General features: G+C 72.8%; 103 protein-coding genes and 4 pseudogenes (2 of these 107 running past the window's edge). 55 read left to right on the top strand and 52 right to left on the bottom strand.

What is annotated here, in order from left to right; translation table 11 throughout:
* Together OG715_RS02085 and OG715_RS02080 are read right to left on the bottom strand one after the other, a co-directional pair.
* Positions 1-289, bottom strand: the 5' end (the start) of a protein-coding gene (locus tag OG715_RS02085; protein WP_327063762.1) for a hypothetical protein. 932 nt of this gene lie to the left of the window's left edge; only the first 289 of its 1221 coding nucleotides appear in the window; its start codon is at positions 287-289; its stop codon lies off the left edge, out of view.
* A 157-nt stretch (positions 290-446) separates the two neighbouring features.
* Positions 447-944 (bottom strand): ArsI/CadI family heavy metal resistance metalloenzyme, encoded by a 498-nt coding sequence (locus OG715_RS02080; protein ID WP_327063761.1) that lies wholly within the window; start codon positions 942-944, stop codon positions 447-449.
* Positions 945-1034: 90 nt separating this feature from the next.
* Here OG715_RS02080 and OG715_RS02075 point away from each other — a divergent pair, with 90 nt between their 5' ends.
* The 5 genes from OG715_RS02075 to OG715_RS02055 all read left to right on the top strand — a co-directional run bounded on the left by OG715_RS02075 (position 1035) and on the right by OG715_RS02055 (position 5427).
* Complete coding sequence (locus OG715_RS02075; RefSeq protein WP_327063760.1) at positions 1035-1406, top strand: ArsR/SmtB family transcription factor; 372 nt, start codon at positions 1035-1037, stop codon at positions 1404-1406.
* Positions 1403-2149 carry an aquaporin gene (locus OG715_RS02070; protein ID WP_327063759.1) on the top strand — a complete coding sequence of 249 codons (747 nt, stop codon included), beginning with the start codon at positions 1403-1405 and terminating at the stop codon, positions 2147-2149. The genes OG715_RS02075 and OG715_RS02070 overlap by 4 nt, the downstream gene beginning before the upstream one ends.
* 41 nt (positions 2150-2190) lie before the next feature.
* Positions 2191-2628 carry an arsenate reductase ArsC gene (locus tag OG715_RS02065; protein WP_327063758.1) on the top strand — a complete coding sequence of 146 codons (438 nt, stop codon included), beginning with the start codon at positions 2191-2193 and terminating at the stop codon, positions 2626-2628.
* A 750-nt stretch (positions 2629-3378) separates the two neighbouring features.
* Positions 3379-4974: an AMP-binding protein gene (locus tag OG715_RS02060; RefSeq protein ID WP_327063757.1), complete on the top strand. Its 1596-nt coding sequence runs from the start codon at positions 3379-3381 to the stop codon at positions 4972-4974.
* Between the two features lie 93 nt (positions 4975-5067).
* Positions 5068-5427, top strand: coding sequence for a hypothetical protein (locus OG715_RS02055; protein WP_327063756.1), 360 nt, complete (start codon positions 5068-5070; stop codon positions 5425-5427).
* 13 nt (positions 5428-5440) lie between these two features.
* Here the strand turns inward: OG715_RS02055 and OG715_RS02050 are convergent, their stop codons facing one another.
* The 3 genes and pseudogenes from OG715_RS02050 to tnpA (OG715_RS02040) form a co-directional block, all read right to left on the bottom strand.
* A complete protein-coding gene (locus OG715_RS02050) occupies positions 5441-5605 on the bottom strand; it encodes a hypothetical protein (protein ID WP_327064245.1) in 165 nt (54 codons plus the stop codon).
* A 91-nt stretch (positions 5606-5696) separates the two neighbouring features.
* Positions 5697-6128, bottom strand: a pseudogene (locus tag OG715_RS02045) (amino acid decarboxylase); the annotation flags it as partial.
* Positions 6025-6453 (bottom strand): IS200/IS605 family transposase, encoded by a 429-nt coding sequence (gene tnpA, locus OG715_RS02040; protein WP_327063755.1) that lies wholly within the window; start codon positions 6451-6453, stop codon positions 6025-6027. The pseudogene OG715_RS02045 and the gene tnpA (OG715_RS02040), both read right to left, overlap by 104 nt.
* A gap of 50 nt (positions 6454-6503) precedes the next feature.
* On the opposite strand from tnpA (OG715_RS02040), the pseudogene OG715_RS02035 reads away from it, so the two are divergent.
* The 5 genes and pseudogenes from OG715_RS02035 (at position 6504) to OG715_RS02015 (ending at position 12926) form a co-directional block, all read left to right on the top strand.
* A pseudogene (locus OG715_RS02035) lies at positions 6504-7701 on the top strand (RNA-guided endonuclease InsQ/TnpB family protein).
* A gap of 629 nt (positions 7702-8330) precedes the next feature.
* Entirely contained in the window at positions 8331-9581 is a 1251-nt protein-coding gene (ltrA, locus tag OG715_RS02030) for a group II intron reverse transcriptase/maturase (protein ID WP_327063754.1), read from the top strand.
* 97 nt (positions 9582-9678) lie between these two features.
* Entirely contained in the window at positions 9679-10527 is an 849-nt protein-coding gene (locus tag OG715_RS02025; RefSeq protein ID WP_407661082.1) for a LysR family transcriptional regulator, read from the top strand.
* A gap of 137 nt (positions 10528-10664) precedes the next feature.
* Entirely contained in the window at positions 10665-11489 is an 825-nt protein-coding gene (locus tag OG715_RS02020; protein WP_327063752.1) for an arginase family protein, read from the top strand.
* 285 nt (positions 11490-11774) lie between these two features.
* Positions 11775-12926: a DNA gyrase subunit B gene (locus tag OG715_RS02015; RefSeq protein WP_327063751.1), complete on the top strand. Its 1152-nt coding sequence runs from the start codon at positions 11775-11777 to the stop codon at positions 12924-12926.
* A 178-nt stretch (positions 12927-13104) separates the two neighbouring features.
* Here the strand turns inward: OG715_RS02015 and OG715_RS02010 are convergent, their stop codons facing one another.
* Positions 13105-13497 carry a hypothetical protein gene (locus OG715_RS02010; RefSeq protein WP_327063750.1) on the bottom strand — a complete coding sequence of 131 codons (393 nt, stop codon included), beginning with the start codon at positions 13495-13497 and terminating at the stop codon, positions 13105-13107.
* A 217-nt stretch (positions 13498-13714) separates the two neighbouring features.
* On the opposite strand from OG715_RS02010, the gene OG715_RS02005 reads away from it, so the two are divergent.
* Positions 13715-14776, top strand: a complete 1062-nt coding sequence (locus OG715_RS02005; protein WP_327063749.1) for a barstar family protein — start codon at positions 13715-13717, stop codon at positions 14774-14776.
* 189 nt (positions 14777-14965) lie between these two features.
* Here the strand turns inward: OG715_RS02005 and OG715_RS02000 are convergent, their stop codons facing one another.
* On the bottom strand, positions 14966-16360 hold the full coding sequence (locus OG715_RS02000; RefSeq protein WP_327063748.1) for an alpha/beta fold hydrolase: 1395 nt from the start codon (positions 16358-16360) through the stop codon (positions 14966-14968).
* Between the two features lie 346 nt (positions 16361-16706).
* On the opposite strand from OG715_RS02000, the gene OG715_RS01995 reads away from it, so the two are divergent.
* A complete protein-coding gene (locus OG715_RS01995) occupies positions 16707-17435 on the top strand; it encodes a hypothetical protein (protein WP_327063747.1) in 729 nt (242 codons plus the stop codon).
* 33 nt (positions 17436-17468) lie between these two features.
* On the opposite strand, the gene OG715_RS01990 is transcribed toward OG715_RS01995, so the two are convergent.
* The 3 genes from OG715_RS01990 to OG715_RS01980 all read right to left on the bottom strand — a co-directional run bounded on the left by OG715_RS01990 (position 17469) and on the right by OG715_RS01980 (position 19957).
* Positions 17469-17903 carry a YdeI/OmpD-associated family protein gene (locus tag OG715_RS01990; protein WP_327063746.1) on the bottom strand — a complete coding sequence of 145 codons (435 nt, stop codon included), beginning with the start codon at positions 17901-17903 and terminating at the stop codon, positions 17469-17471.
* Between the two features lie 126 nt (positions 17904-18029).
* Positions 18030-18908 (bottom strand): DUF4344 domain-containing metallopeptidase, encoded by an 879-nt coding sequence (locus OG715_RS01985; RefSeq protein WP_327063745.1) that lies wholly within the window; start codon positions 18906-18908, stop codon positions 18030-18032.
* Between the two features lie 149 nt (positions 18909-19057).
* Positions 19058-19957, bottom strand: coding sequence for a helix-turn-helix domain-containing protein (locus OG715_RS01980; protein WP_327063744.1), 900 nt, complete (start codon positions 19955-19957; stop codon positions 19058-19060).
* Between the two features lie 113 nt (positions 19958-20070).
* Here OG715_RS01980 and OG715_RS01975 point away from each other — a divergent pair, with 113 nt between their 5' ends.
* The 4 genes from OG715_RS01975 to OG715_RS01960 all read left to right on the top strand — a co-directional run bounded on the left by OG715_RS01975 (position 20071) and on the right by OG715_RS01960 (position 22796).
* Entirely contained in the window at positions 20071-20346 is a 276-nt protein-coding gene (locus OG715_RS01975; RefSeq protein WP_327063743.1) for an Atu4866 domain-containing protein, read from the top strand.
* 70 nt (positions 20347-20416) lie between these two features.
* The gene (locus tag OG715_RS01970) at positions 20417-21889 is read left to right on the top strand and encodes an amidohydrolase family protein (protein ID WP_327063742.1); all 1473 of its coding nucleotides are present in this window, start codon (positions 20417-20419) and stop codon (positions 21887-21889) included.
* A gap of 192 nt (positions 21890-22081) precedes the next feature.
* Positions 22082-22453 carry a low affinity iron permease family protein gene (locus OG715_RS01965; RefSeq protein WP_327063741.1) on the top strand — a complete coding sequence of 124 codons (372 nt, stop codon included), beginning with the start codon at positions 22082-22084 and terminating at the stop codon, positions 22451-22453.
* Positions 22454-22457: 4 nt separating this feature from the next.
* Positions 22458-22796 carry an ASCH domain-containing protein gene (locus tag OG715_RS01960; RefSeq protein ID WP_327063740.1) on the top strand — a complete coding sequence of 113 codons (339 nt, stop codon included), beginning with the start codon at positions 22458-22460 and terminating at the stop codon, positions 22794-22796.
* A 371-nt stretch (positions 22797-23167) separates the two neighbouring features.
* On the opposite strand, the gene OG715_RS01955 is transcribed toward OG715_RS01960, so the two are convergent.
* The 3 genes from OG715_RS01955 to OG715_RS01945 all read right to left on the bottom strand — a co-directional run bounded on the left by OG715_RS01955 (position 23168) and on the right by OG715_RS01945 (position 25461).
* On the bottom strand, positions 23168-24277 hold the full coding sequence (locus OG715_RS01955) for an SDR family oxidoreductase (protein ID WP_327063739.1): 1110 nt from the start codon (positions 24275-24277) through the stop codon (positions 23168-23170).
* 177 nt (positions 24278-24454) lie between these two features.
* On the bottom strand, positions 24455-24850 hold the full coding sequence (locus OG715_RS01950; RefSeq protein ID WP_327063738.1) for an SsgA family sporulation/cell division regulator: 396 nt from the start codon (positions 24848-24850) through the stop codon (positions 24455-24457).
* 131 nt (positions 24851-24981) lie between these two features.
* Entirely contained in the window at positions 24982-25461 is a 480-nt protein-coding gene (locus OG715_RS01945) for an ATP-binding protein (protein ID WP_327063737.1), read from the bottom strand.
* A 151-nt stretch (positions 25462-25612) separates the two neighbouring features.
* Between OG715_RS01945 and OG715_RS01940 the strand changes: the two genes are divergently transcribed.
* Positions 25613-26830, top strand: coding sequence for an RNA-guided endonuclease InsQ/TnpB family protein (locus OG715_RS01940; RefSeq protein WP_407660936.1), 1218 nt, complete (start codon positions 25613-25615; stop codon positions 26828-26830).
* 177 nt (positions 26831-27007) lie between these two features.
* On the opposite strand, the gene OG715_RS01935 is transcribed toward OG715_RS01940, so the two are convergent.
* The 3 genes from OG715_RS01935 to OG715_RS01925 all read right to left on the bottom strand — a co-directional run bounded on the left by OG715_RS01935 (position 27008) and on the right by OG715_RS01925 (position 34346).
* Positions 27008-27403, bottom strand: coding sequence for an STAS domain-containing protein (locus tag OG715_RS01935; protein ID WP_327063735.1), 396 nt, complete (start codon positions 27401-27403; stop codon positions 27008-27010).
* Between the two features lie 149 nt (positions 27404-27552).
* Complete coding sequence (locus OG715_RS01930; protein ID WP_327063734.1) at positions 27553-30048, bottom strand: SpoIIE family protein phosphatase; 2496 nt, start codon at positions 30046-30048, stop codon at positions 27553-27555.
* Between the two features lie 29 nt (positions 30049-30077).
* Positions 30078-34346, bottom strand: a complete 4269-nt coding sequence (locus OG715_RS01925; protein ID WP_327063733.1) for a HAMP domain-containing protein — start codon at positions 34344-34346, stop codon at positions 30078-30080.
* 531 nt (positions 34347-34877) lie between these two features.
* Here OG715_RS01925 and OG715_RS01920 point away from each other — a divergent pair.
* Positions 34878-35048, top strand: a complete 171-nt coding sequence (locus OG715_RS01920) for a hydrophobic protein (RefSeq protein WP_266309025.1) — start codon at positions 34878-34880, stop codon at positions 35046-35048.
* Positions 35049-35168: 120 nt separating this feature from the next.
* On the opposite strand, the gene OG715_RS01915 is transcribed toward OG715_RS01920, so the two are convergent.
* Positions 35169-35528: a helix-turn-helix transcriptional regulator gene (locus OG715_RS01915; RefSeq protein WP_327063732.1), complete on the bottom strand. Its 360-nt coding sequence runs from the start codon at positions 35526-35528 to the stop codon at positions 35169-35171.
* A 200-nt stretch (positions 35529-35728) separates the two neighbouring features.
* Between OG715_RS01915 and OG715_RS01910 the strand changes: the two genes are divergently transcribed.
* The 4 genes from OG715_RS01910 to OG715_RS01900 all read left to right on the top strand — a co-directional run bounded on the left by OG715_RS01910 (position 35729) and on the right by OG715_RS01900 (position 37648).
* A complete protein-coding gene (locus tag OG715_RS01910) occupies positions 35729-36034 on the top strand; it encodes a hypothetical protein (protein ID WP_327063731.1) in 306 nt (101 codons plus the stop codon).
* 10 nt (positions 36035-36044) lie between these two features.
* Positions 36045-36401, top strand: a complete 357-nt coding sequence (locus tag OG715_RS01905) for an STAS domain-containing protein (protein ID WP_327063730.1) — start codon at positions 36045-36047, stop codon at positions 36399-36401.
* A gap of 97 nt (positions 36402-36498) precedes the next feature.
* Positions 36499-36747, top strand: a complete 249-nt coding sequence (locus OG715_RS42340; RefSeq protein WP_407660935.1) for an HAD hydrolase-like protein — start codon at positions 36499-36501, stop codon at positions 36745-36747.
* Entirely contained in the window at positions 36731-37648 is a 918-nt protein-coding gene (locus OG715_RS01900) for a phosphotransferase family protein (RefSeq protein WP_327063729.1), read from the top strand. The genes OG715_RS42340 and OG715_RS01900 overlap by 17 nt, the downstream gene beginning before the upstream one ends.
* Positions 37649-37706: 58 nt before the next feature.
* Here OG715_RS01900 and OG715_RS01895 read toward each other — a convergent pair whose 3' ends face one another.
* Entirely contained in the window at positions 37707-38930 is a 1224-nt protein-coding gene (locus OG715_RS01895; RefSeq protein WP_327063728.1) for an MFS transporter, read from the bottom strand.
* Positions 38931-39251: 321 nt separating this feature from the next.
* Here OG715_RS01895 and OG715_RS01890 point away from each other — a divergent pair, with 321 nt between their 5' ends.
* Positions 39252-40538, top strand: coding sequence for a phytase (locus tag OG715_RS01890; RefSeq protein ID WP_327063727.1), 1287 nt, complete (start codon positions 39252-39254; stop codon positions 40536-40538).
* Between the two features lie 196 nt (positions 40539-40734).
* On the opposite strand, the gene OG715_RS01885 is transcribed toward OG715_RS01890, so the two are convergent.
* From OG715_RS01885 to OG715_RS01875, 3 genes are all read right to left on the bottom strand, one after another.
* A complete protein-coding gene (locus OG715_RS01885) occupies positions 40735-41157 on the bottom strand; it encodes a DUF4240 domain-containing protein (RefSeq protein ID WP_327063726.1) in 423 nt (140 codons plus the stop codon).
* A 134-nt stretch (positions 41158-41291) separates the two neighbouring features.
* Positions 41292-42251: a UDP-glucose 4-epimerase GalE gene (gene galE, locus OG715_RS01880; protein ID WP_327063725.1), complete on the bottom strand. Its 960-nt coding sequence runs from the start codon at positions 42249-42251 to the stop codon at positions 41292-41294.
* Between the two features lie 288 nt (positions 42252-42539).
* Entirely contained in the window at positions 42540-43583 is a 1044-nt protein-coding gene (locus OG715_RS01875) for a zinc-binding alcohol dehydrogenase family protein (RefSeq protein ID WP_327063724.1), read from the bottom strand.
* A gap of 179 nt (positions 43584-43762) precedes the next feature.
* Here OG715_RS01875 and OG715_RS01870 point away from each other — a divergent pair, with 179 nt between their 5' ends.
* Positions 43763-44149: a winged helix-turn-helix transcriptional regulator gene (locus tag OG715_RS01870; RefSeq protein WP_327063723.1), complete on the top strand. Its 387-nt coding sequence runs from the start codon at positions 43763-43765 to the stop codon at positions 44147-44149.
* 688 nt (positions 44150-44837) lie between these two features.
* Here the strand turns inward: OG715_RS01870 and OG715_RS01865 are convergent.
* Entirely contained in the window at positions 44838-45389 is a 552-nt protein-coding gene (locus OG715_RS01865) for an NUDIX domain-containing protein (protein WP_327063722.1), read from the bottom strand.
* 393 nt (positions 45390-45782) lie between these two features.
* On the opposite strand from OG715_RS01865, the gene OG715_RS01860 reads away from it, so the two are divergent.
* A complete protein-coding gene (locus tag OG715_RS01860; RefSeq protein ID WP_327063721.1) occupies positions 45783-46166 on the top strand; it encodes a contact-dependent growth inhibition system immunity protein in 384 nt (127 codons plus the stop codon).
* A 56-nt stretch (positions 46167-46222) separates the two neighbouring features.
* Here the strand turns inward: OG715_RS01860 and OG715_RS01855 are convergent, their stop codons facing one another.
* From OG715_RS01855 to OG715_RS01845, 3 genes are all read right to left on the bottom strand, one after another.
* Complete coding sequence (locus OG715_RS01855) at positions 46223-46675, bottom strand: hypothetical protein (protein ID WP_327063720.1); 453 nt, start codon at positions 46673-46675, stop codon at positions 46223-46225.
* A 100-nt stretch (positions 46676-46775) separates the two neighbouring features.
* On the bottom strand, positions 46776-48095 hold the full coding sequence (locus OG715_RS01850; RefSeq protein ID WP_327063719.1) for a tetratricopeptide repeat protein: 1320 nt from the start codon (positions 48093-48095) through the stop codon (positions 46776-46778).
* A gap of 91 nt (positions 48096-48186) precedes the next feature.
* Complete coding sequence (locus tag OG715_RS01845; RefSeq protein ID WP_327063718.1) at positions 48187-49635, bottom strand: DUF4331 domain-containing protein; 1449 nt, start codon at positions 49633-49635, stop codon at positions 48187-48189.
* A 535-nt stretch (positions 49636-50170) separates the two neighbouring features.
* Here OG715_RS01845 and OG715_RS01840 point away from each other — a divergent pair.
* From OG715_RS01840 to OG715_RS01820, 5 genes are all read left to right on the top strand, one after another.
* Entirely contained in the window at positions 50171-51844 is a 1674-nt protein-coding gene (locus OG715_RS01840) for a nickel/cobalt transporter (RefSeq protein WP_327063717.1), read from the top strand.
* Positions 51845-51873: 29 nt separating this feature from the next.
* Complete coding sequence (locus OG715_RS01835) at positions 51874-52206, top strand: hypothetical protein (protein ID WP_327063716.1); 333 nt, start codon at positions 51874-51876, stop codon at positions 52204-52206.
* 179 nt (positions 52207-52385) lie between these two features.
* A complete protein-coding gene (locus OG715_RS01830) occupies positions 52386-53396 on the top strand; it encodes a hypothetical protein (protein ID WP_327063715.1) in 1011 nt (336 codons plus the stop codon).
* Positions 53397-53592: 196 nt separating this feature from the next.
* A complete protein-coding gene (locus OG715_RS01825) occupies positions 53593-54474 on the top strand; it encodes a LysR family transcriptional regulator (RefSeq protein ID WP_327063714.1) in 882 nt (293 codons plus the stop codon).
* Positions 54475-54773: 299 nt separating this feature from the next.
* A complete protein-coding gene (locus OG715_RS01820) occupies positions 54774-55643 on the top strand; it encodes a haloalkane dehalogenase (RefSeq protein ID WP_327063713.1) in 870 nt (289 codons plus the stop codon).
* Positions 55644-55704: 61 nt separating this feature from the next.
* Here OG715_RS01820 and OG715_RS01815 read toward each other — a convergent pair whose 3' ends face one another.
* Together OG715_RS01815 and OG715_RS01810 are read right to left on the bottom strand one after the other, a co-directional pair.
* Positions 55705-57195, bottom strand: a complete 1491-nt coding sequence (locus OG715_RS01815) for a DPP IV N-terminal domain-containing protein (RefSeq protein ID WP_327063712.1) — start codon at positions 57193-57195, stop codon at positions 55705-55707.
* A gap of 47 nt (positions 57196-57242) precedes the next feature.
* On the bottom strand, positions 57243-57908 hold the full coding sequence (locus OG715_RS01810; protein ID WP_327063711.1) for a DUF4097 family beta strand repeat-containing protein: 666 nt from the start codon (positions 57906-57908) through the stop codon (positions 57243-57245).
* A 222-nt stretch (positions 57909-58130) separates the two neighbouring features.
* Between OG715_RS01810 and OG715_RS01805 the strand changes: the two genes are divergently transcribed.
* Complete coding sequence (locus OG715_RS01805; RefSeq protein ID WP_327063710.1) at positions 58131-58862, top strand: helix-turn-helix domain-containing protein; 732 nt, start codon at positions 58131-58133, stop codon at positions 58860-58862.
* Between the two features lie 18 nt (positions 58863-58880).
* On the opposite strand, the gene OG715_RS01800 is transcribed toward OG715_RS01805, so the two are convergent.
* On the bottom strand, positions 58881-59294 hold the full coding sequence (locus tag OG715_RS01800; protein WP_327063709.1) for a VOC family protein: 414 nt from the start codon (positions 59292-59294) through the stop codon (positions 58881-58883).
* A gap of 253 nt (positions 59295-59547) precedes the next feature.
* Between OG715_RS01800 and OG715_RS01795 the strand changes: the two are divergent.
* The 3 genes and pseudogenes from OG715_RS01795 to OG715_RS01785 form a co-directional block, all read left to right on the top strand.
* Positions 59548-59718 (top strand): annotated as a pseudogene (locus tag OG715_RS01795) (NUDIX domain-containing protein); the annotation flags it as partial.
* Positions 59719-59806: 88 nt separating this feature from the next.
* Positions 59807-60607, top strand: a complete 801-nt coding sequence (locus OG715_RS01790) for a response regulator (RefSeq protein WP_327063708.1) — start codon at positions 59807-59809, stop codon at positions 60605-60607.
* A gap of 231 nt (positions 60608-60838) precedes the next feature.
* Positions 60839-63214: a non-ribosomal peptide synthetase gene (locus OG715_RS01785; RefSeq protein WP_327063707.1), complete on the top strand. Its 2376-nt coding sequence runs from the start codon at positions 60839-60841 to the stop codon at positions 63212-63214.
* A 166-nt stretch (positions 63215-63380) separates the two neighbouring features.
* On the opposite strand, the gene OG715_RS01780 is transcribed toward OG715_RS01785, so the two are convergent.
* Positions 63381-66419: an AfsR/SARP family transcriptional regulator gene (locus OG715_RS01780; protein ID WP_327063706.1), complete on the bottom strand. Its 3039-nt coding sequence runs from the start codon at positions 66417-66419 to the stop codon at positions 63381-63383.
* 327 nt (positions 66420-66746) lie between these two features.
* Here OG715_RS01780 and OG715_RS01775 point away from each other — a divergent pair, with 327 nt between their 5' ends.
* The 9 genes from OG715_RS01775 to OG715_RS01735 all read left to right on the top strand — a co-directional run bounded on the left by OG715_RS01775 (position 66747) and on the right by OG715_RS01735 (position 82638).
* Positions 66747-67529, top strand: a complete 783-nt coding sequence (locus tag OG715_RS01775; protein WP_327063705.1) for an aminoglycoside phosphotransferase family protein — start codon at positions 66747-66749, stop codon at positions 67527-67529.
* 1 nt (position 67530) lies between these two features.
* The gene (locus OG715_RS01770; protein WP_327063704.1) at positions 67531-68802 is read left to right on the top strand and encodes an MFS transporter; all 1272 of its coding nucleotides are present in this window, start codon (positions 67531-67533) and stop codon (positions 68800-68802) included.
* Positions 68799-72089, top strand: a complete 3291-nt coding sequence (locus OG715_RS01765; RefSeq protein WP_327063703.1) for a non-ribosomal peptide synthetase — start codon at positions 68799-68801, stop codon at positions 72087-72089. Before OG715_RS01770 ends, OG715_RS01765 begins: the two co-directional genes overlap by 4 nt.
* Entirely contained in the window at positions 72082-74424 is a 2343-nt protein-coding gene (locus OG715_RS01760; protein ID WP_327063702.1) for a type I polyketide synthase, read from the top strand. The genes OG715_RS01765 and OG715_RS01760 overlap by 8 nt, the downstream gene beginning before the upstream one ends.
* The gene (locus OG715_RS01755; RefSeq protein WP_327063701.1) at positions 74424-74723 is read left to right on the top strand and encodes a phosphopantetheine-binding protein; all 300 of its coding nucleotides are present in this window, start codon (positions 74424-74426) and stop codon (positions 74721-74723) included. The genes OG715_RS01760 and OG715_RS01755 overlap by 1 nt, the downstream gene beginning before the upstream one ends.
* Positions 74720-78256, top strand: a complete 3537-nt coding sequence (locus OG715_RS01750) for an amino acid adenylation domain-containing protein (RefSeq protein ID WP_327063700.1) — start codon at positions 74720-74722, stop codon at positions 78254-78256. Before OG715_RS01755 ends, OG715_RS01750 begins: the two co-directional genes overlap by 4 nt.
* Before the next feature lie 21 nt (positions 78257-78277).
* Positions 78278-81205 carry a type I polyketide synthase gene (locus OG715_RS01745; RefSeq protein ID WP_327063699.1) on the top strand — a complete coding sequence of 976 codons (2928 nt, stop codon included), beginning with the start codon at positions 78278-78280 and terminating at the stop codon, positions 81203-81205.
* Positions 81206-81310: 105 nt separating this feature from the next.
* On the top strand, positions 81311-81688 hold the full coding sequence (locus OG715_RS01740; protein ID WP_327063698.1) for a PadR family transcriptional regulator: 378 nt from the start codon (positions 81311-81313) through the stop codon (positions 81686-81688).
* A complete protein-coding gene (locus tag OG715_RS01735; RefSeq protein ID WP_327063697.1) occupies positions 81685-82638 on the top strand; it encodes a hypothetical protein in 954 nt (317 codons plus the stop codon). Before OG715_RS01740 ends, OG715_RS01735 begins: the two co-directional genes overlap by 4 nt.
* An 86-nt stretch (positions 82639-82724) precedes the next feature.
* Here OG715_RS01735 and OG715_RS01730 read toward each other — a convergent pair whose 3' ends face one another.
* Together OG715_RS01730 and OG715_RS01725 are read right to left on the bottom strand one after the other, a co-directional pair.
* Positions 82725-83237, bottom strand: coding sequence for an SDR family oxidoreductase (locus tag OG715_RS01730; protein WP_327063696.1), 513 nt, complete (start codon positions 83235-83237; stop codon positions 82725-82727).
* Between the two features lie 209 nt (positions 83238-83446).
* The gene (locus OG715_RS01725) at positions 83447-84646 is read right to left on the bottom strand and encodes an RNA-guided endonuclease InsQ/TnpB family protein (RefSeq protein ID WP_327064209.1); all 1200 of its coding nucleotides are present in this window, start codon (positions 84644-84646) and stop codon (positions 83447-83449) included.
* A 50-nt stretch (positions 84647-84696) separates the two neighbouring features.
* Here OG715_RS01725 and tnpA (OG715_RS01720) point away from each other — a divergent pair, with 50 nt between their 5' ends.
* Both tnpA (OG715_RS01720) and OG715_RS01715 read left to right on the top strand, forming a co-directional pair.
* Positions 84697-85125, top strand: coding sequence for an IS200/IS605 family transposase (gene tnpA, locus OG715_RS01720; protein WP_327063695.1), 429 nt, complete (start codon positions 84697-84699; stop codon positions 85123-85125).
* A gap of 278 nt (positions 85126-85403) precedes the next feature.
* The gene (locus OG715_RS01715) at positions 85404-86414 is read left to right on the top strand and encodes a phosphotransferase family protein (RefSeq protein WP_327063694.1); all 1011 of its coding nucleotides are present in this window, start codon (positions 85404-85406) and stop codon (positions 86412-86414) included.
* A 293-nt stretch (positions 86415-86707) separates the two neighbouring features.
* Here OG715_RS01715 and OG715_RS01710 read toward each other — a convergent pair whose 3' ends face one another.
* Entirely contained in the window at positions 86708-87574 is an 867-nt protein-coding gene (locus OG715_RS01710) for an alpha/beta hydrolase (protein ID WP_327063693.1), read from the bottom strand.
* 102 nt (positions 87575-87676) lie between these two features.
* On the opposite strand from OG715_RS01710, the gene OG715_RS01705 reads away from it, so the two are divergent.
* Positions 87677-88087, top strand: a complete 411-nt coding sequence (locus OG715_RS01705) for a winged helix-turn-helix transcriptional regulator (protein WP_327063692.1) — start codon at positions 87677-87679, stop codon at positions 88085-88087.
* A gap of 14 nt (positions 88088-88101) precedes the next feature.
* On the opposite strand, the gene OG715_RS01700 is transcribed toward OG715_RS01705, so the two are convergent.
* The gene (locus OG715_RS01700) at positions 88102-88692 is read right to left on the bottom strand and encodes a hypothetical protein (RefSeq protein WP_327063691.1); all 591 of its coding nucleotides are present in this window, start codon (positions 88690-88692) and stop codon (positions 88102-88104) included.
* 376 nt (positions 88693-89068) lie between these two features.
* Between OG715_RS01700 and OG715_RS01695 the strand changes: the two genes are divergently transcribed.
* A complete protein-coding gene (locus OG715_RS01695) occupies positions 89069-89203 on the top strand; it encodes a hypothetical protein (RefSeq protein WP_327063690.1) in 135 nt (44 codons plus the stop codon).
* A 78-nt stretch (positions 89204-89281) separates the two neighbouring features.
* Here the strand turns inward: OG715_RS01695 and OG715_RS01690 are convergent, their stop codons facing one another.
* Complete coding sequence (locus OG715_RS01690) at positions 89282-90202, bottom strand: hypothetical protein (RefSeq protein WP_327063689.1); 921 nt, start codon at positions 90200-90202, stop codon at positions 89282-89284.
* A 237-nt stretch (positions 90203-90439) separates the two neighbouring features.
* Between OG715_RS01690 and OG715_RS01685 the strand changes: the two genes are divergently transcribed.
* Entirely contained in the window at positions 90440-90817 is a 378-nt protein-coding gene (locus OG715_RS01685; protein ID WP_327063688.1) for a hypothetical protein, read from the top strand.
* A gap of 125 nt (positions 90818-90942) precedes the next feature.
* Here the strand turns inward: OG715_RS01685 and OG715_RS01680 are convergent, their stop codons facing one another.
* The 4 genes from OG715_RS01680 to OG715_RS01665 all read right to left on the bottom strand — a co-directional run bounded on the left by OG715_RS01680 (position 90943) and on the right by OG715_RS01665 (position 93626).
* Positions 90943-91119: a hypothetical protein gene (locus OG715_RS01680; RefSeq protein WP_327063687.1), complete on the bottom strand. Its 177-nt coding sequence runs from the start codon at positions 91117-91119 to the stop codon at positions 90943-90945.
* A gap of 106 nt (positions 91120-91225) precedes the next feature.
* A complete protein-coding gene (locus OG715_RS01675; protein WP_327063686.1) occupies positions 91226-91915 on the bottom strand; it encodes a hypothetical protein in 690 nt (229 codons plus the stop codon).
* A gap of 11 nt (positions 91916-91926) precedes the next feature.
* Complete coding sequence (locus OG715_RS01670; RefSeq protein ID WP_327063685.1) at positions 91927-93285, bottom strand: DUF4062 domain-containing protein; 1359 nt, start codon at positions 93283-93285, stop codon at positions 91927-91929.
* Complete coding sequence (locus OG715_RS01665; RefSeq protein ID WP_327063684.1) at positions 93285-93626, bottom strand: hypothetical protein; 342 nt, start codon at positions 93624-93626, stop codon at positions 93285-93287. Before OG715_RS01665 ends, OG715_RS01670 begins: the two co-directional genes overlap by 1 nt.
* A 332-nt stretch (positions 93627-93958) precedes the next feature.
* On the opposite strand from OG715_RS01665, the gene OG715_RS01660 reads away from it, so the two are divergent.
* From OG715_RS01660 to OG715_RS01650, 3 genes are all read left to right on the top strand, one after another.
* On the top strand, positions 93959-94345 hold the full coding sequence (locus tag OG715_RS01660) for a hypothetical protein (protein ID WP_327063683.1): 387 nt from the start codon (positions 93959-93961) through the stop codon (positions 94343-94345).
* Between the two features lie 109 nt (positions 94346-94454).
* The gene (locus tag OG715_RS01655; RefSeq protein ID WP_327063682.1) at positions 94455-94712 is read left to right on the top strand and encodes a hypothetical protein; all 258 of its coding nucleotides are present in this window, start codon (positions 94455-94457) and stop codon (positions 94710-94712) included.
* Between the two features lie 284 nt (positions 94713-94996).
* Positions 94997-95545, top strand: a complete 549-nt coding sequence (locus OG715_RS01650; RefSeq protein WP_327063681.1) for a hypothetical protein — start codon at positions 94997-94999, stop codon at positions 95543-95545.
* Between the two features lie 35 nt (positions 95546-95580).
* Here OG715_RS01650 and OG715_RS01645 read toward each other — a convergent pair whose 3' ends face one another.
* The 5 genes and pseudogenes from OG715_RS01645 to OG715_RS01625 form a co-directional block, all read right to left on the bottom strand.
* On the bottom strand, positions 95581-96615 hold the full coding sequence (locus tag OG715_RS01645) for a terpene synthase family protein (protein ID WP_327063680.1): 1035 nt from the start codon (positions 96613-96615) through the stop codon (positions 95581-95583).
* Between the two features lie 13 nt (positions 96616-96628).
* A complete protein-coding gene (locus OG715_RS01640; RefSeq protein WP_327063679.1) occupies positions 96629-98248 on the bottom strand; it encodes a hypothetical protein in 1620 nt (539 codons plus the stop codon).
* A 256-nt stretch (positions 98249-98504) separates the two neighbouring features.
* Positions 98505-98939, bottom strand: a pseudogene (locus tag OG715_RS01635) (cysteine hydrolase family protein); the annotation flags it as partial.
* Positions 98908-100026 carry an isocitrate/isopropylmalate family dehydrogenase gene (locus tag OG715_RS01630; protein WP_327063678.1) on the bottom strand — a complete coding sequence of 373 codons (1119 nt, stop codon included), beginning with the start codon at positions 100024-100026 and terminating at the stop codon, positions 98908-98910. The pseudogene OG715_RS01635 and the gene OG715_RS01630, both read right to left, overlap by 32 nt.
* A 65-nt stretch (positions 100027-100091) precedes the next feature.
* Positions 100092-100622: an EF-hand domain-containing protein gene (locus tag OG715_RS01625; RefSeq protein ID WP_327063677.1), complete on the bottom strand. Its 531-nt coding sequence runs from the start codon at positions 100620-100622 to the stop codon at positions 100092-100094.
* Between the two features lie 461 nt (positions 100623-101083).
* Between OG715_RS01625 and OG715_RS01620 the strand changes: the two genes are divergently transcribed.
* Together OG715_RS01620 and OG715_RS01615 are read left to right on the top strand one after the other, a co-directional pair.
* Positions 101084-102919: a glycoside hydrolase family 18 chitinase gene (locus tag OG715_RS01620; protein WP_327063676.1), complete on the top strand. Its 1836-nt coding sequence runs from the start codon at positions 101084-101086 to the stop codon at positions 102917-102919.
* A gap of 550 nt (positions 102920-103469) precedes the next feature.
* Entirely contained in the window at positions 103470-103796 is a 327-nt protein-coding gene (locus tag OG715_RS01615; RefSeq protein WP_327064208.1) for a beta/gamma crystallin domain-containing protein, read from the top strand.
* A gap of 149 nt (positions 103797-103945) precedes the next feature.
* On the opposite strand, the gene OG715_RS01610 is transcribed toward OG715_RS01615, so the two are convergent.
* Entirely contained in the window at positions 103946-104842 is an 897-nt protein-coding gene (locus OG715_RS01610; RefSeq protein WP_327063675.1) for an NADP-dependent oxidoreductase, read from the bottom strand.
* Positions 104843-104912: 70 nt separating this feature from the next.
* Between OG715_RS01610 and OG715_RS01605 the strand changes: the two genes are divergently transcribed.
* Entirely contained in the window at positions 104913-105557 is a 645-nt protein-coding gene (locus OG715_RS01605) for a TetR/AcrR family transcriptional regulator (protein WP_327063674.1), read from the top strand.
* Between the two features lie 66 nt (positions 105558-105623).
* Positions 105624-106166: an HAD domain-containing protein gene (locus OG715_RS01600; RefSeq protein WP_327063673.1), complete on the top strand. Its 543-nt coding sequence runs from the start codon at positions 105624-105626 to the stop codon at positions 106164-106166.
* Between the two features lie 55 nt (positions 106167-106221).
* Here OG715_RS01600 and OG715_RS01595 read toward each other — a convergent pair whose 3' ends face one another.
* The 8 genes from OG715_RS01595 to OG715_RS01560 form a co-directional block, all read right to left on the bottom strand.
* Positions 106222-106686: an SUKH-4 family immunity protein gene (locus tag OG715_RS01595; RefSeq protein ID WP_327064207.1), complete on the bottom strand. Its 465-nt coding sequence runs from the start codon at positions 106684-106686 to the stop codon at positions 106222-106224.
* Between the two features lie 56 nt (positions 106687-106742).
* Positions 106743-106964 carry a hypothetical protein gene (locus OG715_RS01590; RefSeq protein ID WP_327063672.1) on the bottom strand — a complete coding sequence of 74 codons (222 nt, stop codon included), beginning with the start codon at positions 106962-106964 and terminating at the stop codon, positions 106743-106745.
* 564 nt (positions 106965-107528) lie between these two features.
* Positions 107529-108740 carry a hypothetical protein gene (locus OG715_RS01585; RefSeq protein ID WP_327063671.1) on the bottom strand — a complete coding sequence of 404 codons (1212 nt, stop codon included), beginning with the start codon at positions 108738-108740 and terminating at the stop codon, positions 107529-107531.
* A gap of 273 nt (positions 108741-109013) precedes the next feature.
* A complete protein-coding gene (locus tag OG715_RS01580; protein ID WP_327063670.1) occupies positions 109014-110246 on the bottom strand; it encodes a polysaccharide lyase in 1233 nt (410 codons plus the stop codon).
* Between the two features lie 171 nt (positions 110247-110417).
* Positions 110418-111254 carry a class II fructose-bisphosphate aldolase gene (locus tag OG715_RS01575; RefSeq protein WP_327063669.1) on the bottom strand — a complete coding sequence of 279 codons (837 nt, stop codon included), beginning with the start codon at positions 111252-111254 and terminating at the stop codon, positions 110418-110420.
* A 103-nt stretch (positions 111255-111357) separates the two neighbouring features.
* Complete coding sequence (locus OG715_RS01570) at positions 111358-112308, bottom strand: SIS domain-containing protein (protein WP_327063668.1); 951 nt, start codon at positions 112306-112308, stop codon at positions 111358-111360.
* A gap of 161 nt (positions 112309-112469) precedes the next feature.
* Complete coding sequence (locus OG715_RS01565; protein WP_327063667.1) at positions 112470-113396, bottom strand: 1-phosphofructokinase family hexose kinase; 927 nt, start codon at positions 113394-113396, stop codon at positions 112470-112472.
* A protein-coding gene (locus OG715_RS01560) for an ROK family protein (RefSeq protein ID WP_327063666.1) crosses the window boundary here: on the bottom strand, positions 113393-113563 show its final stretch. Its footprint extends 849 nt past the window's final position; only the last 171 of its 1020 coding nucleotides appear in the window; the start codon falls outside the window, past its right edge; its stop codon occupies positions 113393-113395. The genes OG715_RS01565 and OG715_RS01560 overlap by 4 nt, the downstream gene beginning before the upstream one ends.

Below are 113563 nucleotides of genomic sequence, written 5' to 3'. Positions count from 1 at the left end.
GGGCGAAGAGGAAGTCGCTGAAGGTTCGGTACCCGTCCGGCGGGACCATCCGCCACACCACGTCCCCGGTCGGCAGCTCGCCGAGCTTCTCCCAGTCGGCGGCGGGGCGCACCAGGTCGCCGCGGGGGTCGGTGTCACGCGCTTCCAGGATCCAGCTGCCGGCTTCCTTGTTCAGGGCGCGCCAGCCTTCGCCGTTCGGTTCGTCGAGCCGCGGTCCGCCCTGCGGGATGCCGGTGAACCTGAGGGTGAGCGCCCCGAACCGGACCGGACGCGAGTAGACGGGATCCATGAGCCGTGCTCCCTGGTGTGGGGGATGGGTGTCGTGATCCTTCGTCGGTTCGCGCACAAACAAACAACTGTTGCGCCACTCGACGGAAGGACCGCGGCCACGAAGACCTCCCCCCGTCCCGTCGTCCTCCGCGCTGTGCGGGCGGCGTGGTGCCGGGTCAGCCGCCGCACGCGCAGGCGGCGTCGGCGGTCGCCTCGGCCCCGGCCCGGTCCGGGGAGGTGCCGGCGGTCTGCCGGTCCGAGGTGCAGCAGGTCGCGGGGGCGCCGGTGATGGCCTTGCCGAGAGCGTCGGCGTCGCCCTTGACCACATGGACCTCCCAGGGCTCCGAGCCGGGCCCGTGGACCCAGACCTTGTCCTGGAGGGCGTAGCAGCAGGAGGTATCGTTCTCCTCGAAGGTGGCCAGGCCGGCGTCCTTGAGCCGGGTGGCTGTGGCGCTCACCTCCTCGGTGCTCCCGACCTCGATGCCGAGGTGGTCCAGGCGGGTGTCCTCGCCGCCCGGGCCCTCGATCAGGACGAGCTTGAGCGGCGGGGTGGTGATGGCGAAGTTCGCGTAGCCGGGCCGCCGCTTGGCGGGCTCGGTGTCGAAGAGCCTGGAGTAGAAGGCGATCGAGCCTTCGAGGTCGGCGACGCGCAGGGCGAGCTGGATGCGGGGCACGGCGGTTCTCCCGGGATTCGAGGTGCTGTATCGACGGCTGTCGATACAGTCGACGTTGCCAGTTGCATAGATGACTGTCAACATAGACGCATGTCGAATCTGGAACTGCCGCTGCTCGGCCAGGACGACGCGGCCGCGTGCTGCTCGCCGCTGGTCCGCGAGCCCCTGGGCGAGGACGCCGCCGTCGACCTGGCGAAGATGTTCAAGGCCCTCTCGGACCCGGTGCGACTGCGGCTGCTCTCGCTGATCGCCTCGTACGAGGGCGGCGAGGCCTGCGTCTGCGACCTGACCGGCCCGTTCGACGTGTCCCAGCCGACGATCTCGCACCACCTCAAGGTGCTGCGCGAGGCGGGCCTGGTCGGCTCCGAGCGCCGGGGGACCTGGGTCTACTACTGGGTGCTGCCCGCCGCCCTGGCGCGGCTCTCCGCCCTGCTCCGGGCCCCCGCCGGGGAGCGCGGATGACCGGGGCACCGCCGCTGGCCCGCCGGGCGGCCGCCGAGTTCGTCGGGACGGGCGCGCTGGTGGCCGTCGTGGTCGGGTCCGGCATCCAGGCGGCCGGGCTGTCCCAGGACGTCGGCGTCCAGCTGCTGGCCAACTCGCTCGCGACGGTGTTCGGCCTCGGGGTGCTGATCCTGCTGCTCGGTCCGGTCTCCGGCGCGCACTTCAACCCGGTCGTCACCCTGGCGGCCTGGTGGACCTCCCGCCGCGGTGGGGAAGGGCCCGGGCCGCGCGAGCTCGCGGCCTACCTTCCGGCCCAGATCGCCGGCGCGATCGGCGGGGCGGTGCTCGCGGACACGATGTTCGGCGAGTCGCCGGTGGCCTGGTCGACGCACGACCGCTGGGCGCCGCACCTGTGGCTGGGCGAGGTCGTCGCGACCGCCGGCCTGGTCCTGCTGATCCTCGGCCTGGCCCGCGTCGGCCGCGCGCACCTCGCCCCGGTCGCGGTCGCCGCGTTCATCGGCGCCGCCTACTGGTTCACGTCCTCGACCAGCTTCGCCAACCCCGCGGTGACGGTCGGCCGTGCCTTCTCCGACACCTTCGCGGGCATCGCCCCTGCCTCGGTGCTGCCGTTCGTCGCCGCCCAGCTCGTCGGTCTGGCCGTCGGCCTCGCGCTGGTCGCGGTGCTGTTCGGCCTCCGGGATCCGGCCGCCGAGGACATCGTCGTCCCGCACGGTGACCGCCGGCCGGCCGCCGCCGGGCGCTGACACCCACCTTTCCCCGTCCCGAAGACCAAGGACCCTCCGCCGTGAGCACTCCCGCCGTTCCGTCCGTTCCGTCCGTTCCGTCGGTCCTGTTCGTCTGCGTGCACAACGCCGGCCGGTCCCAGATGGCCGCCGCCTTCCTCACCCGGCTCGGCGGCGACCGGGTCGAGGTCCGCTCGGCCGGCTCCGCCCCCGCCGAGGCCGTGAACCCGGCGGTGGTCGAGGCCCTGCGCGAGGTCGGGATCGACATCTCCGCCGAGATCCCGAAGGTCCTGACCACCGAGGCGGTCCGGTCCTCCGATGTGGTGATCACCATGGGCTGCGGCGACGCCTGCCCGTTCTTCCCCGGCAAGACCTATCTGGACTGGCAGCTCGACGACCCGGCCGGACATGGTGTCGACGCCGTGCGTCCGATCCGCGACCGGATCGAGCAGCTCGTCCGCGACCTGCTCGCCGACCTCGGCATCGGGGCCACCGCGTAGCCACCGCCTGGCCACCGCCGTCGTGTCGGACCGGTCCGGGTGACGGACATCCCGTCGGAGCCCGTGAACGCGTCGGCCGGCACCGCGGGCGCCGGCGCGACCGCGTCCTCCTCGAACGCCGCGGTGCCGCCGCCGACTGGCTCTTCGACCGCCCCTTCACCGGCCAGGACCCGGAGACCGTGGCCCGGAACATCCTGGAGAAGGCCCGGAAGGACGCCGCCAACGAATCGGGCTGAGCGCCGGGGCGGGGCGGGGCCGGTCTGCCGGTCCCGCCCCGCCCACCACTCATCGCACCCCGAACACCGAGGAACCCCGTGCCGCAGGAGCCCGAGCACTAGCCGGAAGCGCCCGTCGCCGTCCGGGGCGCGAAGCCGGTCAACGACCTGGAGACCTGCGTCAAGATCCTCAAAGCGGCCTACGTCTGCACCGTCGCACACGTCGAAGTCCCCGCCGGATCCGATCCGTCGCAGGCCGTGCCCCGCTGCGTCCAGGCGCTCATCGCCGGGTGCGAGGCCGGGTGAACCGGGGATGGTGCGCCCGGTCGGGCCGCACCGTCGCGCGCCGCGTCCGGTCCGGGACCGGGGCAGGCGCACGGCGGCTGCCGGAACTCGCTTCGCGGGGTTGACCCCGGACCGCCCTGGGCAGGGATGGCCGTGCACGGACCGGTCGTCGTCGGCGCCGGGTGCCGTGCGCCCGGCCGTGGGCGGGCGGGCGGCGGTCCGAGGCAGTCCGAGGCGAGAGGAACGTGCGGTGTCGGTGTCGGAGCAGGGCTTCCGGAACTACGTGGAGATCGTCCTCGACGGTCTGGCCGAGGGGCCGGACGAAGCGGTCCTGGTGAGCGGGGAACGCCGCCTCGGCGCAGAGGAGTTCCGTTCCCTGGTGTACCGGCTGGCGCGGGCCCTGCGCGAGCGCGGGGTGGGTCCGGGGCGCACCGTGACCCTGCTGTGCGGGAACCTGCCCGAGACGATCGCGGTGCGGTACGCCGTCAACCTGCTGGGCGCGCACTACAACCACCTGTACAACCGCCTCGGGGTGGACGTGCAGGCCGCGATGATGGCCGACGTCGACACCTTCGCCCTGGTCGTCGATCCGCAGTTGGCCGGGCGTGCCGCCGAGCTGATCCGGGCCGTGCCGCCGATCGAGCACGTCCTGCGGCTCGGCGGGGACGCGGAAACGGACGTCGACGCCGACGCGGATCCGGGGTCGGTCCCGGCTTCCGGCGAGGACCTGCTCGCGCTCGCCGCGAAGCAGTCCGGTGAGCCCCTGGCCAGCGCCGCGAGCCCGCAGGACCTCTGCTTCATCCGGCATTCGGGCGGCACCACCGGGCATCCCAAGGGTGTGCGCAGCACCTTCGGCCGGATGCAGGACGGCATCGACGGCATCCGCGAGCTGTTCAGCGGGACGGGCCGCCGGGACCTCGTCTGCACCCCGCTCTCGCACGCCGCCGGGTTCATCGCCGACAGCACCCTCTCCGCCGGCGGCACCGTGGTCCTGCACTACACGTTCGACCCGGCAGAGATCCTCGCCACGGTCGCCCGCGAGCGCATCACCAACACCATGCTGCTGCCGCCGCTGCTGTACCGGATCCTCGACCACCCGGACGCCGAGCACGCCGACCTCTCCAGCCTGCGCGGGATCACCTACGGCGGCACCCCCTCCTCCCCGACCCGGATCGCCGAGGCCGTGCGCCGCCTCGGCCCCGTCCTCCAGCAGGCGTACGGCCAGTTCGAGGCCGGTGCCGTCAGCTTCCTGACCGCCGCCGAGCACGATCCCGACCGCCTGGACATCCTGCGTACGTCGGGGCGGCCCGTCCCCGGGGTCGAGGTCGAGATCCGGGACGAGGCCGGCCGGGTGCTGCCGGTGGGCGAGGTGGGGGAGATCTGCGCCCGCTCCGGGCAGGTGATGGAGGGCTACTGGAAGAACCCGGAGCTGACCGCGCAGGTGCTGCGCGACGGTTGGGTGCTCACCGGTGACCTGGGGCGCCTGGACGAGCGGGGCTACCTGACGGTGGTCGACCGGATCAAGGACATGATCGTGGTGGTCGGCGGCCATGTGTACACCACCGAACTCGAGGACTTCCTCAACACCCACCCCGCGGTGCTCCAGAACGCCGTCTACGGCGTGAAGGGCGACGGCGGACACGAACGCGTCCACACCACGGTCGTCACCGCCGCGGGGACCACCGTCACCGCCGACGAGCTCCGGACCTGGGTCCGGGAAGGACGGGGCGAGATGTACGAACCCGACCACGTCCACTTCGCCGACGAGCTCCCCCTCACCGACGCCGGCAAGCCCGACAAGAAGCTCCTCCGCCTGCGCGCCTCGGCCTCCGGCGGCAGCTCCTGAGCGACCGTCACCCCGGCCCCTCGGTCACGGACGGACGTGCTTTCGACGCAGTACGGTGGGCCGGTGGACAATATGCCGATCCCGACGGCGGGTATGACGATCAGCCTCCGGACACGACAGGACGTGGTGGTCGTCGACCCGGAGCGCTTTGTCGCTGCGGCCCGCGCGGCATATCGCGAAGCCTTCCCCGAGATCACCGAGGAACGGGCGGCCGAGGACATCCGTGACGTCCACGAGGCCGCCTGGGCTCTGTTCGACCGCTTCGGCCGGCTCACGGCCGAAGCGCCGGCGCGCTCCGTGGTTCCCGGCCGGAGAGTCCTGGACCGCCCGGACGGACTCTCCCCCGCGGGCGAGCGGCAGCAGATCGTGCTGAACGATCCGCAACCGCTGCAGGACTACGGCTGCTTCATGCCGGAGGACTACGACCCGTTCGCCGTCCCGCCGGGGGCGTGAGGCCGCCGGCCGGTCAGCACCGCGCGGGGGTGACTGTGCGCAGGTACTTCACCTCGGGGTCGGAGGCTCCGCGGACGTGACCGCCGGGGGTACGGGCGGTGCTCTGCAGGAAGGAGACGAGTTCGGCGGTGATGACCTCGCCGGGAAGGACGTTGGGGATGCCGAGCGTGCGGTCCACGGCGGGCTGCACGAACGCGGCCCGCAGACCGGGACAGGACCAGTCCGTCGACCACGCTGGAGTGCACACTGCGCTGCACGACCAGGCACTCGCCCAGCGACCGCAGCGCCATCACGGCGATCCGGTTGCCCTGGGAGGCCCCGTTGGTCAGGAACCACGTGCGCCGCGCGCCCCACGCCTCGGCGGCGAGCCGCAGCGCCGTCGCACGCGGACTGTCCGGTCCCAGGTCGATGCCGTCGAGCAGCGGGGGGACGTCCAGGCGCAGCTGGGCCTCGCCGGTGAAGGCGGCCAGTTCGGCGAAGGCGTCCGGGTCCGCGGCGTGGCCGGGGACGTTCAGCCGCAGCCAGGGTTCCCGCGCGTGGGCGGTCAGCGCCTCGGCGTAGGGGGCGGCGGAGTTCGCTGCGGCTCCGGGGTGACGGTCAGATGGGCCGCTTCTGGCCTTCGATGTACTGGCGGACGATGCTGAGCGGTGCGCCGCCGCACGACCCGGCGAAGTAAGAGCGAGACCAGAAGACGGACCCAAGGCCGATGCGGTTGATGCGGCCGGCGTATTCGGCGCGCAGGTACCGGGAGCTGACGCCCTTGAGGGAGTTGATCAGCTTGGACAGGGCGATCTTCGGCGGGTAGTGCACCAGCAGGTGCACGTGGTCGCTTTCGCCGTTGAACTCGCGCAAGTCGGTCTCGAACTTGTCGCAGACCTCGCGCATGATCTCCTCGCACCTCTTGAGCATGGCGTCGTCGAAGACGCCCTTGCGGTACTTCGTGACGAACACCAAGTGCGCGTGCAAGTTGTAGGCGACGTGCCGTCCGGTGCGAACGTCGGGGTTTGGCTCCCAGCGTGGTGACATACTCCAAGCGTAGTACGATCTTTGAGCTGACCAGGAAGGGGGTGGGTCGGATGATCCGTGCGTACAAGTTCCTCATGCGGCCCACCGTGGGCCAGACGCAGGCGCTCGGCGAGATGCTGAGGGATCACTGCGCGCTGTACAACGGGGCACTCCAGGAGCGCCGGGACGCCTACCGGCACGTGTCGAAGACCAGCATCAAGTACGGCATGCAGTCGGCGCAGCCGAAGGAGATCCGGGCGTTCGACCCGGAGCGTCAGGGCCGCTGGTCGTTCAGCTCGCAGCAGGCGACGCTTCGCCGTCTGGACAAGGCGTTCGCGGCGTTCTTCCGCCGGGTCAAGTCCGGCGACACGCCCGGCTACCCGCGCTTCCGTGGAGTGAACTGGTTCGACACGGTGGACTTCCCCAAGGACGGGGACGGCTGCCGCTGGGACTCCACCCCGCACGACCCGACCACCCGCGTCCGGTTCCAGGGCGTCGGGCACGTCAAGGCCAACCAGCACCGGCCGGTGGTCGGCAAGGTCAAGACCGTCAGCGTCAAGCGCGAGGGCAAGCGCTGGTACGTCATCCTGACCGCCGAGCAGGCCGAGCCCGAGCCGCTGTCCCCGACGGGCAGCGTGGTCGGCATCGACATGGGCACAGCCCACTTCCTCGCCGACTCCAACGGCGAGTTCGTGCCCAACCCGCGTCACGGCAGGCAGGCTGCCGCGAAGCTGGAATCAGCTCAGCAGGCCCTCAGCAGGTTCCCCCGCGTGCGCCGCGACAAGCGCACCAAGAACCATCAGAAGGCCGTTGCACCGAAAGGTCCGCCGCCAGCGCCTCGACCACGCCCACAAGACCGCCCTTGACCTGGTCCGGGCGCACGACCTCATCGCGCACGAAGACCTCAAGATCCGCAACATGGTCAAGGCCCCCGCGCCGAAGTCCTACCCCGACCAGCCGGGCGTGTTCCTGCCCAACGGTGCGGCGGCCAAGGCCGGGCTCAACAAGTCGATCAACGATGCCGGTTGGGGGGTGTTCCTCACGATCCTCACCGGCAAGGCTGAAAGCGCCGGTCGGGAAGTGATCGCCGTGGACCCCCGCAACACCTCCCGCACCTGCCCGCTCTGCGGGAACGTTGCGGCGGAGAACCGGCCCTCTCAGGACATCTTCCACTGCGTCAGCTGCGGCCACCGTGCGCACGCGGACACGGTGGGAGCCATCAACGTTCTACGGGCCGGGCTGGTCCGTCGCGACGCCCGCCAGGGTTAGCGAGAAGCCCCCACGTCTACGTGGGGGAGGAGTCAGTACGCCCAGCATGGGCAGCAGCTAAAGGGTGAAAGTCCCGAAGAGGAGAGGTGAGACTAACTCGATAGCCAAAGGCAAGGGCGTCACCGCGAGGTGGGGTTCGGAGGAAGCCGGAGGCAAAACCGGGCACTGAGGAACACGAACCGTATAAGGCGGGGCGGACTGGGCAAGTCGGCTGACTACGACGAAGCCCGCTCTCACCAAGAAAGCCGCAACGTAGATACGGCAGGGGTCCGGGGAAAGTTGCTGTTCTTATCTGGGGAGGTCTGTCCGGGTGTCGCCTGTAACCGTGTGACGGCGGAGATCGCGACGGTCGAGGGGATGAATTCTCTCGGTTTGCCGGACAGAAGTCAGCAGAGGTCGTAGTACCGAGATGGGTAGGCAGTAGGCCGACAAGGGCTCGGGAAGGACCGAACGTTTAGTGGATTGGGGGGAAGATGTCTGCTCGACCGAAGCACGGTGACCGCTGGAAGCCTGCCTCGGCAGACCCGCAGGGACAGGCGCCGGTGCATACGGCCGCCTCCCCGGCGGGGCATAGTGACCTGGCGGCGCACCATCCGACCGACAATCACCGCGAGCCGGATCTCTGGGGCTTGATCTTCGCCAAAGAGAACCTGCTCGCGGCGCTCAGGCGCGTCGAGGGTAACCGGGGTGCCCCCGGGGCGGACGGGCTTACCACGGAGGAATTGAGGCCGTGGATCGCTCAGAACTGGCCCAGGGTCTCGGCCGCTCTCGATGCGGGGAATTACAGGCCCGCTCCCGCTCGTCGGGTGACCATCCCTAAGCCGAATGGCGGGGAGCGGATGCTTGGGATCCCCACGGTGCTGGATCGGCTGATCCAGCAGGCAATCGCGCAGATCCTCACCACCGTTTTCGACCCCCATTTCTCCGGGGCGTCTTTCGGGTTCCGCCCGGGGAGGTCGGCGCACCAGGCCGTCAGGGTTGGTCGCCGAGCCGTGCAGGACGGAAATCGCTGGGTGGTGGATCTGGACCTCGACAGGTTCTTCGACCGGGTGAACCACGATGCGCTTATGGCGCGGGTGGCCAGGAAGGTCAAAGACAGGAAGGTTCTGAAGCTGATTCGTCGGTACCTGGAAGCCGGGGTCATGGACGGCGGCGTCATGACGGTGACCGAGGAGGGGACGCCCCAGGGCTCCCCGCTGTCGCCGCTGTTGTCGAACATCATGCTGGACGACCTGGACCGCGAACTCTTCAAGCGCGGACACCGGTTCGTGCGGTACGCCGACGATGTGATGATCTTCGTCGGCTCCGAACGAGCGGCTATCCGACTGATGGCCTCGATCACGGCGTTCATCGAGAAGCGTCTGAAGTTGAAGGTCAACCGGGAGAAGACCAGGGTGTCGCCGGGGTTCAAGGCGACCCTGCTGGGGTTCGGCTACTACCTGTCCAAAGGGGAGGTGAAGATTCGGGTAAGCCGGAAGGCCGTGAAACGGTTGAAGGACACCGTCCGGAAGATCACCTCCCGGACGTGGGGCGTGGCGATGGACCACAGGATGGACAAGCTCAACCGGTTCTCGGTCGGGTGGGTGGCCTACTTCGCTCTCTCCGACTCCCCGAGGGTGTTCGGCGAGATCGACATGTGGGTCCGCCGCAGGTTGAGGCAGGCTCAGTGGCGGCAATGGAAGACCGCCTCCAACAGGGAGAGGAACCTCCGACGTGCCGGGACCGATGAGAAACTCATCCGGTCCCACGACCTCGGCGGGACCCGACACTGGAGGACTTCCAAGATCAAGGCTCTGGAAGTCGGCCTGAACAACACCTACTGGCAGTCCCAGGGCTACAAGTCCTTCAAGGATTCGTGGACCCGCCTCAGGACCGCCTGAGATCAGCTAGACGAACCGCCGGATGCGAGGCCCGCATGTCCGGTGGTGTGGGGGGAGGGCCGGGCGAACCGGCCCTCCTACCCGATCAGAAGGTATGGTGATCGGCTTGCTGGAGCTCCGCCAGTTCCAGGTCCTGCGGGCCGTCGCCCACGAGGGCTCCCTCGCGGGCACCGCCCGGTCGCTGCACCACAGCCAGCCGACCGTCGCGCACCACCTCGCCGCCGAAGCCGTACTCGGCCGGGTGGCCCTCGTCGAACAGGAGGTCCGCGCCCTGATCGAACAGGGCACCAAGGCACTCCGCGCCGCCACCTTCCCCACCGCTGGCGCGCTCCTGCTCCCGCAGGCCCTGCGGCAACTGGCCCGCGAGGGCGTCAAGGTCTCGCTCGTGGAGGGCGAACTCCCGACCGTGGTGGAGGCCCTGCGCACCGGCGGCGTGCAGATCGCCCTGGTCTATTCCCAGCCGGGAGAACCGCTCGACCTGGACGAGGACTTTGTCCTGCACCCCCTGCTCGACGATCCGCTGCTCCTCGCGCTCCCCGCCGACCACCCACTGGCGGTCCTGGACCGCGTCCCCCTGGCCCGGCTCCGCGACGCCGGCTGGATCATGGGCGCCAGCGACTGGGACCCCTGCGACCGCGTGCTCACCTGGGCCTGCGCACAGCAGGGATTCGAAGCCGTCCGGGTCATGCGCACCGACGACTACGGCATGCTCAAGGGCTTCGTGGCCGCCGGCATCGCGGTCGCCCTCATCCCGCGGCTCGCCCTCACCGGCCACGAGGCCGAACTCGGCATCGCCGTCCGCCCCGTCGACGGCCCGCCGCTCGCCCGGTGGATCAGCGCTGCCATGCTCCGCTCCACCGTCTCCGACTCCGCGCACACCCTGCGGGAGGCGCTCGCCGCGCAGGCGCGGAGGATCACCGAGGCGTGGGGCGGGAGCCCCTCCTGAAGGCTGCCCGGCTGCGGCGGGCCCGACGGCCCGCCTGATCGCCGTACCGGGCGTGTAGCAGGTGTCCATACCCGGTATGGACACCTGCAGAGGATTTCGGCATTCCTCTTCGTCGTCACCGCTGCCACCCTGAGGCCATGAACCCGCATCCCTCCTCCCTCGCCTCCTCCCTCACTGTCTACCGAGGCCCCGCCGGGGACCACAACGACCGCGCGATGAGCGCCGTCACCCTGCTCGGCGAGGCGTTCACCAGCAGGCTCGGTGTCTCCCCGGTCCTCGTCGGCACCCCGGAGCCGGCGCGGCCGACCGGCTGGGACCAGGAGCTGCGCCGTGCGCTGCCCACCCTGCGGCACATGGCCGAGCGCATCGACCAGGTCATGACCGCCGGGCAGGCGCCGATCAGCGTCATCACCCGGTGCGCCGTCGCCCTGGCCACCCAGCCGGTCGTGCTCCGCCACCGCCCCGACGCGGTCGTGGTCTGGTTCGACGCCCACGGGGACATCAACGTCCCCGCCGACACCACCACCGGCTACCTCGGCGGCCTGGCCCTCGCCGGTCCGCTGGGCTGGTGGGACTCCGGCCTCGGCGCCGGGCTCCCCGAGCGGCAGGCTGTCCTGGTCGGTGCCCGTGACCTCGACCCCGCCGAGATCGAGCACGTCACGGCGGGCCGCGTGGCCCTCGTGCCCCCGGGCCCGGCACTCGACGAGCGCCTCGCGGACGTCCTCCGGGGCCGCCCGGCCTACCTGCACATCGACTGCGACGTGATGGAGCCGGGGCTGTTCGCGACCGACTACAGCGTCCCGGCCGGCATCGGTCTTGAGGACCTCCACGCCTGCGCGAAGGTCCTCGCCGCGAGCGCGCCCGTCGGCGCCGAGATCGCCGAGTTCGAGGGCGACGGCTCCGCCACGGCCGACGACCTCGTCGCCGCCCTTGAGCCCCTCCTCGCCGAACTCCGCGGCTGAGCGCGGCGGGACGGACCCGGTAGGGCCGTCCTCGCGACCGCTCCCGGGGGCGGGTGCGGAAACTCCTTGAACTTGTGGCTTCGCGGCTGCCCGGAACAGTGTCTCCACGGGCTCCCAGGGGGTCGCGGCGGTCCCGCCGCGACCCCCTGGCCCCGTCCCGCCCGACCGCTCCCGACGGACCGCCAGAAGCCCGTTCACGGCCTCGCTGCACCGGCTCTGACCTGGTGTTTTCCTGGAAATCTCCTAAGCTGGGGGAGCTCTGTCAGAGACCTCGGAGGGGACATCATGAGCGAGGAATCGTATCCGTACGACGCCAGCAAGATCGTGGTTCTGGAGGGCCTGGAGGCCGTCCGGAAACGGCCCGGGATGTACATCGGATCGGTCGGCGAACGCGGGTTCCACCATCTGGTGTTCGAGGCCGCCGAGTCGGCACTGCACGAGATCCTCTACGGCAGCGCCGGCCGGGTCGGGATCACCCTCACCGTCGACGGCGGTGTCCGTGTCGCCGACGACGGCGGGGGTCGGCCCGTCGGGCACGCGGGCGACGAGGACGGGCCCACGCTGGAGGACTGCTTGACGGTGCTCTGGTGCGGAGCACCGCGCGCGGACCGACGCTCGCTGTCCGGCGGGTTCGCCGGCATCGGACTCGCCGTCGTCAACGCCCTGTCGAGCCGCCTGACGGCGGAGGTACGGCGCGACGGAGCCCGCTGGACGCTGGAGTACGAGCGGGGCGTGCGGGTCGCGGAGCCCACCCGCAGCGGCCTGGCCGAGGGCAGCGGGACTGTGATCACCTTCTGGCCCGATGCCGAGATCTTCGAGACGCTGATGTTCTCGTTCGACACACTGGCCGATCACTTCAGGGAACTGGCCTTTCTGAACCGTGACTTGGACATCACCCTGACCGACGACCGTGACCCCGGGACGCCCAGGGCCGACCGTTTCCGCTTCCCGGGCGGAGCCAGGGACTGGATCGCGCACCAGGGCACCCCGCGGGGCCCGGACGTGACCGGCTTCGAGCGCGAGTGCTCCGGAATGGACGGGACCGTGGAGGTGGCCCTCTGCTGGGGCGACTCCGACGACGAGCGGGTCACCGGCTACGCCAACAGCAGGCCCACCGCCGGCGGCGGCACCCACGAACTCGGCTTCCGCGACGGCCTGGCGGCCGCGCTCACCGCCTGCGCCCGGGAGCAGCGCGTACTCGCCCCCTCCGACCCCGACCTCGCCCCCACCCGGCTCGGCGTGGGTCTGACGGCCATCGTGTCGGTGAAGCTCGACCGGCCCGAGTTCGAGGGCTCCCTCCGCGACCGACTCGGCAACGGCCCCGTCCGCGCCTGCGTCGCCGAGGCCGTCCGGGAGCACCTGACCACCTGGCTCCGTGCGGACCCGGCACGGGCGTCGGCCGTCCTCGCCCGGATCCCGACGCTCACCCACGACTGACCGCCGTACGCCGCACCACCGCTGCCCGGGCCCGGAGTTGCTCCCGAGCCCGGGCCCGGGCTCCGGACGGCCGGAGCCGGTCGACGTAGCACGTTCCCGCCTCCCGGCCGGTCGACGGGGTGGCGTGCTGCACGCGCCCTCACCGGGTCGAGCCTCCGGTGACCGGACCACTGACGCGCTATGTCCTGGTGGCGTTCCGCCGCCACCAGGAGGAGTCCCGCTCAAGCTCTTCCAGGGTGTCGAGCCTCTGCCCGACGTGAGCGAGGAACTCTCCAGGAAGCCTCGCACTGTGGTCGAGGACGTAGTGGCTCAGCCCTTCCGGCCAGAGGTAGTAGCCGTCGGTGAGGTCACGGGAACCGTTCGGACACGAGCACAGCCTGCATCGCGACACCCCCATCCAGGAGCCGGCGACCTGCCCGTGGTCCAGGTAGTCCGCGACCCACTGCCGTTGCGACTCCGCCCATGCGGGATCGACAAGACCAGCGGGGTCCGGCAGCGACGGGTCTCCGGGTGTCACCCAGAAACCCAGCAGCCGGACGGTACGGTCGGCGGGTTCTCGCGGTTCAGGCACGGCCCGAGGTTTTCACGGCGGGGCCGTCGCACGACACCCGTCCCGGGCTTCGTCGCAACCGAGGTGATTCCCCGAGACCCGCACCAGGTCAAACCCGCGCGTGCGCTGACATCGCCCTGCAACGGGAGAACTGCTTCGCTGAGCGGGTCGGGGTCGGGGACGGGCCCGGGGTCGGGGCATGATTCACACCGTGTACAACGGGGAGGAGCAGCCAGGGATGGCGCGGTTCACGCTGGTCGAGAGTGGCGGCGGTGGTCGTCCCTGGGGCACCTGCGCCGAAGCGGACGGACTGTTCGGCGAGTCGCGGTACGGGACGTATGAGCTGTTCGGCTGGACTCCGGAGGCCAGCGGACCGCGTGGCTGGGTGGGCCGCAGCGTGTGGCTGGTGCCGGACGACGAGGCGCTCGACCCTTGGTTGCTGGAGGATGCCCGGACGGTCGAACACGACCTGGGCCCGGGCGGCCTGCTGCTCACGGGCCTGGACGAGCACGAGGGCCCGCCCGACGGCCACCGGGGCGGCGTCCGCCTCCACGACGGGCGCCGATGGCTCGGGGCCTGCCACGAATTCGCCCGGGTCCTGTCGGCCCTGCACGCGGCGGTCCCGCTCGTGCTCAGAGGGCTCGTACCGAGCGAGGGGCTCCGCGCGCGCCTGGCGCAAGGCACGCGATCCGCACGGGATCTGGACCACGCCGTCCTGGAGATCCGGGACGACCGGGGAGAGCTGCTCACCGATCTGTCGATGAGGGCCAGGATCGCTGCTTGGCACCCGTCCTCCCGCGGGGCGGGCCTGATCGACCTGGAACTCGACGGCGACCTCGGCACACCCGTCCCCGCCCACGCCCGGCCGGTCTGGGATCAGTGGCTCGCCGGGCCGCCGGACGCCCCCGGAGCATGGGCCCGCCTCGACACCCACCGTCGTGGTGTCTGGCTCGACCTCGCCCGTGACCGGGCCTGCCGACGCACCTACCGAGACCGTCCGGTTGATCACACCTACGAACTCGACGGCCGGGACATCACCGACAGGCCCGGCCTCTACCTGGCTCTCGGCGAGGCGGTGAACGGACCGGGCGGCTACTTCGGCGGGTGCCTGGACGCCCTCGTCGACTGCCTGCGCGGAAACTTCGGCTGTACCACCCCCGCGACCCTCCTCTGGGGCGACGCCGACATCGCCCGCACACACCTGTCCCACACTCTCGGACCGGGAGGACAGCCCCGCGACCTGTTCGGCGCCACTCTCGACATCCTCGACGAGGCAGGTATCCAGGTCACGCTCCTGTAGCGGCTGCCCACCCGCTACGAACCCGGACGCCGGCTCCGCAGTTCATGCGGCGCAGGTGGCGCCCGCGCGGTGTCGCGGGGGTCGGACGAGGGTGGCGGCGGCTGCGGCGATGTAGAGGATCTGGAGCAGGGTGCGCGGGCCGAGGGGGTCGCCCTGGGTGACGCGGCCGGGGTCTGCCGCCGGCGCCGGTTACCGCAGCAGGAAGTCGTGGACGGCCTGCCGACCGGCCGGGTTCTCGGCCCGGCTCTGCACCGAGTGCGCCGCGCCGGGGACGATCACGATCCGCGGGTGGTGCATCAACTCGGCCTGCTCGTAGAGAAGTTCGTACGGCGTGGAGATGTCCCGGTCGCCGCCGAGCAGCAGTACCGGGACATCCGGCAGCTTGCGACGGTGCGGCGTCGGCGGCACCTGCTCGCGCGGCCAGTGGAGACAGACCAGCATGCTGCCGAGCCCGGTCGCGGTCGCCGGGTCGTACGGCCAGGTCTGTTCGGCGGTGAGCCGCTCGCGGGTGCGTTCCAGCGCCGCCGGGCGGACGTCGACGGGGGTGTCGGTGGTGCCCCAGGGGAAGCGCGAGTCGGCGCACAGGGCGGCGGAGTGCAGCCCCTGGCTGAGCTCCTCGGCCGGGGCGGCGTCGACCTCCCGGTGGACGAACTCGAAGAAGTCCAGGAGCTTTTCGGGCCGCCCGGCGGCGGCCTCGTGCAGGATCTCCGGGACCCCGCCGTAGTTCGGGTCGACGAACTCGTACCCGGTGAGTGCGCTGAGGATCCGCGCCCCGTTGCCGTAGCGCCGGACGGTGGCGGCGAGGTCGGCGGCCGGGTCGGTGGTGCAGCCGGTGGCCCGGCAGGCGGCCCGCAGCACCCGCGCGGTCGCGGGCAGCGCGGCCAGGTCGAGGGGGTCGAAGCCCTGCTGCGGTACCACCGAGTCGAGCACCAGCTGTGCCACGCGCGTCGGGTGGGCGAGCGCGTACCGCTGGGCGACGAAGCTGCCGTACGACACCCCGTCCAGGGTGAGCTTCCGGGCGCCGAGGGCGCGGCGCAGCAGGTCGATGTCCGCGACGGTGTCCGCCGTGCTGTAGTGGCGGGCGTCCGGGCCGAGGGCGGCGGCGCAGTCGGCGATCGACTGCCTGCGCGGGACCGCGAGGTCGGAGGACCCCATGTCCTCCTGGAGGCCGGGGCACTGGAGCGCGCCCTGGCCGGTGCCGCGCTGGTCGAACATCACCAGGCGGTAGTCCTTGAGGACGGGTTCCAGTCTGCCCGCCATCCGCTCGATCGCCGGGGCGCCGGGCTGGCCGGGGCCCCCGGTGAGGAACAGCAGGTCGCCCCTGGGTGCCGCGCTGTTGCCGGTGAGGGCCACCCGGAGGCCGAGGGTGTCGGGGGTGGCGCCGCTGCGGTCGAACGGGACGGTGAGGGTCCCGCAGATGAACCCGGGAGCCTCGGGGCAGGGCGCCTGCCCGGTGATCCCGCCGCCGACGCCCTGCACACCGGCCACGACGGCGAACCCGGCCGGTGGAGCGGTCAGGGTGCTCCCGGCGACCACCGCCACGGCACCCAGCAGGGCGGCGACGCGCCCCCGCATGCTCGTCATGCTCGTCCTTCCGATCGTGCCGGGCCCGTGCCGGCGCGGCGACGGAAGCAGCCTGCCCCGAGAGCCGCGCCGCCGCCCCACGCCCGGCGCACGACGCGACCGGGAACCGACCACCAGAACCCGAACGGCCCCGGAACGTGGACACGACCGCTCCGCCAGTCGTTCCGACGGCGCGCGGTCGGCGTCGGGCGTCGGCCCGGCATTGGCATCGAGGCATCGTCGTCGGTCGGCCGTCGACCGGTCGTCGGCCGCCGGGAGGAGCTGGACGACGTCGACCCAAGGGGAGGAGCTGGTCTTCCGGAACGCGCGGACGGCGCTGTGTTACGTTCCGGGTCAGGGGGTCGACATGGACGGGATGTCGAGGGCGGCGCGCGAGGAACTGGACCGGCTGGGAAGGTCGTTGCGCGCGCAGATGGTCGTGCTGATCACCGATCTGACCGTTCGTGTCTACCTGCGCCGGCTGGACCTCGACGAGCCGAAGGTGGCCGACGCGAGGGATCCGTCGCGCTACCACTGTTCGGCGGTGTACCAGGGCGACCGGCCGGCGGGCGTCACCGCTGCCGGGACGGCCGACCGGGCGGGTTCCCTCCTCCGTGCGGCGGGTTGGGCGGTCGCGGTGTCGCAGGAGGACGACGACGGGATGCTGTGGACGGTGGTCCTCGCTCACCGGGACGGCAGCACCATCCGGGTCCTGGCGAGCGAGGACACGCGCGCCGTGGCGTTCCGGGGGCAGACACCGGCCCTGGTGCTGTGCCCGCCGCAACCGGCCGGGCAACTGGAGCCGGAGCCGGAGCCGGAGCCGGAGCCGGAGCGGGAACCGGGACCGGAGCGAAGGCCGGAGACCGTTACGCCCGGTTACGTCCTGTGTTACGAGTGCGACGGTGACGGTCGCTGCCCGGGGTGCGGCGGCCGAGGGTGGGTGCTGCGGACACCCGGCCGGTCCGAGGGCAGGCGCCGGTGCGGGGAGTGCGGCACGACGCGGGTCTGCCCCATCTGCCGGGGCGCGGGCCGGCTGGCGATCTCCCGCCTGTCGACCTATCAACGCGGCTACTACCCCGACCTGGAGCAGGACTGACCGCGCCGCACCGGACAGACCGGGGGAGCCGGATCAGCCGCGCAGGGCGGCTATGGCCTTCTCGATGCGTCGTTCGCGTGTCTCCGGCTTCTTCGCGCTCTCGACGGCGCGCACATGCTCGCGCTTCCGGTTGAACGAAAGGCGGTCGTACGCGGCCCGCGCGGCCGGGTCCTCGTCCAGGGCCCGGGCGAAGTCCTCGGGCTCGACCACGACGCGCGGCTCGGTGTCGAGCTCGACCTCGACCTCTACCTCCTCGCCGATCTCGACCTCGGCGGCCTGCCGGTTGGCGTTGCTGAGGCCGAGCAGGTGCCGGCCGCGCAGGATGGCGACCCGGCTCTGCCAGGAATGCCCGTTGACCGTGATCGTCACCGGCGGCCGGGCGCCGCCGCCGAGCGCCTCCACCACCTCGGGCGGGACCTCCAGCCCGCGCATGGGCTCGGGCGGTTCGACGACGGAGTGGAACTTCACGGGGCGCTCCTAGAGGATCGGGTGCGGCCGGTGTCGGCCACGGCCACAGCTTCTCGCACCCGCGACGGGGTCCACATCCGTGCTGACTACGGAGACCACTACGGAGACGACCGCAGAGCCGGCCTCTCAGGTCTTGAGGTAGGGCTTGAGGGCCGGGCTCCAGGACTTCTCCATCTGGAGGAACTCGCCCGGGCAGCGCGCCGCCCGCTCCGGCGGCAGGACGCCGTCGGGGTTCGTCTCGCTCTGGACGACCGGAACGTACTGGTCGGGGTCGGAACCGTAGAGCCAGCACACCCAGTTGTAGAACCGCTGGGCGTCCAGCGAGTGCTCGTCCGCATAGGCCTTCAGGGGCTGCTCGCCCCTCGCCGCCGCGTCCGCCAGCGCGGCGTAGGCCGTGATGGTGCTCAGCGCGTACCCGACGTGGCGCTCGTCGCCGGAGGCGAGCAGCAGGGCGGACAACTGGTCCGCCGCGTCCTCCTCCTTGCCGACGACCGGCAGGTCGTACAGGTTCACCAGCGCGTGGCCGAGCTCGTGGAGGACGGTGTCGTTGGTCTCCCCGATGAGGTCCTGGTCGAGCTGCGCCGAGCGTTCCTCGGCGGTTCCCTCGCTCTGCTGCGCGGCGAGCAGGGGTGCGAGCTCCTCGAGGTACTCGTAACAGAACGTGATGTCCTGGGCCCGCAGGTCCCAGAACGCGTTGGCCTCCCCGCAGCTGGCGGCGTGCAGCGGGATGTCCTGGGGCAGGACGATCCGCTCCGAGGCGTAGGCGGCGATGTCCTCCAGGACCGCGTTCTGCGTGAGGAAGGTCCTGACCTTCTGGTCCTCGGGCGTCAGGCCCGCCTCGTAGGAGGGAACGAGCACACCCTCCTCGGCGGGCTCCGCCGCCTGTTCGACCGGTGCGCGCGCCCCGGTCGCCGCACCGGCCCCGACGGGAGCCCCGAGCAGTCCCACCAAGGCGAACGGCACCACCGCCGCCCACCGTAACCGGCCCCCGCTCCTCCAGCTCACGACGACCACCTCGCCGGCTCGACCAACCGCTCCCTTCAGCATGCGCTCACCCCGGCGGCACCTGCATCCGCTGCGCCTGGGGTATGCCGGGGTGCGCCGATTGCGCGAGGCCCACGGGCGGGACCGTCCGCCGGGCCGTCGCCGCAGCGTCAGGGAGTCAGCGCGCGGAGCAGCAGCAGGCCCTCGGCGGACGGGCTGCCCGGGGCGGCCTGGTAGACCACGAGTTGCTGGCCCGGGGCGCTGTTGACCGTCAGGGTCTCGTAGTGCAGGTCGAGGTCGCCGACCTGCGGGTGGTGGAACAGCTTGCTGCCGCCGGTCTTGCCGTGCACCTCGTGGCGGGCCCACAGGCGGCCGAACTCGGGGCTCTTCAGGGAGAGTTCGCCGACGAGTTCGACGAGTCGGCGGTCCTCGCGGTCGCGGCCCGCGGCGGCGCGCAGGGCGGCGACGGCGTCGTGGGCGGCACGGCCCCAGTCACGGTGGAAGGTGCGGGCGGCCGGGTCGAGGAAGGTCGTCCGGACCAGGTTGTCCACCGGGGCGAAGGCTGCGTACAGGGTGGCCGCGAGCGGGTTGAGGGCGAGGACGTCGAGGGCGGTCCCGACGACGAGGGCGGGGGTGTCCAGACTGTCCAGGAGGAGTCGCAGCGCGGGCGACGGCCGCTCGGGGGCCCGGCGGGGCGGGCGGTGGGCGAGGCGCGGGGCGGCGAGCCGGAGCAGGTGCGCGGCGGCGTGCTCGTCGAGGCGGAGGGCGCGGGCCACCGCGTTCAACAGCTGGGGGGAGGGGCTTCGTTCACGGCCCTGTTCCAGCCGGGTGTAGTAGTCGGTGCTCACTCCGGCCAGCACGGCGACCTCCTCGCGGCGCAGCCCGGGGACGCGCCGGTGGCCGACGCGCGGGATGCCCACCCGGTCCGGGGTGAGGTGTTCCCGGCGGGCCCGCAGGTACTCGCCGAGCGGGTTGCCGGACCGCCCGGCCCGCGCCGCACCCTGCGGCGGGCCGTCGTCCCGCCGTCCGTCGGGGAGTTCGAGCGGGTGCGGGGGTTCGTCGGTGTGCATGCGGTCGAGGCTACGGGGCGGCCGGGGCCGTGCGAAGCCCTGAGCGGGGGTGGGCCGCACCCAGGAACAGTGCGGCCTGGAGGGGGCCGCGACCCGGTGCCAGCGTGGAGGCCATGAGCAACGACCTGCCCCATCCCTTCGTCGGCCTGTGGGTGACCGCCGACGGTTTCATCCGTCAGGAACTGCGCCCCGACGGCCGCTACGACGAGGCCCGCGGCAGCCGGCGGAGCGCGTACACCGGCCGTTACACCGTCACGGGCAGCCACATCGACTACCTGGACGACACCGGGTTCACCGCGACCGGCGACGTCCGTGACGGCGTGCTGTACCACGAGCACCTGGTGCTCCACCGCCACGGCGACGCGTCACCGAACGCCGCCCGTGGCTGAGGCCCGCCGAACGCCCGCCGCCCCTCCTCACGAACGGACCACCGTGCACCCCGTCCGCCCTGTCCGCCCCGTGCACCCCGTCCGCCCCGTCCACCGACCCACCGACACCGCCCGGCCCGCGCTGCTCGACCTGCTGCGCCGCACCGACGGCGACCCCGGGCGGCGCATCCTGTTCACCGGCGCCACCGTCGTCACCATGGACCCCGCCCTCGGCACCCTGGCCACCGGTGACCTGCTGGTGGCCGGCAGCACCGTCGCCGCCGTCGGCCCCGACCTGCGGGCCGGCGGAGAGGCGGCGGACGCGGTCGTCGTCGACGCCTCCGGCACGATCCTGGCCCCCGGCTTCGTCGACACCCACCGCCACGCCTGGCAGGGCCAGTTGCGCCGGATCATCCCCGATGTCGACGACCTGGCGGGCTACGTGGGCACCACGCTGGCCCGGTACGCGCCCGTGTACCGGCCCGAGGACATGTACGTGGGGACCAGGCTGGCCGCCCTCGGCGCCGTGGACGCGGGCATCACCACGATGCTCGACTTCTCGCACAACTCCCGGACGGCCGCCCACTCCGACGCGGCCGTGCAGGCGCTGCTGGACAGCGGGATCCGCGGGATCCACGCGGCGATGGGGCCGCACTTCGGCGACTGGGACCGGCAGTGGCCGGCCGACCTCGGCCGGCTGGTCGACCGGTACGGCGGCGGCACCGGGCTGGTCACGTTCCGCCTGGCTGCCCTCGCGACGGCGGAGATCGCCGGTCCCGCCCTGGCGTTCGGTCCCGGGCTGGCCCGCGTCGCGGCCGAACTGGGCGTCGGTGTCAGCGTGGACGCGGTGTTCGGCCGGTCCTCCTCCGCGGCGGTGCTCGACTGGGAGCGCGCGGGCCTGCTCGGCGACCGGCTGACCCTGATCCACGCCACCGGGCTGACCGCTGAGGCGTGGCGGGCCATCGGCGCGAGCGGTACCCGGGTGTCGCTCGCCCCGACCTCCGAGGCGCAGATCGGCCTGGAGGACGCCGTCCCGGCGGTGGACGACGCCCTGGCGGCGGGCGTCCGGCCCGGCCTGAGCATCGACGTCGAGGTGGCACTGGCAGGCGACATGTTCACCCAGATGCGGGCGCTGCACGCGATCCAGCGGATGCGCGCCGTCAACGCCGTCAACGCCGTACACGCGGCCCGTGACGTCGACGGCGCGGACGGGCCGCCGGACCGGATCACCACCGCCGACGTGCTGGACTTCGCCACCCGTCAGGGCGCCGCGACCGTCGGCCTCGGTGCGACGACCGGCACACTCACCCCGGGCAAGCAGGCCGACCTCCTGATGATCACCGCCGACGAGATCAACAACCTCCCCCTGAACGATCCCATCGGCACCGTCGTCCTCGGCGCGGACGCCCGCAACATCGACACCGTTCTGATCGCCGGCCGCGTCCGCAAGTGGGCCGGGCGCCTGCTGGACGTCGACCTCCCGGCCCTCCGCGCGGAGGCCGCGGCCTCCCGCGACCACGTCCACCGCGCGGCGGCAGCGGCGGACGCGACCGGCGGCCGGTAGCGGTGTCGGTCGTGCGACCACGGCCGGCGGTGCGGCCGGCGCCGGGGCGGCACGGATGCCTCCGGACCCGCCCCGGCCGAGGCCGACTGTCCGGGCGCGAACGGGGCACACGCTGCTGGGACGGGCCGGGCGCCGGCGCGACTCCGGGCGAATGCGTCCGGTGGGTGGGCACGGACGGAGAGGAGCGACGCCGTGACATTCCAGCACCCCGCGCGCAAGGGCACGGACGGGCAGCGCGGACGGTTCGAGCGCTTCGCGGAGCTGGCGTCGAACTTCACCAGTTCCCCGCTGTTCGCGGTGCTCTGCCTGGGCCTGGTACTGGCGTTCGTCGCGGCGCACGTGGCGGGGCTGTCGACCGAGTGGCAGATCCTGCTGGGCGACTCGATGGCAGCGGTGACCCTGTTGCTGCTGGCGATGCTGAAGAACGCCGAGCGGCGGGCGGAGCACGCCATTCAGCGCAAGCTGGACGCGATCGCTCGGGCGCTGCTCGAACAACAGGACGGTGAGCGCGGTCAGGCGTACGAGGACCTGAAGGCGGCCGTCCGCATGGAGGAGCGCCTCTAGACGAGTGGGTCTTCACCTCCTCCCCGAGTACCACGCCCTGGTGGCCAACGGCACCAGGACCGTCGAGGTCCGCACCGCCAGCCCGGCCAAGGCGCTGATCCGGCCCGGCGACCGGATCGTCTTCCGCACCGACCACGACCGACCGGTCACGTGCGAGGTCCTCCGGGCCGACCGCTACTCGGGCTTCGAGGCCCTCCTCGACCGCGAGGACCCGGCCACGATCGACCCGGCCGCCGACCGGGACGGCATCCTCGCCGCCCTGCGCGGCATCTACCCGCCCGAGAGGGAGCAGCTGGGCGCTCTCGCCATCGAAATCGTCCTGCTGGTCGCCGGCCACCCGTAGCCACGGTCAGAGCCGCGTGCAATGCGCCGCCGCCCGCCCGGTCCGGGGTGGGCGGGCGGGCGGGGTAGGCCGTCAGTCCGGCGGTTCGGCGGGGCTGTGCCGTCCGGGGGCCGGGCGGCCGCGGTCGGGTTCCGGGGACGGCGGCTCGGGTTGCTCGGGCGGGACGGGGCGGCCGGGCGGGGCCGGCGGGTCGGGTGTCACGGGCGGCCGGTCCGGCACCGGAGGTGCGGGCGGTGAGGGTGGTGCGGGCGGTCCGGGCGGGGGTGTGGGAGCGAGGTCGGGGTCCGAAGGGACGGGGAGGGTGCCCATGGGTGCGGATCTCCTGTCGGTCGGGGACGTGTGCGGGGACGTGTGCAGGGGGGCCTGCCCGGTCAACCGGGAGCGGCCGGCGGCGGCATGGTCACTCCTTCCGTTCCCGGGGGCGTGCGCGGGCCGCGTGCGTCCCGTATCCGGGCGAGACACCCGGCCGCGGCGGCGGGCAGACCCGTCGCCACCCGTCCGGAGACCCGGCGCACCCCGTCGGTGAGGCCGCCGAGCGCGTGCGAGGCGCGCTGCTGGAAGCTGCGGTCGTGGGCCCGGTCGTCGAACCGGCCGTGCGCGCCGAAGTCCCGCCCGGCGTCCACCGGGCTGAACAGGTTGTCCGGATCCCCGGTCCGGCGCCCGCGGCCGTCCTGCTGCGACGAGAACCCCGTGCGCGCCAGGTACCGGTCCAGGAGGCCCGGCACGACGGCGTTCGCGACCAGGGTGGCTGCGGTGCTCGCGCCGACCCAGTACTCCCGCCGCTTCGGGTGGTCCGCCGCGAACAGCACGGCGCGGGCGGCCACTTCGGGCTGGAAGATCGGCGGCACCGGCTGCGCCCGCTCCGGGAGGCGGGAGCGGACCCAGTCGAACTGCGGGGTGTTCACGGCCGGCAGCTGCACCATCGTGGTGCGCACCCGGGTGCCGGAGGCGAGAAGCTCGCAGCGGAGCGCCTCGTTGAAGCCCTGGACGGCGTGCTTGGCCCCGCTGCAGGCGCTCTGGAGCGGGATGCCGCGGTAGGCGATGGCCGAGCCGACCTGGACGACCACACCGGCGTCGCGGGGCAGCATCCGGGCCAGGGCGGCCCGGGTGGCGAAGACGTGGCCGAGGTAGCTGACCTCGGTGACCCGCCGGAACTCCTCGGGGGTGATCTCGGTGAAGGGGGCGAGGACGGAGGCGAAGGCGGTGTTGACCCAGACGTCGATCGGGCCGAGTGCCTCCTCGGCCAGCCGGGCGGCCGTCTCCACGGCCTGCGCGTCGGCGACGTCCGTCTCGACGGTGATGACCTCGGCGGCGCCGGCGAGCCTGGCCTCGCGTTCCGCGGCGTCCAGTCCGGCCCGGCCCCGGGCGATCAGCGCGAGGCGGTCCCCGCGGGCGGCGAAGGCCGCGACGCAGGCGCGGCCGATGCCCGCGCTCGCCCCGGTGATCACGACGGTCCGGGTCGTGGGTTCCAGATCTTCCATGCTCCCCGACTGTCCCCGATCCGGGAAAGCAAACCGGTGGATCGCAAACCGGTGGATCTCGGGGCAATCGCCCCGGAGCCTCGGATCCCCGGATCCCGCCGCCCGGCGGGCCGCCCGTCGGACGGGCGGCCGGTGCCGGGACACCGTCCGGGTGGTCGGCCCCACGGGGCCGAGCGCTCAGGCGGACAGGAGTGCGGTGAGCCAGCTGTCCCAGTCCAGGTGCGAGGGCTCGCAGCCGGCGGGGACGAGCTCCTCGGTCGCGGTGAGGAACCGGGCGAGCGGGGCGGACGGGGCCTCCAGCAGCGCGATGCCGTCCTTGCCGCGCAGGGCGATGAACAGGCTGTCGTCCGCACCGGGCTCGATGTGGACGTCACCCTCGCCGGCGGGCCCGCGCAGTCCGCGGAGCAGCAGTTCGCGCGACAGCACCCAGACCGCGTCCTGCGCGGCCGCGCCGAAGTGCAGGCGGACGGCGTAGGGGTCGTCGGGGCCGTAGTGGCATTCGACACCGAAGTCCCGGCTGTGCGTCGCGTCGGTGATCAGTCGCATCACCACGCGTGTGGACACGTGTTCCATGCCTTGCCCTCCCTGTCGGCTGTGACAGCCGCCGTCTGCCCCGGCGACGGCTCTTCACACCACCGACCCTTCGCACCGACGGCCCTTCACACCGACGGGCCTTCGCAGCACGGCGCCCGCACGCGGTCGAGTCACCCCGCGGTGCGGAACCGTTCGGCGACGGGCCGGGCGTCGATCTCGGCCCAGACGGTCTTGCCCCGCTCGTGCGGCACCGAGCCCCACCGGTCGGAGGCCTGCTGCACGATGTACAGGCCGTGCCCGCCCGGCAGGCCGGGGCGGTGCGGACGGCGGGGTGCGGGCAGGAGGGGGGAGGTGTCGCTGACCTCGATCCGCAGCCGCGCGGGGGAGAGGTCGAGGACGAGTTCGAGCGGGCCGTCGGTGTGGAGCACGGCGTTCGCGGCGAGTTCGGCGACCAGCAGGACGACGTCACCGGCCTCGGGCCACGCCCAGTCGGTGAGCGCGGCGAGGGCGAACTCCCTGGCCCGCGCGACGGGTTTGTGCTGCCCGGCGAGGGGCATCCGGCGGCGCTGGCGTCCGTCGGCCGGCAGCAGCGACCTGACAGGTCCGACCTCGGCGCGCGTCTCGTCCAGGGTCTCCCGGCGAGTGTTCATCGGATACCTCCAAGGAACCCCGGCTTTAGGCCGGGGAGGAATTGGATCTCCCGCGTAGCGGGGTAGGGAGCTGCGATTTGCCGTCAAGGCGGACCGCGGTGCTCTGACCGGATGATTTGGTCCTGAGTTGTAGCCACGCTAGTTTGCGAGCGTGACCACGTGCCACGTGAAGCGGGCGTTCAAGTACCGCTTCTACCCGACCGATGCGCAGGCGGCCGAGCTGTCGCGCACGTTCGGGTGTGTTCGCAAGGTCTACAACATGGCGTTGCAGGCCCGCACCGAGGCGTGGACGCTGCGTCGGGAACGGGTCGACTACAACGCGACCAGCGCGATGCTGACTGGGTGGAAGAAGACCGAGGAGCTGGCCTACCTCAACGAGGTGTCGTCGGTTCCGCTGCAGCAGGCGCTGCGGCACTTGCAGGGGGCATTCGGCAACTTCTGGGCCAGGCGGGCGAAGTACCCGACGTTCAAGTCCCGGAAGAAGTCCCGCCGCTCCGCCGAGTACACCAGTTCGGCGTTCCGGTTCCGGGACGGCCGGCTGACCCTGGCGAAGATGAACCGGCCGCTGGCCGTCGTGTGGTCGCGTCCTCTGCCGGAGGGCGCTTCCCCGTCCACGGTGACCGTGTCGCAGGACGCGGCCGGGCGCTGGTTCGTCTCGATGCTGTGCGACGACCGCCCGGCCGTGCCCGGGGCGGTCAACGCTGCCGTGGGTGTCGATGTCGGTATCACCAGTCTCGTGACGCTCTCCACCGGGGAGAAGATCACCAACCCGAGGCACGAGCGCAAGGACCGGGAACGCCTCGCCAGGGCCCAGCGGGCCCTGTCCCGCAAGGCCGAGGGTGACGGTTCGAATCGGGCGAAGGCCCGGCTCAAGGTGGGCCGGGCACATGCCCGGATCGCCGACCGGCGCAGGGACTTCCTGCACAAGCTCACCACTCGACTCGTTCGTGAGAACCAAACGATCGTGATCGAGGACCTGACCGTCCGGAACATGCTCAAGAACCGGAAGCTCTCCCGGGCGATCGCGGATGCGTCCTGGAGCGAGCTGCGGTCCATGCTGGAGTACAAGGCCGACTGGTACGGACGCGAGGTGATCGCCGTGGACCGGTGGTTCCCCTCGTCCAAGCTGTGCTCGGCCTGCGGCACCCTGCAGAGCAGGATGCCGCTCGACGTGCGCGAGTGGACGTGCGCCTGCGGAACGACCCACGACCGGGACGTGAACGCCGCACGCAACATTCTGGCCGCCGGACTGGCGGTTGCAGCCTGTGGAGACGGTGTAAGACCTCAACGGAGCACTCCGGGCGGGCAGTCGTCGGTGAAGCAGGAAGTGGTCCCACCGCCGCGCTCACGCGCAGCGGCTCAGCCGTGAGGCTGAGGGGAATCCCCGCCCTTCAGGGCAGGGAGGATGTCAAGAACGGGTGCCCTTTCGGTTCGGTTCGGCGCTCTTCGCCGGTCTGCTTCCCGCCCGGCTCCGGTTCATGCACGTGCGCCCCGAGCGCGCCACGCCACTCGTCCTTCAATCGCGTTCACCCGCGTTCACCCGCGTTCACCGGGGTGCGGCGAGCGCGTCCCCGACCGTCGGGTGGAGCGGGAACACCGTGTCGGCACCGGTCAGCTCCAGCAGCCGCAGCACGGTGGGGGAGGCCGCCGCGAGGCGCAGCTCGGCGCCGGCGGATTTGGCGCTCATCCGGGCCTTGAGCAGCAGGTTCAGGCCGGAGGAGTCGCAGAAGCCCACCTGTTCGAGGTCGACCACGAGGACCAGCGGACCGGTCCGGAGCGCTTCGTCGAGGGCCTGCTCGGCCGGGGGGAGGGTCTCGATGTCGAGGTCGCCCACGAGGACGCACACGGCGGTACGGTTGTCGGCCGGTCGCGGTCGGGCGATGGAACCGGCCGTGGTGGCGGCCTCCCGCAGGGCGGCTGCTGGGTCGTTCTCGGCTGGCATGGTCGTCCCCTCCACGGATGTCCTCACGACCGGACGCACGCAGCGCGGTCCGTCCCCCGCTACCCGCTCCCGCGATTTCCACTCCCGCTCCTCATGTGAAGGCTTCGTGAAGGAGCCTTCGGGGGGAGCCGCGGGCCGACCCCCTGCGCTCACCCCTCCGGCGCGTCGGAGGAGGCCCGGTCGACCGAGATGCCGACCAGGCAGGTGTCGTCGTCGGTGTCCGCGCTGCTGTAGCGCAGCAGGTGGTCCAGGTGGCTCTCCAGGGAGTCGGGTGCGCCGTCCTTGGCGAGGGAGGTCTTCTCACTGAGCGACAGCAGGCTGTTCAGCGAGGCCTGGACGGATTCGTCGCGGCGTTCGATGAGGCCGTCGGTGAACATCACCAGCGTGTCGCCGGCCCGGAGGTCGAGGTGCGCCTCCTCGTAGTCGGCGTGGTCGAGCGCGCCCAGCAGGATCCCGCTCGGCTGCGGCAGGGCGCGGGCGCGGCCCTCGCGCAGCAGGACCGGCGGCAGGTGGCCGGCCCGGGCCCAGCGCAGCCGCCGGGTCCCGGGGTGGTAGAGCGCGCAGACGGCGGTGGCCGTGACGTTGTCGGTGAGGTGGTGGGTGACGCTGTTGAGCCAGGTCAGCAGCTGCGCCGGACCGGCGCCGGTGGCGGCCAGGCCGCGCAGGGCGTTGCGCAGGGCGACCATGCCGGTCGCGGCCTCGATGCCGTGCCCGGCGACGTCGCCGACGCACAGCAGGATCTCGCCGGAGGGCAGGGCGAGCGTGTCGTACCAGTCGCCGCCGACCAGGTGGTCCTTCTCCGCGGGGCGGTAGCGCACGGCGACCTGGAGGTCGTGCAGGGTGAGCGGGCCGCGGGCGGGCGGCATGATGGCGTGCTGCAGCTGGAGGGCGAGGCGGCTGCGTTCGGCGGCCTGCTGCTCGCTGTGCGCCAGCTGGTCGCGGGTGGCGGCGAGGGCGACCTCGGTCCAGTGCTGGGCGGACACGTCCTGGTAGGCGCCGCGGACGGTGGTGAGCGCCGCGTTCTCGTCGTGCACCGGTTCGGCGACGACGCGGATGTGGCGGGCGACGCCGTCGGGGCGGTGGAGCCGGAAGGCGGTGGCCGCCGGGCGCCGGTGGTGCAGCAGGGTGCGCAGGAACCGGCCGATCGCCGGGCGGTCGTCGGGGTGCGCGTGCTCGGGGAGCCGCTCCAGGGCGATCGGCCGGGCGGTGGGGGGCAGGCCGTGCAGGTCGAACAGGGTCTCGTTCCAGGCGATCTGGCCGGTCTGGACGTTCTCCTCGAAGCCGCCGATCCGTCCCAGGCGCTGCGCGTGCTGGAGGAGCCTGGCCACCCTCGGCGTACCGTCGTCGAGCCGCCAGATCACCACGACGTGCCGGCCGTGCCGGCTGATGCTGACCTGGGCCCGGGCGAGCAGCGGGATGCCGTCGACGGTGGCGGCCAGGCGCATCTCCATGGTGCGGAACGGCTCGCCGGTGGCGAAGACGTGCTCCACCTTCTCGGCCAGGCCGCCGGCCTCGGCGGCCAGCGGGTAGGCCTCCAGCAGCCGCGCGCCGGCGACCGCGCTGTTCGGCCGGCCGGCGAAGTCGACGAACGCGGGGTTGACGTGCCGGACGGCGAACTCCAGGGGCAGTTCGGTGTTGCCGGGCGCGAGCCGGAGGATCAGGCACGGGTCGAGGACGCCGTCGGTGAGCCGCTGCAGCTCGTCGAACTCGCGGTCGGTCCGCTTGGGGCCGGTGGGTTCGGTCCAGGTCTCCAGGGTGGTGGCGCACAGCTCCGCCAGTGCCTCGAACTGGCGCTGGAGCGACTGGGACCGAGGGGGCAGGTCGGTGGGCCAGCAGATCTCCAGCACGCCGATCAGCCGCCCGCCGGTCCCGGCCGGTACCGCGATGCGTCCGCCGGTGTACTCGTGCTGACCGATGGTGGGCAGCGCCGCGTGCACGAGGGAGGGGAAGACCACCGTCTCCCGTTCGTCGAGCGCCCGCCGGGCCGGGGTGGACACGCCGGGCGGGACGTAACGCCAGCGGCGGGCCTCGGCCTCGCCGAAGCCCGCGCTGCCTTCGAGGGTCAGCGACTGGTCGGGGTGGGCGGCCCAGATCGCGACGGCGACGGCACCCAGCGGGCGCAGCGCGGTCGCGAGCATCGAGCGGGCCACCGACTCGCTGTCACCGGCGGCCAGGCTGTGCGCCTCGGCGGCGCGCAGCCGGACGGAGGCCTCCTCGGTGCGGTCCGCGGCCTCCTCGGAGCGGTCCACGGAGGAGGTGACGAACTCGCGGGCGATGGCGGAGATCCGGTCGGCGGCGACCTGGTTGACCAGTTCGGCGGCGAACTCCAGCACGGGCACGTCGGCCTGTTCGGCGAGCGCGGTCAGCTGGGCGGCCGCCTCCGCCGGGCCGCAGCGCAGCCGTTCGACGAGGACGCCGGCGGCCATCTCGACCAGGGACCGGCCGGCGGCGTCGGCCCGGGCGCGGGCGAGCTCCGTGCGGAGGTTCTCCACCGTGGCGGCGAGGCGGGTGACCGCGGTGGGCGCCGGGCGGGTGTCGGCGGGCCGGTCGTCCGCGGGCTCGCGCTGCGGTCCGACCGTGGGGGCTCCGGTGAGGGGGAAGGTCCCCGCGGTATGGTCCGCGGGCTGGTCGTGGGGTTGGTGCACGGCGGTCTCCTGACGCGGACGGGTGCGGGTCAGCTGTGTCCGGGGTTCAGTGCCCGGGCGGTGAGCTGGTCCCTGATCCGGTCGATCAGGTCGGTGGCGTCGACCGGTTTGGTGATGTAGTCGCTGGCTCCGGCGGCGAGGCTCTTCTCCCGGTCGCCGAGCATGGCCTTGGCGGTGACGGCGATGATCGGCAGCCGCTCGTGCTCGGGCATCGCGCGGATCGCGGCGGTGGCGGTGTACCCGTCCATCTCGGGCATCATGACGTCCATCAGGATGACGTCGATCGCGGCGTGGGTGGCCAGGGCGTCCAGTGCGGCGCGCCCGTTCTCGGCCTGCAGCACGTTCATCCCGTGCAGTTCGAGGATCCCGGTGATCGCGTAGAGGTTGCGGTCGTCGTCGTCCACGACCAGCGCGGTGCGGCCAGCGAGGCTCGGGTCGGCGTCGGGGTCCCACGCCGGTGCGGTGCGGGCCGTGCGCGGGCGGATGTCCTCGGGTCGCTCGGCGCTCATGTGCAGGGCGACGCGTTCGCGCAGTTCGTCGAGGCTGGAGAGGATCTCCAGGGGCCGGGTCGCACCGCGGGTGAGCAGCTCGTCGTCGGTGGCGACGACGCGGCTGCGGTGGGCGAGCACGGGGACGGACTGCAGGGCGGGGTCGCCGTCCATGTCCTTCAGCAGGGCGAGCGCGGCGCCGTCGGCCAGGTCGAGGTCGAGGACCAGGCAGTGGCAGGGGCCGTCGGCGAGGGTGGCGGCGGCCTCGTGGACGCCGACGGCGGTGACGATCTCCACCTCGCGGCCGTCGGTGCGGGGCAGTTCGGCGAGGGCGTTCTCGGCGACGAGGCCCAGCAGCCCGTTGGCGCGGGCCTCGACGACCAGCAGGCGGCGGGCGGGCAGCGGCACCGAGGGGCCGTCGGCGCGCGGCGGACCGCCGACGGGCTCGACGGCCGCGGCGGTCGCCGCGGCGGGTTCGGACAGGTCGGGCCGGGTGGTGGGCAGGTAGAGGGTGAAGGTGCTGCCCTGGCCGAGGGTGCTGCCGACGGTGATCGCGCCGCCCAGCAGGTAGGCGATCTCGCGGCTGATGGACAGGCCGAGACCGGTGCCGCCGAACTTGCGGCTGGTGGTGCCGTCGGCCTGCTGGAAGGCGCCGAACACCGTCTCCAGGTGCTGCGGGGCGATGCCGATACCGGTGTCGGTGACCCGGAAGGCGACCACCGGGCCGTCCCGGCGCACGCCGTCGGGCAGTTCCGCCTCGGTGGCGGCCTCGATGCGCAGGTCGACGCCGCCCTGCGCGGTGAACTTGACGGCGTTGGAGAGCAGGTTGCGCAGCACCTGGCGCAGCCGGTAGTCGTCGGTGCGCAGCTCGCCGGGGACGCCGTCGCCGGTGCGCACGGCGAAGGCCAGGCTCTTCTGGCCGGTCATCGGGCGGAACGTGCCCTCGACGTAGTCGACCAGGGCGGCCAGCGGCACCGTCTCGATGTTGAGGTCCATCTTGCCGGCCTCGACCTTGGACAGGTCGAGGATGTCGTTGATGAGCTGGAGCAGGTCGGAACCGGCGGAGTGGATGATGCCCGCGTACTCGACCTGCTTGGCGGTGAGGTTCCGGGTGGGGTTCTGGGCGAGCAGTTGGGCGAGGATCAGCAGGCTGTTGAGCGGGGTGCGCAGTTCGTGGCTCATGTTGGCCAGGAACTCCGACTTGTACTTCGAGGCGACGGACAGCTGGTGGGCGCGGTCCTCCAGCTCCTGGCGGGCCTGCTCGATCTCCAGGTTCTTCGCCTCGATGTCGCTCTTCTGCGCCTCCAGCAGCTCCGCCTTCTCCTCCAGCTCGGCGTTGGAGACCTGCAGTTCCTCCTGCCGGGCCTGCAACTCCTCGGAGCGGGTCTGGAGTTCGGCGGTGAGCCGCTGGGACTCGCCGAGCAGTTCGTCGGTGCGGGCGTTGGCGACGATGGTGTTGACGTTGACGCCGATGGTCTCCATCAGCTGGCCGAGGAAGTCGCGGTGCACCGGCGTGAACGGCTGGACGGCCGCGAGCTCGATCACCCCGAGGACCTGGTCCTCGACGATGATCGGCAGCACCATCAGGGCCAGCGCGTCGGTGCGGCCCAGGCCGGAGGTGGCGGACAGGTAGCCGGGCGGCAGCTGGTCGACCGCGATGGTGCGGCGGCTGCGGGCGGACTGGCCGACGAAGGACTCGCCGAGCCGGAACGGGCCGGGCCGGGACGCGTCGCCGGGGAAGGCGTAGGAGGCGACCAGGCGCAGCACCGTCCCGTCGTCGGTCTCCTCGGCGAGGTAGAAGGCGCCGCACTGCGCGGAGACCAGCGGCGTCAGCTCGTCCATGATGGACTCGGCGACGACGCCCAGGTCCCGCCGGCCCTGCATCAGTGCGGAGAAGCGGGCGAGGTTGGTCTTCAGCCAGTCCTGGTCCTCGTTGGCGCGGGTGGTCTCGCGCAGGGACTCCACCATGAAGTTGATGTTGTCCTTGAGGTCGGCGACCTCGCCGGAGGCGTCCACGGTGATCGAGCGGGTGAGGTCGCCGGCGGTGACGGCGTTGGTGACCTCGGCGATCGCGCGAACCTGCCGGGTGAGGTTGCCGGCCAGTTCGTTGACGTTCTCGGTGAGGCGCTTCCAGGTGCCGGAGACGCCCTCGACCTCGGCCTGTCCGCCGAGCCGCCCCTCGCTGCCCACCTCGCGCGCCACCCGGGTCACCTCGGCGGCGAACGAGCTCAGCTGGTCGACCATGGTGTTGATGGTGGTCTTGAGTTCCAGGATCTCGCCGCGCGCGTCGACGTCGATCTTGCGGGTGAGGTCGCCGTTGGCCACCGCGGTGGTGACCTGGGCGATGTTGCGGACCTGGCTGGTGAGGTTGTGGGCCATGAAGTTGACGTTGTCGGTGAGGTCCTTCCACGTCCCGGCCACGTTCGGGACGCGGGCCTGCCCGCCGAGGGTCCCCTCGGTGCCGACCTCGCGGGCGACCCGCGTGACCTCGTCGGCGAACACCGACAGGGTGTCCACCATGGTGTTGATGGCGTCGGCCAGGGCCGCGACCTCGCCCTTGGCCTCGACGGTGATCTTCCGGGAGAGGTCGCCGCGGGCGACGGCGGTCGCCACGTCGGACATCGAGCGGACCTGGCCGGTGAGGTTGGAGGCCATCACATTGACGTTGTCGGTGAGGTCCTTCCACGTCCCGGAGACGCCCCGGACGGTGGCCTGGCCGCCGAGGTTGCCCTCGGTGCCGACGTCCCGCGCCACCCGGGTCACCTCGTCGGCGAACGCCGACAGCTGGTCGACCATCGTGTTGATGGTCTCCTTCAGCTCCAGGATCTCGCCGCGGGCGTCGACCCGGATCTTCTGCGTCAGATCGCCCTGGGCGACCGCGGTGGTCACCGAGGCGATCGAACGGACCTGCGCGGTCAGGTTGTCGGCCATGACGTTGACGGACTCGGTGAGGTCGCGCCAGGTGCCGGAGACGTCCTGCACGTCGGCCTGGCCGCCGAGCCGCCCCTCGGTGCCGACCTCGCGGGCGACCCGGGTGACCTCGCCCGCGAACGAGCTCAGCTGGTCGACCATGGTGTTGATGGTGTTCTTGAGTTCGAGGATCTCGCCGCGCGCATTGACGGTGATCTTCTGCGAGAGGTCGCCGTCGGCCACCGCGGTGGCGACCTGGGCGATCGCCCGGACCTGGCCGGTCAGGTTGCCGGCCATGGAGTTCACCGAGTCGGTGAGGTCGCGCCACGTCCCCGAGACGCCCTTCACGTCGGCCTGGCCGCCGAGGATGCCCTCGGTGCCGACCTCGCGGGCGACCCGGGTGACCTCGCCGGCGAAGCTGCCCAGCTGGTCGACCATCGTGTTGACGGTGTTCTTGAGCTCCAGGATCTCGCCGCGCGCGTCGACGGTGATCTTCTGCGAGAGGTCGCCCTTCGCGACCGCGGTGGCCACCTGGGCGATGTCCCGGACCTGGGTGGTGAGGTTGCCGGCCATCGCGTTGACCGAGTCGGTGAGGTCGGCCCACGTCCCGGAGACGGCGGGCACCTGAGCCTGACCGCCGAGCCGCCCTTCGGTGCCCACCTCCCGGGCCACCCGGGTCACTTCGGAGGTGAAGCGGGACAACTGGTCGACCATGCCGTTGAACACGGTCGCGATCTCGCCGAGCAGACCGTCCGCGTCGTCCGGCAGCCTGGTCCCGAAGTCCCCGTCGCGCACCGCCGTCAGACCGGCGAGCAGGAGCCGCAGTTCCGGCACGCCGACCTGGGTGGCGGAAGGACTCGCGCTCCCGCGCGAACCGTTGGGCGTTGCTGAGCCAGCCATCGAACGTCGCCTCTCTAGAGCCCACCCCGGCGCCGGGGGCACCGAGGCCGACCGACTACACAGGCACGTACCGCCTGGGAGGCTACCCCAGTCCTTACCGGAACCGGAAAGCCCGGCACCGGCTCGTTCGTGGACCCGGGCAGCGGGCGCTCCGCGTTCCACCGGGCCGGAGGCCGGGCTACGACCCGGGCGTCCGCGGCCCGCTGACCGGGGCGCCGTCCTCGCCTGTTCCGTGTCCGCTTCCGAATCCGCTTCCGTGTCCGCCTCCGTGTCCGCCGGGCATTCCCAGCCACACCCACAGCACCGCCGATCGCCTTCCCGTCCGCCGGGCGTTCCCCGGTCGGCAGCCGTATGCCCCGAAGTCACCGCCCGTAACAGGCGAGAGGGATCCCGGCCCGGCCCGCAGGCCCGCGGGGCCGCCGGATCCGGGCGAACCGGGCGATTCGGGTGATCCGGCGGAGCGGTGCATGACTCTCCGGAACCGGGGCACCCGAGCCGTGAACCATTCCCAGAGCCTGAGGAGTCCGCACCATGCTCGGTCTGATCCTGGTCCTGCTGCTCGTTTTCCTCCTGTTCGGGCTCGGCTTCGCCGTGAAGGTCCTGTGGTGGGTCGGCCTGGTCGTCCTCGCCATCTGGCTGCTCGGCTTCATCGCCCGGGGGACCAACGCCACCGGCAGTCGGGGGCGTTGGTACCGCTGGTAGCCGCCGCGCCCCGTGCTGCCGGTGCCCGTCCGCCGATTCGGCCGACGGGCACCGGCGTGTCCCGGGCACCGCGTGTCCCGGCCCGGCAGGGCCCCGGCCGTCGTCGGCCGGGCGCCCGCCTCAGTGCACGGAGGGCGGTTCGGGCGCCGGTGCGGCGGGCGCCTCGGTGCGGTGCCCGTCGGCGGGCCAGCGCAGCAGGGTGGCGAGGAGTTCGGAGACCGTCGGACCCGCGTCGGCAGGGTGGCGCAACTGCTTGCTCGCGATGACGCTGTAGTGGTTCGTGCGGCCGCGGCGCTCGTGGCTCAGGTACCCGGCCTGTTCGAGGTCGGTGATGATGCGCTGCACGCCGCGTTCGGTGAGCAGGCACTGGGTCGCGATGTCCCGCACCCGGATGCCGGGGTCGCGGGCGATCTGGACCAGCACGCGGGCATGGTTGGTCAGGAAGGTCCACTGCCGTTCGGTGTCCGCGCCGTTCTCCATCCCTCCACCTTAGGGCGGATCTTCATCGGACAGATCTTCCACGTCATGACAGGACAGATCTTTCACGACCGGCAAAACACGACACTGAATTCGTGCAATGGTTGACAGGTCTCCCAAACGGGCGAACAGTGGAGGGACAGCCGCCCGTACCGCTCCCGCAGCGGATCCGCGCGGCGGTCGTCCGACCGGAGGTGGTGCGCGTGGACCCGATCAGCAGGGAAGGACTGGCGCGGCTCGAACACCTGCTGGCCGAGCACATCGGCGTCCCTTGCCAGCAGGGCGAGCACGCGGGACGGGTCGAGCTGCTGCGCCGGCAGGTGCGCCACGCCGTCACCGGTATCGACGCCTACCTCGGCGCGGTGGAGGCGGGCAGCAGCGCCGCAGGGCTGCGCGAACGGGCGCTCGACCTGTGGCAGGGGCTGGAGCGGATCGCGGCCGCGTTCCCCGAGCCCGCCGCCGGCGTCGGTGTCGTCGGTCCGGGCGTCCGGTCCGCCTCCCCGGCCTGAGGAGGGCCCCGTGCTCGCCGGCCTGAGGTCGGAGACCGTCCGGATCGGTGACGCGGTCGTCTGCGTCTTCGCCGGTGACATGGTCCTGGACAGCGAGCCCGTCGCGTCCCGGGCGCTCACGGACGTCCTCGACAGCCGACCGGCCCTGCTCGCCGTCGACCTCTCCGGTGTCGAGCTGTTCACCTCCACCGGCCTCAACCTGCTCCTGGTCACCCGCCGCCGCGCCTTGGCCGAGGGCGTCCCGCTGGTGCTGGTCGCCCCGTCGCCGCGGACCGTCCGGACCCTGGAACTCACCGAGACCGACACGCTGTTCACCGTCCGCACCACCGTCGACGAGGCCCTGCGGGAGTACCGGCCGTCCACCTGAGGGCCCCTCGCGCCCCGGCGGAACCGGCCGGGCGGCCCGGCCACCGGTCCTGCACTGCCCGCATCGCCCGGAGGCGCGCTGCTGGGGCCGCAAGCCCGTGCCGGGGATGGTCCACGCCGCCCCGGCCTGCTTCGGTGCCGACGCCGAGCGGACCGTGGCGGTCGGCGACCACGTCTCGGACCTGCTGGCCGCACGGGCGGCGGGCTGCTGGGGCGTCCACGTCCGAAGCGGCCGGGGCGTGGCGCCCGCGTCGGGCGGACCCCGCGACCTCGGAGGCTTCCCGGACGTTTCGGCCTGTGTCGATGCCGTCGAACAGCGAAGGACCGCTCATGCCCCTCGACCCTGAAGCGACGCGCGAAGCCGTCGCGTCGAGCCTGGAGGATCTGCCGTTCCCATGGAGCGGGGAGCCGGTCGAGACCGTCGGCTGGGGCTTCTCGAACGTCGTGCTCCGGGTCGGCGCCGACGTCCTCGTCAGGGTGCCGCGCACGCCCGAGGCCGGGGACCGGAGCACGCACACCGCCGAGGTGCTGCGGCGGCTGCCGCCGCTGCCGCTGGCCGTCCCCGAGGTGCTCGGAACGCTTCCGGCCGGACCGAGGCTGCCCTTCGGCGCCGTGCTGCTCAGGAGGCTGCCGGGCGCTGTCGTGGACGACGACGCCGCCCGCGCGGACCGTGAGGCGTTCACGGGCGACCTGACCGCTTTCGTCTCGGCGCTGCACGGATGCGGCGACGAACCGCTGCTGGGTGTGCTCGGGGCGCACGGGGCCGGCCGTCCCGGCGTCGACGCCCTCGACGCCCTCGATGCCGGGACGGCCGCGGCCGCCGCGGACCGGCTGACCGGTCGCGAGCGGCAGGTGTTCGAACGCTGGGCCACGGCCTATCGGCGGTGGCTCGCCGGCGTCGAGCTCGTGCCGGTCCACGGCGACCTCTGGCCCGGCAACCTCCTGCGCGCCGCCGGGAGGCTCTCCGGTGTCCTGGACTGGGACGAGGCGAGGGTCGCCCCGCGGGCGGTCGATCTGTGCGGCCTCCGGTACCTGGGTCGCGACGTGGCCGAGGAGCTGGTGCGGGCCTACGCGGCCCGGAACTCCTGCGACTACGAGGTCCTGCACGAGGAGACCAGGCTCGCCGCGGTCCGGCGCGAACTGCGGGGCGTCACCTGGTCCCTGCGCCACGACGATCCCGGGGAACTGGAGGAGTCCCTGGACAAGGTGCGGCGGTCGCTGCACGAGTTCCTGCTTCCGCCCGCCTGACCCGGCCGGCCCCGCCCCGCCGGGCGGTTGACCCGGCGGGGCGGGGCCGGCGGGTGCGTCAGCCGAGGAGCGAGCCGGGGCCGCCGGAAGCCTGCGACGGGGCGCGGGTCGCCCGGGCCAGCCACCAGGTGGCCGCCAGACAGAGCGCGGCCAGGACGAACAGCACGGCCGGCACCGCGCGTACCTCGAACAGCTCGATGACCTTTCCGAGTGCCGGGCCGGCCGCCACCCCGCCGACCATCGATGCGGCGATCACCAGTGCTCCGGCCCGCCGGGCCGCGGGCACGGCGCGCCGCAACCAGGGCAGCCCGGTGGGGAAGATCGGTGCGATGAACAGGCCCACGCCCGCGTACGCGTACGGGGCGAGGCCGGGTTGCACGGCGGCCAGCAGGCAGAGAGCCGTACCGCCGCAGCTGACGGCGATGATGGCCGGCTCCGACCAGCGCAGCGTCAGCGGCGCCACCAGGAAGCGGCCCAGTGTCAGCATCAGCCAGTAGACGGAGGTCGCCGAGGCGGCGAGGGTGGCGCTGTGGCCCACGGCCTCCAGATGGGTCGGCTCCCAGCCGCCGACTGCGGCCTCCACCCCGACGTGCAGCACGTAGAGCACCACGAAGACGGTGAGCAGGGCGGCGGTCCGGCGGGCCCGTTGGTCCGCGGGGTGCGTGGCCGTGTCTGCGGGGAGGCCCCCGGGGTGCCGGTCGCGTACGCCGCCGAGCGGGATCAGCAGCAGCGCCGCCATCACGGCGAAGGCCGTGAAGACGGCAGGGTAGCGGTCGGCCCCGAACAGGCCGATCAGGGCCGGGCCGGCGATCGCGCCGATGCCGAAGTGCGCGTTGAGGATGTTGAGCATGGCGGGGCTGCGCCGCCCGAAGCCGGTGGCGAAGAGCTGGTTGAGGCCGTAGTCGATGCCGCCGAAGCCGAAGCCGGTGACCACGGCGCCGAGCAGTGCCAGCGGCCAGCCGGGGGAGAACGCGAAGGCGACGCCCCCGAGTGCCATCAGGGCGTAGGAGACACCGAGCAGGGCGCGGTTGCCGATCCGGCCGAAGGCCCGGTCGAAGCCGAGGACCCCGGCGACGCCCCCGACGAAGTGGGCGCTCAGCGCGAGTCCGGCGCCCGACGGTGACAGCCCGTACTCCTGGCGGAGGGCGGGCAGGGCCGGTCCGTACAGTGACTGAAGGGCTCCGATCAGGACGAAGCCGATGCAGGACGCGACGACCGCCGGGGTACTGAAGGACCGGTCGGGCCGCACGGCCGTGTCCGGCAGGGAAGGGAGTGTCTGCATGTGTGTCGCCAACCAGCGGTCTCTATAGGGAAGTAGAGGGAGAGTCTGCTGCGGCACTGCAGCGTGGGGCCCAGTGACGGCCGCCCAGTGAGTACGAGACTAAACAGAAACGAACGAATTCACACAGAACTTCGTCGACGATTTCGATCTCCGGACGCCGGACGGGCGGGAATCGGCCACCTTCGGCAGGCTCCTTCGCGGACCGGTGCCCCGGACTCTTCGCGACGAGTTCAGGTATCGGATACCATTCGGACGTGGGCATGACAGATGCGTCCGCGAACTTCTTCCCTGTCAGGGCAAACCCCTCATCAAGGAAGAACCATGACGCTACGTCTTGCCGCTCGCGCTTCCATGCTTGTGCTCTGCACGGCCCTCGCGGCCTCCGTCTCCCTCCCGGCCCGGGCCTCCTCGATCAGCAGTGTCCGGCCCAAGGCCGAGACCGCGCCGCTGTACGACGACGAGGCCGGTGGCGACGCGAACGCGGACGACCCGGCGATCTGGCGCAACAGCGCCGACCCGGGCCGCAGCCTGGTGGTCGCCACCGCGAAGAAGGGCGGCCTGCGGGTCTACGACCTGGACGCCCGTGAGGTGCAGTCGATCCCCGCGCCCGCCGGTCCGGGCGCCGACGACGCCCCTGGCCGCTTCAACAACGTGGACCTGGTGCAGGGCCTGCAACTGTCCGGCGGCCGCGCCGACGTCGCGGTGGTCAGCGACCGGGGCAACGACCGGTTGCGGATCTACCGCATCGACCGGGACAGGGCCGGTGGCCCCCTCACCGACATCACCGACCCCGCCGCGCGCCCGGTCTTCTCCGCCGACCAGACCGAGATCAACGGCCAGAAGACCGCCTACGGCCTGGCCACCTGGACGGACCGCGGCACCGGCCGCTCCTACGCGGTGGTCGGCCAGCGAAATCGCACCCGTATCGCCCTGCTGGAGCTGATCGCCACCCCGAACGGCACGGTGGACTACCGCCAGGTGCGCACGATCGACCTGCCGTCCTCCTTCCGCCTGCCGAACGGCACCTCCTGGACGCCCTGTGCCGAGCCGGGCGAACTGCCGCAGGTCGAGGGCATGGTCGTCGACCCCGCGGACGGCACCCTGTACGCGGGGCAGGAGGACGTCGGCATCTGGCGCATCGACGCGGGCCTCACCGGCACGCCGGAGCTGATCGACAAGGTGCGCGAGTACGGCGTGCCCGGCACGTACGACGAGGGGACCGAGGAGTGCGCTCCGGGGGCCGACCCCGGCTACGGCGGCAAGCGCCTGACGGCCGACGTCGAGGGGCTCACCCTGGTCACCGAGCCGGACGGCGACGGCTATCTCCTGGCCTCCAGCCAGGGCGACAACACCTTCGTCGCCTACGACCGCGAGCGTGACGACGACAACGAGTTCGAGGGCGCCTTTCGCATCACGGCGGCCTCCACCACCCTCGACGGCTCCGAGGTCTGCGACGGGGCCGCGGCCCTCAACGCGCCGCTCGGCTCCAAGTATCCGAAGGGCCTGCTGGTCGTCCAGGACGGCAAGGAGACCCCCGGCGACGGCGACCGCGAGGCGACCGGCTTCAAGTTCGTCGACCTGGGCAAGGTCCTCGACGCGATCGACTGATGCCACCGACTGATGCCACCGACTGATGCCACCGACTGACGCCACCGATTGACGGCATCGGCCGATGCCACCGGCTGACGCTCTCGACTGATGCCCGAGGCGGCCGGCGCACGGTGCCCCGCCGTGTGCCGGCCGCCTTGTCTCCCTTCGGTCGGGATCGACACGTGGGTCGGTGAGGATCCCTCCGTCCGTGACGCTATTCCGCGTAGAGCTTCGCCAAACGGGGCAGCCGACGGCTCAGCTCGTCGCCGTCCTCGAAGTCGAAGTCCCAGTCCGGGTCCAGCTCCGGAAGGCGGCAGGTGGACGGGGCGTCGGGGAGGTCCGCTCCGGTCGCCGCCCGGTGGGCGTTCCAGGCCAGGCCCAGGGCGTCCTCGCACTCGATGTCGAGCCCGTCCCTGGCGTAAGCACGGACCGCGGGAAGACCGGCGAGCGCGTCGGGATCGGTGATGACGCGCTCGAACGTCTCTCGGCCCTGGGTGATCAACCAGCCGCGGAAGTAGTCGAACCCGTCGTCGGAGCATCCCCCGTTGATCACGTAGGCGGCGCCCCACAGGGGTGCTCGGTAGGCCGGTGGGAGGGCGCGGCGCGGGCCGGATCCCCCATGGACCCCGCGTGCCACGAGCCCGGGCACATCGGAACCGCCGGACCGGCCCTGCCTCCGTTGCAGACGTGGTGGGTCCGCCGATCAGGTCGGCTCGGCCGGTGCGGCCCGCCGGTCCTCGGGTGCGGTGCCGCGGAGGTCGGGCGGCGTGGTCACGGGTGGCGTTCCAGGGTGAACTTCCAGGCGTCGGCGACGATGTCGTCCAGGTCGGAGCGGTGCGGGGTCCAGCCGAGGGCCTGGTGGGCGCGCTCGGCGGAGGCCACCAGGACCGCCGGGTCGCCGGCGCGGCGGCCGGAGACCACCACCGGGATCTCGCGGCCGGTGACCCGCTTGACCGACTCGATCACCTCGTGGACCGAGAAGCCGCTGCCGTTGCCCAGGTTGCAGATCAGGTGCTCGCCCGGCTTCGCCGCGTCCAGGGCCAGCAGGTGCGCGTCGGCCAGGTCCGCGACGTGGATGTAGTCGCGGACGCAGGTGCCGTCCGGGGTCGGGTAGTCGTCGCCGTACACCGCGATGTGCGCGCGCTGCCCGAGCGCGGCCTGGAAGACCAGCGGGATCAGGTGCGACTCCGGGTCGTGCCGCTCGCCGTGGGCGCCGTACGCACCGGCCACGTTGAAGTAGCGCAGCGAGACGGCGGCCAGGCCGTGGGCGACGGCCTCGCTGGTGATCAGGTGGTCCACGGCCAGCTTGGTGGCGCCGTAGGTGTTGGTCGGCGCGGTGCGGGCGGTCTCGGCGATCGGCACCGACTCCGGCTCGCCGTAGGTGGCGGCGGTGGAGGAGAACACCAGCTTGCGCACACCCGCCGCGCGCATCGCGGAGACCAGCTCCAGCGAGCCGGCCACGTTGTTGCGCCAGTACTTCTCCGGGTCCACGACCGACTCGCCGACCTGCGAGGAGGCCGCGAAGTGCAGCACACCGTCGAAGGAGCCGTCCAGGACCCCGCCGGCCTCCTGGATCCGGCCCTCGACGAACTCGGCACCGGCCGGCACGCCCTCCCGGAAACCGGTCGAGAGGTCGTCCAGGACGGTGACCTGGTGCCCCGCCTCCAGCAGGTGGGCGGCGACCACACTGCCGACATAACCGGCGCCACCCGTGACCAGGTACTTACTCATGACGAGACCTCCAGCGGGTGCAGTACGGCCGCCTCCGGCGACCCTTCGTCGAGGAAGGCGTCCGGGCCCGGTCATGGCTCTCCCTCAGCCGGACCAGGGGCCCACGGACCGCTTCCACCGATAGATCAATCATGCTCAAACATAAATCAACATAAGTCAACGCCGTGAAGGCCTGAACGGCTGCTCGGGTACCGCGGACGACGACCCCCGGGCCCGGTCGGCCCCGGGGGTCCCGTCGTGGGGACGGTCGCCGCTCGCGCTACCGGCGGCGGTTGCCGTTGCGCAGGCTCATCCGGCGAAGCCGGTGAGGGTGGTCTTGCCGATCGTGGTGCCGGACTCCTGGCGGCGGTGGGCCTCGCGGAGGTTGGCGGCGTTCACCGGGCCGAGGTCGGTCGTCGCCGTGCTGGTGAGCACGCCGTCGTCGGCGAGCCGGGCCACCCGCTCCAGGATGTGGTGCTGGGCGTCCAGGTCCGCGGTGCGGTGCAGCGAGCGGGTGTACATGAACTCCCAGTGGAACGAGATGCTCTTGGACTTGAGCACGCCGATCTCCAGGGCGCCGAAGTCGTCGATGGCCACGATCGCTCCGAAGGGCCTCAGCGCCTCGGCGTAGGCCGGGAGGTTGCGGTCGGTGCCGACCGTGCTGAACACCAGGTCCACCCCGTCCGGGGCCACCTCGGCCAGCTGCCCGGCGAGCGGTTCGCGGTGGTCGACGATGTGGTGGGCGCCCATCCGACGGGCGAACTCCGCGCTCTCCGGGCGGGAGGCCGTGCCGACGACGGTCAGCCCGGTCAGCGCGCGGGCCAGCTGGGAGACCATCGCGCCGACCCCGCCCGCAGCGGCGGTCACCAGCAGGGTGCCGCTGCGGTCGGGGGCGACGGCGGCCAGCCCGAGGCGTTCGAACAGCCCCTCCCAGGCGGTCAGCGCGGTCAGCGGCAGCGCGGCCGCCTCGGCGAAGGAGAGCGAGACGGGCTTGTGCCCGACGATCCGCTCGTCCACGGCGTGGTACTCGGCGTTGGCACCCGGGCGGTCGATCGCCCCGGCGTAGTAGACCTCGTCCCCGACCTCGAACAGCTCGACCTCGGCGCCCACCGCGACCACCGTGCCGGCGGCGTCCCAGCCGAGCACCTTCCAGTCGCCCTGCGGATCGACGTTCTGGCGCACCTTGTGGTCGACCGGGTTCAGCGCCACCGCCTCCACCCGGACCAGCAGGTCCCGCGGACCGGGCTGGGGAACCGGCAGCTCCACGTCCTGCAGGCTGTCCGGGTCCTCGACGGGCAGGCTCGCGCGGTAGGCCACGGCACGCATCGTCGCGGGGATCTCGTTCTTGCTCATCACGGTGTCCTTCGTTGCGGGGTGTCGTCCTGGGTCCGGTCCCCGGTGCGGGCGGGCGCGGCTCAGGTACGGCTGGTGCACCTGGCCGGCGCCCGCTCCCGGGGCCGTCATCTGGACGGTACGCAACGGGTAGTGGTAACCCGCAAGGGCTACTAGTTCCTTCTGGGTACTATGGCGATATGACGATGAAAGCGACTCTGCCCCTGGCTCTGGCGGCGTCCGCCGACTGCGATGCCCCGAAGAACGTCTACGCCGCCGCCTGCCCGTGCCGCGACATGCTCGACCTGCTCGCCAACAAGTGGAGCGCTCTCGCCCTGGGTGCGCTGGAGCAGGGACCGCAGCGCTTCGGCGCCCTGCGCGCGCGGCTGCAGGGCGTCAGCCCCAAGGTGCTCACCCAGACCCTGCGCCGGCTGGAGGAGCACGGCCTGGTGGACCGCGAGGTCTTCGCCGAGGTTCCGCTGCGGGTCGAGTACAGCCTGACCGGGCTCGGCCGCGACGCCTGCGCTCCGCTCGCGCACCTGCGGACCTGGGTCGAGCGGAACATCGACCGCTTCCCGGCGCCCTGAGCCGGAGGCGGCCACGACAGGGTTCTGGACGGGCTCCGGTCCACAGGAGAGCAGCAAGGGGTCGACGTGGGTGTGAGTGGTCGGTCCGTGCTCGGGGTCGACGGCTTCGGCATGCCGCGCGAAGCCGTCGACCCCGAGGCCGCGGACCGCTCCGACCCTCACGGAGCTCCGCGCCCGCCCGGTACTGGAGCTCGGATCATCGCTTCGTCGCGACGGCCGGGTTCTGAACGCTCCGGACCAGGCGGGGCCTGGGATGTGACGCCGCGGCCTGGGGCAGTGCGGCGGCGCCACGGTACCCACTGCCGGGGACGGGCGTCCGGGGCAGTGAGTGGTTCCTCATGATTCAACATAAGTAAACGTAAATCAACGGATTGGGTGGGAGAAGTTTCGCGATTGGAAGCGATGCTCTCGTCCGAGACACCTCATGGGGCGGAGTGTGCGCCGCGACCGGCCACCCACCTCCGCTCCTACCCCGCCGACGCATTCGAGATGGAGTGTTCAGCCTGAACGATGCCGATGCCGAGGCACTGGCGGCGGAGGTGGGCCGGTGCTGCCGCCGCATCGTCCAACTGCCTCCGCGCAGTGCCTGGGCGAACGGCACGGCGGGGGAGCGGACCCGGTCGGAGGACCTGCTGATGTCGGCCTGGGTCGAGGTCCCGCGCGGCGCCGAGGGCAAGGTCGACGGCGCTCACCGCGTCCACCCGCCGGGGCCCGGGCGCAGGGTCATGAAGCCGTCGAGGGGTTCGAAGCCGAGGGTCCGGTACAGGCCGGCGCCGGCGGCGGTGGCGCGTAGTTCGACGGATCCGCAGCCGCGGTCCTTGAGGGCTTCGACGAGGGCGGTGAGGGCGGCGTGCGAGGTGGGGAACATCGGGGTGGGCAGCGCCCGGGCGTCCGTCCAGAGGACGGCGAGGTGCTTGTCCGGCTCGGTGTTGGTCAGTTCCCCGCTCCAGGACGTCGCGGCGAAAACGGAGAGCAGGAAGGGGCCCTTGCCGTCCCACCCGGCCCTGACCTGGATGGTGTGGACGAGCCGCAGCTCCTCGGGGGCGACCGTCAGACCCGTCTCCTCGCGCAGCTCGCGGGCGGCGGCCTCGTCCAGCCGCTCGCCCTCCTCGACCTTGCCGCCGGGGACCGTCCAGGCGGGCACCGCCGACCAGGTCTCGTTGGCGTAGTGGATACAGACGACCTTGCCCGCCTTCTCGTCGTGGACGATGACGCACACGGCCTGACGCAGGGACTGCACGGGGACTCCAACCGGTAGTGGGGAAGGGGGTGTTCAAGCGAAGGGGTTCGGTTCGCGCAGGAGGGCGAGTACGGTGCGGGCGTAGCCGAGGACCTCCTCGTCGTGGTGGTCCAGGGCCCAGCGCAGGGCGGCGGGGCAGTCGATCGCGGCCCACGCCCGGCAGGCCGCCCGCTCGTCCCGGGTGAGTTCGCGCCCGTATCCGGAGGTGAACGCGGCTCGCAGGTCTGGGCGACGGGGGTGAGCTGGAGTGTGAGCCGCATCAGGTCGCGGCGGGCGGGCGCTTCGACGTGGCTGCGTTCGAAGTCGCGGAAAAGCCCGGCCCGGGCCCGGGAGTCACGGCCCGATCGTCCCAGCGCCGATCCGGGCTGGGACGATCGGACAGTGACTCGACCTGTGAACCGTGACCGCTCCCTCGAAGAGCTCGAGCGCGACCGCTGGCCGGCGCCGTCGGGTGACGAGACCCGATTGGTGGCGACCGTGCGGGAGCTTCGGCGCAAGCCGGTCGGTGATCTGACGGTCGAGGACCTGAGGTTGCTGATCGGCCAGAGTGTGGGCCTCGTCCACCTCCTGCCCCTGGCGGTCGACATCCTGCGGCGAGACCCGCTTGCGGAGGGCGACATGTACGAGGGGGATCTCCTGGCCGCCGTGCTCAGCCGGGGTGCGGAGGTCTGGCACAGGATCCCGGGGCTCGGCGAAGAGGTGCGATCGATCGCACTGGAGTTGACCGACGCGCCGTGGCCCCTGGCTCCCCGGATCGAGGAGTTCTTGGCCCGGTGACCGGGCGACGGCCGGAGCGGGCCCGGTGCGCCACCGCCCCTGCCCCGTCGGCCGGGTTACCGCAGGCGCGACAGCCTCAGCAGGGCTTCGCTACGGACGTCCGGGTCCGGGTCCGACGTCAGTGTCCTGAGTTGCACGGCCAGTTCGTCGCCGTCCGCTCCTGTCGTCCAGCGTGGATCGCCGTCCAGTTCCGCCTGGAGCTGGTCGGCCGTGCCCTGGTCGGACGCGACCGCACGGGCTGCGAGGACGGCACGCAGGCCGGGCAGATCCCTTCGGGCCAGCAGCGCCGCAGCGGTGTCGGAGGTCACTCCGGTGTCATGAGGATCGAGGAGGAGGCGGTGCAGGACATCGGCAACACTCTCGATCAGGGGCGCCGCCGCCAACCGTTGCCCTGCGGCGGCCCTGACGGCCCAGGACGGGGAGTTCGCCTCCGCGATCCAGCGGGCAAGTTCTTGAACCACTGCGTCTTCCACGAGGCCAGGATCGTTCCGGCCGGACGGCTCGGTCAAGGTCGATCGGGGTCGATCCCCCCTGATGCAGGGCTGCCCGCCCGGGTGGCGGGCAGCGGCTGTCGGCGCTCGCTGCCGCGGCAGCGAGGCTCGGCCCCGCTCATCGGAGTGCGGTGAGTGCGGTGAGTGCGGTGCGGGCCAGTGGGGCCTGGAGGGGGTGGAAGGCGGGGTCGGTGGTGAGGGCTTCGGTGAGGTGGGTGCGGGCGTCGGCGGTGTGGTCGAGGGCGAGTTCGATCGTGCCGAGGTGGTAGAGGAAGAGGGCGTTGTGCCAGCCGTGGGCCTGGGCCCGGCGGGCGAGGGTGAGGGCTTCGGCGTCGGCGCCGGTGCGGTGCAGGGCCCAGGCGAGGGCATCGGCGACGAGGGCGTTCTGACGGCGGGCCCATTCGGCGCGCAGCAGGCGGACGGCCTCGGCCGGGTCGCCGTGGTCGGCCTGGTACTGGCCGAGGGTGAGGTCGTCGACGACGCCGTTGGCGGCGGCGAGCTGTTGTTCGGCGGCCAGCAGCCGGTACTGCTCCCGGGCCTGTTCGGGGTGGCCGAGGGATTCGTGGAGCTCGCCGAGTTCGAGGAGGTACTGGGGGAGCGGGACGCGGGCGACGGCGGCGGTGTAGTCGCGCAGGGCGTCGTCGTTGCGGCCGAGGGCGGCTTCGGCGCGGGCCTGGCCGGCGAGGGCGGGGGTGTGGTCGGGGTCGGTGCGCAGGGCCTGCCGGTAGCCGGCGAGGGCGTCGTCGGCGCGGCCGGTGTTCCGGTCGAGTTCGGCGAGCTGGTACTGGCAGAAGGCTTTGTCGGCGGGGTCGTAGGCACCGTCGAGGGCCTGCCGGAGCGCGGCCCGGGCGTCGTCGGTGCGGCCGTGCTGTTCGAGGTCGTAGGCGGCGCGGGTGAAGGAGGCGGTGCCGGGGCGGCGGTCCAGGAGTTGCTGGACGGCCTCGGTGGCGCCGGTGTCGTCGCCGAGCTGGGTGCGGGCGTCGGCGAGGACGGCGTAGGCGGGCCAGTGCGCCGGCGAGGCGGTGACAGCCTGCTCGGCGAACTCCCGGGCCTGGTCGAAGAGGTGGCGGGCGTTGGCGAGGGCGCCGAGGCCGGTGAGGGCGTCGGTGTTCGCCTGCGGCGCCAGGTCGAGGGAGCGGTGCAGGGCCTCGTCGGCCTTGGGGTAGTACGACGGGTCGGCGGTGAGGCGGGCCTGTTCGACGTACTCGGCGCCCAGGCGCGCCCACGCTGCCGCGTCGGTGGGCAGTTGCCGCAGGCGCTGCTGGTCGGCGCTGATGGCGTGGGTCAGCGAACTGTCGTGGGCGGAAGCGCCGTTCGGAGGCCCGGCGGTGTCCGCGGCCGAGTGGGGGGTGGCGGGCCCGGTGCGGTCCAGTGCCCCGAACGCGGCCAGGCCGCCGCACAGGGCGAGGGTGGTGAGCAGCAGGGGCAGGCGGCGCATGAGGACCCTTCGGAGGCGCGGCGAGTGCTGGTGGCCGGGCGGGTGGCCGACAGTGGACAGCGGGGGTCGGCCATCCGCACGGCGGGGTGGGTCAGTGGGCCTGGTTGACGGCCTTGTCGTACGGCAGCGCGAGGTAGGGGAAGGCGGTGCCGAAGGGCTTGTCGGCGGTGTTGACCTTGTCGCCGGCGGCGAGGGCGCCGATCAGGTGGCCCGGGGTGGCGCCCTCCATGACCTGGAGGGCGATGTCGACGACGTCGTCGGTGAGGCGGCGGCCGTTGGGGAAGCCCTGGAAGTCGCCGTTGAGGACGCCGAGCCGGTCGGGCTTGGCGGTGACGGGGGTGGACATGTTCAGCCGCAGCTCTTCGGCGGGCACGAAGTGCTTCGGGTCGATGTCCTGGTTCATCAGCTGGGAGTTGAGGTCGACGGCGAGCGGGCCGTTGGCGGCCTTGGCGATGCCGGTCAGGAAGATCTCCTGGAGGTCGGTGCGCGGGGTGGCCGGGGCCGGGAGGCCGTAGATCGCCTGGATCAGCTGCGGCACCTCGGGGTTCAGCACCTTGGCGACCACGGCGGGCTGGTTGTGGTCCTCCGACGGCGGCAGGGAGTTGAAGGCGTCCTTGAGACCGGCGGGCAGGACGACCTCGTTGACGAGCGGGTTGCCGAGGCGGGAGACCTGGACGAACTTGCCGGTCGGTTCGGCCTTGCCGGGGCTGAGCTTGAGGGTCTGCTTCTCGGTGCTGGACCACACCCCGATGACCGGGTTGCGGCCGGCGTCGCCCTTGTAGGCGAGGCGGCTCTTGGGCACCTGGATGGAAAGGGAGTTGACGTTGTACCCGGCGAGGGTGTTCTGGCCGACCTCGGAGAGGTTGCCGCCGTAGAGGAGGTCGAAGACCCGCAGGTCGAGGAAGAACGGGTCGGCCGCCTGGGTGGCCACCGTCTGCCCGCCGCCCGGCAGTTGGACGGTTGCCTGCTGCCGCAGCTGCCCGTACTTCGGCATCGAGGCGCGGCCGGTGTCGGACGGCGCCGCGGTGCCGTGCTCGACCAGGGTGACCGGGTCGCAGCCGGGGCGCAGTTCCTGGAGCGTGTAGTACTGGCGGAACAGCAGGGTGGGGTCGGTGAGGTTGTTCACCACGCCGTTGTTGTAGAGGAAGGTGTTGGTGCCGCGCCGGTCCTCGGTGTGGAAGGTCCAGCGGTAGGTGAGGTCGGGTTTGCCGGTGCCCTGGGAGTCGATGTTGATGTCGTAGTGCGCGCCGTCGGCCCAGGGGTAGAAGTTCGGGCCGCCGTTGGGCTCCTGGAACGGCAGCCAGTTGGCGACCAGGGTGACGGTGTCCGGCTTGTCGGGGCTGGTGAAGGCGTAGACGTCGGTGTTGTCGACCTGCGGGTCGGCGGCGATGAGCGGCGCCTCGCGGTGGCTGGAGGCGGTGCTGACGCCGGCGCCGGACCCGAGGATCGCGGTGCCGGCGAGAGCGAGGCCCATGGTGGTGAGGATCGCCGCGGTGCGGGCGACGGTGCTTCTGCGGGCAGGTCGGAGCGTGACGTTCATACGGGTGGGGTGCTCGCTTCCGTGAAGGGACGGTGTCCGCTCCGGGCCGAATGCGGCGGCGGAGCGGGGGGATTCGGCTGAGCTGCCGCACTGGGCACTGTGGACCGGATCCCGTGCGGGCTTCGTCAGCGGTGCGGGCGCGGTTCGGTCGCCTCACCCCGACGGGTCAGTGATGTCACTCGCACAGGTGCAGACCTCCCTGAGGGGCCGCCAGCACGGCGAAAAAAGCAGTAATTGCAGGCTTGTTGCAACAAGGATTCGTGACGTGGGAAGCACCGAGGCAGCGCGGCGAAGACCGTGTGTTCGACCGATGGGAACCGGTGTCCGAGGGCGGTGCTCCGTGCGAGTGGTCCCCGTGGGCAGGTCGGAACGGTGAGCGATCCGAGCGGCCCGGCAGCCCGAAGGTGATGTGGGCCTTCTCGGCCCCTTCCCCCTTTCCTCTTCCCGCCGGGCCGGGCTTCGCCACGGCAACCGGCCCCTTCCCCGGAGGCCCAGCGTGGCGGTCCCACGATTTCTCGCCCGGGCAGGTGCGGCGGTGTCAGGTGCGTTGTGCCTGCTCGTCCTCGCGGCACCCGCCGCCGGCGCCCATCCGCTGGGGAACTTCTCCCTCAACCACTACCTCGGCTTCACCGTCCACCCCGACGACATCGAGGTCCTCGCCGTCACCGACGCCGCCGAGATCCCCACCCTCCAGGAGCAACCGAAGGTCGACCGCGACGGCGACGGCACCGTCGACGACGCCGAGCGCACCGCCTGGGCGTCCGAGCAGTGCGACCGGACCGCACGGGACCTCCGGGTGACGGCCGACCCGGCGACCTCGGCGCTGACCTGGCGAACGGACTCCGCGCGGTTCCAGTACGAGGACGGTTCCGCGGGCCTGCGCACCAGCCGTCTGGAGTGCCGACTGCGGGCCGAACTGCGTCTCCCGGCCGACGGCACCACCGTGCGCGTCGTCGGCGGGAGCGACCCGGGCCGGGTCGGATGGAACGAGATCACCGTCCGGGGCGACGGGGCGACGGTCCAGTCTTCCGACGTACCGAGCCGATCGGTCTCCAAGGAACTGCGGGACTACCCCCGCGACCTGCTCGACAGCCCCAGCGGCGTCACCCATGCCCGGTTCCGCGCGAGCCCGGGCGGCAGTGCGGCACCCGCCCAGGGGGCGGTCGTGAGGGCGGAGGGGTCCGGGCCGACGGCCTGGCTCAGCAGTCTCGACGCCCGCCTCACCGAACTCGGTGCCGCCCGACGCCTCACCGTCCCCCTCGGACTGCTCGCCGTCCTGCTGTCGATCGTCCTGGGCGCCGGGCACGCGCTGCTGCCCGGACACGGCAAGACCGTGATGGCCGCCTACCTCGCGGGTCGCCGGGGCAGTACCCGCGACGCCGTCACCGTCGGCGCGACCGTCACGGCCACCCACACCGCCGGCGTCCTCGTCATCGGTCTCTGCCTGACCGCGTTCTCCTCGCTGGCCGGCGACGTACTGCTCGGCTGGCTGGGCGTTCTCAGCGGCGCCCTGGTCGCCGTTGTCGGGGCTGGCCTGCTGCGCGACGCGCTCCGGCGTTCCCGCAGTGCCGGGGCGCACGAGCACCACCGGCACTCCCACGGGGACGCGGACATCGAACCCCGCAGGGAACTCGCGCACGTGTCCGCGTCGCCCGCGCCGATCGGGCAGCACGAGCACCACGGTCACCTGCACGGTCACGCCCAGGCCGCCCATTCACACGAGGACGGACACGAGCACGGACACGGGCACGACCATCCGCACGATCACGATCACGACGACCCGCACGGCCACTCGCACGACCACGACCACGGCCACGACCACGGCCACCGACACGGCCTGTTCGGAGGCGGCCACCATCACCACCACGACCCCGCAGCACCCGGCCGCCGAAGCCTCGTCGGCCTCGGCATCGCCGGCGGCCTGGTCCCGAGCCCGTCCGCCCTGGTGGTCCTGCTGGGCGCAGTCGCCCTCGGCCGGACCCTCTTCGGCGCGGCCCTGGTGCTCGCCTACGGCCTGGGCATGGCCGCCACCCTCACCGCCGTCGGCCTGCTCCTGGTCCGCCTCGGCGACCGGCTCGCGGGCGCGGCGGACGGCCCCGTCGTCGGCCGACTGCGTCGCATCGCCCCGTACAGCGCCCTGCTGACCGCCCTGCTCATCCTCACCGTGGGGGTGGGACTGGTCGTCCGCAGCTTCCCCTCGACCCTGTGAACACCCGTCCCCACCGGAGGCCGATCACCGTGACCACCCGCCGCGCGCACCTGCTGTGCCTGCTCCTCCTCGCCGCGGCGCCGCTGACGGCGTGCGGAGCCGAGCCGAACGGGAGCTTCGACGCACAGCCCGGCACACCGTCCCCGTCCTGCATCGAGCACCAGAGCCAGGACCCCGGCGCCAAGTACACCGGAAGAGAGAACTCCGACCCACGGGCGGTGCTGGAGATGATGCGCTTCTACACGGCCAACGGGACCAGGACCTACTGCGACGGCAAGCCGCCGACCGACACCGACCGCCGCTGGACCGAGCTGTACGCCGAACTCGGCGGCGACACGAGCCGTGTGTCGCCGCCGAAGTAGGACCTGACGCACCGTCCGGCCCCCTGCAGCCCGGTGACCGGGCCCGCTCCGGGATGCCCGTATCGAGGTCGACGCCCCAGTGGCCGTCGGGGTATCGACGGCCGCTGACCTGCTGGAACGATGTCAGAATGCCGGGACGGACTCATGAGGGTCGTGCAGGCATGATGATGAGGACAGGAATGACCCGTACGACACCTGAGCGGCCGGTGGACGTGGAGGAGCTCTTCCCGGAGCTGGCCCGGTACCGGCGGACCGCGACCCGCCTGCACCCCAGGCCCGGAGCCCCCGGCGCGCGGGACAGCTCCGTGGGTGGACCCATGCTCTGGCCGTCCGACGAGCCGTGGCCGGTCTGCACGCACCCGCACAAGAGGAGTTGGGGCGAGCGGGTGGAGGACGTCCGGCTCCGGCGTCGGATCGAGGCCGCGGAATGGCGTCGTGCCTCAGAAGCGGGTGTCAGGCCCGGGTGGACGGAAGCCGAACGGGAGGTCCTGGCCTCGCTGAAGCGCGGGCGGCACGCCCCGTGGCTGGCGAACACCGACCCGATCCCCCTGCTGGCAGTCGCCCAGCTCTACCGCAAGGACGTGCCCGACCTGTTCGGCGGGCCCGCCGACTGCGACGTTCTCCAGGTGTTCTGGTGCCCCTTCGACGCCCACGGGACCGGCCACCAGTTGGCGCTGCACCTGCGCTGGCGTCGTTCCGCCGACGTCCGTGAGGTACTGGCCGACCAGCCGGAGCCGGTGGTGGTCGGTGCTCCGGGGTACGTGCTCGACCCCTGTGTCCTGCACCCGGAACAGGTGGTGGAGCACCAGTACATCGATCTGCTTCCCGACCGTCTGCGCAGGCGCATAGAGAAGTGGGAGGGGCCCGAGGACGAGCGCGACGAGGAGGCAGTCGGCTACCGGAGCGACCTCTCGATCGCCCCGGGCTGGAAGGTCGGCGGATTCGCCTCCTGGCACGTGACGGATCCGGCGCCCATGGACTGCGAATGCGGACAGCCCATGGAACCTCTCCTCACCATCGCCAGCTACGAGTGCGACAGCTCCAACGCCAGCTGGGTCCCGTTGGAGGACCGGGAGACCTTGGAGGGGGCGATCGGAGCGACGTCCGTCCTCGTGAGCCGGGACGGGATTCTCTACGTCTTCGTGTGCCCCCGGGATCCCGGCCACCCCCACCGGCTCAGCCTGCAGTGACGTCGCCTCACCTACCGCCGCGGTCCCGGAGCCGGAATCGGTGACAGGGGCCCACGCGGCGGCTGACCGTGCACGGCGGGCCCGCCACCGAGGGCGGCCCCTCGAAGATCGTCCGGCGTTGCGGCAGAGGGCGGCGACGTGCCACTCTTGCTCGCGCTCGTCGGGGTCGAGCGGCTGGTCAACGGGGTGGGAAGCCATGGAACTGCGCGACATCGAGATCTTTCTGACGCTGGCGGAGGAGCTGCACTTCGGGCGGACCGCCAAGCGGCTGTACGTGTCGACCGCACGGGTCAGCCAGGCCATCAAGCAGCAGGAGCGCAGCATCGGCGTCGAGCTGTTCCAGCGCGACAGCCGCAATGTGCGGCTGACGCCCGCCGGGGAGCAGCTGCGGAAGGACCTGGTGCCGATCCACCGGGGCCTGAAGGAGAGCCTGGAGCGGGCCCGGACGGCCGCCCAGGGCAAGACCGACCTGCTGCGTATCGGCATGATCCCCGCCAACGCCCACGAGCTGCGCCCGTACTGGGAGACCTTCCGCACCCGGCATCCCCAGTGGGGGATCAGGCTGCGGCACGCCCCGTTCGTCGATCCCTTCGCCGGGCTGCGCCGCGGGGACGTCGACATCCTGGTCTCCTGGCTCCCCGTCCTGGAACCCGACCTGGTCACCGGCCCGACGATGTTCGCCGAGACCAGAGTGCTGGCGGTGTCGCTCGACCACGAGCTGGCCGGGCGGGCCTCGGCGAGTCTGGAGATGCTCGGCGACTTCCGCACCACGTTCAGCCAGGGCCTCCCCGAGTACTGGGGCGATGCCTACACGCCGCCGCACACCCCCAAGGGCCGGGTGATCGAACGGGGGCTGGAGGTCGACAACATCGACGAGATCTTCACCCTCGTCAGCAACGGCGAGGTCGTCAACCCCTTCCCCGTCCACGTGAGCCGCTACTGGGCCCGCCCGGACATCGAGTGGCTGCCCATCCACGACATGGACCCACTGGGCTACGGGCCGGTGTGGCACGGCGAATCGGAGAACGACCTCATCCGGGCCTTCGCGCAGGTGGTCCGCGACCTCGGCACGGTCTGACGTCGGCGGGGACCCTGGTGCGTCGCCGCCCGCGGCGGAGAACCGCCGCGGGGGTCGTAGGCCGGATCCGCCGCCCCGGTAGTGCATTCGCGGGCATTCCCGTTGCAACAATTCGAGGGCTGTGACCTGGGGGAATCGGTCTACAGCGGCCTCGACTCGATTGACCCGCACCGGGGCGGAACATAGCGTTCCCCACGTCGGAATTCCGGACGGTACCCAGTGGATCGGGACCTCGCCGTCCGGCCCGGCGTTCCGGCGAACTCCCGCCGACGGCCGCACCTTTGAAAGGCTCCGCTCCCATGCCTGTCCAGCCCGTACTCGACTCCACCATGTTCCACCGGGAGTCCGGCGCCGGTGCGCCGGTGGTCTTCCTGCACGGCAACCCCACCTCCTCCCACCTGTGGCGGGACGTCCTCCCCGCCGTCGGCGGACCGGGCCGACTGCTGGCCCCGGACCTGATCGGCATGGGGGAGTCGGGCAAGCCGGACATCGCCTACACCTTCGCCGACCACGCCCGTTACCTGGACGCCTGGTTCGACGCGCTCGGCCTGGACGAGGTGGTGCTGGTCGGACACGACTGGGGCGGCGCCCTCGCCTTCGACTGGGCCGCGCGGCATCCCGGACGCGTGCGCGGCATCGCGTTCACCGAGACCATCGTCAAGCCGATGACCTGGGAGGAGTTCCCCGAGGGCGGTCGCCCGCTGTTCGAGGCGATCAGGACGCCCGGGGTCGGCGAGGCCCTGATCCTGGACGACAACGCCTTCATCGAGCAGGTGCTGCCCGGCAGCGTCGCCACCCCGCTCGCCCCGGCCGACCTGGACGTCTACCGGGCCCCGTACCCGACCGGGGAGAGCCGCCGCCCGCTGCTGCAGTGGCCGCGTTCGATGCCGCTGGGAGGCGAACCCGCCGAGGTGGTCGCCAGGATCACGGCCTACGACCGGTGGCTGGCGGCCAGCGCGGACGTGCCCAAGCTGCTCCTCACCTTCGAGGCCGGCCCCGGCGCGATGATGGGCCCGGCGATCGTCGACTGGTGCGCGGAGAACATCGCCGGTCTGGAGATCGAGCACCACGACGCGGTCGCGGGCCACCACACCCCGGAGGACCACCCCCGCGCGATCGGCGCCGCCGTCGCCGCCTGGGCCGACCGGCACAAGCTCCGCCGGGCGTGACGCGCTGCGGGGGGTGACAGGCCGTCGGTGGCGACGGGCCGCCGTTCCGGTGGCACGGCACTCAGGCGGACAGCTCGACCAGCACCCGCCCGGTCCAGTCGCGGACCCGGGTCACCGGCGGGGTGTCGACGGTGGACGCGGAGTCGAGGAAGTACTCCTGGCCGTCCGCCACGGTGACGGCGTGGTCCAGCTCGTCGTCCGTGAGTTCGGCGAAGCCGAACCCGGAGCTGGAACCGAAGCCGGAACCGAGGCCGAAGCCGAATCCGAAACTGAAGCCGAAGCCGGATCCGGATCCGAAGCGGGGCCCGTCCAGTGCGGCCCGGCACACCGTGCGGCGGCCCGGGTCCTCCTCGACCCGTCCGGAAGCGGTGAAGTACACGACCCGCCGGGCCTCGTCGACGCGCAGGATCTGCCGCACCGACCACGGCCCGGAGGTGACCTGCCCGAGCAGCGCGCCGGTGTGCAGGTCGTACCGGTAGAGGTGGCCCCGGCCGTCGCGCTCCGAGTACCAGAGCACCTCGTCGGTCAGCACTTGCACGATCGGCGGTTCGTAGGGCCCGTGGTCGGGCTCGACCGGGGTGTCGCCGACCTCGCTGAGCACGGTGGTGACCTCACCGGTCGCGGGGTCGAGCCGGCGCAGGGAGAGCGTGCGCGAGCGGGCCAGGTAGTACACCGCCGAGCTGTCCTCGGCCCACCACGCCCACTTGGTGGCGATCGGCGACATCTGCGGCAGGAGCAGCGGACCGGCCTGCGCGCGGACCGCGGTGCCGTTGTCGACGCACAGCACGACGAGTTCGGCCTGCGCCACGGTTCCGTCCCCGGCGCGGGCGTACCGCTGGGAGGGTACGGCGGCCACGCCGCCGTCGGCGGGCCGTGCCCCGGCCGGACGGTTCTGCCGGACACCGCGTTCGTCCGTCCGGTGCGTCAGCACCCGCGTCGAGTCGGGTGACCAGACCACCGCGGGCGGCAGGTGCGGCAGGCCGATCCCGTGCGGCCGGGAGGCGTCGGCGGTGCCGGCCGGGTCGGCCGGGTCGGTGCCGTACGGGTGGTCGGGCGTGCCGTCGGTGGTCAGCGCCCACTGGCGGCCGTCGGACAGGGAGCGTGCCCACAGGTCGTGCCCCCGCCGCGTGACCGTCACCTTCCCGTCGGGGGACAGCACCTCCGGCGGGTCGCCCGGCGGCGTGAATCCGGCCGGCTCGCAGCTGTAGTCGTCGAGGCGGCAGCGCCAGTACCCGCCGAGGGCGGCGAACTCCACGGCGCCCCCGGTCGGTCGGACGTCCGTGAGCGGCAGGGCCTCGGGGTCGACCGGCTGCCCGGAGGCGGTGGCCAGGGCGGCGGCGAGCCGGGCGTGGTCGAAGGCCGGCTCGCGGGTGCCCGCCGCCGGATCGACCAGGACGAACCGCCTGCCGCTGCCGTTGCCCACCGCGAACCAGAACCGTGCGCCGCCGTCGATCCACTGCGGCCCGACCTCGTCGTCGACGACGGGTCCGGCGGGCCGGGCCGGGCACTGGAGGAGCTGATCCGCGGCCCGGTGGTCCTGGGCGGTGATCATGGTTGTGGTCCTTCCTGGGTGCGGTGTCCCGGTGTGGCTGCGGGGCGTCAGAGGCTGCGGGCGGTGATGTCGCCGTGGGCGGTGGTGGCGTGGATGGTCAGGGAGGGGGCGCCGTCGGAGTTGCGGAGGCTGTTGTGGATCCGGCCCGAGGCGGTGCCGGCGTCGAGGGCGGCGGAGACTCCGCGGGCGGCGCCGACGGTCAGGTCGCCGGACACGGTGCGCAGCGTCACCACGCCGTGCACGGCCTCGGTGACGCGGATGTCGCCCTTCTCGGTGCTGAGCCCGCCGGGGCCGCCGAGGCGGCCGATGGTGATGTCCCCGGCGAGGAGGGCGAGGCGGGCGCTCGCGGTCTCGGCGAGCTCGACGGTGCCGTTCGAGGCTTCGAAGGCGACGTCGCCGAGCCGTCCGTCGCTGCGGAGTTCGGCGTCGGCCGCCGTCGCCCGGACGTGCGAGCCGGCGGGCAGCCCGACCGTCACCTCGACCGATCCGGCGGAGCCGAGGACCCGGGTCGGCTGGGGCGCCTCGACCAGCAGGACACCGTCGGCGTAGGTGATCCCGGTCTGCTCCGCCGCCTTCACGTCGCGGCTCTTCGAGGCGTCCAGGGGCAGGACCTCGACCGTGGTGTCGGTGCGGTCGGTGGCGGTCAGGCGGAACCGCCCGGCGGGGATGTCGAGGACGACGGAGACCGGGGCCGGGGTGTTGAACTTCTGCACGGTGCTCTCCTGCGGCTTGGTGTTTCTGACTACGGAAACGCTACGTTGCCTTCGTGAATTCTGCAATCCATTGACTGCTTCTTGGCATCATCAATGCAGGTCAAGGCGAATTGATCGTTGCAACGGAGGGGAATCTAACGCAACGGATCCATGATCACCGTTGCACTGAATGGGCGGTGGGGGCTAGGTTCGGTCCCTCGGGGAACACGAAGGGGGACCGCGGTGCCGGGAAGCAGGCTCACTCAGCAGGAACGTCGGCGGATCGCACTGGGGCTGGCCGACGGCCTCGCCTACGCCGAGATCGCCAGGCGCCTCGACCGTCCGACCTCGACCGTCACCCGTGAGGTGATGCGCAACGGCGGCCCCACCGGCTACCACGCCGACCTTGCCCACCGCGCCGCCGAACGCCGGGCCCGTCGCCGGGGCCGGGTCGCTCCCCGAGGGCCGCAGCCGCGCCCGCCCGCCCGAGGCCGCGGCCTCGAAGCCGTCCGGGCCTACGAGGAGACACTCGCCGGTGTCCTCGTGGCCACGGGCCTTCCCCCGATGACGGCCCGCGTCCTGGCCTGCCTCACCCTCGCCGAGTCCGGCAGCCTCACCGCGGCCGAACTCGCCCGGCACCTCCAGGTCAGCCCGGCCTCCGTCTCCAAGGCGGTCGCGTTCCTCGACGGCCAGGGCCTCGTCCGCCGGGAACGCGGCGAGCGCCGCCGTGAGCGCTACACCGTCGACGACGACGTCTGGTACCGGACGATGATGACCGCCGCCCGTTCCACCGCCCGACTCGTCGAGACCGCACGGCAAGGCATCGGTGTGCTCGGCTCCCACAGCCTTGCCGCCGCGCGCCTGGAGACCGTCGTCCGCGTCCTCGACTTCGTCTCCGAGAGCCTCAGCCGCACCGCGACGCAGGCCCGCGAGCTCCTCGCGGCGAGCACCGGGGCGACCCCGGGCGGCACCTGACGGCCCCGGTGGGGACGGTCAGGCGCCGGCGGGCGGGATCCACTCCGTCAACTGGACCACGATGCCGTTGGGATCGGTGAGCTCCAGCAACTGCTCACCCCACGGCTCGCGGCGCAGCGGGACGGTGATGTGGGCGCCTTCCCGCCGCAGCCGTTCGTACTCGGCGGCGACGCCGGTCACGGCGAACGACACCAGCACCCAGACCGGTCCGGGTCCGGGCGGCAGTTCGAGGTCCCGCTGCCGCAACAGCACGTCCGGGGCGGCATCGTCCCGGCCGAGAATCACGAACTCCTCGTCCGCCAGCACCTCCCGGTAGCCGAGGTGGGTGGTGAAGAACCGGGTGGAGGCACCCGGATCGGCGACGCTCAGCGTGACCGTGGAAGCGACGATGTTCATCGCGAGCGGCACCCCCCCCGCGGTGGTAACGGTCATGTCTGTCCTGCTCCTTCGCCCGTCTGTCCTGCGGAACGGACCAAGCATCGCCTCGCGCCGAGGGGAGGAACAACGGTCGAAACCGCAACGGTCGTTAACCCAGCGGTTGACGAACCCGCACCCGGGCCCGGGCCCGGCCCCGGGGGTGCAGGTCTCGGCGGCCGTTCGCGGGGTATCGACCGTGGAGACCGGCCGCTTGCGGTTGGTCGATTGAGGCCGAAGAGCCCCCGTGACGGAGAGGACTCCCTGACCGATGAGTGCCGACTTCACCAGCGCGGACGCGATGATCACCACCCCCGGCGGCGAGATCCTGCTCCAGCTGAGGGACGACCGTCCGGACCTCTGCTGGCCGGCCCACTGGGTCGTGCCGGGGGGCCACGCCGAGAGCGGGGAGACACCGTACGAGACCGCCCGCCGGGAACTCCGGGAGGAGACCGGCCTGGACGTCGAGGCCCTGCTGCCCTTCGACCCCGTCCGTGCGGAGGAGGACACGGGCACTGTCCGCTTCTTCAATGCTGAAGGTCGCGGACCGGGAGGTGCGGCAGACCAGTGCCCGGGAGGAGGAGCTCGACCACGCGCTGGACGGCTGCCACCACGCGATCGAGGACCTGGACGAGCGGCTGACGAAGCTGGAGTACCCGGACGGGTCCACTCGCCGGCCGGCCCCGGCCGAAGCGGACCGCGCGGCGATCCTGGAGGAGCGCAACGTTCTCGCCCTCCAGGTTGCCCGGCTCAGCGTGGAGCTGGACCGGACGCGTCGGCGCGCGGCGTTCGCGGAGGCCCGCTGCGAGCTACTGGAACGCCAGTTGGAGGTGGTCGAGCAACAGCAGGGCGCCGTCCTGCCCGAGCCCGAACTCGTGCGCCTGGTCGACCCGCTGAATGCCCCTGCGCTGGCTGCGGGCTTCCGGCCGAAGGTGCTCCTGGTCGACGACAAGCGCCCCAACCTCATGGCCCTCGAAGCAGTCCTCAACACCCACGGCCACGAGGTGGTCTCCGTCTCCTCCGGGCAGGCGGCGCTCAAGGCGCTGCTGGAGTCCGACGACTTCGCCGTCATCATCCTCGACGTTCAGATGCCCGAGATGGACGGCTACGAGACCGCTGCCCACATCAAACGCCGCGCCCGCACCCGCGACATCCCGATCATCTTCCTCACGGCCATCGGCAACGATCCCGAGTACTCCATGCGCGGATACGCCGCCGGCGCCGTCGACTTCATCGTCAAGCCCTTCGACCCCTGGGCGCTGCGCGCCAAGGTCGCGGTGTTCGTGGAGATCTACCTGGAGCGTCGCGAGCACGCGCTCGGCCGCGACTGATTCCACCGGGTTGGACGAGGAGGGCGGGGCAACCATTCCGTGACGCAAGTCACAGTCGAGGTCTTCCTGTTCGCACGGGCTCGGCCCGGCGCTAGGGTGAAAGCGCATGGGGGAATCGGCAGCCGACCTTCGTCGGTTCTGTCGTCCGGTCCGCCCCGGAGCCCGATTCCCGTCTTCCCGCCTTGTGAATTCCCTGTCTGCTCAGTCGTGTTCGTCCGACATGGGGGCCTCATGAGCCTGGAGAATGCAAGCGAGTTTCCGAACGATCCGAGTGTTTCGGTCGATCCGAATGATCCGACCCGTCCGGCCGGAACTGCTGGTCCCAATGGCCCGAACGGCGCGGGAGAGCGCTTCTGGGCGGAACACCTCGCGGGTGCGCCCGCCCGGTCGAGCCTGCCGAGCCTCCTCGGCGCCGCAGGCGGATCGGGCGGAGCGGGTGGATCGGACGGAGCCGGTGACACCGGGACAGTGCCGTTCGCCCTTCCCGCGTCGCTGCTGGACCGCATCGACAAGCTGGCCGCCGCCGAGGGCTGCCGTCCGTTCGACGTCCTGGTCACCCTGGTGCAGGTCCTGCTGCACCGCTGCGCCGCCCAGGACGACGTGGTGATCGCCGTGCCGCGCACCGGCGGCCGGGGCGAAGGGGCCGTGCCGGTGCGGGCCGTCCTCACCCCCGGCACCACCTTCCTCGATCAACTTCGCTCCACCGCCGACACCCTGCGGCAGGCGGAGCGGCACCAGGACGTGCCGTCGGACCGGATCCTGGCGCTGGCCGGGTTCGCCGGCGGGGCCGGGCCGCTGTCGCCCTGCCAGGTGCTGGTGGGCCGTCCCGGCGAGCCGCAGCCCGTCGACGCCCGGCAGGGCGGCGGCCACGACCTCGAACTGCACCTCGCGCCCGCCCCGGCCGGGGCGCTGCGCTACCGGGCCGACCGCCACGACCGGGAGACCGTCGTCGCGGCCGGACTGCGGCTGGGCCGCCTCGCCGAGGCCGCCCTCGCCGACCCCGGCCGCCCGGTCGGCCTGCTGGAGCTGCTGCCCGAGGCCGAACGGGCCCGGCTGCTCGGCTTCAACATGACGGCCGTCGACCACGGCGAACCGCGCCGGCTGCACGAGTACATCCTCGACCGGGCCCGGCACACCCCGGCGGCGGTCGCGGTCAGCGACGCGACCGAGGAGATCGACTACGCCGAACTCGTCGCCAGGGCCGGGGCCCTGGCGGAGCGCCTGCGGGCGCACGGGGTCGGACCGGACCGGGCGGTGGCAGTCTGCGCCCAGCGGTCGGTCGCCCTGGTGGTGGCCCTGCTGGGCGTGCTGCTGGCGGACGGCGCCTACCTGCCGCTGGACTGCGAGCACCCGGCGGCGCGGATCCGCACCATCCTGGACGAGGCCCGCCCGGCGGTGGTGCTCGCGGACGAGGCGTTCGCGCCGCTGTTCGCCGGCACCGGCCCCGTGCTGCTGCCGCTCGACGGGGGCACCCGGCCAACGGACCCGCCCGAGGTCCAGGCCCCGCCGCCCGCGCGCGAACCCTCGGACGCCGACCTGGCGTACATCATCTACACCTCCGGCTCGACCGGGCGCCCCAAGGGCGTGGCGATCCCGCACCGAGGCATCGTCAACCGGCTGCTCTGGATGCAGGACCGGTACCGGCTGACCCCGGACGACGTGGTGCTGCAGAAGACGCCCTACACCTTCGACGTGTCGGTCTGGGAGTTCTTCTGGCCGCTGCTGGCCGGCGCCCGGCTGGTCATGGCGCGGCCCGACGGGCACCGGGACCCGGCCTACCTGGCCGGGGTGATGGCGGAGCAGGGGGTCACCACCGCGCACTTCGTGCCGTCGATGCTGGCGGTCTTCGCGGAGGAGCCGGGGGTCTCCGGGTGCACGGCGCTGCGCCGGGTGGTGTGCAGCGGTGAGGCGCTGACCTCGGCCGTCGTACGGCGGTTCCGGGAGCGCAGCCGGGCCGAGGTGCACAACCTGTACGGCCCGACCGAGGTGTCGGTCGACGTCACGCACTGGACCTGCCGGGACGACGACCCCGAGGGCGGGGTCCCGATCGGTGTGCCGATCGCCAACACCACGGCGCACGTCCTGGACGACGCGCGCGAGCCCGTGCCGATCGGCACGCCGGGCGAGCTGTACCTGGGCGGCGCGGGGCTGGCCCGGGGCTACGTCGGCCGCCCGGACCTCACCGCCGAGCGGTTCGTGCCGGACCCCTTCGGCGCCGGGCCGGACGCGCGGCTGTACCGCACGGGCGACCTGGTGCGGTGGACGGCCGCCGGGCGGCTGGAGTTCCTCGGCCGGCTCGACCACCAGGTCAAGCTGCGCGGCCTGCGGATCGAGTTGGGCGAGATCGAGGCCGTGCTGTGCGGCCACCCGGCGGTGTCGGAGGCGGTGGTGCTGCTGCGCGAGGACCTGGGCGCGGTCCCGGCCCTGGTGGCCTACCTGGTGACCTCGGACGGGCAGGAGCCGGCCGGTCTGGCGGCGCACCTGGCCGAGGTGCTGCCCCGTTACATGCTGCCGACCCGCACGGTGGTGCTGGCGGCCATGCCGCTGACCCGCAACGGCAAGCTGGACCGGGCGGCGCTGCCCAAGCCGGCCCGGCGCCGGCGGTGAGCCGGGCGCTGAACCCGGCAGTGGGTCCGCTGGTGAACCTGCGGTGACGCCACGCGGGACATGAACGAGGTCGGGCGGGTCGTTCCGGGAACATGGTGTTCCCGGAACGACCCGCCCGACCGCTGTCCCTGCCGCTGCCCGCTGCTGCCCGCGGTCCGCGCCGCCGCTACCGCGACCGGGCGAACGACCGCTGCTCCGGGAGTCTCCCGGCGTGCCCGGCCGCCGCCCCGGCCAGGTGCCGTTCGACCTCCTCGGCCCGCGGGTGCGCGATGTCCGTCAGGATCGAGTGGGCACCGCGCCAGGCCCGTACGGCCTGCTCGGGCCGGCCGAGCCGGGAGTACGAGGTGCCCAGCCCGTCCAGGACCTCCGCCTCGGCGTAGCGGTCGCCGGCCCGCCGGTACAGCAGCAGGGCCTGGCGCCGGTAGCCGACGGCCTCGGCGTCGCGGTCCAGCAGTTGGTGGACCTCGCCCAGCCCGGCCAGCGCCCGCGCCTGTCCGTGCTCGTCGTCGAGGCCGCGGAAGGCCGCCAGCGCGTCGCGGTCGTGCGAGACGGCCTCGTCGAACCGCTCCAGCGCCCGGTACGACCGGGCCAGGTTCACCAGGCAGGTGGCCGCGCCGAGCCGGTTGCCCAGCTCCGCGAAGATCACCCGGGCCTGGCGCCAGCACCGGACCGCCTCCTGCGGCCGGTCCAGCCGGTCGTGCGCGCTGCCCAGGCCGAGCAGTGTGGCGGCCTCGCCGTCCCGGTCGTGGTTGGCCCGGTGCAGTTCCAGGGCCCGTTCGTGGTGCCGGACGGCGTCCTGGTACCGGCGGGTGAGCGCGTGGCAGTCGCCGAGCTCGGTGAGCACCCGGGCGGCGAGCTCCGGGTCCGCCTCCGGACTGACCGTGGCCTGGGTGGTGCGCAGCACCGACAGCAGGCTCGACGCCGGACCCCGGGTGTGCAGGTACCCGCTGAGCGAGAGCGCCAGCGCGGCGACCAGTGTGCCGAGGCCCTGTTCGGCCGCGCGGGCGAGCACCGCGGTGAGGTTGGCGCGCTCCGTGTCCAGCCAGGCCAGCGTCCGGTCGTGGTCCGGGAAGCGCAGGGCCGGCAGCACCGGCGGGGGCAGCGGCGGGGCGTAGCGCGGGCGGACCGCCGAGGAGCGGGTGCGCAGCAGCTCGTCCGCCGCGCGGGCGGTGTGGCAGTACCAGACCGTCAGCCGGTGCAGGGCCAGGCGGTCGGCGGCCCCGCCCTCCGTGAGCTCGGCGGCGAAGGCGTGCAGCAGGTCGTGCAGGCGGTACCGGGCCGGGGTGTCCTGGATCAGCAGGTGCTCGTCCACCAGGAGTTCCAGCGTCTCGCGCGCGGCCGCCGGGTCGACCCCGGCCAGCGTGGCGATCGCGGGGGCGGTGTACTCGCGTCCCGGGTGGACGGCCAGCAGCCGGAAGACCCGCCGGGCCTCCTCGGGCAGGCGCCGGTAGGAGAGGTCGAAGCTGGCGCGCAGCGAGCGGCCGCCGGTGGTGAGGGCGCTGATCCCGCCGGGTCTCAGGTACTCGACGAGGTCCGCGAGCCGCCAGGCCGGGCGGGCCCGCAGGCGCGCCGCGGCGAGGACCAGCGCCAGCGGCAGGTGCCCGCAGGCGTGGATGACCTGGGCGGCGGCCCCGGGGGAGTCGGCGACCCGCTCGGCGCCGGCGACCTCGGCCAGCAGCCGCAGGGCGTCCGCCGGGGCCAGGGTGGCGAGCGGCAGGGAGCGGGCGCCGTCGAGCCCGGCGAGGCTGCGCCGGCTGGTGACCAGCACCAGGCAGCCGGGCTCGGCCGGGATCAGCGGGCGGACCTGGTGCGCGTCGGCCGCGTCGTCGAGCACCAGCAGTGCCTCGCGGCCGTGCAGCCGGTCGCGGAACAGGGCGGCGCGCGCGTCCAGGCCCTCGGGCATCAGCGACCGGTCCACGCCGAGGGCGTGCAGCAGGCCCGCCAGGACGTCGGAGGGGTCGGCCGGGGGCCGGTCCGGATCGAAGCCGCGCAGGTTCACGTACAGCTGCAGGGTGCCGAACCGGCCGGCGCGGACCAGTTCGTGCGCCGCGTGCACGGCCAGCCGGGTCTTGCCCACCCCGGCCATGCCCTCGATGGCGGTGACCAGCACGGTCGCCGCGGCACCGGCCGGTCCGGCGGCCGGGGCCGCCAGAAGGGTCCGCAGCTCCTCCGTGCGGCCGCTGAAGAAGGGCAGGTCGGCCGGGAGTTGGCGCAGTACGGTGACCGGCTCCGCCGGGAGCCGACGCACGACGGTGAACGGCTCGGCTGCCGGGATCCGGCGCAGTTCGGTGAACGGCCCTTCCGGCGCGGGACGTGCTCCCAGTAATGCGGCGCCGGTCCCGTCCGGCACTGCGGCGGGGCCCGTCGGAGGGGCGCCGCCGGCGGGGTCGGGCCCGCCGGGCAGGCCGCGCTCCGGTCCGGCCGCCCGCTGCGAACCCCCCTGCGGAGCTGCGGAGTTGCCGCCGGACCGCAGCACCCGCTGATGGGCGGCCGCGATCCGGGCACCCGGCTCGATGCCCAGGTCGCGGGCGAGCGCGGTGCGCAGCCGCCGGTAGACGGCCAGCGCCTCGGCCCGCCGGCCCGCGACCGCGAGGGCCTCGATCAGCAGGGCGTGCACGCCCTCCTGGTGCGGCTCCTCCGCGGCGAGGCGGGTGAGCAGCAGCACGGACTCGGCCGCGCGTCCCAGCTCCAGACCGGCCCGGGCGGCCAACTCGGTGACCTCCACCCGGGACTGGGCCCAGCCCGGCGCCTCGTCCCGCTGCAGCCGGTCGCAGTTCACGTCGGCCAGCGGCGCCCCGCGCCACAGGCCCAGGGCCGCGGAGGCCGCCGTCCACACGGCGGGCCAGTCGCTCGACCGCGCGGCGTCGCGGGCCGATTCGCAGTGCTCGCCGAAGACCAGGGTGTCGAGTTCGGTCCGCGCCCCCACCTCGATCCGGTACCCGGGACCGGTGGTCACCACCCGGTCCGATCCTTCGCCCAGCAGGCGCCGCAGGCGCAGCACATGGCTGCGCAGGGTGGCCGGCGCGGCGGGCGGTTCGTTGCTCCACACGATGTCGGTGAGCTCGTCGACGCTGACCGTCCGGTTGGGACGGCACAGGAGCGCCGCGAGCAGGACTCTGACCCGTGCCGGCAGCGCGACGGTTGCGCTGTCGACACGGACTTCGACGGGGCCCAGGACCCCGAAAAAGACGCTGGTTTCTGTCATTTCTTCCCCCGAAAGGCCGGTGGCCGCTGGGAAATTGAACCTACGTGAACGGTCAGCGTCAAGGGTTGTTGATCCGCGTCGAAACCACGGCCACGCGTATTCAACAGGGTTTGCACAGCCATTCCATCGGCCTTGCACGGCCCTGCCGGACGCTCCTGCCGTGGCGATGGCCAGCGGGGCGGGACCGCTCGGCCGTCCCCACCCGTCCGACCAACCACGAAGCGACTCATGGAAGGGGTGTCCCTCTTGCTGGATTTGGAGTTGATAACCGGGCGATTGCAGGCGATCGCCGACTTCATGCGCCGGGGAAAGGTGAACCACCGTTGGGTGGCCTCGCTGCCGGAACAGGTGGCGGACCTGGCCGGGGAGTGGGAACTCGACATCGGGGAGGTGGCCGGCGTCGACTACTCGTCGGCCGTGACCTCCGTGCTGGTCTCCTGCACGGGGCCGATGGGCGAGGCCGAGCTGAAGCTCGCACCGGACGCCTACGCCCTCGCCGAGGAAGTGGCGATGCTGCGGCAGTTCGCGCCCGGCGGCCGGGTGCCCGAGGTGCACGCGAGCAGCCGGGGCGCGGCGCTGCTGGAGGCGGTCCGGCCCGGCACACCGGTGGAGGACCTGCCGCAGCCGCCGTCCCCCGCCGACTACGCCCGGTTCCTGGACGACCTGCACACGGTCGGCGACCCGGCGAGCGCGCCCCGGCAGGCCGCCGACTGGCTCGGCATGATGCTCGGCTGGGCCGAGCAGGGCGGTGCCGAACTGGCGGAGGCGAGGCGGACCGCGGACCGGCTGCTGGCCACCGAACCCGAGCGGGTGCTGCTCCACGGCGACCTGCACCTGGGCAATGTGCTCACCTCGGACCGCCGGGGCCTGGTGGCCCGGAGCCCGATCGCCTGCGTCGGCGAACGCTGCTTCGACGCGGCCGACTACGTCCTGGAGGGCACGGACCTCGCGGACATGGTGGGCCGCCGGGACGCCCTGGCGGCGGCCACCGGCCTCGACGCCGAGCGGCTGGACGGCTGGGCCCGGGTGCTGGCCCCGCTCGGGGCCGCGCGCGCACCCCAGCCGGAGCGGGTCGCCACCCTCCTCGCCTACGGACGGGGTGAGTACTGAGATGGCCGGATCCGTGGGCGGTACCACCGGCCTGCTCGGCCGCCTGATCCCCGCCGACGCGCTGCGCCGGCGACTGCTGGCGATCCGCTTCGCCGAGGCGACCGGCAAGGGCGTCTTCCTCTCCGGCAGCATCGTCTACTTCACCCTGCACGTCGGGCTGACCGCGGCGGAGGTCGGTATCGGCCTGTCGCTGGCGGGCTTCGCCGGCCTGCTCTCCTCGGTGCTCTTCGGCATGATCGCCGACCGGATGCGCAAACGCACCCTGCTGTTCCTGCTGTTCGCGGCGGTCGCCGTCGGCTTCGGGCTGTACTCCGCGGTGGACGACGCGATCCAGTTCTACGTCCTGGTGACCCTGGTCGGCTTCCTGGACTACGGGATCGGACCGACCGAGAACGCGCTGCTCGCCACCGTGATCCCGGAGGGCGAACGGGTCCGGCTCAACGCCACCATGCGCACGGTGTTCAACGTCGGCTTCAGCGCGGGCATCGGCGTCGCCGCCGCGGCCGCGCTGAGCACCCGGTTGCTGGTGCTGATCCCCGCGGTGGCGGCGGTCCTGCTCGGCCTCGCGGCCCTCCTGGTGACCCGCCTGCCGGAGGGGCCGCCGGGCGACCCGGAACAGCGGCCCAGGCCCTTCGGCGCGGTGCGCGACCTGCGCTTCCTCGGCGTGGTCGGCCTGTCGACCGTCCTCGCCTCGCACATCAGCCTGCTGATGGTGGTGCTGCCGCTGTGGGCCCTGGAGCGCGCCGCCGTCCGGCCCTTCCTGGTGCCGCTGCTCCTGGTGGTCAACACCGTCTTCGTCATCCTGTTCCAGGTACGGGCGAGCAAGGGCGCCGAGACGGTCGCGGGCGCCGCGGCGACGGCCCGCCGGGCCGGACTGTGGATCGCGGCGGGCTGCGCGGCGGCCTCGGTCACCGCCCTGTGGCACTCGACGGCGCCGGCCACCGCGGCCATCGTCGTCACCGCCCTGCTGCTGTCCGTGGCCGAGGTCATGCAGTCCGCCTCGGCCTGGGGCCTCGCCTTCGGGCTGGCACCCAAGCACGCCGAGGGCGAGTACCTCGGCGCGTTCGACCTGCATGTGGCGACCCAGAACATCGCCGGGCCGGCACTCTTCTCCGGCCTGGTCATCTCGGCAGGCTTCTGGGGCTGGATCGCGATCGCCGGGCTGATGCTCGCCGCGGCCGCGCTGATCGGGCCCGCCGCGCGGCGCAGCGCCGACGCGATGGCGGGCACTGCCCGCCCGGAGGCCGTTTTGGACACCGGAGGGGCGGCATGACCGACAGCGGCAGGGCTTCGTTCACCCAGGAGCGCTTCTACTTCCTCAACGAGCTGCAACCGGGCAACCCCGCCTACGTGGTGGCGTTCGCGCTGCGCATGACCGGCGCGCTGGACCACGACCGGCTGGCCTCGGCGGTCCGCGCGGTCACCGCCCGGCACGCGGTGCTGCGCACCGGGTTCGCGGTGCGGGACGGCGAGTTGACGCAGCTGGTGCTCGACACGGCGGAGCCCGACATCGCCGCCGTCGCGCACCCGCCGGCCGACCGGCCGGACCAGGACCGCCACCTGCGCGAACTGGTCGCCGCCGAGGCAGCCGTGCCGTTCGCACTGGCCGACGGCCGGGTGCTGCGGGCCCGGATCGTGACCTGGGGCGCCGACCAGCACGCGCTGGTGGTCCTGGTCCACCACATCGCCTGCGACGGATGGGCGGTCGGGCTGCTGCTGGACGACATCGCGGCGCAGTACAACGGCCGGGCGACGGCCCCACCGAGCGCCTCCTACCTGGACTACGCCGAGGCCCAGCGCACTCTGTGGGAGAAGCACACCCGACGCCTGGAGCACTGGCGCGAACTGCTGGCCGGCGCCCCCAAACTCGCCCTGCACAGCGACCGGCCCCGGCCCGGCGTGCTCACCCACCGAGGTGCGGTGCTGCGCCGGCCGGTCGACCCGGAGCTGGTCCAACGGCTCACCGACTGGGCCAAGGAGCACGGGGTCACCCTGTTCGCGGTGGCGCTCGCCGCCTACGCCAGGGTGCTGTCCCGGCACGCCCGCCAGCCGGAGGTGGTGATCGGCGTCCCGGTCGCCAACCGGCTGGACGAGGCGGAGGAGCAGTTGGTCGGCTGCCTGGTCAACACGCTGCCGGTCCGGGTCGACCTGACCGGCGAGCCCGGCTTCGCCGAGCTGGTCACCAGGACGTGGCGGACGGCGCTGACCGCGCTCGGCGACCAGGACGTGCCGTTCGAGCGGATCGTCCAGGCGGTCGGCGAGGAGCGCCAGCTCAGCCACGCCCCGGTCTTCCAGACCATGCTGACGGTGCAGAACTTCACCTTCACCGTGCCGGACTTCACCGGGCTGACGGTGTCCGAGGTCGACGTCGAGATCGAGGCGGCCCGCTTCGACCTCGGACTGACCCTGGACGTCTCCACCCGCTCGCCGTTCCTGCGCGCCGACTTCAGCACCGAGCTGTTCGACGCGGCGACCGTCGAGGGGCTGATGGCGCACTTCCACGCCCTGCTGGAGTCCCTGGTCGACGACCCGGACGGCGAACCCGCGATGGTGGACGCGCGGGAGCACCGGCTGCTCACCGAGGGGTGGAACCCGCCGGTCGAGCCGGCGGCGGGCGAAGGGCCGTCCGTCCCCCGGCCGTCCGTGCTGCGGCTGTTCTGCGAGCACGCCGCCGCGGCACCGCAGGACGTGGCGCTGGTGCACCGGGGGCGGACGACCAGCTACCGGGAGCTGGACGAGTGGTCCGGCCGGATCGCCGCCGCGCTGCGCCGGTCCGGCGTGCGCACCGGAACCCGGGTCGGGCTGCTGCTCGGCCGCTCCCCGGCGATGCTCGCGGCGATCCTCGGGACGTGGAAGGCCGGCGGCGCCTACGTGCCGCTCGACCCCGCGCACCCGCGCCGGCGCCTGGACCACATCCTGGACAGCTCCGGACCGGCCGTCGTCCTGGTCGAGGAGGAGACCGCCGACCTCGCCAGGCAGCTCGCCGAGGGCCGGGACACGGTCCGGCTGGACGCCCACCGCGCCGACGCCCATCCCGGCGACGGCGCAACGGAGTCGGACGCCCACCACGCGGAGGGCGCGGAGGAGCACCCGGTCCGGTGGCCCGAACCGTCGGACGTCGCCTACGTGATGTACACCTCCGGATCCACCGGGGTGCCCAAGGGCGTGATGGTCCGCCACCGGGGCCTGGACGCCCTGTTCGGCCCTCGCCCGTGCGGCCTGGCCACCGACGGCGGCGACAGCTGGCTGGCCGCGCACAACTTCTCCTTCGACGTGTCGGTCCTGGAGATCCTGGGCGCCCTGACCACCGGCAGCCGACTCGTCGTCGCCGACCAGGAGGACGTGCTCGACCCCGAGCGGCTGGCCCGGCTGATCCACGAGCAGCGGGTCACGGTGGTCAACCTCACCCCGAGCCTGCTGTACCGGGTGCTGCCGCCGTTCTTCGACACCCTGGACGGCGACCGCTCCCCGGTCCGGTACGTGGTGCTGGTGGGCGAGGCGCTGAGCTGGTCCAGGCTGGCCGCGCTGGTCGACCCGGAGCGGCTGCCCGCGGTCTTCGTCAACATGTACGGGGTCACCGAGGCCACCATCGTGAACACCGTGATCGAGGTGCCCGCCGCGGAACTCGGCCGGGTGCGGGAGGGCAGCATCGGGGTGCCGCTGCCGGCGAACCGCTGCTACGTGCTGGACGAGGACCGGCGGCCCACCGGCGTCAACGTGCCCGGCGAGCTCTACCTCGCAGGCGAGTTGGTCGCCGCCGGCTACATCGGCGAGCCGGGCCTCACCGCCGCCAGGTTCGGCGAGGACCCGTACGCCCCCGGCGAGCTCTACCGGACCGGGGACATCGTCCGCTGGGCCCCCGACGGCCGGCTGGTGTACATCGGCCGCGAGGACACCCAGGTGAAGGTGCGCGGGCACCGGGTCGAACTCGCCGACGTCGAGGCCGCGTTCCTGCGCCGCCCGGGGGTGCGCCAGTGCGTGGCGGTGGTGGAGGCGGAGGAGCTGATCGCGTTCGTCTGCGCCGACCCCGGGGCGGGCGAGGAGCGCGAACTGCGCGCCCTGGTCCGCGAGGAGCTGCCCGGCTACATGGTGCCGTCCCGGATCCTGCCGGTGGAGCGCATCCCGCTGAACGCCAACGGGAAGGTCGACCGGCGGCGCCTGCTCGCCGAGCACGCCGCCGCCGGGGCAGCTGCCCCCGTCGCGCGCACCGCCCCGCCGACCGCCGACCAGGGGCAGGCGAACGGCGACACCCTCACCTCGTGCATCCGCGCGATCTGGGCCGACGTGCTGCGCCGGCCCGACCTCGAACCGACCGACAACTTCTTCGACGTGGGCGGCAGCAGCTTCGCGCTGATCACCGTGCGGGACCGGATGGCGCGGACCGGGCTGGAGCTCTCGGTCACCGACCTGTTCCGGCACGGCACGGTCGCCGCCTGCGCCGCGCACTTCCGGCAGGCACACACCGACGCGCCCGCCGACGACCGGAGCGCGCTGCGCAAGCGCGGCCGTGACGAACTCGCCCGAAGGCGCCGACTCAACAGGGGGCACGAGCATGTCTGACGAACAGGGACAGGGAACGGGACAGGCACAGGAACACGGACAGGAACACGGACAGGGGCAGGACCGGATCGCGATCGTCGGCATGGGGATCAGACTCCCCGGCGCCGGACGCGACCTCGACCGCTACTGGCACGACATCAAGAACGGCGTCGAGTCGATCTCCTTCTTCTCGCGCGAGCAACTCCTCGGCTGGGGCGTCCCGGAGGAGGTCGCCGACAACCCGAACTTCATCCCCGCCCGCGCCGTCCTGGACGACTACGACCACTTCGACCACCGGCTGTTCGGATACTCGCCGCAGGACGCCGTCCTGATGGACCCGCAGCAGCGGATCCTGCTCGAATGCGCCTGGGGCGCGCTGGAGCACGCGGGCTACCCGCCGATCGGCGCGGACGGCAACCGCACCGCCGTGTACGTCGGCACCGGGATGAACGTCTACCTGCTCGACATCCTGTGGCCGAACGTCCGCGCGGTGAAGTCGGCCGGCGGACTGGGCGTGCTCACCTCCAGCGACAAGGACTACGCCGCCACCAGGATCGCCTACAAGCTCAACCTCCAGGGCGCGGCCTTCTCCGTGCAGACCGCCTGCTCCACCTCACTGGTCGCCATCCACCTGGCGGTGCAGAGCCTGCTCACCTACGAGGCCGACATGGTCCTCGCCGGCGCCGCCTCCTCCGGCCCGCCCACCCGGCGCGGCCACTTCTACGCCCCCGGCGGCACATTCTCCCGCGACGGCCACTGCCGCACCTTCGACGTCGCCGCGGACGGCACTGCGGACGCCGACGGCGGCGGCGTACTGGTGCTCAAGCGCCTGGAGGACGCGATCCGGGACAACGACACCGTCCACGCGGTGATCGCCGGGACCGCCGCCGTCAACGACGGCGCCCGCAAGGCCGGCTTCACCGCCCCCGGCGTCGAGGGCCAGGCCGCCACCATCCGCACCGCGCTCGCGGCCGGCGGCATCGACCCCGACACCATCGGGCTGATCGAGACCCACGGCACCGCCACCCCGCTCGGCGACCCGATCGAACTCGCCGCGCTGCGCTCGGTGTTCGGCACCGACCGGGGCGACCGCCCGAAGGCCGCCCTGGGCGCCCTCAAGTCCATCATGGGCCACCTGGACACCGCCGCCGGCGTCGCCGCCGTGATCAAGACCGTGCTCGCCCTGAAGCACCGCACCATCCCGCCGGTCGGGCTGTTCACCGCGCCGAACCCGGCCCTCGAACTGGAGAAGTCGGTCTTCTGGGTGCCCGACACCGCCACCGAGTGGCCGGCCATCGACGGCGTGCGCCGGGCGGGCGTCAGCTCCTTCGGCATCGGCGGCACCAACACCCACATCGTCCTGGAGGAGGCCCCGCCGGCCGCCCCCAGGAGGCCCCGCCGCCCGGCGAGCGAACTGCTGCTGGTCTCGGCCAGGACGGAGGAGGCGGCCACCGAGAGCCTGGCCCGGGTCGACGCCTTCCTCGCCGATCTGCCGCCGGCCGAACTCGGCGACGTCGCCCACACCCTGCGCACCGGGCGGACCGAACTCCCCTGGCGCGGCTTCACCGTCCGGATGCCCGAGGAGGACCTCAAGCCGCTGCTGCCGGTGCGCCGCACCGACCCGCAGGCCGCCGAGCGCGGAGTCGCCTACCACCTCACCGGCGGCGGCCAACTGCCCGGCTGCGGGCACTGCTACCACATCGACCCCGACTTCCGCCGGATCATCGACCTCGGCTACGCCGCGCTGCGCCCGCTGGGCGAGGACGCCGACCCGGCGGCCAAGGAGCGGGTGGGCCGGTTCGCCGTCGCGATGGCCTGGACCGACGCGCTGGGCCGCCGCGGCATCCGCCCGGTCGCCCTGACCGGCAACGGACCCGGCGCGGTCGCCGCCGCCTGCACGGCCGGTGTGTTCGACTTCGCGACCGGCATCGAGCTGGCCCTCGGCCGGCGGCCGTCCGACTGGCGACCGGCCGCCCCCACCGCCCGGCTCTACTCCCCGGCCGACGGCGCGCCGGTCACTGCGGCACAGGCCGCCGACGCCGACTACTGGGCGGGCCGCTTCGACGAGCCCGGCGACGGCGTGTTCGCGCCGCCGACCGTCGACCCCGAGCCGGCCACCTGGCTGGAGGTCGGCACCCAGGTCTTCCCCCACCTCGGCGTCGAACTGCCCGAGATGAGCAGCGCCTACGACCGGATGCTGGCCGCCGTCGGCCTGCTCTGGCAGCTCGGGATCGGCGGCCCCTGGAACGAGGAGGGCGACCGGGGCCGCCGCCGCGTCCCCGCCCCCGGCTACCCGTTCGCCCCCACCCGGCACTACCTGGAGATCCCCGCCACCGCGAAGGAGAGGCACCTGTGATGAACCCTCGGACCGAGCAGGACTGGGTCGCCGAGTTCGAGCAGCTCTGGATGGAGGTCCTCGGCGTCGACGAGGTCCACGAGCACGACGACTTCTTCGACCTCGGCGGCCACTCGCTGAGCGCGCTGCGGCTCAGCACCCTGATCCGCCAGGAGCTCAACCGTCCCGTCGACCTCGCCGACGTGCTGCACAACCCCCGCTACGGCGACCTGCTGGCCGTGGCCGGCCGGGACGAGCCGGAAGCGGCGGCCGGGGCAGCGGTTGCCGGGGCGGCGGGGGCCGAGGGCGGTCGGGCATGACCGTCGCCCCCGGGCGCGCCGCCGACTGGCTGCCGCTGGTCGTCGAGGTACTCGGGCTGCCGGCCGACGAGGCCGGCGCCCGGTACCGGGCCGAGTCGTTCACGGCCCTGGGCGGATCCTCGCTCCAGGCGATCGCGCTCGGCGCCCACGGCCAACGCAGGCTGTCCCGCGACGTCGAGGTCGCCGGACTGCTCGGCCAGGACCCGCTGGCCGACGTCCTGGCCGGCGCGCGTCCCTTCGTGCCGAGCGTCCCACCGCCCGTCGACCCGGCCGCCGCCCCGCAGCCGCGCCCGCTCCTGCCCGGGCAGCGGGCCATGCTCGCCGCCCACCTGGCCGGCCAGGACCAGCCCTACCGGCTGCTCTTCACCCTGCGGCCGCCGGAGCCGCTCGACCTCGGGCGCACCCGGGCCGCGCTGCGCGCCCTCACGGCCCGCCACGAATCGCTGCGCACGATGTTCACGGGCTCTACGGGCGATCACTTGTCGTCCGGGGAGAAGCGGACCGTGCGACGGGTGGTGCTGCCCGCCTCCCACGAGCCGAGGCTGCTGCACCAGACCCTGCCCGCCGGGACCGACGCGGTGCGCGCCGTGCACGAGCTGTACGCCGCCCGTGCCGGGGAGCTGCTGCGCCCGTTCGAGCGGCCGCCGGTGGTGTTCGTCCGCACCGTCGCCGGTGCCGAGACCCTGCTCTCGGTACTGGTGCACCACGCGCTGGCCGACGGCTGGAGCATCGGTGTGCTGTGGCGCGACTTCGCCCGACTGTACGAGGACGGGCCGGGCGCGCTGCCCGGGCCCGGCCCGTCGCCGGACTGGACCGGCACCCGGCTGGCCGCCCGGGAGGCCTCCGGCGACCTGGCGGCGGCCCTGGCCGGGGTGAGGCGGCGGTTGGACGGCGCCCCGTCGGTGGCGACCCTGCCCGGCGGACCCGACCCGGCCGGCGGCGCTGCCGGGGCCGGTGCAGCCGGTGCGGCCGGTACCGACGGCTCCGGTGCCCGGCTGGTGTTCGAGCTGCCGGAACAGGTGGCCGAGGGCGTGGACCGGCTGGCCCGGCACTGCCGGACCACCGTCACCTCGGTGCTGCTCGCGGCGTGGTCGCTCGCCGCGGCCCGCCGGATCGGCACCACCGACCTGGTCCTCGGCGTGGCGGCCGCGGGCCGCTTCGAGGCCGGTATGGAGGACGTCGTCGGGCTCTGCACCCGGATCGTCCCGGTGCGCTGCCGGATCGACGGCGCCCGACCGGTCACCGAGTATGTCCGGGCCACCGCCGGAGCACTCGCCGCCGCGCTCGCCGACGCCGACCTGCCGTTCGACCGCGTGGTGAGCGGCCTGGACGGCACCGTGGACGGGACCCGTAACCCGGTGGCGCAGCTGGGCTTCGCCGCCCACCACGAGCTGGTCCCCGACTCCTTCGGGACGGCCGTCGGCACCTGGCGGGTGTACGAGGGCCACTGCGCGGGTTCGGCCTTCGACGGCCTGCTGTACGTGCAGTCCTGGGCGCCGCGGCCCAGGCTGGCGATCGAGTACGCGACCTCGGCGCAGAGCGCAGCGGACATCGGCGAGCTGGCCGAGTCGCTGCACGCCGTGCTGGCCGAGCTCGCGGTCGACCCTCAGGGGTCCGTGGACCGGATCGCCGGGCTCTCCGCCGGCCAGCTGGCCCGGCTGCGGGAACTCGGCCTGGGAGCGGACGCCACGACCGGCGACGACCTGTGGAGCCGGTTCGAGCGGCAGGTGCGGGAGCGTCCCGACGCGACCGCGCTGCTCGACCCCGAGGCGGGCCACGCGCTGACCTACCGGCAGTTGCACGCGCACGCCCTCGACCAGGCCGAGCTGCTGAACGGCTGCGGGGTCCGCGCCGGTGACCGGGTGGTCCTGGAGCTGCCGAGGTCGGCGGCGGAGGCCGTGGCCGTCCTCGGCACGCTGCGCCTGGGCGCCGCCTGGGTGGCGGTGGACCCGGCCGCCCCGGCGGCCGGACGCGCCCGGATCGCCGACGCGGTCACGGCCGCCGCCCGGATCGGCGGGAAGGCCGACGATCCGGCCTTCGCCGACGTCCCCCGCTGCCCGCAGGCCGGTCCCGGCCGGGCACTCCCGCCGGAGCGGCCCGCCGGGGCGGGGAGCGGGCCCGCGCCGCACCGGCCGGAACCCGCACGGGCGGCCTACGTCTCCTTCACCTCGGGAACCACCGGTGTCCCCAAGGGCGTGGTGGTTCCGCACCGCGCGGTGCTGCGCCTGGTGGACGACGCGGACCTGTTCGCCGCCGTGGACCGTCCGGCCGCCGTGGACCTGGCCGCCGGCCGGCCGGGGCCGTCGATGCTGCGGCTGTCCCCGCTGGCCTTCGACGCCTCCACCCTGGAGCTGCTGGTGCCGCTGGCGAGCGGGACGACCGTGGTGGTCCACCCGCCCGCGGAGCCCACGCCCGACAGCCTGGCCCGGTTCCTCCCCGCCGCGGGTGTGACCCACGCCTGGCTGACGGCGGGCCTGTTCCACCTGGTGGCCGACCACCGGCCGGAGGCCCTGCGCGGGCTGCGCCAGGTGTTCACCGGCGGCGGGGTGGTCTCGCCGGCACACGTCCGGCGGGTCCTCGAACAGTCGCCCGGACTGCGGGTCACCAACGGCTACGGGCCCACCGAGAACACCACGTTCACCACGGTGTGCCACGTCGACGGCGTGCCCGAGGTGCCCGACCCGTTCCCGATCGGCCGCCCGGTGCACGGCACCGGCGTGCGGATCACCGGCCCGGACGGGCGGTTGGTGCCGCCCGGGGCGGTGGGCGAACTGCGGGCCACCGGCGCGGGACTGGCCGACGGCTACCTGGGCGACCCGGAACGTACGGCGCAGTCGTTCGGCGAGTCTGTTGGTGAGCGGGACGGCGGGCGCGAGTACCGCACCGGCGACCTGGCCCGCTGGGGTGCGGACGGGCGGCTGCTCTTCCTGGGCCGCGTCGACCGGCAGCTGAAGGTCGCCGGGTACCGGATCGAACCGGTCGCCGTCGAGCGGCGGATCAAGGAGCAGGACGGGGTGCTGGACGCCGTCGTCCTGCTGGCCGACGAGCGGCTCTGCGCGGCGGTCAAGGCCGACGCCGGCGTCCTGGACCGGGTACGGGCGGCCGTCGAGCCACTGCTCGCCCCCTACGAGCGCCCGCAGCGCTGGCAGGCGGTGGAGCGGTTCCCGCTGGACCGCAACGGCAAGGTCGACCTGCGGGCCCTGGGTGCCCTGTTCAGTCCGGCAACCGGGGCGAACAGGGGTGGCGGTCAGCCCGTTGCCGTCGCCGACCCGGCCCCCGCAGCCGGGGCCGACCCGGTGGACCGGGCCGCGCACGACGCCGAGGAACTGATCCGTGACGTGTGGACCGAGGTGCTCGGGACCGACGACTTCGGCTTCGACGAGGCCTTCTTCGACGTCGGCGGCGACTCGCTCACCCTCGCCATGGTCCGGACCCGACTGGAACGGCGATTGGTCACCCGGCCAATTGGCCTGGCGGAGCTGTACCGATACCCCACCGTCCAGTCCCTTGCCCAACATCTGCGCACGACATGACGACATGACGGGGGTGAAGACATGAGCGACGAGCTCAATGACGGAGCGAGTGACGCGCCGAGTCAGGAGATCGCGATCGTCGGAATGGCCGGCCGGTTCCCCGGCGCCGCCGACCTGGACGAGTACTGGAACGGCCTGCTCGCCGGACGGGTGGCGGTCGCCCGGCTGTCCCGCGAGGAGCTGCTCGCGGCCGGAGTGCCGGTCGCGGAACTGGACGACCCGGCCTACGTACCGGCCCGAGGCATGCTCGCCGGGACGGAGCTGTTCGACGCCGGGTTCTTCGGCATCCCGCCGCGCGAGGCCGACCTGATGGATCCGCAGCACCGACTGCTGCTGGAGACCGCCTGGGAAGCGCTTGAGAGCGGCGGACTGATCACCGACCGGCCACCGGGCCGGGTCGGCGTGTTCGCCGGCTCCGGATTCAACTACTACCTGCAGCAGCAGGTCCTGGCCGACCCGGAACTCCTGGCCGAACAGGGCCTGCTGTCCGTGGTGCTCGCCAACGAGAAGGACCACCTCGCGGCCCGGATCGCCTACCGGCTGGGCCTCAACGGGCCCGCGATCGGCGTCCAGACCGCCTGCTCCACCTCGCTGGTCGCCGTGCACCTGGCCTGCCAGAGCCTGCGCACCGGCGACTCCGACCTCGCCCTGGCCGGCGGCGTCGACCTGGAGTTCCCGCAACGAGCCGGCTACCGCTACGAGCCCAAGGGCATCATGTCGCCCGACGGCGCCTGCCGCCCGTTCGACGCCGCCGCCAACGGCACCGTGCCGGGCAGCGGGGTCGGCATGGTCGTCCTCAAACGGGCCGAGGACGCCCGCCGCGACGGCGACCGGGTCCTCGCGCTGATCTCGGGCTCCGCCGTCAACAACGACGGCGCGGCGAAGGTCGGCTACACCGCCCCGGGCGTCGCCGGACAGGTCGACGTGCTCGCCCGCGCCTATGCGGCGGCCCGCGTCGACCCGTCGACGATCGGCTACCTGGAGGCGCACGGCACGGCCACCGAGGTCGGCGACGCCATTGAACTGTCCGCGCTGCGCGAGGTGTTCGGCGACGGCCGGGGCGCCTGCTCGCTCGGCTCGGTGAAGGCGAACATCGGACACCTGTCGGCCGCCGCCGGCGTGGCCGGTCTGATCAAGGCCGCCCTCGCCCTGCACCACCGCCGGATCCCGCCGCTCGCCGGCCTCGACCGGCCCAGGGCCGAACTGACCGACCCCGGATCGCCGTTCACCGTCGACACGGTCGCCCGGGAGTGGACCGTCCCGGACGGCCGGCCGCGCCGGGCCGCCGTCAGCTCCTTCGGCCTCGGCGGCACCAACGTCCACGTGGTGCTCACCGAGGCGCCCGCCGACCCGGCGCCGCCCACCCCGACCGCCCCGGACGTCGTCCTGGTCTCCGCCCCCACCGAACCGGCCCTGCGCAGCGCCGCCGAACGCCTCGCCCGCCACCTCGCCGACCACCCCGGACTCCCGCTGCCCGACGTCGCCCTCACCACGCAGCAGCACCGCCGGCACTTCGCCCACCGGATCGCCGTCGCCGCGCCGGACACGGCCGAGGCCGCCCGCGCCCTGGTCGGCGCGCCCGTGCGCACCGCGCTGCGCCGGCCCGAGGTGGTCTTCCTGCTCCCCGGCCAGGGCGCCGAGGCCCCCGGCATGGCCGAGTGGGCCTACCGCCGCTACCCGTCCTTCGCCGCCGACATCGACCGGGGCAGCGAACTCGCCCGGCACCTCCTCGGCGTGGACCTGCGCGACCTGCTGGTCGACCGGGACCCGCAGGGCCTGATCCACCGCACCGACCTCACCCAGCCCGCCCTGGTCCTGCACGAGTACGCGCTGGGACGGCTGCTCGGCACCTTCGGGGTCCGGCCCGCCGCCCTGCTCGGGCACTCGGTGGGGGAGTACGCGGCGGCGGGCCTGGCCGGCGAACTGGGACTGGCCGACACGCTGCGCCTGGTCGCCGAGCGGGGCGCGCTGATGCGGCGGGCCCCCGAGGGCGGCATGCTCGTGGTCCTCGCGGCGCCGGCCGTGGTGCGCGCGGAACTCGCCGGACCGGACGAGCTCGACATCGCCGCCGTGAACGCGCCGGAGGTGGTCGTGGTGTCCGGCCCGGTCGACGCGCTGACCCGGCTGCGCGCCCGGCTCGACACCGCCGGCATCCAGCACCGGGTGCTGCCCACCGAACGGGCCTTCCACTCCCGGATGATGGCCGGGGCCGCCGCCGCGCTGGACGCGGTGGCCGCCGCGGTCGAGGCCAAGCCGGGCGAGGTCGACGTGATCAGTACCGTCAGCGGCCGGGTGCTGCCCGCCGGCGGGCTCCGGCCGCCCGGCTACTGGGCGGAGCAGCTGCGCAGCCCCGTCCGCTACCAGGACGCGGTGGTCACGGCGGCGGCCCGGGGCCGGACGGTCCTCGTCGAGGTCGGCCCGGGCAGCGGTCTGATCGGCAGCGCCCGGCAGATCCCCGAGGCCCGGCAGGCGCCCGTGGTGGCGTTGCAGCCGCGCCGCGGCGACCTGCTGCGCGGGCTCGGCGCACTGTGGGCCTCGGGCGTCGAGCTGGACTGGGCGGCGGTGCGAGCGGGGGCCCCGGCGGTCCGGGCGCCACTGCCCGCCCGCCCCTTCGCCGCCGAACGCCACTGGCTGGACACGCCCGCCGCCCGGGACGCTCCGGTGCCGGTGGCCGACCGGGTGCCGGTGGCCGCTCCGGTGCCGGTGGCCGATCCGGCTGCGGACGACGAGGACCGGACCGTGCAGCAGATCGCGGAGATCTGGCGCTCGCTGCTCGGGGTGCCCACCGTCGGGGCCGACTCCGACTTCTTCACCCTCGGCGGGGAGTCGCTGCTCTTCATCCGCATGATCGCCCAGGTGCAGCGCAGGTTCGGCGTCCCGGTCCGGATCGCCGAGCTGGCCGACGCGCCGACCCCGAGGGCGATCGCCGCCCACGTGATCGGCGGGTGACCCGGTCCCGGTGTGCGGTCCGCCGCACACCGGGACGGCCTCCGTCTCCGCCGCCCGTATGGCTAACTCATCGACATATCTCAATCATTGATCTATGGTTCCCGTATGGCAGACCGTCAACTGCAGGAGCCGGCACGGCTCGTACTCACCGCACTGGCCGACGAGCCCCGGCACGGCTACGCGATCCTCCAGGAAGTCCTGGCGATCACCGAAGGCCGCACCAGGATGCTCACCGGCACCCTCTACACCGCACTGGACCGCCTGCTCCAGCAGGGCCTGATCCGGATCGCCCACGAGGAGGTCGTGGCCGGCCGACTGCGCCGCAGCTTCACGCTCACCGAGCAGGGCCGGCGCACCCTGACCGAGGAGACCCAACGGCTGCGCGCCGGAGTGGCGGAGGCCGAACGCCGGCTCGCCCTCGGCGCCCCCCGGCCCACGCTGCGCAGGCCGCGCACGTCGCAGGCGAACTGGGGTACGGCATGACCGACGAGCGAACCCTGCTTCCCACCCTGCTGCGACGTCTTCCCCTCGGCAGCCTCTACCCGGCCTCCTACCGGGCCGCGCACGGCGAGGAGATCGACGCGGTCCTCGCCGAAGCCGTCCAGCACGTCGGCCCCCGCACCGCCCTGCGCGAGTGGGCCGCCCTCGCCGCACACGCCGTACGGCTGCGCACCCGGCTCGGGTCGAGCGACCCCGCCGGCAGGATCCTCGCCGGCGCCGCGCCGTCCCTGCTGGCCGGCGGCGCCGCGCTGAGCCTGCTCCACCTGGTGTTCGGCGCCCTCCCGTCCGGTCCCGACCCGCACTGGGCGCTGGGCGCAGCGCAGAGCGCTCCCTGGCTTCTCGCCCTGCTGTGTCTCACCCTCGGCCGCTGGGCCCCGGCCCGGGCCCTGCTCCTGGCGGCCGTCGCGGTGGCCGCGTTCACCCCGCATCCCGAGCCCGGACTCCGGGCCGTCACAGCCGTCCTGGTGCTGATCGCACCGCCCGACGCCGTCGACCTCTCCCGAGGCGGCCGCTCCTGGGCGATCGGCTCCGCCGCCGTCGTCGCGCTCCCGCTGAGCGGTCTCACACTCCTGTGGCTCGGCACCCGGCCCGAGGACCACCCCCACCTCGTCTTCCCGCCCCTCCAACAGGCCCTGCTCGACCTCTCCCCGGCCTGGCCCGCCCTCGTGCTCGGCATCGCCCACCTCCTGCGCCTCGCCAAGCCGCACACCGATCCCCTGCACGCCGGAGCCATCGCCCTGGCCGTCCTGCCCTGGACCCTCACGCTCGCCCCACCCCTCCACCGAGGCACCCCGGCCGACGCCCTCGACCTGCTCCGCAACGTCGGCGTGGTCCTCACGGTCCTGGCCACCGCCGCCGCCCTCGGCCTCGTACGCCGCCGCACCCGGCGCCCCCGTCCTGCTCGGCCGGACGGACCACCGGCATCCCGCTAGTGCTCCTCCCGAAGGCGCTGGTCGCAGCCCTTCCTCAAGGGCTGCGACCAGCGCCTTCGGGCCGCGGCCCGTGGTCGGCCGGAGCGTCAGCGCATGCCGCCGGAGGCGAGGATGACATCCCCGGTGATCCAGCGCGCGTCGTCGGAGGCCAGGAACGCCACCAGCGGGCCGTAGTCGTCCGGGGTGCCCGTACGGCCCAGCGGGGTGCCGGCGATCGCCAGCGCCTGTGTGGTGAGGATCGTGCCCAGGAGGTTCGTGCTCATCTGACGCTGGAACTCCTCCTCGGTGATGCCCGACAGCGGCGCGAAGGTGGCCACCCCCGCGTTGTTCACCAGCACCTCGACCGGTCCGAACTCCTCGCGCGCACGGTCGAACAGGCGGCGCACGTCCTCGCCGCGCGCCACGTCCGCCCGGACCGCGACCGCCCGGCCACCCTCGGCGGTGATTCCCGCGACGACCCGCTCGGCCCCCTCCGCGTCCTCCCGGTAGTTCACCACGACGGCCGCGCCCGCCTCGGCCAGTGCCTTGGCGATCCCCGCCCCGAGGCCCTTCGACGCGCCCGTGACGATCGCCGTACGGGCCTTGCTGCTCCTGCTCACAGTGACTCCTAGAAGGTCGGTACCTGCGAAGTCACCGTAGGAAAGCTGATTACTACTGGGAAGTACGTACTTTTTTGTAAGCTCGTACCGTGATCGAAACCCAGCAGGTCGCGACGGCCGCCCGGCTCCTGGCCCACGACACCTTCGACCAGAAGTGCGCACTCAGACCGATCGTGACTCCTCCCCCACCTAAAGGTGGGGGCTTCTCGCTAACCCTGGCGGGCGTCGCGACGGACCAGCCCGGCCCGTAGGACGTTGGTGGCTCCCACCGTGTCAGCGTGTGCCTGGTGGCCGCAGCCAACGCAGTGGAAAGTCTCCTGGTCGGGCCGGTTCTCCGCCGCAACGTGCCCGCATTCGGGGCAGGTGCGGGAGGTGTTGCGGGGGTCCACAGCGATCACTTCCCGACCGGCGCTTTCAGCCTTGCTGGTGAGAATCGTGAGGAACACCCCCCAACCGGCATCGGCGATCGACTTGTTCAGCCCGGCCTTGGCCGCCGCGCCGTTGGGCAGGAAGCCACCCGGCTGATCGGGATCGGGCTTCTGGGCCGGGGCCTTGACCATGTTGCGGATCCTGAGGTCTTCGTGCGCGATGAAGTCATGCTGACGCACGAGGTCAAGAGCGGTCTTGTGCGCATGGTCGAGTCTTCGACGGCGGACCTTGCGGTGAAGGTCCGCGACCTTGCGGACAGCCTTGCGGCGGCGGTTGCTGCGTCGCTTGCACCGGCTGAGGGACTGCTGTGCGGCTTCGAGCTTCGCGGCGGCGCGCCGGCCGTGGCGGGGGTTGGGGACGAACTCGCCGTTGGAGTCGGCGAGGAAGTTGGCTATGCCCATGTCGATGCCGATCACGCTGCCCGTCGGGGACAGCGGCTCGGGCTCGGCCTGCTCGGCGGTCAGGACGACGTACCAGCGCTTGCCCTCGCGCTTGACGCTGACGGTCCTGACCTTGCCGACCACCGGCCGGTGCTGGTTGACCTTGACGTGCCCGACGCCCTGGAACCGGACGCGGGTGGTCGGGTCGTGCGGGGTGGAGTCCCAGCGGCAGCCGTCCCCGTCCTTGGGGAAGTCCACCGTGTCGAACCAGTTCACCCCACGGAAGCGCGGGTAGCCGGGCGTGTCACCGGACCTGACCCGCCGGAAGAACGCCGCGAACGCCTTGTCCAGGCGGCGCAGGGTGGCCTGCTGGCTCGAGAACGACCAGCGGCCCTGACGTTGCGGGTCGAACGCCCGGATCTCCTTGAGCTGCGCGGACTGCTGCCCGTACTTGATGCTCGTCCTGGAGACGTGCCGGTAGGCGTCACGGCGTTCCTGCAACGCGCCGTTGTAGAGCGAGCAGTGGTCCTTGAGCATGTCACCCAAGGCTCGCTGCTGGCCCACGGTGGGCCGCATGAGGAACTTGTACGCACGAATCATCCGACCCACCCCCTCTGGGTGCTGACGATCGATCGTACTACCGATGGCATATGTCACCGCGTTGGGAGCCAAACCCCGATACCCGCACCGGGCGTCACGTCACCTACAACCTGCACGCACACTTGGTGTTCGTCACGAAGTACCGCAAGGGTGTGTTCGACGACGCCATGCTCAAGAGGTGCGAGGAGATCATGCGCGAGGTCTGCGAGAAGTTCGAGACCGAGTTGCGCGAGTTCAACGGCGAGACCGATCACGTGCACCTGCTGGTGCACTACCCGCCGAAGGTAGCCCTGTCCAAGTTGATCAACAGCTTGAAGGGCGTCAGCTCCCGATACCTGCGCGCCGAGTACACCGGCCGCATCAACCGCATCGGCCCCGGGTCCGTTTTCTGGTCCCGGTCCTACTTCGCCGGGTCTTGCGGCGGCGCACCTCCCAGCATCGTCCGCCAGTACATCGAAGAACAGCAGCGGCCGATCTGACCGTCACTCCGGAGCTGCAGCGGACTTCGCCGCTTCGCGGCTCCGGGCCAAGGATGCATTCCCTCCCCGGCTAAAGCCGGGGATACCCTGCAAGATCAGGGATGGAGTGCGGTGGCGAGGGAGTCCAAGTCTGTTTTCACACCCGGACGTTGGAATCCCTCCTCCTGTGCGCGCATCGTCTAGAATCGGCCGCTTGTGCGGTGGCGCGCCCGAGGGTCCGTTCCTTCGTCCTCCGTCGGTGGAGAGGCTGCGCAGCCGATACATTGGGGAGGCAGGTTGTGAACGTGACACGCAGGGTTGTCGGACGTGATCATCTGGCAGGGGTCGCGCGGGCGGCGTTGGGAGCCCGGCATCGCCTCGTCGGTGTGTCACGGCTCCGAGGCGGCAGCAAGAAGGGCGTGTACCGCCTCACTTTCGAGGATGATTCCACCGCGATCGTCTACATCTGGGACGACGCCGAGAACTACTGGCCGACGGCGAACGCCGCCGACGCCGAGGACCATGCGGACCCGTTTTCGCACGCCTCCGGGATCGAGCTGTTCCAGGCCGCCCACCGGCACCTGAGCGCCCTGGGGATCCTCACTCCCCGGATCCATCTGGCCGACCGGAGCAGGAGCTACTACCCGGCGGACATCGCGGTGGTCGAAGACGTCCCCGGCGAGAACCTGGAAACGCTGCTCGAGCAGAACCCGCGCAGCGTGGAGACCACCCTGGCGCGGCTTGCCGAGGCACTCGACCTGATGCAGCGGCACACCGCACCGGGCTTCGGCAAAGTCGCCCTGATCGACAACGGCGGGGTCTCCCACGGCCGCTCGTGCGAGCAGGTTGTCCTCGACCGCGCGCTCGAAGACCTGGCCGAAGCCTCCTCGCGCGACATGCGGATCGCAGGTGTCCGCGACCACGCTGAGGACGTGTTGCGCGGCCTGGCCGGCGCTGTGCGCCCGCGCTCGGAGTACGGGCTCATCCATGGGGAGCTCGGACCGGACCACGTGCTGGTGGACCGGCACGGGCAGCCGGTTCTCATCGACATCGAGGGCCTGATGTTCTTCGACGTGGAGTGGGAACACGTGTTCCTGCGAATCCGCTTCGGCGAGCACTACCAGTGGCTGAACAGGGGCGGACTCGACGAGCAGCGACTGGCCTTCTACACGCTGGCGATGCGCCTGTCGCTCGTCGCCGGACCGCTGCGACTGCTCGACGGCGACTTCCCCGACCGCGACTTCATGATGGGGATAGTCGAGTACAACCTCCTGCAGGTGCTTGCCTTTCTGCCCGAAGGCAATCGCTGAACCCCCTGGAATCGATCATCCAGGGAGGAGCCGGTGACTCTGGCCGGCGCAACCCCGGGGGACCTGGAGAAGGCCAGGCTGCTTCCCTTCGCGACGAGCGCCAACGGCGACGTGGCCTTCTGGCTCTGTGAGGCCGTCGACCCGGACAGCTGGGACGTCGTCGTCCTTAGGTGCCGTTCCGGCTACGGCGAGGAGCGCTGGCTCCGCTTCGGGACGGGCTTCGCCGAGTTCCTCCTCGCCGCCCTGTCCGGCACGCCCGGGCCGCCGACCGTGCTCCTTCGGCCCCGCTCCGGTCACCTCGGCAGGTCGGCGGAGAGGAAGGGGGCCAGGAGCGCGAGCAGTGCGTCGGGGCGGTCGAGGGGGATGATGTGGCCGCAGTCCTGGAGCTGGTGTCCGACCAGGTCGTCGGCGACGGGGCGGAGTTGGCGTTCGAGCCCGTTGCCGACGGGGTGGGCGCCGACGGCCATGGTGGGCACGGTCAGCCGGGCCGTCGCGACGGCGTCCTCGATCTGCCGCGCGCTGGTGGGCAGGGCCCGGTAGTGGGAGAACGCGCAGCGCAGGGCTTCGCTCCCGGTGTACGCGTGGACGAAGGCCGCGCGGACGTCCTCGGGCACGCCTCGCCCGAGCGTCCCCGAGTCGAGGAACCAGTCGATGTACGGCGCCTCGTTGCCGGCCAGGACGGTTTCGGCGAGGCCGGGTACGGCGTGGAAGCCGAACCACCACGGGGCGCCGCCCGCGACGACGTGCTCGGCTCCGGGCAGGCGGCCGAGCAGCGCCTCCATCACGACCAGGCGCCGCACGAGGCCGGGCCGTCGCAGCGCGAGCAGGACGGCGGGCGCGGTGCCCGCGTCGATGCCGACCACCGCTGCCGAGGGCTCGCCGAGCGCGTCGAGCAGCCCCTCGGCGTCGGCGGCCAGGGTGCCCGCGTCGTAACCGTCGACGGCACGCGCACTGGCACCGAGGCCCCGCAGGTCCGGGACGATGACCCGGTACCGCCCGGCCAGTGGGCCGATGATGCTGCTCCAGACCTGCCAGGTGTGCGGGAAGCCGTGCAGCAGCAGAACCGCGGGTCCGTCCCCGGCGACGGCGACGTTGAGCCGGACGCCGTTCGTCGTGATGCGGCGCAGTCGGGGTGTGGTGCTGACGGGCACGGCGGGCATGGTCGCTCCTGCACTGCTGGTTACCATTGGTGACCACAGAACGATAGGTAACTGTCCGGCCGCTTCCTAGACGGCACTTTCAGGGAAGGTGGTGAGCCGCAGGTGACCACCTCAGGATCCCGGGCCGCCGATCGTGGGGCACGCGGCGACCTGTTCGACCCCCAGTGCCCGACACGGCAGTTGCTCGACCGCATCGGCACGAAATGGACGTCCATGGCCGTCAGGACGCTCGCCGACGCCGCACCGGACGAGGTGCGCTTCGCGGAGCTGAAACGCCGGATGCCGGGCGTCTCCCAGAAGATGCTGTCCGTGACGCTGCGCAGCCTGACCCGCGACGGCCTGGTGTCGCGCCGGGTCGAACCGACCGTGCCGCCACGGGTCTTCTACCGACTCACCGGCCTCGGACTGTCCCTGGAAACCGCGCTCGCCGGCCTGCGCACCTGGGCGGAGGAGCACATGGCCGAGATCGACCAGGCCAACGAAGCCGCCGACCGGCAGGCCGACGAGGGGTAGGCAGGGCAGGCGGATCAGAACGGCTCGAAGCTAGGCTCGACCGGACCGATCTCACCGAGCTCCCGCAGTTCGTCCAGGTCTTCCGGCTCGAGGAACTCCAGCGCGTCCGGGGTGATCCCGTGATGCGGGTCCACGACGCGCAGGCTCTCGACGAAGGCGAGGACGAAGTCGGAGAACGGCCCGTCGAAGACCTCCGGGTCGCCCCCGTTGATGTTCGTGACGACCTTCCAACGGTCCGGGTCCGGGTCGCAGGGCCAGAAGAAGTGCTCGTCGCCGCTGTAGTCGTACCCCCAGGAGATCAGGCCTCCCGGTGCGGGGTGGAACCGGAAGGGGTACTCGGCCGGGTCGCGCCGCCACGACCCGCCGAACGACTCGTGGATCCCGCGCATCCGGTCCAGCAGTGGACTGGACCCGCGGGGGTGGAACACTACGAGCTCTCCGGAGATCAGACCGGTGCCGTAGGCGTCGAGGAACGCCTTGAAATCCCCCGGTAGTGCCGAGCCGACATAGGCCTCGACCTCGGCCCAGTCGTCGGCCACCGCTTCTCGGAGCGGCGGCGGACCGAACAGTCGCACCAGGTCGTCCAGGGCCGCCATACGCCCCATACGCCCCCCTTGCTCGATCTTGGTCGGTCGGCGGCAAGGCTAGCCAGGCGCGGCCGCGGGGAGCAAGGGGAGCGGGTGGCGCGGTCCCCGCGTTGTCCTGGCTGCCGGACGAGCCGGCGAGTTGAGGGCCTGGCGCGCAGGGCTGCCTCGGGGCAGGATGATCGCTATGACGATATGAAGAGCACCCGTAGGCCGGAAGTCCTGGCGCAAGCGAGGGAGTGGCTGGTCGGTCTTCGACGGCGACCGCTGGATCTGCGTCGTCTGCCACGAGCCGGTCCGGTCCTACGAGTACCGCCTCTGTCCGCCCGAGTCCTCCGGCTTCGAGCGTTGCGTCGGTCTGGCCTGGTGCTCGGGTTGCCGGATCTACTCGGGCGCCATGGTCCACGTTCCTGGCAGGCGGGCCCTGGTCGACGCCCTGGCCTCGCTGCCCGCCGACGACCGCGACCTGCTGCGCCGGAAGGAGGCGGCGCTGGTCGACCATCTCGACAGCCGGGGCGTCGGTCGGCGGTGAGTCGCGCAGTGGGCTGAGCCGTCACCAGGCGCGGGAGCGACCCCTCCAGTCGGACGGGCCCGGATCCGGGGCCGATCCCTAGACGGCTTCCCTTCCCGGCCCGGTTGTGGCGCGTGACGGGGGGAGGAACCGGTTGAGGTCGGACGACGTCCGGAGGTTGTCGCGGGTGGGCGCGGTCATGGTGGGGGCGGTTCCCGGGGCGGAGTAGGTCACGGTGACGGCTCGGGCCTCGCCGTCGTTGGCGCCGAACTCGCGGAACCGGCGGAGTTCCTGCTCGGCGTTGAGCCAGAAGTCGAGGGTGTACGTTTCGCCGCCCTTCTTGAGGGCGGCTTCGACGTGCGGGCGGTGTTCCTCGGTGAGGTCGGGTATCGCGCCCACCACGGCGGCGACGTCGGTGACGGCGCGGTAGTGCGTGACTTCGGCACCGTCGAGCGACTCGGTTCCGACCGCGCTGAGCCGGCCCGTGGTGGCCAGGGTCAGCTGGTTCACCGGGTCCATCGCCATGGCCAGCTGCGGGTAGAAGGGCCGACGCCACATGAGGAAGGGCGTCTTCACCCAGAAGACCTGCTCGCCGGCGCCCGCCGCGGCCTGCTCCGTGGGGCCCATGTATGCCTCGTTGCCCACCACCCGGACTCTGATCGGGGCGTTCGGGGTGTCGGTCAGGTACTCGATCGCGGCCGGGCCGGTGGCCCAGTTGGCGAAGCCCGTGCCCGGTTCGGCCTCCAGGCCCTCCGGCACGGACAGGGCGTACCGGGCGCTGCCCGCCTTGCGCATGACCTCGGCCGAGGCAGCCAACGCGGCCTTGGGATCGGTGGCGGCTGCCTTGCCCGCCGCCACCGCACCGCTTGTCACGGCAGGGCTGGCGACTGTGCCGCCCGAGGCGGTGGCCGCTGCTGACGGTCCGCCGTCGCTGCCACTACCGGCGCTGCCGCAGGCGGTGAGGCCGCCGGCCAGTACGGCCAGAGCGACGGTGAGGACGGCGGAACGCGCTCCGCGCATGGAGACTCCCTGTGGGCCCGAACTTCTTTGCTGATTCCGGGCGCAGACTCTAATGGATCATCAGGCTGACCTCTCACAGGTTTTCCCACCGCACTGGCCGTCCCGGCCGGGGCGCGCCGGACCAGGCTCCGGGGGCCGACGACTTCAGTCGGGGAGGGCAAGCAGCTCGGTGGGGTGGGCGGATGTCGATGCCCAAGGTATCTTTGAACGTGTTCAAATCCATCGTGGGGGGATACCGTGAGCACGATCGACCGAGCACCGACGCAGGCGAAGCACCTGGTGGCACTGGCCGTCCTGGGCTGTCTGCCGTCGGCAGTCCTCTTCCCGGGGCCGTTGGCCCTCGTCGTTCTGCTGATCGGGTCGGCGCTGGCGTGCCGGGAGCGCGACGCGTTCCGCACGGTGTGCGCTGCGACCGTCGCCCTCGTCGCGGCCGGCTCGGTGGTCTGGGTGCACGACGGGGTGTTCCTGGCCGCTCCGACTCTTCCGGTGCTGCTGGTCGCGCGGTGGGTGGCACGGCCGGGCCCCGAGGTGGGGCGGGGTGCGCTGGTGCTGGGCTGGACGGTCGGGATGCTGCCCGTGCTGGGCTGGACGGTCCTGGCCCTGCGGGCGCTGTGAGGGTGGCCCGGGGCTCCGCAGCCCCGTCCGCCCGCGCTCGGTTCAGGCGGCGCCGGATCGAACGGGGCAACAGGACTCACTCGGGTGACTGTCGATCGCAGCAACCAGGTCCCGAGCCGCTGCCATCACCGAAGGGTCACGTCGTGGGTGAGCTGCGCCGCTGTCGGTCGCCGGCTCAGCACGGCCTCGTGGGCCTGTAGTTGCACCTTCGGCTGTGGCGGGTTGCCGTGTTCGAGGACCGTCTGCAGCAACTCGATCACCCCGGCCCGGGACTTGACGGTCTCGGCGACCGCGAGGTCCACAGAAAGGGAACCGCGGCGACAGTCGCGTCGAAATTTCCGACGGCTGCGGACAGGCGTCTGCAGCTGCGGATCCCGGGCCTGCGTCGCCCGGTCGCTTCGTAGGACGTCAGTCCTCCGCCGGTCGGCGGTCGGCTCGCAGGCGTTCGGCGCCGTCGGAGTCCGCAGACTGGAGGGTGTCGTCGGTGCCCAGGACGTCGGGCACCGCGACCAGGAGCTCGTACAGGAAGTCGTGGTGGCCCTCCGGTGTCGGGGCCGTGTGGTTCAGCGGATGGACCCCGAACTGCAGGTAGTGCAGGGTCTTGCGCATCATCTGGGCCGGTGAGCAGACCGAGACGAGGGTGCCGAAGCCGCCGTCCTTGAAGTACGAGGCGGCGACGAAGCACTCGTCCGCCGAACCGTAGACACCGGCGTCGCCCTTGTACCGCTCGTTGAGGTCGTCGCCGTGGACGGCCGTGGGCGGTACACCGAGCTTCTCCAGGAAATCCCCGCCGGCCCGGCTGAGACTGCTCGTGTCCTCCACGCCGAGGTGGCGGTGCCGACTGCCCGGCACGTAGATCTCCACCGGGCGTCCGGCCTTCAGGTACTCCTGGAAGAGCTCGTGGCCGCGCCGTAGCCGCGCCGTGAACTCCTCGCCGGGCGTGGCGCCGTCGACGAGCGGATGCTGGGCCGCCACCTCGATCAGCACGCCCGGCAGGTGGCCTCGCGTCCGCATGAAGGCCTGGGCCGCGAGCAGACGGTCGCGCCACCGCTCGGCCGCGGCGGGGGAGAGGAGGGGTGCCGTGTCCCGTTCGTCCATCGCAGACCGCCTCACGTGATCGTCCTCACTTCTCCGCGCCCCTCGACGATGGCCCAGGTCCGTTCGAAGTGCTTCCAGCAGGCGTCGATCAGACCGAACTCCTGGGTCCCGCGCAGCTCCAGGGACGGGGTCTCCGGAGCCCTCGCCGGTGGCAGGGTCAGCGTGATCCATCCCCAGGTCCGGTCGCACAGAATCATCGTGGACCGCAAGTGCGTGGTGAAGAACCCGATTTCGGCCGAACCGGCGGTCGATCCGGAGGCCGTGCTGCGCGCCCGGGCCTCGCGGGCGATCGCCCGCAGCCGCGCCTCGACCTCGCGGACCTCCGCCGCGATCGGTGAGCGCTCGTCCCACAGCGACTCGGACTCGTCGACGTCGGCGAGGAACTGGCCGTCGGGGACCGGTACCAGGACGCGGAGCCTGGCGCCGGCCGCGAGCGCCTTCGTCAGGTAGGGCGCCTGGATCTCGATCAGCCGCTTTCCACTGGTGGACATGATCCCGATCGACGAGGCCTTCCCGAGGTTGTCGCTCAGGGCGTTGCCGGCCTGCCCGTCCACGCTGATCCGGGCCACACCGACCTGCGTTCCCGGCGCCACCAGGTGCTGCCATTCGCTGGAGAAGGTGTGGGCGGTCGAGTTGCCCCTGACCCAGCCGGGCTGGGGGTTGTGCCTGACGGCCAGCCGCAGCGACCTGGTCACATCGCTGCGAAGGTCGGCGACGGTGCGCCAGGGCTTCCAGAGCCGCTCGCCGCGCACCTTCTCCCGGAAGACGGCGAGCCGCTCGGTGTCCTCCGGCGTCGGCTGCCAGCTCTCCGTGTGCAGTTCGGCGGGATCGGAGTGGACGAACACCAGGACGGGTTTGCCCACCGAGCGGGCGTAGTCGTACTCCCGTTCGGTGAAGCTGGTACTCCCTCCGTCGAGGTCCCCGTATCGCGCCCCGATGATGAGGACGAGGTAGTCGCAGTCGTCGATCACCCGCTCGACGACCTCCCAGGCGCCTTCCGAGCGTGCGTCGAACAGTTCCATACCGGAGGGGATGTAGCCCTCCTTGACGAGCTCGTCGATGACGGCCTCGCGGTGCTGCCTCAGGTCGAGGCTGGTCGAGCTGACGAACACCTGGTAGCGGCGCTCGTCGGCAGCGGCGGGCGCCGGCGGGGCCCCGCCTGCCGCTGCCGGGGCGCCGGCCCGGGGGTCGGGTTCCGTCGAGCGGTAGTAGTTGAAGTTGTTCGTCACGGTGCTGCGCAAGCCGATGGCGTTGCCGGCGACGTCGGCCCCGGCGCCGACGCCGCCCCCGCGCACCTCCACGTGCTCGGCGGACCGCTCGGGTTCGGCCGGGTCCTGCTGCCCGCGCCGACGGAAGCGTGAACCCGCCATCAGCCGGTCACCTCGGTGCCCTCGCCCAGCGCGTTCCCGGTGACGTCGCCTCCGGCGGCCACCGCCCCGTCGCCCTGGGCGGACACGGTCCGATCCGGCCCGGGCGCGGCGCGAGCGGCCGGGGCCAGCCCGGTGACCCTGCTGTCGGCACCGATCGCGTTGCCGATCACGCTTCCCCCGGCGGCGACCGCACCGCGTCCACCGGCCCGGACGGCGGCACCGCCGCCCGTCCGCAGCGCGAAGACCGAAGCGACGAGCCCGGCGAGCCCGACGACCGCCCCGACCACGGCGCTCGCACGCTCGGCCCCGGCGGCGTCCCCGAGGACCGCCCAGAGGGTCAACGCGACCGCAACACCTGTACACACCAGAGCCGTTGACCAGAACAGCAGGCGCATGTGCGATGCCCCCCATCACAGCGACAACCTGTAGAAGGGTAGTACCCGGCCCCCACCCGCACCACGCTCCGGACCGTCCGCTCCGGACGTCCGCCCGGGGGTCGCACCGGCCCGTGCGGATGCCGCCGGTGCGTCCGGACGAGTGAATTCCTGTCACTACCGGGTGAGCCGGACGTGCTCCGGGAGCGGCCGGGGCGGTTGGCTGGGGCCCACTCCTCGGGAAGGTTCGTCGAATGCGGTGTGCGCCCCGGCACTGGCACTCCGTGGTCAGGTGTGCCGTGACGGCGCTGCTCGGCGCCGCACTGGTCCTGCTGGGCGGGGCGGACGCGGCCGAGGCCCGGCCGTGGGCGGCCGGCATGCAGCACTGCGCCGCCGTCCAGGAGGCTCCCGCCGGAGGAGCGGAACCGCTGCCGCTGGTCGCCCCGGACGCCGACGAGTGCCCCGAACCCGCCGAGCGCCGCCGCACGCACGGAACCGTCCCGCTCCATGCCGGCGCCCACCGCGCGGGCCCGGCCTGTGCGTCGGGGTGCGGGCAGCCGCCGTTGCCGCCCGGCGAGGTGTACGCCGTGCACGATCCTGCCCGGCCGCGGTCACCGTGGCCCGCGTGCTCCGGACGGGCCGGGGCCGAGGCCACGGGCGTACGAGGCGTCGTCCTGCGCTGCTGACATGGCCCGCCGGGCAACCTCGGGCCCACGCGCCACCCACCACGGCCGTGCAAGGCCCGGCCCGGCTTCCTGCGACCCCTCTTCCACGCCGTACCGCAGGAGATCCACCATGCCCTTCGACGTCTTCTCCGCTATCGGTGCCATGGTGCGCGCCGAAGCCACCCGGACCACCGAGCCCGCTCCGTGCGCGCCGTCCGACCAGCCCGACCGGTCCGACCGGTCCGTTCCGTCGGACGAGGGCGCCACCGCCCACGCCGTCGAACCGCAGACGGCCCCGCACCCGCTGCACGAACCCACCGCCGAAACCGTCCCCCAGAGCGGTGCCCTGCCCCCGGCCGCGCCGCTGCTGCCCGGACTGTCCGCCTGAACACCCCTCGGGACCGGGCGGGCCGGAAGAAGTCGGCCCGCCCGGCTCCGAGGGCGCCGGGGCACGCCGAGGCACGACGGGCCGGGCCGGCCTCGGACTGCCGCAGGTGGCCATGGCAGCGTGGTCGTCCTGGGCCGTCGCGTGAGCACGGCCTCGACGGCGGCGGCAGGACAGTTCGTGCGTAGACGTATCATCCGATCGGCGCGCGGGGATTGTGGCCGTGCCTCGGTTCGAACAGGTTGGGGCCGACGGTACTTCACCGATGAACAGATGACCTCGACACTATGAAGCAGCTCGGAGAACGCGGCCGCCTGGCCGCCCTGGCCGTCGTCACGGCCACCGTCGGGGCGATGGCGTTGGCCGCCCCGGCGCACGCCCAGACGCCGGACGCGGGCCGGACGCGGGCGGCCGACCAGTGCGGCGGCAACATCGCCGACTACACCTGTCGGGCCCGCGCGTTCCAGTTCGACGACGCCATCGCGAGGTGGATCGGTGTCTCGGCGGTCCAGTTCAACGACGACATGACGCTGACCGTCACTCCGCAGAACAGCCCCGCCACCGTCTCCGGCGCCTGGGAACTGCACGGCCCGAACGGCCCGAACCCGGCGAAGAACGGCGTGGTGACCTTCTACACGACCGTCTCCCCGCCCGTGCAGGGCGACGGCGTGGCGAGCATCTACTGGTACGTCGGCTACCCGAACTGCAACCCGACCACGGCGGACCCGGCGAAGAAGCTGTTCCAGATCGTCGGCGACGTCCAGACACAGCCGGTCTACGAGGACGGCAGCTACGGCCCGCTGAGCAAGATCAACGGGTTCCAGGCCGACCGCTGACGCCCCGCCCCCGGGCGGATCCCGGGCCGACCGGGTCACTCCTCGGTGAGGGGCCACCACCAGAGGCTTCCGGCGATCGGTGGAAGGCGGTCCGGCGGTGCGGGGCGGCGGTCGGTGGGCGGTTCAGGCCGGCCGGCGGGGGCGCCCGGGGCGCGGAAGCGGTCGGTGCCGGCCGTCCAGTCGAGCTGGCCCCGGATGCTGGCGGCGAGGTTGGCGAGCAGCGCCCGCAGGGCGGGCCCGGCGGTGGCCGCCGTACGGGCGTTCAGCCGCAGGAACCGGGCGAGGACTTCGTCGCGCAGCCCGGTTCCGAGGCGGACCGCCTCGGCGGGCGCGCAGCCGAGCGACCGGGCGAGCACGTCGGGCAGGTTGACGTGGTCGAGCGTGGCCGCGGTGTGGTCGCGGGCGTAGCCGTAGAGGTCGTTGTCCCAGCCGGTGATCAGGTTCGTCATGTCGATGAGCGCCCGGACGGCCGGCCGGTCGAGTTCGGCCGGTGCGGGTTCGGGGCCGTCCGCCACGGCGAGGACGTCGGCGATGGGCACGAACCAGGTGGTCGCCCGGCGGTGTAGCAGGTACGCGTCCAGGTCGGGGACGAGCCGGCTGCGGGAGAGGTGTTCGTCCAGGTTGGCGGCGAGGCTCTCGTCGATCGCCCGGGCCAGGTGGCCGCTCAGGCCCGGGGAGGCCAGTGCGGTGTGGGAGGACAGCATCCGCTGGACGGCCCGGCCGACCGGGTCGGGGCTGGGGGCGCGGGTGTGCGCGGCGGCGCGCAGGACGGCGGTGCGGTCGGCCAGTCCGGGGTCCGAGCCCGGGGTGTCGTACAGGTCGTCGAGCACGAAGGTGAGGCTGAGCAGGTCGGTGAGGACGAGGAGGCCCGGCACCGTGGCGCGCGGTGCGAAGCGGGCGGCCAGCTCGCCGATCCGATGACGGGCCAGCGCGGCCCGCCGATCGGATTCGGGGGGCACCGCGGAGGCCGTCATCCAGGTGACCTGGTGCTCCTGGGCGAGCCGGTGCTCGGGGTGCAGCGCGGGCGGGAGCGGGCACCAGAACGGTGGGATCGGCGGCGGACGCGTCATCGGCGGTACCTCCTCAGCGACGGGCGACGGGGCCGCCGGGGTCAGCGGGGTCGCCGGGGCCGGCAGGGTCAGGGGAGCCAGCGGGGCCGGCGGCGGCGACGAGGTCGGCGAGTCCGCGGCAGGTGAGGGCGTGGTTCTGGGCCGGAACGTCGGAGAGGAACGGCCGGGGCCCGGACATGGCCGGACCGGGTTCGGTCCAGCCGCCGTCGTCACGCCGGCTCTCCACCAGGAACCGCAGCGCCCGGCGGAGCGCGTCCGGCGGGACCGGGCGGAGGCTCTGCAGCAGTGCGGTGACGGCGAGCGCGGTCGCCGCCGGGCTGGCCGAGTCCTCGCCCTCCAGGCGCGGCCAGGCACCGTCCGGCCGCTGGGCGGTGGCCAGCCGTGCGGCCTCCCGGGCGAGCTCCGGGGACTCCCGGCCGAGCAGCGGCGCGATCTCGGCCGCCGGGTAGGCGGGGTAGCCGTACCAGTCGGCCTGCCAGCGGCCGTCCGCCCGGTGGCGCTCGACCAGCCAGCGCCGGGCGGGGGCGGTGTCGGGGCTCCCGTCCCCCCAGCGACGGTGGGCGTCCACGCCTGCGGCGAGGTGGGCGACGACGTCCTGTGCCGGAGTGTCGTCGGAGGACTGCCAGGTCGTCCAGAGCCCGTCCGGCCGCTGCCGCGCCGCGGCGTACGCGCGGGCCGCCGGCCACACCCGGGCGCCCTGCGGGGAGCGGGCCAGGGCGAGCAGCACCGCGCCGGTGGTGTCGTTGTCGGACGCCAGCCCCTGGCCGGCGACCAGGGGCGAGTTGCTGCCCCAGCCGCCGTCCGGACCCTGTGTCCGCTCCAGGAAGGACAGGGCCGAGGGCAGTGCGCGGGCGTCGAATTCGGGGCGGCCGCGCAGGCAGCGGGCCATCAGAGCGGTGTCCCACACGTCGAAGGTGCCGAGCCCCCAGCCGGACCGGGGAACCCGGGAGCGGCGGAGCTGCCCGGCCGCCGCCCGCACGGCCGGGTGGCCCGGGGCCGTGCACGCGAGGGCGAGGCAGGCCACGGCGGTGGTCAACGCCATGGTGTGGAAGGAACCGTCACCCGCCTGCTCGGCCTCCAGCGCCCGTCGCACGCGCGGCGGGACCGGCCGGCCGAGCGCGTGGTGGGCGAGGAGTTCGCCGGCCAGCAGTACGGTCCGCTGCCAGCCCTTGAGCCCCGCGCCCCGGTCCGGTCCGAGGGCGCCGACCGCCGTCTCCAGCAGCTGCCCGGGGTCGGCGCCGGGCGCGCCGGTCGCGACGGCGACGGTGTGCAGGAGAAGGTGACGGCGTGCCAACGCCGCTTCGTCCGGCGCTGGTTCGGTCAGCGGCGGCGGCCGGGACGGCCGCAGGGCGAGCGCGAGCAGCCAGCGGTCCGCCGCCGCGACCGCCGGATGGTGCCGCTGGACCTCGGCCCGCTCGGCCAGCCACCGCAGGGCCTCCGCCGGTACCGACCCCGGTCCTTCGGCCTGCCGCAGGGCGAGGACCGCCACGGCGGTTTCCAGGATGCGCGGCCCGGCGGGCACCGACCAGGACCCGTCGGACCGTTGGGACGCCACGGCGTGGGCGACCGCCGCCGACAGCGCCGCCCGGGCCCGCCGCTCCAGCCCCGGGCCACCGTCTCCGGCCGCGAACATCAGCCCTCCGTCGTCGCTCGCCTCCGCCCCCCGGGCCAATGTCCCGAATCCGGGGGCCGGTCTGTAGGCGCGTACGGGACGTGATGAGGTGCGGGGCTCGGTTTGTGCGCGCCTGACCGCGCCGTGGCGTGCGCGCCGGGTCGGCCGGGCCGCCTTCCCGCGCCGCCGTCACCCGGGCCTGCCCGGGTCGTCCGACGCCGTGGTTCCGCTGGAAGGCGGTGCGGGCGGTGGAGTCGACACAGACGTCGGCGAACAGGCCGACCAGGACGAGGTGGTCGATCCCGCGCCGGCGCAGGTACGGTTCGAGGCGCTCGTCCAGGAACGCGTCGAAGACGGCGCGCTTGGTGAACACCTCTTCACCCGGCCGGGGCCGGACGCCGTGGAACTCGGCGCCCCAGCTGCCCTCCAGGCACTTGGGCTGCTTGCCGAGCAGTGCGTCCCTGCGGCGCCAGGCGGGCCCCTGGTGGACGGGGTCGCCGAGGAAGCGCACGAACAGGACGTCGAGGCCCGCCGCCCGGGCCAGCTCGACGGCGCGGACACTGTTCGCGGCGGCGCGCGCCGGCCGCTCGGGTCGCCGGGGTAGCGGGCGGCGGCGAGGGGGCCGGCGCAGAAGTCGTTCTGCAGGTCGACGACGAGCAGCGCGGAGCGGGGCGTGCCGGTCACCGGGCGCCCGCCCCGGCTTCTGCGGCACTCGCGCCGGACCGGTCGGCGGCACTGGTGCCGGCCTCGGCCTCGCCCCCGGCCAACTCGGCGAGCACGGCGTCCACCACCTCGGTGGTCCCGGCCTGCCCGCCGAGGTCGGGAGTGCGGACGCCCCGGCCGCGGACGGCGGTGAGCGCGGCTTCGAGGGCCGCCTCGGCGCCGGGGCAGTGGACGTGGCGCTCGGCGATCCGGGCGGCGGCCCGCAGCGTGGCGACCGGGTTGACCACACCGCGCCCGGCCAGGTCGTCGGCCGAGCCGTGCATCGTCTGATACTCCGTCAGCTCATCGAGCTCCGGCGCCAGATGGACGTTCTCGGTGCACCGGTCCTCCTGCCGCTGCGCCCCGTACCGGTCGAGCAGCACCACGTGCATGATGTCCGCCCACTCGTTCCCGGCGACCAGCACGGTGCGGTCCTCGGGGCCGTGCGTGATCAGGTTGCGGTTGACCGTGTCGGGCTGGAACAGCTCGACGGCCACACCGAGTTGATCGGCCAGGCCCTCGGTCCACTCGTCCAGCGCCCCGTCCAGCAGGTGGTACTTGTAGGCCATCAGGACGCGGGACGGGCCCTGCGGCCAGAGTGCGCGGGCGCGGCGCACGGCGTACTCCAGGATCCGCACCGTGACGGCGCGGCTGAACTCCATGGTGCGCACCACGGTGCCGGGGGTGTGCCGGTTCTCACCGGTGTAGAAGCCCTGCGCCTGGTCGCGGACCAGCAGTAATCGGGCCGGACCGGCCGTGAGCGGTTCGACCTTGACGGCGGCCAGCCGCTGGCGGACCAGGTACAGCGACTGGGCGTTGATCGCGGTGCGGAACACTGCCCGCACGCCGCGGGCGGCCTGGTCCCGGCAGAACTGCTCGTAGTGCGCGGCGTCCTCGCCGGTGAGCCGCTCGAACTGACCGGTGTCGCGGGCCTGTTCGCGCAGTGAGACGTAGGAGTGGTAGAGCCGCGGTGACCGCACCACCTCGGCTCGCGTGCCGTGCAGGGCGGTGATCCGCTCCAGCGTCCGTTCGAAGACGGGTGCGAGTTCGGGTCCGGTGCCGCGGCCGACGGCGAGGGCTATGAGCGGTGCGGTCATGCGGGGTCCTTCCGGGTTGGCGTTCGCGGGGGCAGATGTTGGTGGGGGAAGCGGTTCCTCAGAGGTCAGGCGGAGGTCGGGAGGAGGTGGTCGCCCGGGATGCCGGTCTTCTCGGGGGAGTAGTAGTCGCGGATGCCGTCGGCACAGGTGGTGACGGTGATGCGGTCGCCGGCGTCGGGGCCGAAGGCGTCGAACAGCGCGGCGGTGTTGGGCCTCTCGAAGCCGATCGAGGTCATCAGCGCGAGGAACCGGGGCCGTTCGATCAGCCCGTCGCCGTCGGGGTCGCCGAGCGCGGCCAGGGCGTCGGCGAAGGCCGAGGCGGTGGCGCCGAAGCGTTCGGGGTTCAGCACGAAGCCCTGGAACTCCTCCGGGCTGATCACCCCGTCGCCGTTGGCGTCCAACTCCCCGAGCAGCACTTCCCAGTAGCGGCGCAGGCTGTCGGTCAGGGCGTGGCGGTCGGGTTCGGGGGAGTCGTCGGCGACGGCCAGGATGCGATCGGTCAACAGGTCGAAGTCCTCGGCGTCGAGCACCCCGTTGCCGTTGGCGTCGAACAGGGTGAAGACCAGCGCGGCGCGCCGGTGGGCCTCCTGGGTCATGGTGTTCCCTCTCTCGCGGCGGCCCGGCCTCGAACGGCGGGGCCTCGGCCCCGGCTGTGCCGTTCGGGTGCGGCCGGGGCTCCCACTGTGCGGGCCGGGTCCGGGGACGGGGTCGGAACCGGTGATGCGTCACCCGACAGGGTGGCTGAGCGCGCTCGCTCTTGCCGTGCCGCCCCCGCTGTGCTCGCCCTTGCAGTGTTGCCCTCGGGGTCCCGTCCATGTCCGACATGTCGTCGTTGGCGGTGGAATTGACGGTCGATCGGGATCCGGGCACGTCATCGGGGTGGCGGTCCGGCGCACGCCGTTTCGGCAAAGGGAAGGTAAAGGAAAAGTGGTCTGAACCTCTTGACTGGTTGGTCTGGACCTTTCTAGTCTCGCCGAAGCACCCTGCGGCGGACGTCGCGCAGTGTGCGCCCACGGACTCCCCACCCCTGTCCGCCCCCACGCCGAGGAGCCCTCTCTTGCTGACTCGCTTCGCCCTGCCCACAAAGAGGTTGAGAGCCGCCGCGGCCGGCCTGACCGCGCTCGCCCTGCCGCTGGTCGCCGTCGTCGGCCTGTCCACCCCCGCCCAGGCCGCCGCCGGGGCCACCGCCACCTTCGCCAAGGGCTCCGACTGGGGAGCCGGGTTCGACGGCAAGTGGACGGTGAAGAACACCGGTACCACCACGCTCTCGTCCTGGACGATCGAGTGGGACTTCCCCGCCGGCACCAGCGTCGCCTCCGCCTGGGACGCCACCGTCACCAGCACCGGCAACCACTGGACCGCCAAGGACAAGGGCTGGAACGGCACCCTCGCCCCCGGTGCCTCCGTGACCTTCGGCTTCAACGGCGCGGGCCCCGGCGCCCCCAGCGGCTGCAAGCTCAACGGTGCCTCCTGCGACGGCACCGACCTGCCCGGCAACAAGGCCCCCTCCGCGCCCGGGACCCCGGTCGGCTCCGACGTCACCGACACCTCGCTGAAGGTGTCGTGGACCGCCGCCACCGACGACACCGGCGTCAAGAACTACGACGTCCTGCGCAACGGCACCAAGGTCGCCACGGTGACCGGCCTCAGCTACAGCGACAGCAACCTCACCGCCGGCACGAGCTACACCTACACCGTCGTCGCCCGCGACACCGCGGACCTGACCGGCCCCGCCAGCGCGCCCGGCACCGTGCGCACCACCGGCGGCGACGTCGTCACCGGCGACAAGGTCAAGCTCGGCTACTTCACCAACTGGGGCGTCTACGGCCGCAACTACCACGTGAAGAACCTGGTGACCTCGGGCTCCGCCGCGAAGATCACCCACATCAACTACGCCTTCGGCAACGTCCAGAACGGCAAGTGCACCATCGGCGACGCCTACGCCGACTACGAGCGCGCCTACACCGCCGACCAGTCCGTCGACGGCGTCGCGGACACCTGGGACCAGCCGCTGCGCGGCAGCTTCAACCAGCTGCGCGAACTCAAGCGCCTCTACCCGCACATCAAGGTGATCTGGTCCTTCGGCGGCTGGACCTGGTCCGGCGGCTTCGGCCAGGCTGTGCAGAACCCGGCCGCGTTCGCCAAGTCCTGCCACGACCTGGTCGAGGACCCGCGCTGGGCCGACGTCTTCGACGGCATCGACCTCGACTGGGAGTACCCGAACGCCTGCGGCCTGACCTGTGACACCAGCGGCGCCGACTCGTTCAAGAAGATGGTCCACGCGATGCGCACCGAGTTCGGCAACGACCTGGTGACGGTGGCGGTCTCCGCCGACGCCTCGCAGGGCGGCAACATCGACAAGGCCGACTACGCGGCCGGTGCGCCGTACCTCGACTGGTTCAACGTCATGACGTACGACTTCTTCGGCGCCTGGGCGGCGAAGGGCCCGACCGCCCCGCACTCCCCGCTCACCGCCTACGACGGCATCCCGAAGGCCGGCTTCACCTCGGCCGAGGCCATCGCCAAGTACCGGTCGATCGGCGTGCCCGCCTCCAAGCTGCTGCTGGGCATCGGCTTCTACGGCCGGGGCTGGACCGGCGTGACCCAGTCCGCCCCGGGCGGTACCGCCACCGGCGCCGCGGCCGGCACCTACGAGACCGGCATCGAGGACTACAAGGTCCTCAAGAACACCTGCCCCGCCACCGGCACGGTCGCCGGCACCGCCTACGCCCACTGCGGTACCAACTGGTGGAGCTACGACACCCCGGCCACCATCACGGCCAAGATGGCGTGGGCCAAGGGGCAGAACCTGCGCGGCGCGTTCTTCTGGGAGTTCAGCGGCGACACCGCCAACGGCGAGCTGGTGAACGCGATCCACACCGGCCTCCAGTAGCACCTCCGCAAGTAGCACCACCGCAAGTAGCACCACCCGCACCACCCGCACCACCGCGCGCAGCGGCCCGCCCTCCCCGGCGGGCCGCTGTCGGCGTTCCGGCGCTGGGGGCGCGAACGTGCCGCAAGGGTGGTGGAGGGTGGAACGCGCGCCCGCCGTGCGCCTGTTGAGCGGGCGCGGCGTGGTGCGTTCCACTCGTCCGCCCGCCCGGCGGCGCGCCGGTGCGCGCCGTCCGGCAGGCCGGCACGGACGTTTTCCCAGGCCGGGGCAGTGATGCGGGGAACGGTCGGTCCTGTCCGAGCGGCGTTGCCTCTCCTCCGACGGGGATGCACACAGGTCCCAAGTGCCTCTCCTGTCCCGTCCGGAACAACGAGCTGCGAGGGAACACGGCCGATACCGAGTCGGCTCGCCGGAGAATCAATTGACCGTGGTCGATTCGGACGGGATGCTGATCGCGCACGACGCAATTACTGCCGAGCGCCTCGTGCATTTTCGATCCTGCATTCGATTCGTGCGAGGAGAATTAGTGATCTCGAGGACGAAGAAGTTTATGAGCTTCGCGGCCGCCACGTTCGCCGCCGCTGCCGCGTTCACCGTGGCCGTGCCGAACAACGCGTTCGCCATCAACCACATCGAGTGCCGGGGAGGCGAGGACTTCCTGAAGATCTGGTCCCACAGCGGCGGCAGCCAGAGCGTGGACTGCTACGCCAACGCCGGTCGGACCGACTTCGGCAACTGGTGGGTCGACCGGATCTCCACGGGGAACAACGACCTCATCTACTTCGACGCCAACGGCGACTCGGTCAGGATCAACCGGTGGACCGACATCTCGTTCCCGAACCACCCGCCGCAGGTGAAGTCCATCGAAATCCTGTGACGGATGTCGGGTTGAACGCATCGCCCGGAATTCGCATTTCCGTCCGAGCGTGCGAGTAGCCGTACATTCGGGTGATGTGAATATGCGGGCGTCGGGTGAGCGGGCGTCGGGCGAGCGCGCGCCGGGGTGCGGCTGACACGCTGACCGCTTCACCGGACGACGAGGACCCGGCGCCCGCAGGTGTGGCCGGCGCGGCTGTCGATATGGGCCGCCGCGGCCTCGGCGAGCGGGTAGGACTTCTCGACGGGGATGTGGAGCCTTCCTCGTGAGATGAGGTCCACGGCCGTGGCGAGCGCCTCGGGCACGCTCCCGGCCGTGCCCGAGAACCGGACGCCGTGATCGGGTGCACCGAGATCGGCGATGGAGACCACCTTCCGTGCGTCGCCGGTGAGTTCGACGAGTTCGGGGATCACGCCCGAGCCGGCCAGGTCGAGGGCGGCATCGACGCGACCGAGCCCGCGCACCCGGTCGGGCCAGCCCTCGCCGTAGGTCGTGGCGAGGGCGCCCAGGCTCCGCAGGTAGTCCTGGTTGTGGGCACCGGCCGTGCCGACGACGCGGATGCCGCGGTCGCGGGCGATCTGCAGGACGGCCGAGCCGACGCCGCCGGCCGCGCCGCTGACCAGCAGGGTCTGCCCCGGGCGGACGCCCACTTCACCCAGGATCCGCAGCGCCGTCTCGACCACCGAGGGGTAGCCGGCGGCCTCCTCGAAGCCGATGCCCTGGGGCATGGCGGCCCAGGCCGTCAGTACGGCGAACTCGGCGTAGGTGTCGATGCCTTCGCCGAAGACGTGGTCCCCGACCTGCGTCCCGTCGACGCCCTCGCCGATCGCGTCGACGACCCCGGCGGCGTCCAGGCCCAGTCCGGAGGGCAGTCGGGTGGGGTGGGCGCCGAGGATCTGGCCTTCGCGAATCCGCCAGTCGACGGGGTTCACGCCTGCGGCGCGGACGGCTATGCGGACCTGGCCGGGCCCCGGGCGGGGCTCGTCGGTGTCGAGGAGGTGCAGGACGTCGGGGTCGCCGAACTCGGCGAAGATCACCTTCTTCATACCGACGACCTTAGCACTAACCGTTAGTGTTTTGTAGTTGTGAGGATTTTGCTCCTGATAGCGTGGCCGGATGACCGAGAGGACCGAGTCGACCGGGCGCCGCGAACGCAAGAAGGCCGCCACCCGTCAGAAGATCGCCGACACCGCCCTGCGGCTGTTCCTCGAACGCGGCTACGACGCCGTCGGTATCCGCGACGTGGCCGCCGAGGCCGACGTCGCCGTCACCACCGTCTTCGCCCACTTCGCCTCGAAGGAGGCCCTGGTCTTCGAACAGGACCAGGACTTCGAGCAGCGCCTCGTCCGCGCCGTCACCGACCGCGCCCCGCACGAGCCGCTCGTCCCCGCGCTGCATCACGAGATCCGGGCCCTGGTGCACCACTGCACAGCCGACGGCGCCGCACCGCTCTGGCACCTGATCGACACCTCGCCCGCCCTGCGGCAGTACGAGGAGACGATGAGGCTGCGCCATGCCGAATCGTTGGCCACGGCCATCGCCGCGGACGTCGCTGCCGACCTCGCCGTCACCGCGGACGCCGGGCCGAGGCACACGACCACGGCATGCCGGACGATCGCACGGTTCGCGATCGACGCCTTCACGCTGGCCCGTGAGGCGGCCGACCCTGACACGGCACTCGACGAGATCTTCCGGATGATCGACGCCGCGTGGAACGCTGCGGGTGCCGGTGCGCGCCCCGCCACCCCGGCGGGGCGCTGACCCACGGGTGCGATCGACGCCGGACCGAGGGCGAGTGCCGCTGTCGGCGCTCGCTATCGTGTTTCCGTGACCGGCTCCACGCGGCGTCCGCTGCTGTTCCTCGACGTAGACGGACCTCTCATCCCGTTCGGCGCGGCGCCGGACCGGTATCCGACCTTCACAACGGGCCCTCACTCGCCCGGTGATGACGCCAATCCACTCCTGAGCAGGATCGATCCCGAGCACGGGCGCCGCCTGCTGGCGCTCCCGTGCGACGTCGTGTGGGCAACCACCTGGGAATCGGCGGCCAACGACTCCGTCGCGCCCCGCATCGGCCTGCCCCGACTCGCGGTGGTCCACTGGCCGGAGCCGTCCGGGATCGACGATGAGGACGAGCGGCGCGGACTGCACTGGAAGACCCGCGCCCTGGTCGAATGGGCCGCGGGGCGCCCGTTCGCCTGGGTCGACGACGAGGTGACCGACACCGATCGGGTCTGGGTCGCCGCCCACCATCCGGCACCCGCCATGCTCCATCGTGTCGACCCCCGCGTCGGTCTGACCGACGGTGACTTCGCGGTTCTCGACTCGTGGTTCCGCCGGCAGATCCGAGATCCGGACCGGTCATCGTGAAGCCCCGCACAAACGAGGCGGCCCCAACGGTGTCCAGCGGTGGTGTCGCCGCGGCCTACTCCAGCAGTTCGCCCATGTGGCAGTCGTCGGCGCGCATCGGCCAGAAGTGCTCCTCGGTTTCCCACGCCGACGGATCGAGGGCGCGCAGGACGCCCTCGGCGACGCCGTCGAGGAACTCTTGGGGGCGGAAGACCGCCCACGGCGACGGAGCGGCCGGACGGCTCCAGCGGCGGCGTTCCGCCCGCAGTCGCTCGTACGCCCACAGCACATGGAGCACGGTGCCGAGATCACGGTGGAGGTAGGGCGCGGGCAGGTCGTCGTCGAACCGGTCGGACAGCTCGATCCGCCCGGTGGCGCCGTCGAGTGCGACATCGAGGTCGCAAAATTCCGGGCTTCTCCCAAGCGGACATTGGCGAGGCGGTGAATGCCGCCGAGGAGGCCGTCCGCAAGGCGGAGTCGGATGGCAGTGCCCCGCCCGGAGCCGGTGTTCGGGCGGGGCATGTGAACCTGCAAGAGGTATGGCAGCTCACTTCGAAGGCGGGGCCGGGGGGTGACGACCTCAACAGGCGTTGATGATCAGCAGCTGATGTAACCCATTTTGACGTCGACGAAGTAGAGGCCGGGGGAGGCGTAGAGGTTCACCGGGCTGCTGTCGCCCTTGGGACCGGCCCAGTCCGAGGTCCGCCACGATCCGTTCGACTGCTTGGCCTCAACGCGAGGACACCTGCCGTCAGCGGCGGTGTCGTACACCGTGCCGATGACCGAGGTACCTCCGTCGCAGTACTGTACGGAGGCCATCCCCTCGTTGCTGAATATCGTGAAGGAGCCTCCGCAGGACGCGGTCCTTGTCGTTCCAGCCAGTGCAGTTCCGGTGCCGAGCGCAGAGGCGAGGAGGATCGAGGCGCCAAGGATGACACTTGATGTGCGACGCAGCATGTGTGGCCCTTTCCTGATGGACTCAGACCGTGCGCATCCGCACGGTCTTGACCAACCATGCAGTGCCGGCTCCATGGCCGGTAGACAGGATTGAGCACATCTGCCCTGCCTCGTCCTATGACCGCCTGTACCAGCGGTTCATCGTCGGACGGCCCTTCAATCGCGCGCTGTTCATCCACAGGTTCATGACGATCAGACCGGTGAACTGGCACTACTCGGTGGGTCCGACATAGTGATCGTCTCCGAATATCGGCGAAATCCGGCGGGGTGGTCGGTGCAGTCGACGGTTGCGGCGCGACAGATGAACAGCCATGCCGCACTCCGAGTCCCGTGCAGAAGTCGCCGCTCTCGACCCGTGGTTCCGCCAGCAGGTCCGAGGGGGCGGTCGAGCGCCGGTCGGCCCGGCAGCGGGGCGGCCGGGTGGGCTCAGAGGAAGCGGCCGAGGGTGTCCTGCCAGGTGGTGAGGGCGTGGGCGAGTTGGGTGGAGGTGGTGGCGGCGGCGGTGAGGGCCGCCATGGCCCCGCGGGCACGGCTGAGGGCCCGGGGGCGGTCAGGCTCGGCCGCGGCTTCGGCGATCTCGGCGAGATGGTCGAGCAGCTCGGGGCGCCGGTCGTCGGCGAGGGCCGGGTCCTGTTGGACGGCCCGGGTGAGCTGGTCGATGGCGGCGGCGGTGTCCTGCTGGCCGGCGCGCTGCAGAGCCTGGACGGTGACGTCGATTCCGCGGACCGTCTCGGCGACCACCAGGTTGCTGTTGAAGATCTCGCTGTTGATGGCCCCGACGTTGCCGTGGACGGTGACCGGCGCGGGCCTCGGGCCCTGGCCAGAGGCCTCGATGTGGTCCGGCATCTGCTTCTCCACCTTCTCCAGGTACTCCAGGCCGAGCGTCAGGTAGGCGCCGGCCAACGCCGCCGGACGGGACACCGACCGCTTCTCGCAGATGCCGAGTCCTGCGGTGAGGTGCCGCAGGCCGCCGCCGACGTCGGGGTTCGTCAGGCCGTGGTCGAGGGTCTCCGCCGTCGTGGAGGCCCAGGCCCGGATCGCGGGCACGACGTGCTCGCCGGCGGCAGCGGCCCTGCGCAGCGCATGACCGGTCGCGAGCTGCTCGGCGATCTCCTCGCGGAGCGCGCGGCCGACGATGCCGTCGCGCAGGCGGCCGTGCCGCGGCGGGACCAGCTCGCCGGGAACGGCCACGACCGGCCGTACGATGCTCAGCCCGGCGTACAACTCCGCCAGCCACTGGGCGCGGTGGAGAGCCGTGGTGAGGGCGATGTCGAAGTCCCGGCGGGAGGTGATGCCGTTGTTCACCCACTGGAGCCGCTGGTAGTCGACCGGCGACACCCGGAAGTGCTCTGCGTCGGGGCCGGAACCGCCGAACGTGTAGGTGTAGTTGATGCCCCCAGCCCTGGGCGGTCCGTGGCCCTCAAATGCCCAACGGCACGCGCGACGCAACGCGTTCAGCGCGTCCGGCTTCGGTCGCCCGAGGAATCCGGTGCTGTTCCGACGCCACGTGCCCAGCTCCGCCACGACCTCCCGGGCCTCCTTCGCCCGGTTCGCCAGCAGCCCGTACAGCCGTTGGCAGACCAGTTCGTCCTCCTGCCACAGGACACTCCTGGCCCCTTCCCCCGCCCCCGCTTCCATGCCGCCATGGTCCACCGCGACGGAAGCAACTGGCAAGGGCCGGGAAGCGGTTGGAGGGAGGCCGAGGCGGGCCGGAGGTCGTCGAGGTCCAGCCGTTGGGACTTGGCGGCGAAGCTGCCGGTGGTGACGATCCGGCTCCCCGGGGTCCATGAGCCACCCGGAGTGGGAAGTCGGCCGGTCCGACTTCCCACTCCGCCAGGTGTCAAGGACAAGGTGGGCAGGGACAACGAGATCGCGAAGGCCGCGACCGGGCGCGGCGGGGGCTGCCGCTTCTCAGTCCTGCGGAGTGGAACCGCGTCGGTGCGCGCCCGGTTTGCGGCGGCGGATCAGGAAGGTGCCGACGACGACGGCGACGGTGCCTGTGGTGAAGGCGACGGCGACGCCTGCTCCGGTACCGGTGGTGGACAGCTCCGTCGTGTGGGGCGAAACGGGTTGGCCGACGGCGAGGGCGGGCGTGGCCTGCGGTGCTGTCGCAGGTGCGGAGGGGGAGTGGGCAGGGGGGACGGTTGTGAGCGGGGCGGGTACGGGGGCCACCGACGGGGTCGCCGATGGGGGTGCGGTGGGGGTCGGCACCGGGGTGGGGGTCGCGGACCGGGAGGCGGGAGGTGTGGCGGCGGTCGGGCTCGGGCCCGGAGTCGGCCCGGTTGCAGCGGTCGGCCTGGCGGTGGTCGGTTGGCTTGCCGGGGGTGCCGGGGGTGCCGGGGTCGCAGCTCCCGCCGGGACCGGGGTGATGGCGATGTCGTCGACGTACAGCACGACATCGGGCCCGCCCGCCGGGGGCGCCTTCTTCTCCGGGCGCCACGCGGGGCGGTAGATCCCGGTCCTGAAGTGCGGTGGCTCACCGCGGTGGTAGTTGTTGGCACCGCGGTGAGCCCCGACCTGGACGCCGTCCCGGGTCACGGTGATCGATCCGGGCGTGGACGGGGTGGACCAGGTGATGTCGAGGGTCCAGCGGTTCCAGTGGCCGAACTGCGCCGCGCCGAGCTGGATGATGGTCTCGTACTCCTCGAAGGTGGCGAGGTCCTTGAGCCAGTGGACCTTGAGCCGCCAGTCGCCGCCGTGCACCGAGAGCGCCACGACCGGCTTGACGCCTTCGTTACCGGGCTGGGTGCTGAACCACTGGGCGACGATCGTGTCGTCGTCGACCTGCTTCCAGTCCTTCGGGAGGTAGTTGGCGAAGGAGAAGCGGTGGCTCTCCGCGCTCAGGCCCTTGAGGGCGAGTTCGGCGCGGAACGAGGTCCCGTCGGCCGGCACGTTGAACCTCGCGGCGGTCCCCGTCCCTCCCGGCGGCGCGGGAGCGGCGTTCACGGCGCCGAAGCCGTTGATGGCCCTGAACGGCCGGTCCTGGGCCCCGAGGGACTCGAAGTCGTACGACCTGGAGTCCGTCACGGCAGCGGCGGGGGTGACGGCCGCGCCGACGGTGAGAAGGGCGACCGAGACGGCACCGGCGGTCCGGCGGGCCGTGCCGGTGGCGGTTGTGGTCGGACGGGAGCGGAGCGGCGGCATGCGGTTCCTCGGGGACGGCCGGCCGTTCTGGGGCACCGGCTGGTCGGGCGGTTCGTCGTGGGCGGTCCGCGCCGTGCAGCTCGGGTGCGGACCGCCTGCCTGGAAGGAGTGCCGAACCGGCCGCCCGGCCCGCGACGTTGCCCAACCGTGATCATGTGCCGCGCCGACCCGTCAGCGGGCGGTGAGGACGCCCAGCAGGCGGGTCACCTCGGTCGCCACCGTGTCCCGGGCCGGGCCGAGGTAGGTGCGCGGGTCGACGGTGTCGGGGGCCGCCCGCAGGCGGTCGGACACGGTGCGGGTGAAGAGCCTGTTGAGGTGGGTGGAAATGTTGATCTTCGTCATGCCGGCTGCGACGGCCTTGGCGAGGTCGGCGTCGCCGACGCCCGAGGAACCGTGCAGGACGAGCGGCACGTCGAGCCCGGCGCGCAGCCGGGCTATCAGGTCGAGGTCCAGGGCGGCGTCACGGGTGAGCATCGCGTGGGAGCTTCCCACGGCGACGGCCAGGGCGTCGACGGCGGTGGCGGCGACGAACGCGCGTGCTTCGTCGGGGTCGGTGCGGACGCCCGGGGCGTGGGCGCCGTCCTTGCCGCCGATCTCGCCGAGTTCGGCCTCGACCCAGACGCCGGCCCGGTGGCAGTGCTCGGCGATCTGCCGGGTGGCGGACACGTTGGCGTCGTAGTCGAGCCTGGACGCGTCGAACATGACGGAGGTGAAGCCCAGGTCGACGGCCTCGTGGACGAGTTCGGGGGACTCGGCGTGGTCGAGGTGGACGGCGACCGGCACCGAGGCCGTCCGGGCGAGCGCGAGGGAGGCGAGGGCGATCGGGGCGAGCGCACCGTGGTAGCGGACGGTGTTCTCGCTGATCTGGAGGACGACGGGCCGGCCGGCCCGTTCCGCGCCGGTCACGATGGCCTCGGCGTGCTCGATCTGCACGACGTTGAACGCCCCGACGCCGTAAGCGCCGGTGTGGGCGGGGCCGACGATGTCGCCGGTGGGTGTCAGAGGCATGAGGGTTCTCCACGAAGGCGCTGGCGGTGTGCGCGGTGCAGGGAGTCCGCGCGGGGAGGGCGTACCGGAGGCGAAGAGAGGGCCTACCGGAAGGGGAGAGTGGTCAGGCCGCGGTGGGACCGAGGATCACCGAGCGGGTCAGGTTGCGGGGGCGGTCCGGGTCGTAGCCGCGCGCCTCGGCGAGCAGCACGGCCAGTCGCTGGACGAGGATCAGGTCGGCGAGCGGGTCGAGGGATCCGGACCCGTCCCCCGAGGCCTGCCGGAAGAGCCCGCCGACCCGGGCGACGTCGTCGGCGAGGCCCTGCGGGGCGGGACCGAAGAGCCAGGCGACCCGGCCGGGGCCGGTGATGCTGATCGGGCCGTGGCGGTACTCCATGGCGGGGTAGGCCTCGGTCCAGGCACCGGCGGCCTCGCGCATCTTCAGGCCGGCTTCGAGGGCGAGGCCGTACGTCCACCCCGTGCCGAGGAAGGTGAACTGCTCGGCGCCGCTCACCTCGGGGCCGAGGGGGAGGTCGAGGGCCAGCCGGGCGTCCCGGACGGCCTCGGCGACCGGGCGCACCCCGGCGGGCAGCGCGCCCTCGGCCTCCAGGTGCGCGCGCAGCAGGACGAGCGCGGTGGTGGCGAACCGGGTCTGGACGACGGATTCCTCGTCGGCGAAGTCCAGCACGACGGCGTGGTCGGCGGCCGTCATCACGGGGGTCGCCGGGTCGGCGGTGAGGGCGGTGGTCGGGACGCTGCCCTTGAGCTTCACCAGCAGGTCGACGACCTCGGTGGTGGTGCCGGAGCGGGTGAGGGCCACGACGCGGTCGTAGCTGCGGCCGAGGGGGAACTCGGAGGCCGCGAAGGCGTCGGTCTCGCCGTGGCCGCCGCTCTCGCGCAGCTGCGCGTAGGCGTGGGCCATGAACCAGGAGGTGCCGCAGCCGACCACGGCGACCCGCTCACCGCGGCGCGGCAGCGCGCCGGTGTGGGAGCCGGCGGAGCGGGCCGCTTGCGTCCAGGTCGCGGGCTGCGAGGCGATCTCGACCGAGGTGCGGGAGGTTTCGAAGGTGGTCATGCGGGTTCCTTGCGGTGGGAGGGACGGAGGGCGACCGAGTGGGGCGGAGACGGTGCCCGGATGCTCAGCATGCTGTTTTACGAGCACTCATTCTGTCAATAGTTGCTCATAAAATGCAGCTATCAAGCACCATCGAGCAAGAAGGTTTGGTGCGAGAGGAGTTACGGGCCCGGCGGGACGGACTCGACGACTACTCCGGGGAGCAGCCGCCGGAAGACGGCGGTGTCGACCTCGCCGGCGACCGGGCAGGGGACGGCGGCGGCCGACAGGGCCACCGCCGTGCGGAGGATGTCCGGCCAGGCCGAGTGCGCGTCCAGCCCGGCCGCGATCGCGGCCACGCAGGCGTCGCCGGCGCCCGTGGGATTGCCGGCCAGCCGTTCGGGGGGCACCGCCCGCCAGGTGCCCTCCGGGGTGACGGCGTACAGGCCGTCGGCGCCGGCGGAGGCGACGACCGTGCGGGCGCCCAGGGACCGAAGCGCGTCGGCCGCGCGGGCCGGGTCCGTCTGCCCGGTCACCGCGGCGATCTCCTCGGCGTTGGGTTTGACCACGTCGGGCCGGGCTTCGAGGGCCCGGAGCAGGTCCGGGCCGCTGGTGTCGAGCACCGTGAGCGCGTCGGCCGCCGCCGCGGTGCGGACGAGCTGCGCGTAGGCGTCCGCCGGGAGCCCCGGCGGGGTGCTGCCGCTGAGGACCACCACGCGCGCCGCCGAGGCCAGGGCGGCGTAGCGCCGGTGGAAGAGCTGCCACTCGGCCGAAGTCACCGACGGCCCGCGCCCGTTGAACACGGTGGCGTCGCCGTCGTCGCGGGAGACGACGGCGAGGGTCCGCCGTGACTCGCCGCTCACCTCGACGAACTCGCTCCGGATCCGGGCGGTGTGCAGTCCGTCGAGGATCAGACGGCCGGTGGCCCCGCCCGCCAGGCCGGTGGCCACCGGGTCGTGCCCGAGGACGCCGAGCACCCGGGCGACGTTGATCCCCTTGCCGCCCGCCCGTTCCTGCGCGTCGTCGACGCGATGGGAGGTGCGGGGCCGCAGGCTGTCGACGCTCCAGGTGGCGTCGAGCGCGGCGTTGAGGGTGACGGTCAGAATCATCGGGCGGGTGCTCCCGTCCGGTCCGCGGACACGGGGTGCCCGGATGCCTGCCGGCTCACGGGGCGTTCGGGCGCCTGCTGGACCACGGGGTGCCCGGGCGCCTGCCGACTCACGGGGAGTCCGGCCGCCCGCCAGGCGGCGAGGCCCGCGCCGAGGCAGGCCGCCCG

The organism is Kitasatospora purpeofusca (assembly GCF_036010405.1).
Taxonomy (GTDB): domain Bacteria; phylum Actinomycetota; class Actinomycetes; order Streptomycetales; family Streptomycetaceae; genus Kitasatospora; species Kitasatospora purpeofusca.
This window is presented reverse-complemented; position numbering and strand designations above follow the sequence as displayed.

Excerpts from the sequence above, each read along its gene's own strand:
- OG715_RS01800 (WP_327063709.1), bottom strand. The coding sequence starts at position 59,294 with ATGACCGTTACCACCGCGGGGGGGGTGCCGCTCGCGATGAACATCGTC.
- OG715_RS01995 (WP_327063747.1), top strand. The coding sequence starts at position 16,707 with ATGGACGGGATGTCGAGGGCGGCGCGCGAGGAACTGGACCGGCTGGGA.
- OG715_RS01790 (WP_327063708.1), top strand. The coding sequence starts at position 59,807 with ATGCTGAAGGTCGCGGACCGGGAGGTGCGGCAGACCAGTGCCCGGGAG.
- OG715_RS01645 (WP_327063680.1), bottom strand. The coding sequence starts at position 96,615 with ATGACGCGTCCGCCGCCGATCCCACCGTTCTGGTGCCCGCTCCCGCCC.
- OG715_RS01690 (WP_327063689.1), bottom strand. The coding sequence starts at position 90,202 with ATGCGCGGAGCGCGTTCCGCCGTCCTCACCGTCGCTCTGGCCGTACTG.
- OG715_RS01830 (WP_327063715.1), top strand. The coding sequence starts at position 52,386 with ATGACCCGTACGACACCTGAGCGGCCGGTGGACGTGGAGGAGCTCTTC.
- OG715_RS01785 (WP_327063707.1), top strand. The coding sequence starts at position 60,839 with ATGAGCCTGGAGAATGCAAGCGAGTTTCCGAACGATCCGAGTGTTTCG.
- OG715_RS01710 (WP_327063693.1), bottom strand. The coding sequence starts at position 87,574 with ATGCCCGCCGTGCCCGTCAGCACCACACCCCGACTGCGCCGCATCACG.
- OG715_RS01770 (WP_327063704.1), top strand. The coding sequence starts at position 67,531 with ATGGCCGGATCCGTGGGCGGTACCACCGGCCTGCTCGGCCGCCTGATC.
- OG715_RS01570 (WP_327063668.1), bottom strand. The coding sequence starts at position 112,308 with ATGACCACCTTCGAAACCTCCCGCACCTCGGTCGAGATCGCCTCGCAG.
- OG715_RS01845 (WP_327063718.1), bottom strand. The coding sequence starts at position 49,635 with ATGAACGTCACGCTCCGACCTGCCCGCAGAAGCACCGTCGCCCGCACC.
- OG715_RS01670 (WP_327063685.1), bottom strand. The coding sequence starts at position 93,285 with ATGGCGGGTTCACGCTTCCGTCGGCGCGGGCAGCAGGACCCGGCCGAA.
- OG715_RS01655 (WP_327063682.1), top strand. The coding sequence starts at position 94,455 with ATGCCCTTCGACGTCTTCTCCGCTATCGGTGCCATGGTGCGCGCCGAA.
- OG715_RS01765 (WP_327063703.1), top strand. The coding sequence starts at position 68,799 with ATGACCGACAGCGGCAGGGCTTCGTTCACCCAGGAGCGCTTCTACTTC.
- tnpA (WP_327063695.1), top strand. The coding sequence starts at position 84,697 with ATGTCACCGCGTTGGGAGCCAAACCCCGATACCCGCACCGGGCGTCAC.
- OG715_RS01585 (WP_327063671.1), bottom strand. The coding sequence starts at position 108,740 with ATGGAAGCGGGGGCGGGGGAAGGGGCCAGGAGTGTCCTGTGGCAGGAG.
- OG715_RS02015 (WP_327063751.1), top strand. The coding sequence starts at position 11,775 with ATGAGCGAGGAATCGTATCCGTACGACGCCAGCAAGATCGTGGTTCTG.
- OG715_RS02020 (WP_327063752.1), top strand. The coding sequence starts at position 10,665 with ATGAACCCGCATCCCTCCTCCCTCGCCTCCTCCCTCACTGTCTACCGA.
- OG715_RS01615 (WP_327064208.1), top strand. The coding sequence starts at position 103,470 with ATGAGCTTCGCGGCCGCCACGTTCGCCGCCGCTGCCGCGTTCACCGTG.
- OG715_RS01750 (WP_327063700.1), top strand. The coding sequence starts at position 74,720 with ATGACCGTCGCCCCCGGGCGCGCCGCCGACTGGCTGCCGCTGGTCGTC.
- OG715_RS01675 (WP_327063686.1), bottom strand. The coding sequence starts at position 91,915 with ATGGACGAACGGGACACGGCACCCCTCCTCTCCCCCGCCGCGGCCGAG.
- OG715_RS01725 (WP_327064209.1), bottom strand. The coding sequence starts at position 84,646 with ATGATTCGTGCGTACAAGTTCCTCATGCGGCCCACCGTGGGCCAGCAG.
- OG715_RS01950 (WP_327063738.1), bottom strand. The coding sequence starts at position 24,850 with ATGGAACACGTGTCCACACGCGTGGTGATGCGACTGATCACCGACGCG.
- OG715_RS01955 (WP_327063739.1), bottom strand. The coding sequence starts at position 24,277 with ATGGAAGATCTGGAACCCACGACCCGGACCGTCGTGATCACCGGGGCG.
- OG715_RS01575 (WP_327063669.1), bottom strand. The coding sequence starts at position 111,254 with ATGCCTCTGACACCCACCGGCGACATCGTCGGCCCCGCCCACACCGGC.
- galE (WP_327063725.1), bottom strand. The coding sequence starts at position 42,251 with ATGAGTAAGTACCTGGTCACGGGTGGCGCCGGTTATGTCGGCAGTGTG.
- OG715_RS01630 (WP_327063678.1), bottom strand. The coding sequence starts at position 100,026 with ATGACCGCACCGCTCATAGCCCTCGCCGTCGGCCGCGGCACCGGACCC.
- OG715_RS01900 (WP_327063729.1), top strand. The coding sequence starts at position 36,731 with ATGCCCCTCGACCCTGAAGCGACGCGCGAAGCCGTCGCGTCGAGCCTG.
- OG715_RS01890 (WP_327063727.1), top strand. The coding sequence starts at position 39,252 with ATGACGCTACGTCTTGCCGCTCGCGCTTCCATGCTTGTGCTCTGCACG.
- OG715_RS01740 (WP_327063698.1), top strand. The coding sequence starts at position 81,311 with ATGGCAGACCGTCAACTGCAGGAGCCGGCACGGCTCGTACTCACCGCA.
- OG715_RS01700 (WP_327063691.1), bottom strand. The coding sequence starts at position 88,692 with ATGGGGCGTATGGCGGCCCTGGACGACCTGGTGCGACTGTTCGGTCCG.
- OG715_RS01925 (WP_327063733.1), bottom strand. The coding sequence starts at position 34,346 with ATGGCTGGCTCAGCAACGCCCAACGGTTCGCGCGGGAGCGCGAGTCCT.
- OG715_RS01945 (WP_327063737.1), bottom strand. The coding sequence starts at position 25,461 with ATGAACACTCGCCGGGAGACCCTGGACGAGACGCGCGCCGAGGTCGGA.
- OG715_RS01605 (WP_327063674.1), top strand. The coding sequence starts at position 104,913 with ATGACCGAGAGGACCGAGTCGACCGGGCGCCGCGAACGCAAGAAGGCC.
- OG715_RS01745 (WP_327063699.1), top strand. The coding sequence starts at position 78,278 with ATGAGCGACGAGCTCAATGACGGAGCGAGTGACGCGCCGAGTCAGGAG.
- tnpA (WP_327063755.1), bottom strand. The coding sequence starts at position 6,453 with ATGTCACCACGCTGGGAGCCAAACCCCGACGTTCGCACCGGACGGCAC.
- OG715_RS01755 (WP_327063701.1), top strand. The coding sequence starts at position 74,424 with ATGAACCCTCGGACCGAGCAGGACTGGGTCGCCGAGTTCGAGCAGCTC.
- OG715_RS01935 (WP_327063735.1), bottom strand. The coding sequence starts at position 27,403 with ATGCCAGCCGAGAACGACCCAGCAGCCGCCCTGCGGGAGGCCGCCACC.
- OG715_RS02070 (WP_327063759.1), top strand. The coding sequence starts at position 1,403 with ATGACCGGGGCACCGCCGCTGGCCCGCCGGGCGGCCGCCGAGTTCGTC.
- OG715_RS01590 (WP_327063672.1), bottom strand. The coding sequence starts at position 106,964 with ATGGCCTCCGTACAGTACTGCGACGGAGGTACCTCGGTCATCGGCACG.
- OG715_RS01780 (WP_327063706.1), bottom strand. The coding sequence starts at position 66,419 with ATGACAGAAACCAGCGTCTTTTTCGGGGTCCTGGGCCCCGTCGAAGTC.
- OG715_RS02075 (WP_327063760.1), top strand. The coding sequence starts at position 1,035 with ATGTCGAATCTGGAACTGCCGCTGCTCGGCCAGGACGACGCGGCCGCG.
- OG715_RS01815 (WP_327063712.1), bottom strand. The coding sequence starts at position 57,195 with ATGATCACCGCCCAGGACCACCGGGCCGCGGATCAGCTCCTCCAGTGC.
- OG715_RS01920 (WP_266309025.1), top strand. The coding sequence starts at position 34,878 with ATGCTCGGTCTGATCCTGGTCCTGCTGCTCGTTTTCCTCCTGTTCGGG.
- OG715_RS01850 (WP_327063719.1), bottom strand. The coding sequence starts at position 48,095 with ATGCGCCGCCTGCCCCTGCTGCTCACCACCCTCGCCCTGTGCGGCGGC.
- OG715_RS02005 (WP_327063749.1), top strand. The coding sequence starts at position 13,715 with ATGGCGCGGTTCACGCTGGTCGAGAGTGGCGGCGGTGGTCGTCCCTGG.
- OG715_RS01580 (WP_327063670.1), bottom strand. The coding sequence starts at position 110,246 with ATGCCGCCGCTCCGCTCCCGTCCGACCACAACCGCCACCGGCACGGCC.
- OG715_RS01875 (WP_327063724.1), bottom strand. The coding sequence starts at position 43,583 with ATGAGCAAGAACGAGATCCCCGCGACGATGCGTGCCGTGGCCTACCGC.
- OG715_RS01915 (WP_327063732.1), bottom strand. The coding sequence starts at position 35,528 with ATGGAGAACGGCGCGGACACCGAACGGCAGTGGACCTTCCTGACCAAC.
- OG715_RS01695 (WP_327063690.1), top strand. The coding sequence starts at position 89,069 with ATGGTCCACGTTCCTGGCAGGCGGGCCCTGGTCGACGCCCTGGCCTCG.
- OG715_RS01760 (WP_327063702.1), top strand. The coding sequence starts at position 72,082 with ATGTCTGACGAACAGGGACAGGGAACGGGACAGGCACAGGAACACGGA.
- OG715_RS01650 (WP_327063681.1), top strand. The coding sequence starts at position 94,997 with ATGAAGCAGCTCGGAGAACGCGGCCGCCTGGCCGCCCTGGCCGTCGTC.
- OG715_RS01610 (WP_327063675.1), bottom strand. The coding sequence starts at position 104,842 with ATGAAGAAGGTGATCTTCGCCGAGTTCGGCGACCCCGACGTCCTGCAC.
- OG715_RS01870 (WP_327063723.1), top strand. The coding sequence starts at position 43,763 with ATGACGATGAAAGCGACTCTGCCCCTGGCTCTGGCGGCGTCCGCCGAC.
- OG715_RS01825 (WP_327063714.1), top strand. The coding sequence starts at position 53,593 with ATGGAACTGCGCGACATCGAGATCTTTCTGACGCTGGCGGAGGAGCTG.
- OG715_RS01980 (WP_327063744.1), bottom strand. The coding sequence starts at position 19,957 with ATGCACACCGACGAACCCCCGCACCCGCTCGAACTCCCCGACGGACGG.
- OG715_RS01565 (WP_327063667.1), bottom strand. The coding sequence starts at position 113,396 with ATGATTCTGACCGTCACCCTCAACGCCGCGCTCGACGCCACCTGGAGC.
- OG715_RS01820 (WP_327063713.1), top strand. The coding sequence starts at position 54,774 with ATGCCTGTCCAGCCCGTACTCGACTCCACCATGTTCCACCGGGAGTCC.
- OG715_RS01640 (WP_327063679.1), bottom strand. The coding sequence starts at position 98,248 with ATGTTCGCGGCCGGAGACGGTGGCCCGGGGCTGGAGCGGCGGGCCCGG.
- OG715_RS02000 (WP_327063748.1), bottom strand. The coding sequence starts at position 16,360 with ATGACGAGCATGCGGGGGCGCGTCGCCGCCCTGCTGGGTGCCGTGGCG.
- OG715_RS02055 (WP_327063756.1), top strand. The coding sequence starts at position 5,068 with ATGACGATCAGCCTCCGGACACGACAGGACGTGGTGGTCGTCGACCCG.
- OG715_RS01625 (WP_327063677.1), bottom strand. The coding sequence starts at position 100,622 with ATGACCCAGGAGGCCCACCGGCGCGCCGCGCTGGTCTTCACCCTGTTC.
- OG715_RS01735 (WP_327063697.1), top strand. The coding sequence starts at position 81,685 with ATGACCGACGAGCGAACCCTGCTTCCCACCCTGCTGCGACGTCTTCCC.
- OG715_RS01895 (WP_327063728.1), bottom strand. The coding sequence starts at position 38,930 with ATGCAGACACTCCCTTCCCTGCCGGACACGGCCGTGCGGCCCGACCGG.
- OG715_RS01975 (WP_327063743.1), top strand. The coding sequence starts at position 20,071 with ATGAGCAACGACCTGCCCCATCCCTTCGTCGGCCTGTGGGTGACCGCC.